Here is a 112000-nt window from a genome sequence, read left to right as displayed (position 1 = left end):
GCGGCGCTCGTGGTGCTGTGGCTGCTGTTGGGCATGGGCTACTCCCTCGCTCAAACGCCGTCCGGCAGGCTGCTGCGCCGCTCGGCCAGCGAGCAGGACCGACCAGCGCTTTTCGCCGCGCAGTTCGCGCTTTCGCACGCCTGTTGGCTCATCACCTACCCGGTCGCCGGATGGCTGGGCGCCAAGGCCGGCCTGAACGCCAGCTTCATCGCTCTGGGCATTCTGGCGGGAGTGACCACGTTCGCGAGTCTCTGGCTTTGGCCCAAGGACGATCCGGTGGAGGTTCCTCATACCCACGGTGATCTGAAAGAAGGCGATGAGCACCTGCAGAGCCCGGCCGTGGACGACGCTCGGCAGCACTCACATGCATACGTGATCGACGACCAGCATCAGCGGTGGCCAAGGAGCTGAAGTCATGGACAGGCGCGCAGTACTGGCTTGGATGAGCTGCGTCACCGGGAGCTTGCTACTGCCCGGTTGCGCAAGCTTCCTGCGGGGCAGCTCCGTGGGACCGCAGTGCTACCGCGCGAGGAATGGCCCCGGGATCAAGGCGATATGCACGCCGGAAGCCGTCCCTGACGAAGAAGCCGAATCGCGAGCCAAGCGGTTCGAGCCGGTCGCCGGTCAGCTGACCATCTATCTCGTCCGCCACCGGTGGGGAGATGCCGCCAATAGGGTCAAGGTGGGCATTGCCGGGGAGCGGTTGGTGACGACCATCCCGGCTTCGCTGATTCGGATCGCCGTGCCGCCTGGAAAGCACCTCCTGGTCTTTAACTGGGCCAAAGGGCATGGAGTGCTACAGGTCCAGGGCGACGCCGGACAAGTGCTGTTCGTGGATCTGGTCGGCAGCCTGTGGATCTGGAACGAGTGGTACCGGTTGGAGATGGGCGACCCCTCGTTTCGAGACAGGGCGATGAAGAGTCGGCTCGTGGCTGACGTCAAGCTGGGCGTGCGCGAGTGACGCAAAAACTCCTGCTGGACGTTGGGACGCAAGTGGCGGAATCGGACTTCCCGCCAGAGTCCGCCGCGGCTCACTTTGAGGCGATCGGCAAGGGCATCAACGACGTGGATGTCATCGTGCAGGCCTTGCTGGAGAGGCTCCCTCCGTCCAAGCCTTGGCAGCGCCAGTTGCGCAGCCATCTGCGCGATGCGGACCGGCACGTGGAGATTCTCAGGCTGGAGATTTCACTGGAACACGACAGTTCGGAGATCCACGCGGCTGCGCTCAAGCTCAAACATGTCCTCGAGATCGCGAACTTTCATATCGCGGGTGGTCGCGCGGAAGGCTGGATAAGGAACGCGCTGGCGGTGGCCTACCGCAATGCGTCGCTTGTCAGTAAGTTGCGGGGTCTCCTCGTTTTCAGTGCAATAAGTGACGGTACGAAAAGCTAGCACTGGCGCGGAGGTGGTGTTGGTAGATCGTTGATTTCATTGACTTTCCTGTTCACTTTCAAATCTGCGATTCGTGGCGTCAAACCGTGGTCGGTTTCATCCATTGGTGCCAGTTATCGATGCATTTGGCCGCGAAGGCAGGATTTGGTCAGCATAGCGGTCAACCGGGAAGCGAAACACACCCCGCAAGTTGATGCTCTCCAGCCTGGTGGGCGCAATCTTCCCGATCAGTTCCGGTGGAATGACCTGGCGGCGGTTCGACCAGCGATCCAGGACCGCCTGCATCTGTGAGGTATTCCACGCCATCACGATGTTGGCCATCAGGCTCAACGCATCGGCCACAGCCTGCATTTCATCGACACGTTTGGCCTGCGCCGGGCTGATCCGGCCGGTATAAATGGCGCGCTTGAGGGCGTTAACAGCCTCGCCCCGATTGAGCACCCGGCGCAACTCGTTCCTGAAAGCGTCCTTGACAAAGTAGTCAGCCAAAAACGCCGTACGCAGCAACCGCCCCAATTGCACGCCAGCCTCATAGATTGGATCGCCCTGGGCGGCAGAACCGAACCGCGCAAGAGCTGCCACCGCACTGGCATGTCCGCTCATGACCGAGGCTGCCAGGTGCACCAGACTATCCCAATGCTTTTCGATCAAAGCGACGTCGACATTGGCTTCGCACACCGCAGCGATTTCTGCGGGCACTTTGGTGCCGCGTGGCACAAAGAGGTGGCGCTGTTTGAGTTCCTTCAACCGCGGGCAAAGATCAAAACCAAGCAAACGGGCATGTGACATGGCAAAGTCGGTGTAGCCATGGGTATCCACAGCAAGCTGGCTGGTCTCCAGCTTTTCTTGGCGGATGACACCTTCAATGGCCACGCCCGCCTGGCGCTCATTGAGCACAAAGGGCTGCGCATGGAAGATGCCCCACCGGTCTTTTACATGGGAGTAGATTCCAATGGAAGGTGTGTTGCGCCGAGGATCAAGCCGGGCTTGCCACACCCGTTTGGTGGTCTCCATGCTCATCATGTCAGAAGATGCCAAATCGGACCGCCCCCAGGTGGCGGCAATCGGGTGTCGCTGCATGAATTCCAGCACAGCCTGGCAGGCCTGGCTCAGACGCCGTTCGTCCCGCGCCCAGCGCATGGCCTGGCGAATGCTGGTGGCAGACAATTGCGGAATCATGCGCGCGCATTCGACCGCAGTCAGACTGGTGCCGTGGGCCATGATGCCGGCATAGACCATCAGCAGCTCGTCGGTAGAGCGCGGCTCACGTCCGAGCATGATCCAGCTAAAGCGCACCTGGGCGTCAACGGCCAGAATCACTTCCGGCAATTGAACCTCACCGATGCGGTGATCCAAAGCCGCGCGCAGCTTGGTCACTTCTGGGTCTTCGTCCTCTGCGGGCAATGGCGACAAATGGAGTTCATCATCCACGCGCAGTACGCCACTGCGGGCTGCAGCGGCCACCGCATCGACACCGGCAGTTACTCTGGCCAGCAAAGGCTTCAAGAAAGTGGCAGCCTTGCTGGGTAACGATAGACGGGCATAGTGTTTCTTGGACTCTGCCTGCCAACGCTCGTCCGTGAAGAACAAGCGCGCACGACCCCGAAAGCTCAGGCTGTGCTCAATCCAGACCGAGCCATTGCGCACCGCGCGGCGCAGGGCAAACAGGGTGGCCACCTCCAACGCCTGAAACGCCCGTTCCCGGTCTGGGCTGGAGATCGAAACCTGCCAGATCATTCCCAGACTTGGTGCCACCACTTCAACTGGCAGCTTTCTGGATCCTTTGAGATATAAAGCTTGCAGCTTGGCAAGGTACTCGATGGCAGGATGCTCGCCGGTGGCCTGCCAGGGCAGCTTTGCAATGGCGACGAGCAACGACCGCACGGGGCGAATTCCATCAATCAATCCCTCGCGGACCAGGGAGGCCCTGCTCGGTGGTTTGCGTTTCTGGGTTTCGGTGATCAAGGCTTCAAGACGGGCACGCAACTCAGCATCTGGCACCGCACCTTGCGCGCTCAAGGCAACAAGTTCGCCGAGCAGCGTTTTGTACATTGCGGCCCAATTGACGGTAGCGGGGACATCGGCGGCAGCCTGACGCCACAGATCGGCGATCCGGCGCTGCACCATAAGGATCAACTGGTCTGTGGTGGTGAACAGGCAATACCGAAGAAAGCATGCGACCTCCACGGTGCGCGCTGGCTCTTTGATCTTGGCTCCGGCTGAGGGCGGCCTGGAGACAAGTCGGCGCGCGTAGCGGCGCAAGATGAGATCGGGGATGTCTGCCAGGTGCTTATGAACGTCCAGCGTGTAAAGCAGGTCGATGCGCTCCAGTACCTCGCTGATTTGGCGGGTTGAGTGTTTCGCCGGTGCAGCCCATAGCCAACTCTGCTGGGTTTGTCCATCTGGGCGCAGCTCTGAAACTGAGGCTCGCCAGCGATCAAGTGTTGCTGGATCAACGCTGGCGGCGATGGCGGTGCCTGTTTCAACTTCAAGCTGGGCAAGTGCCGCAGCAATCAGTGTCCGAATTGCCCGCTCGTGCACGATCACCAGCTTGTTCTTGTACAGCCATTGACGCGCCCGCACGAGTAGCTGATCGCGGTCGGCGCAGCGCGCCACTTCGTCGCGCAGTTCACGTACCAGTGAGCGGCGCTGGTGCTCGCTCATCCACTGGAATCCAAGGACCGTGCAGGCTACTTGTTGGTGATCGAATAGCGTGCGCCCGCGTTCATACATGGCTCTCAGCGAGGCGACTTCTGGTGCTGCAATGCCAAGCTCGTTGCCAAGGTGGCGCCACAAGGCTACTGGAATTACCCGAAAGGCACCGAGCAAACGCCCACTCATGCGCAGGAAACCAATATGGAGCGCCAGACCAAGCTTGTGGGAATCACCTCGGCGTGCATTGATTGCGTCGCGCTCGGCACCATCGAAGGTGAAAAATGCCTTCATCTCGAAGTCGCTGATATCGCGGGGGAGCCCACGCATCCCCAAAAACGTTGTGTGCCAACCCTGCATCGTGAACCTCAAAAGTGGGAGGCCACCATACCCGTTTACAAAGCGAACAGGAAAGTCAATGAAATCAACGGTCTACCCAGACCACCCCCGCGCCAGTGCTAGCTTTGCGTACCGTCACTTATTGCACTGAAAACGAGGAGACCCCTCGATAGCCAGCCAGGCCAACGATAGTGGGCTCCACGATCAGAATGGACGACTGGCCGGTCGTTGGTATCGACCACCGTTTCAATGGCTGCATCGAGCATCGTGTTGACGAGTTCAGCGTCAGGGCGCGTCCCGATGGTCCAGCTGACGACCAAGCCATCGAAGCAGTCGATGATGGGCGACAGGTACACCTTGCCGGCCGGGATCTGGAACTCGGTGATGACGCGACTGCAGCGTTCGGCGAATCACCGATGACCTGATCACGGCTTGGGAGCTCTATCTGTTCTGCAGTGCGGTCGACGACGTTTCAGCCCGCATTCATCCCAGAGAACGATGCAGGGAAGTTCTCTGCCAGGTAGCTCTCACCCCGCTCCAACACGAAGTAGCGAAAGGCCTCGGCAGCTGGAGACAGCAGCTTGGACAAGGTGTGCACTACGTTCCAGGCGCGCACCACCGGAGCACCTTCCACGTCCAGCACCGTCAGCAGCCGGCTGTTCAGCTCCAGCCCCACGGTATGCAGCGACAAGAAGCTCAGACCCATGCCGGCCATCACGGCCTGTTTGATGGTCTCGTTGCTGGCCATTTCCATGATCACGCGCAACTCGACGTGCTCGCTGAGCAAAAACTTCTCCAGCGCGGCGCGTGTGCCGGAACCCTGCTCACGCACGATGAAGTCGTATTCCTTGAGCAGAGCTGCGGGCATCTGGGCCGCCAGCGCCAGCGGGTGATCGACCGGTGCCACGAACACGTGCGGGTGCGCAGCAAACGGCTCGGCGCGCGTGGCCAGTTCCTTGGGCGGGCGGCCCATGATGGCGATGTCCACCTCGTTGGCGTGCAGCATCTTCACCAGTTGTTCGCGGTTGCTCACTGCCAGACGCAGGTCGATGTTGCCGTGCTCGCGCCGGAACTCAGCCAAGAGATGCGGCAGAAAGTATTTCGCCGTGCTCACCATGCCGATCACCAGAGTGCCGGTCTCCAGTTTCTGTAGTCGGGCCGCGGCGTCTTCTGCATCCTTGAGCGTGGCCAGCATCTTGCGCGCATAAACCAGCATGTACTCGCCCACGGTGGTCAGCGCCACCTTGCGGCCGTTGCGCTCGAACAGGGGCATGCCCACGTGCCCTTCCAGCTCCTTGATCTGCATCGTCACCGCCGGCGGGGTGAGGTGCAGCACCTGCGCCGCCCGCGCAAAGCTGAGGTGGCGCGCCACCTCGCTGAACACGCGCAATTGCCGGAAGGTGGCGTTCTTCATTAAGTAAAACCTTAATCGAAATTCAAGAAATCGTGAATTTACTTTATTTACACCCAAATTTAAAGTCCGCTCCACCCCAGACAAACCTCACTTTTTGGAGCAACACATGAGCAACGCCCCCGTAGGTTCCACCGAGATCAAGGACGCCAAAAAGCGCTACAGCGCAGGCGTGCTCAAGTACAAGCAAATGGGCTACTGGATGCCCGATTACGTGCCCAAGGACACGGACACGTTGTGCCTGTTCCGCATCACCCCGCAGGACGGGGTGGACCCCGAAGAAGCCGCCGCCGCTGTGGCCGGCGAATCGAGCACCGCCACCTGGACGGTGGTGTGGACCGACCGACTGACCGCCTGCGACAGCTACCGCGCCAAGGCCTACAAGGTGCAGCCGGTGCCCAACCGCCCGGGCGAGTACTTTGCCTGGGTGGCCTACGACCTGATCCTGTTCGAAGAAGGCTCCATCGCCAACATGACGGCGAGCCTGATTGGCAACGTGTTCAGCTTCAAGCCGCTGAAGGCCGCCCGCCTGGAAGACATCCGCATCCCGGTGGCTTACGTGAAAACCTTCAAAGGCCCGCCGACCGGCCTGGTGGTCGAGCGCGAACGGCTGGACAAGTTCGGCCGCCCGCTGCTGGGCGCCACCACCAAGCCCAAGCTGGGCCTCTCGGGCCGCAACTACGGCCGCGTGGTGTACGAAGGCCTCAAGGGCGGGCTCGATTTCATGAAGGACGACGAGAACATCAACTCGCAGCCTTTCATGCATTGGCGCGACCGCTTCCTCTTCGTGATGGACGCGGTGAACAAGGCCAGCGCCGAGACCGGTGAAGTGAAAGGCAGCTACCTGAACGTAACCGCCGCCACGATGGAAGACATGTACGAGCGCGCCGAGTTCGCGAAAGAACTGGGCTCGGTCATCGTGATGGTGGATCTGGTCATTGGCTACACCGCCATCCAGAGCATGGCGAACTGGTGCCGCAAGCACGACATGATTATGCACATGCACCGTGCGGGCCATGGCACCTACACGCGGCAGAAGAACCACGGCGTGAGTTTCCGCGTGATCGCCAAGTGGCTGCGCCTGGCGGGCTGCGACCACCTGCACACCGGCACCGCGGTCGGCAAGCTCGAAGGCGACCCGCTCACGGTGCAGGGCTACTACAACGTCTGTCGCGACAGCTACACCAAGACCGATCTGCCACGTGGCCTCTATTTCGACCAGGACTGGGCCGACCTGAAGAAGGTCATGCCCGTGGCTTCGGGCGGCATCCACGCCGGCCAGATGCACCAGCTGATCGACCTCTTCGGCGACGACGTGGTGCTGCAGTTTGGCGGCGGCACCATCGGCCACCCCATGGGCATCCAGGCCGGCGCGGTGGCCAACCGCGTCGCGCTGGAATGCATGGTGAAAGCGCGCAACGAGGGCCGCAACCTGCTGGAGGAAGGCCCGACCATCCTGAAGCAGGCCGCGCAGCACTGCAGCCCGCTCAAGGCCGCGCTCGATACCTGGGGCGAGATCAGCTTCAACTACCAGAGCACCGATTCCAGTGACTACGTGGCTACGCCCGCGATGGCCTGACCCGCTCCAACACAGAGGACCGCACACCATGATGACCAACCCCACCGGCCGCCTCACACAAGGCCAGTTCAGTTTCCTGCCCGAGCTCACCGACGCGGAGATCACCGCGCAGATCGAGTACGGCCTCAAGCGTGGCTACGCCTGGAGCGTGGAATACACCGACGACCCGCATCCGCGCAACACCTACTGGGCCATGTACGGCCACCCGATGTTCGACCTGCAGGACGCTGCCGGCGTGCTGCAGGAAGTGCAGGCTTGCCGCAAAGCATTCCCGCGCCACTACATCCGCATGATGGCCTTCGACTCGACGCGCAACGTCGAGACCATCGTGATGAGTTTCATCGTCAACCGACCCCCCACCGAACCCGGCTTCATGCTGGAGCGACAGGAAGTGAACGGCCGCAGCCTGCGCTACACCACGCGCGGCTACGGCGCGGTGCGCCCTGAAGGCGAGCGTTACCAAGACGCAACCTGAAAGCACGGGCCGCCATGTCGTACCTCATTCCTGGCAGCACGCCGCCACCACTCGATGCCGCCGTGACCACCGCGGCCGCATCGGTGGAGGGCCCGGCACCGGCCCACACCCCGGCAAAGGCACCGCGCTCGGTGGGCGCGGTGCTGGCCAGCACGCAGGTGGAGGCCGTGCTGCAGGAACTGGACGATGAGCTTGTGGGCCTGGCGCCAGTAAAGGCCCGGGTGCGCGACATCGCGGCGCTGCTGGTCATTGACAAACTCCGCACCGGCCTGGGTCTGCCTTCGCAGCCGCCCAGCCTGCACATGTGCTTCTCGGGCAACCCCGGCACCGGCAAAACCACGGTGGCACTGCGCATGGCGCAGATCCTTCACCGGCTGGGCTATGTGCGCAAGGGCCACATGGTGGCCGTGACGCGCGACGATCTGGTGGGCCAGTACATCGGCCACACCGCGCCGAAGACGCGCGAGGTTTTGAAGAAGGCCATGGGCGGCGTGCTCTTCATCGACGAGGCGTACTACCTCTACCGCCCCGAGAACGAACGCGACTACGGGCAGGAGGCGATCGAGATCCTGCTGCAGGTGATGGAGAACCACCGCGACGACCTCGTGGTGATCCTGGCCGGCTACGAGGACAGGATGAACACCTTCTTTCAGTCCAACCCCGGCATGCGCTCGCGCATTGCGCACCACCTCACCTTTCCCGACTACAGCGCCGGCGAGCTGATGCAGATCTCGCGCAGGATGCTCGCCGAGCAGAATCACCGCTTCAGCCCGGAAGCCGCCGAGGCCTTCGGACGTTACCTCGGCCTGCGGCTGGAGCAACCCCATTTCGCCAATGCGCGCAGCGTGCGCAACGCGCTCGACCGTGCACGCCTGAGACAGGCCAGCCGTCTGTTTTCGCAGCCTGACCACGAGCTCAGCGCGGAAGAACTCACCACGCTGCAGGCGAGCGACATCCTTGGCAGCCGCCTCTTCGGCGCCGAAGGAGCAACCCATGCTTGAGGCCCTCATCTTCGACGTCGACGGCACCCTGGCCGACACCGAAGAAGCCCACCGCACCGCCTTCAACGACGCCTTTGCCGAAGTGCGCCTGGACTGGCATTGGGACGAGACCACCTACATCCGCCTGTTGCAGGTCTCTGGCGGCAAGGAACGCATCGCACACCACTGGCACATGGTCGAACCCGAGATCGCCAGCGGCGCCGCGGCGCGAACCACCATCGACCGCGTGCATGCCATCAAGACGCGCCTCTACGAAAGCCGCGTGAGCGGCGGCCAGCTGCCGCTGCGCCCAGGCGTGTTGCGCCTCATGCGCGAGGCGCTCGCTGCCGGCCTTCGCCTGGCCATCGCCACCACCACCACACCAGCCAACATCGATGCCTTGCTGCGCACCCCACTCGGGCCGGATTGGCGGCGCCACTTCGCGGCCATCGGTGATGCGGCCACCGCCGCACGCAAGAAGCCCGACCCGCTGGTGTACCAGCAGGTCTTGTCCACCCTGGGCCTGCCGGCGCAGGCCTGCCTGGCCTTCGAGGACTCGGCCAACGGCCTGCGCGCGGCCACCGCCGCCAGCCTTCAGACCCTGGTCACACCCACCGTGCACACCACCGGCCAGCGTTTTGACGACGCCCTGCTGGTGTTGCCGCACCTGGGCGATCTCGCACAACCCTTGCCCCAGGGTGTCGCTGGCATGGACCAGCGCTGGGTCACGGTGGACGCCCTGCGCCGCTGGCACGCCGGCAGCACCCTGTTCGAGTCGGCCTGATCGGTCGCGTCCATTTCCCCCACACAACAGAGTCGCCCCACGATGTCCCGAGCGAACCCGCCCCTCCTGCCACCCTCCCCCGTTCGGCTGGCACCCTCCATCCTGTCAGCCGACTTCGCCCGCCTGGGCGAAGAAGTGCGCGCCATCGAAGCGGCGGGCGCGGACTTCGTGCACTTCGACGTGATGGACAACCACTACGTGCCCAACCTCACCATCGGCCCGCTGGTGTGCGAGGCGATCCGCCCGCATGTGCAGATTCCGATCGACGTGCACCTGATGGTGGAGCCCGTGGACGCGCTGGTGCCGCTGTTCGCCAAGGCGGGTGCGAGCTGCATCACCTTCCACCCCGATGCCTCGCGCCACGTGGACCGCACGCTGCAACTGATCCGCTCGCACGGCTGCAAGGCAGGGCTGGTGTTCAATCCCGCCACGCCGCTGGCCTGGATGGACCACGTGATGGACAAGCTGGACATGGTGCTGCTCATGAGCGTGAACCCGGGCTTCGGCGGCCAGGCGTTCATACCTGCCACGCTGCACAAGCTGCGCGAGGCGCGCCGCCGCATCGACGCGCACACCACCGCCGGTGGCCAGCCCATCTGGCTGGAGGTGGACGGTGGCGTGAAGCTGGACAACATCGGCCAGATCGTGCAGGCCGGCGCCGACATCTGCGTGGCCGGCAGCGCGGTCTTCGGCGCGCCCGACGCGGGCGGCGGCTACTACGGCGTCATGGGCGCGCTGCGCAAAGCCGCAGATTCAACCGATCGTCATTCCAGCAACCCCACGCGGAGCACACCATGCCATTGACCGGCCGCAAGACCCTCACCCAGTACCTGATCGAAGAACGCCGCCGCTTCCCCCAAGCCAGCGGCGACTTCAACGCGCTCATTCTTGACGTGGCCATGGCCTGCAAGGCCATCGCGCGCGCGGTGGCATTCGGCGCGCTGGGCGACGTGCTGGGCAACCACGCGGCCGAGACCGGGGGCTCGGTCAACGTGCAGGGTGAAACACAGAAGAAGCTGGACGTGCTGAGCAACGAGTACTTTTTGCGCATCACCGAATGGGGCGGCCACCTAGCGGGTATGGCGTCGGAAGAGATGGACGCGCCGTACCAGATTCCCCGGACCTACCCGCGCGGCAAGTACCTCCTGGTGTTCGACCCGCTCGACGGCTCCAGCAACATCGACGTGAATGTGTCGGTGGGCAGCATCTTCTCGGTGCTGCGCGCGCCGGCAGCCGAAGACCGCGAGGTGACCGAGTCCGACTTCCTGCAACCCGGCACGCAGCAGGTGGCCGCCGGCTACGCACTCTACGGCCCCACCACCATGCTGGTGATCACGGTGGGCAATGGCGTGGCCGGCTTCACGCTCGACCCCAACCTGGGCGAATTCATCCTCACCCATCCCGATCTCACCGTACCCGCCGACACGCAGGAATTCGCGATCAACGCGTCCAACAGCCGCTTCTGGGAAGCGCCGGTGAAGCGGTACGTGGACGAATGCCTGGCCGGCAAGACCGGCCCGCGCGCCAAGGACTTCAACATGCGCTGGATCGCCAGCATGGTGGCCGAGGCGCATCGCATTCTCATGCGCGGCGGCGTGTTCCTCTACCCGCGCGACACGAAGGACGCATCGAAGCCCGGCCGCCTGCGCCTGTTGTACGAGGCCAACCCCATCGGTTTCATCATGGAACAGGCCGGCGGGCGCGCCAGCACCGGGCGCGTTCCCATGCTCGGTGTGCAGCCCGAGGGCCTGCACCAGCGCATCGGCCTGGTGTTCGGTTCGAAGGACGAGGTGGAGCGCATCGAGCGCTACCACGCCGAACCCGTCCGCAAAGACCTGGACAACCCCCTGTTCCACGAACGCAGCCTGTTCCGCGTCTGAGCGGTCGGCCTCCACGCTTGCATTCGCACCGATTCTTCAACTTCACGGGACGTCACCATGTCTGAGCGCCACCCCATCATCGCCATCACCGGCTCGTCGGGCGCGGGAACCACTTCGGTCACCCGCACCTTCGAGAACATCTTCCGCCGCGAAGGCGTCAGCGCCGCCATCATCGAAGGCGACAGCTTCCACCGCCACGACCGCAAGGAGATGAAGCAGCGCCAGGCAGAGGCCGAGCGCGCCGGCAACGGCCACTTCAGCCACTTCGGCCCGGAGAACAACCTCTTCCCCGAACTCGAAGCGCTGTTCGCCGCCTATGGCCGCAGCGGCACCGGCATGTCGCGCAAGTACCTGCACGATCCCGACGAGGCCGCCCCCTACCGGCAGGAGCCCGGCACCTTCACCCCATGGGAAGAACTGCCTACCGGCACAGACCTGCTGTTCTACGAAGGTCTGCACGGCGCAGTGATCACGCCCGACGTGAACATCGCCCAACACCCCGACCTGCTCATCGGCGTCGTGCCGGTGATTAACCTGGAGTGGATCCAGAAGCTCTGGCGCGACAAGTCCAAGCGCGGCTACAGCACCGAGGCGGTGACCGACACCATCCTGCGCCGCATGCCCGACTACGTGAACTACATCTGCCCGCAGTTCGCGCACACGCACGTCAACTTCCAGCGCGTACCGTGCGTGGACACGTCCAACCCCTTCATTGCGCGCGAGATTCCCGCGCCGGACGAAAGCTTCGTCGTGATCCGCTTCGCCAAACCCAAGGGCATCGATTTCCAGTACCTGCTGAGCATGGTGCACGACTCGTTCATGTCGCGCGCCAACACCATCGTGGTGCCCGGCGGCAAGATGGAGCTGGCGATGCAGCTCATTTTTACGCCCTTCATCTGGCGGATGATGGAGCGCAAGCAGAGGGCCTTCGCATGAGCACCGCCCGCAAACCACCCAATCTCGATCTTGCGCGCCGCATGGCGAACGCCATCCGCATGCTGGCGGTGGACGCGGTAGAGGCCGCGAACTCGGGCCACCCGGGCGCACCCATGGGCATGGCCGACATCGCCGAGGTGCTGTGGAACCGCCACCTGCGCCACAACCCCGCCAACCCCGCCTGGCACGACCGAGACCGCTTCGTGCTCTCCAACGGCCACGGTTCCATGCTGCTGTACGCGCTGCTGCACCTCACGGGCTACGACCTGTCGATGGACGACCTGCGCCAGTTCCGCCGCCTGCACAGCAAGACCGCCGGCCACCCTGAAGTGGGCGTGACACCGGGTGTGGAAACGACCACCGGACCGCTGGGCCAGGGCCTGGCCAACGCGGTCGGCATGGCGCTGGCCGAGAAGCTGCTCGCGCACCAGTTCAACCGCCCCGGCCACGACATCGTGGACCACCACACCTACGTGTTCCTGGGTGACGGCTGTCTCATGGAAGGCATTAGCCACGAGGTGTGTTCGCTCGCAGGAACGCTCCGCCTGTCCAAGTTGATCGCGCTGTACGACGACAACGGAATTTCCATCGATGGCCATGTGCAGGGCTGGTTCACCGACGACACACCGCGCCGCTTCGCTGCCTACGGCTGGCACGTGGTCACAGTGGACGGTCACGACCCCAGCCTGATCCACGCCGCGCTGCAGCGCGCACGCAGCGCGGCCGCGCAGGCCGAGGGAAAGCCCACGCTGATCTGCTGCAAGACCGTGATCGGCAAGGGCGCGCCCAACAAGCAGGGCAGCCACGACGTGCACGGCGCCGCCCTGGGCGCCGCCGAGGTTCAGGCCACGCGCGAGGCGCTGGGCTGGAGCGCCGCGCCCTTCGAGATTCCGGCCGACATCGCTGCCGCATGGAACGCCACCGAGCGCGGGTGTGCGCTGGAAACGCAATGGCTGGCGCGTCTCGCCGCCTACCGCCAGGCCTTCCCGGTCGAAGCCGCCGAGTTCGAACGCCGCATGGCCGGCGACCTGCCCGAGGCCTTCGTGAACGAGATTCCCGCGCTGGTGGCGGCGCTCGGCCAGTGCACCGATGCGGTGGCCACCCGCAAGGCCAGCCAGCTCGCGCTCGATGCCATGGCACCGAAGCTGTCTGAAATCTTCGGCGGCAGCGCCGACCTCACCAGCTCCAACCTCACCAACTTCAAGGGCTGCGTCACCGCCGGGCCAAACAAGGCTGGCCGCTTCAGTGGTGGCAACCACCTGAGCTACGGCGTGCGCGAGTTCGGCATGGCCGCCATCATGAACGGCATGGCACTGCACGGTGGTTTCATTCCCTACGGCGGCACCTTCCTCGCGTTCAGCGACTACAGCCGCAACGCGGTGCGCATGGCCGCGCTGATGAAGCTGCAGGTGGTGCATGTGTTCACGCACGACAGCATCGGCCTGGGCGAAGACGGTCCGACCCATCAGCCGGTGGAGCATGTGCCCAGCTTGCGCATCATCCCGGGGTTGGACGTGTGGCGGCCCGCCGATGCGCTGGAAACGGCCGTGGCCTGGTCCCATGCGCTGCTGCGGCGCGACGGTCCCACCGCGCTCGCGCTCTCGCGTCAGAACCTGCCGCAGCTGGGCGATGCGTCGCGCGCAGCGGACATCCGGCGCGGGGGCTACGTGCTCTCGGACATGGACGGTGCTCAGGCGGTGATCGTCGCCACCGGTTCCGAAACGGCGCTCGCCATGCAGGCACAGACCGCGCTCGCGGCCGAAGGCATCGCCACACGCGTGGTCTCCATGCCCTGCACCAACCTGTTCGACCGGCAGGACGCCGCCTGGCAGGACGCGGTGCTGCCGCCCGCGCTGCCCGCTATCGCGGTGGAGGCCGCGCACCCCGATTTCTGGCGCAAGTACGTCGGCCGCACCGGGCGCGTGGTGGGCATGGCGAGCTTCGGCGAATCGGCACCCGCGAAAGACCTATACGCACACTTCGGCATCACCGCCGCGCGCGTGGCCGACGAGGTGCGCGCACTGGTGCACCCACGCCCGCGTGTGCGCGCCGGCATCGAAGCGGTGACGGCATGAGCGCGAACGTCCAGGCTTTCGACTTGGCAATGTTCGACCTCGACGGCACCCTGGTCGCCACCGCCGGCGAGATTGGCGACGCCGTCAACGACACGCTGGTGCGCTTCGAGCTGCCAGCGGTCTCGCAGGTGCAGGTGGAGCGCTGGATCGGCCACGGCACGCGCGAGCTGCTGATCCAGGCACTGGCATCGGCCAGCGACACCACCGCCGAGGTGATCCGGTCCAGCAGCTCACTGAGCTTGATCGCTGCCGAATTCGATCGCCACTACCAACGCCGTTGCGGCACGCGCAGCCAGCTCTACCCCCAGGTGCGCGACACCCTGTTGGCCCTGCGCGAGCGCGGCGTCAAGCTCGCCGTCGTGACCAACAAGGAAAGCCGCTACACCGCCACCGTGCTCGATGCACACCGCCTCGCACCGCTGTTCGACCGCGTGATCAGCGGCGACACCCTGCCCACCAAGAAGCCCGACCCCGCTGGCATCCACAGTTGCCTCACGCAGTTCGGCGCGGCCGCAGAACGCGCGCTGTTCGTGGGCGACTCCTCCATCGACGTGGCCACCGCGCGCAACGCCGGCGTGCGCGTGTGGGCGCTGCCCTATGGCTACAACATGGGTGAGCCCATCACCGCCAGCCGACCCGATCGCGTCATTCCCGACATTTCTCTCCTGCTGAACTGAATTTCTTTCGAACATTCCATGACACAGAAAGCCCCCATCAAGATCGGCATCAACGGCTTCGGCCGCATCGGCCGCAACGTGCTGCGCAGCGCGATCCAGAACTTCCAGGACATCGAAGTGGTGGCCATCAACGACCTGCTGGAGCCGGAGTACCTGGCGTACATGCTGCAGTACGACAGCGTGCACGGCCGCTTCAAGGGCGACGTGAAGGTTGAAGGCAACACCCTGATCGTCAACGGCAAGAAGATCCGCCTGACGCAGGAGCGCGACCCGGCCAACCTGAAATGGGCCGACGTTGGTGCGGAGGTCGTCATCGAATCCACCGGCCTGTTCCTGGACAAGGCCACCGCGCAGAAGCATCTGGATGCGGGCGCGAAGAAGGTCATCCTGTCGGCCCCGAGCAAGGACGACACCCCGATGTTCGTCTTCGGCGTGAACGACAAGACCTACAAGGGCGAGGCCATCATCTCCAACGCCAGCTGCACCACCAACTGCCTGGCGCCCATTGCCAAGGTGCTCAACGACAAGTGGGGCATCAAGCGCGGTCTGATGACCACGGTGCACGCGGCCACGGCCACGCAGAAGACGGTGGACGGCCCGAGCAACAAGGACTGGCGCGGCGGTCGCGGCATCCTGGAAAACATCATCCCTTCCAGCACCGGTGCGGCCAAGGCCGTGGGCGTGGTGATCCCCGAGCTGAACAAGAAGCTCACGGGCATGTCCTTCCGCGTGCCGACCTCCGACGTGTCGGTGGTCGACCTGACGGTGGAACTCAACAGCGAAGCCAGCTACGACGAGATCAAGGCCGAGATGAAGGCCCAGTCCGAAGGCGCGCTCAAGGGCGTGCTGGGCTACACGGAAGACAAGGTGGTCGCCACCGATTTCCGCGGCGATACCCGCACCTCGATCTTCGACGCCGAAGCCGGCATCGCGCTGGACAAGACCTTCATCAAGGTGGTGAGCTGGTACGACAACGAGTGGGGCTACTCCAACAAGTGCCTGGAAATGGTGCGCGTCGTGGGCTACGCGAAATGAAGCCTCTGCGATTCAGCGATGTGTGTGCAACCGGCTTCGCGCGCGGCAAGCGGGTCTTCATCCGTGCCGACCTCAACGTGCCTCTATCGCCCCCCATGCTTCGCTGCCCCCCCGAGGGGGGAGCAACCGCCTTGGGGCGGCCCGGCGGCGGCTGGGACGACAGCGGCCGCATCACGGAAGACACGCGCATCCGCGCTAGCATCCCGGCCATCCAGATGGCGCTGGACGCCGGCGCGGCGGTCATGGTCACGAGCCACCTGGGCCGGCCCACCGAAGGGGCGTTCAAGCCCGAGGACTCGCTCGCCCCCGTGGCCGCACGCCTGGGCGAGCTCATGGACCGCCCGGTGCGCCTCGTGGCCAACTGGATCGACGGCGACTTCTCGGTCGCCCCCGGCGAGGTCGTGCTGCTGGAGAACTGCCGCCTCAACGTGGGCGAGAAGAAGAACAGCCCCGAACTCGCGAAGAAACTCGGCGCGCTGTGCGACATCTTCGTGCACGACGCCTTCGGCACCGCCCACCGGGCCGAAGGCACCACCTACGGCATCGCCGAGACCGCGCCCATCGCCTCCGCCGGCCCGCTGCTGGCGGCCGAGATGGACGCCATCGCCAAGGCGCTGGCCGCGCCGAAGCGCCCACTGGTCGCCATCGTGGCCGGCAGCAAGGTCAGCACCAAGCTCACCATCCTCAAGAGCCTGGCGAACAACGTGGACAACCTGATCGTCGGTGGCGGCATCGCCAACACCTTCATGCTGGCCGCCGGCCTGAAGATCGGCAAGAGCCTGGCCGAAGCCGACCTGGTGGACCAGGCCAAGGCGGTAATCGAGGCGATGAAGGCGCGTGGTGCCGAGGTACCGATCCCGACCGACGTGATGACCGCCAAGGCTTTCAGTGCCGATGCGCCGGCCACGGTCAAGAAGGCCACCGACGTGGCCGACGACGACCTGATCCTGGACATCGGCCCCGAGACCGCGGCCAAGCTGGCGGCACAGCTCAAGCAGGCCGGCACCATCGTCTGGAACGGCCCGGTGGGCGTGTTCGAGTTCGCCGCGTTCGAAGGTGGCACCAAGGCGATTGCGCAGGCTATTGCCGACAGCAGCGCCTTCAGCATCGCCGGTGGTGGCGACACGCTGGCCGCGATTGCCAAGTACGGCATCGAGAAGGACGTGGGCTACATCTCCACCGGCGGCGGCGCTTTCCTCGAAGTGCTCGAAGGCAAGACGCTGCCGGCGTTCGAAATCCTCGAACGCCGTTCGTCCTGATGCCCCCTTTTCTTTTTCAATCCACAGGAGATTCCCATGGCGCTCGTTTCCCTCCGACAGGTGCTCGATCACGCAGCCGAACATGGCTACGGCGTGCCCGCCTTCAACGTCAACAACCTTGAACAGATCCTCGCCATCATGGAAGCCGCGCAGGAGACCGACAGCCCGGTGATCCTGCAGGCCTCGGCCGGCGCGCGCAAGTACGCGGGCGAGGCCTACCTGCGCCACATGGTGCTGGCGGCGGTGGAGGCCCACCCCGACCTGCCCGTGGTGCTGCACCAGGACCACGGCGCCACGCCGGCGGTGTGCATGCAGTCGATCCGCTCCGGCTTCACCAGCGTGATGATGGACGGCTCGCTGCGCGAGGACGGCAAGACGCCGGCCACCTACGACTACAACCTCGCGGTGACACGCCGCGTCTGCGACATGGCGCATGCCGTGGGCGTGTCGGTGGAGGGTGAACTCGGTTGCCTGGGTTCGCTGGAAACCGGCGAGGCGGGTGAAGAAGACGGCGTGGGCGCGGTGGGCAAACTTACGCACGACATGATGCTGACCGATCCCGACCAGGCCGAGGACTTCGTGCGCCGCACCGGCGTGGACGCACTGGCGATCGCCATCGGCACCAGTCACGGCGCCTACAAGTTCACGCGCCAGCCCACCGGCGACATTCTCGCCATCGACCGCATTGCAGCCATCCACGCCAAGGTGCCGAACACGCATTTGGTGATGCACGGCAGCTCCAGCGTGCCGCAGGAGTGGCTGGCCATCATCCGCGAGCACGGTGGCGACATCAAGGAAACCTACGGCGTGCCGGTGGAAGAGATCCGGCGTGGCATCCAGAACGGCGTGCGCAAGGTGAACATCGACACCGATATCCGCCTGGCCATGACCGGCGCCATGCGCCAGACCTTCGCGAAGGAACGCAGCGAGTTCGATCCGCGCAAGGCGCTGCTGGCCGCCAAGAAGGCCGCGCGCGGCGTGTGCCGAGAACGCTTCGAAGCGTTTGGCAGCGCGGGACAGGCAGGAAAGATGAAACCCGTGCCGCTGGACGCAATGGCCGACAGCTACGCCTGAGGTGCCAGCGGCAGCTCCAGCACAAACTCGGCACCGCCACGCTCGGCATCGGATTCCGCGTTGCGGGCGCTCAGCCGTCCGCCGTGCTGCTCCACGATGCCGTAGCTGATCGACAGGCCCAGGCCCGTGCCCTTGCCCACCGGTTTGGTGGTGAAGAAGGGATCGAAGATGCGCAGCAGGTGCTCGGGCGGAATGCCCGGGCCGTTGTCGCGCAGCACCACGCGTGCCATGCCATCGGCCTGGTCGATGCTCACCCAGATGCGCGGTGCCGCGTGCTGGCCCACGGCGTCAAAGCCGTTCTGCAGCAGGTTCATCATCACCTGCTGCAACTGGCCGGCGCTGCCCATCACGGTGCAGGGTGCGCCGCCGGCCCATTGCACATCGATGGGCGTCGAAAGCCCCTTCTGCACCCAGTGCACGGCGCGCTCGATCACGTCCACCAGGTTGACCGGTTTGCGCTCCTCTGAATCCATCGCCGAGAAGCGTTTGAGGCCATGCACGATGTCGGCTGTGCGCTGCGCGCCTTCCAGCGTGCCCTCAATCAGCGAGGGCAGATCGGCCAGCAGGTGCTCGATTCGCAGCTTGCGTCGCATCTCATCCAGCACGGCCGGCGGCTCGTGAGCATGCATCGCAGCGAGGTAGGTGCGCAGTCGGTCGCTGTACTTGCTGAGCGCGTGCACGTTGCCCAGCACGAAGCTGATCGGGTTGTTGAGCTCGTGTGCCACGCCAGCTACCAGCTGGCCGAGCGAGGCCATCTTCTCGGAGTGCAGCAGCTGCTGCTGCGTGCGCTTCAAGGCCTCGTGCGCGGCGCGCATCTCGTGGTACGCGCGCTTGAGCTCGGCCGTCGGACGACCCACCCACACCGTGCCGACGCGACGGCCCCGCTCGCCGATGCGCGGTGTGCAGTTCGCATCCACCGAGACGGCCTGGCCTTGCCGGTCCAGCAGGTTGAGTTCGATGCCCTCGCCTGCACGCGGTGCGTCGGCCTTTTCCATCGCCGCACGCGCCAGCTCCTGGCTCTGAGCGTCGGCCAGCAGGCCGTAGAGCGGCGTGCCGCGCAGCTGCTCCTCGGGGCGCCCGGTCAGCTCGCAGAGCGCGGCGTTGGCCTGCTCGATCACGCCGCTGTCGTCGCAGACCACCAGCACGTCGGACATGGAGGTGAGCACGCTGAAGATGAACTGTTGCGACTGCTCCAGCTCGGCGTTCTTCTTCTCAAGTTCGACCTCATCGTCGATCAGCCGGGTGTAGACCTCGTCCATCTTCTGGATGACGTCCATCCAGGTGGATTCGTCCACACCATCCATCGGGCCGGTGGGAAGCGGCAGACTGGGCGGGCGCGGCTTGTTCATCGTCAGTGGACGGTGCAGACCATGCACGGGTCGAACGAGCGAACGATGTGCTGCACAGCCACCGGTGTCTTCTCGCCTTCGCGCACCGGCGCGTTCACCAGCGCCTGTTCGAGTGCGCCCGGTATGCCGGCGGCGTCTCGTGGCGAGAAGTTCCAGCTGGTGGGCGCCACGATCTGGTAGTTGGCGATGCGCCCGTTCCTCAGGACCACCCAGTGCCCCAGGCTGCCGCGCGCGGCTTCCGACAGGCCGACGCCACTGCCCTCGTCGGGCAACTCGGACGGCACGCAGAAAGGCTCTGTCGGGCGCAGAGCGCCGAGCCAGTCTTCCATCATGGGGACCACGCGCGCGAGCTCCAGAACACGCGCGAGCACGCGGGTATAGACGTTACCGCCACAGCGCACCACCGCATCGCGCACTAGGGGGTGGCCGGCGGCGAGCTGGCGCGCGATGGCACCGGTCTCGATCACTTCGCCACCAAGACGCGGCGCCTTGTTCCAGGTGTAGCCGCGCGCCTTGTCGGGGTCGGGCCGGGTCTGGCCCTGCAGCGGGTGCAACGGGCCGCTGCCGTCGGCCAGCCACGCGTGTGTGGCGTCTTCGGTGATGGCGCTGGCGTCCACCGCGTCGAGCCGCGCCATATCGGCGCGCCACACGCCACCGGGCAGAGCCCAGCCTCCATCGGGCTGGGCATAGGCGCCGTAGCTCAGGTAGCGACCCGGCCCGGGGCCGAGCGTGTGCAACTGCAGCTCCCGCACCAGCGTGAGGAAGAAACGGAGGTCGCCGCTCAGCGGAGCTTGTGCGTGCCAAGTCCACAGCGCGTCTTCGCTGTCGATGCTGTTGATGGCTTCCAGTGGCGCGGCAAACAGCTGGCGTTCCAGGAATGAGCGGAACTCGCGCACACGCGAGAGCAGCCGCACGCGCTCGGCGGCGTCGATGGGGCGCGTGCTGCCACCGGGTTCGATGGACTGCGTGTGCGGCCACTTGCCACCCAGCGTGCCCAGCAAAGTGAACCAGCGCTGGCGCGCCGCGGTGGCCGCGCGCACCTGCTCACCGCGGTTAGGCGCAAAACGGCGCACCGCCTCGGCATGCCAGCCGTGGCCGGCGTACACCGGGCGCGCAAAGTCGGGCATGAAGAACAGGTAGAAGTGCGTGAGGTGGTCGGCCAGGTTCTCGGTCGCCAGGATCACGTTGCTCGCGTGCTGCCCGTTGGCCGGCATGGCGATGCCACCCAGGTGCGCCAGCGCGCGCGCCGAAGCCACCGACTGCGACACCGAGCAGATGCCACAGATGCGTGGCACGTACACCAGCGCATCGTGCGGCGCCTTGCCCTGCAGGATCTGCTCGAAGCCGCGGTACATGGTGGCGTTGACCTGCGCCGAGGCCACGCGGTCGCCCTGCACGTCGAGCTGGACTTCCAGATCGCCTTCGACGCGGTTGAAGGGGCCAACGAGCAGACGTGTCATTTCAAGCGCGTCTTCCGCACAGCCGGCTTGACGACGAGGTGGTCGGCCACCGCGTTGTGCTTCACGCGCTTCGGCGTGGCGCTCTTGGAGAGCGACGCCAGCGCCACGAACCAGGCCTTGGGCATGTCGGTGGGCAGGCCGATGGGAATGCCGGCGAGCTTGGGCGTTTCGTGGAACGGGTGGCCGGGTTCCTGGAAGCCCGGTTCGGTACAGGCGATGCAGGCATAGCCGCCGCGGGTGCACGAGCCTTCGCCGTTCCACAGCCGCGTGTTGCAGTCGGCGTGCACCTGCGTGCCCTTGCAACCCATGTGTTCCATCATGCAGCCGAGGTCGGACGGCTTCTCTGCACTCGCCTTGAACTCGTAGTACTCGTTGCGCGTGCAGCCGTGGTGCACCAGCTGGTCGGCGTAGAAGCGCGGGCGGTTGAGCGGGTCGAGGTCGTCTGCGCCGAAGCTGTCGGCGGCCAGCGCCATCAGTGTGTCGATCACCCAGCTCGGGTGCGTCGGGCATCCGGCCACATTGATCACTGGCAGGCCACTGGCCGAGCGGAAAGCCGCGCCGAGCAGGCCACCCGCTTCGTCGTCTTCGTATTGCAGACCGCACGCGTCGGTGGGGTTGTCGCCACCGGCGGTTATGCCGCCCCAGGCCGCGCAGCTGCCCACGGCCACCACGTGTTTCGCGCGCGCGCTGAGCCGGCGCACCCAGTCGATCATCGGCAGCTGCGTGCCGGCCAGCATGTGAAAACGGCCGGTGCCGTTCGGGCCGCGCAGCAGCGAACCTTCTACGCACAGCGCGTCCAGCCGCGTGCGGCCGTCGAGCACCGCGTCGAGCAGGTCCAGCAGTTCGTCGCCGCTCTCCATCGACAGCGAGGGATGCCAGAGCAGGTGGATGCCTGCGTCGCGCAGGTGGCCCTGAAAGTCGGTCGTGTCCGCGCACAGCAGCGACATGCTGCAGCCGCCGCACCCACCGCTCTGAAGCCAAAGAACGTTCAAGCCCCCACGCTCCACCGCTGCGCGGGTCGCTGCCCCCCGAGGGGGCTGATCCGGCTTGGGGCGGCCCGGCGCCGTATCGTTCAGTGCCATGTCACTTCTCCAGTCCCAGGCGTTGCATCTTGCCGCGCAGGCCCACGCGCGAGAGGCCGAGTTCCTGCGCCACGCGGGTCTTGTTCCAGCGGTGGCGCTGCAGGGTCTCGCGCAGCACCATCGCCTCGATCACGTCCAGCCGCTCGGCCAGCGTGCCGCTGGTGGGCAGGGCGGCCTGCAGGTCTTCGCCGCCCTTGCCGTGGCCTTGCAGCACGCGCGCCGAGAACGACGCGGCTTCCAGCTCGCGCCCGTCCTGCAGCGCGAGCGCGCGCGCGATCTCGTTGCGCAGCTCGCGGATGTTGCCGGGCCAGGGGTAGGCGAGCAGGCAGGCCAGCGTGGCGTCGGGCAGCGAGGCGCCGGGGTGGCCCAGCTCGTTTGCCACGTCCTGCACCAGCTGGTGCGCGATGGGCGCGATGTCGGCCGCGCGCTCGCGCAGCGGCGGCACGGTGAGCGTGACGCCCGCCAGCCGGTAGTACAGGTCTTCGCGGAACAGGCCGTCGCGCACGCGCTGCTCCAGGTCGCGGTGGGTGGCGGCGATCACGCGCACGTCCACCGGCATCGGGCGCGCGCCGCCCACGGGCCGCACCTCGCCTTCCTGCAGCACGCGCAGCAGCTTCACCTGGAACGCGGGCGAGGTCTCGCCGATCTCGTCGAGGAACACGGTGCCGCCGTGCGCGCGCTGGAACAGGCCGGGGTGGTCTTCGTAGGCGCCGGTGAAGGCGCCGCGCTTGTGGCCGAACAGTTCGGACTCGAGCAGCGTGTCGGGAATGGCCGCGCAGTTCTCCACCACGAAGGGGCCGGTCAGGCGCGGCGAGGCGTAGTGCACCGCGCGCGCCAGCAATTCCTTGCCGGTGCCCGACTCGCCGAGCACGAGCACCGCGATGTCGTAGCGCGCCACGCGCTGCGACATCGCGCACACGGCGTCCAGCGGGCTGCCCGGCGCGCGCACGATGCGGTCGAAACCGAAGCTGGCGCGCGCGCGGTCGATCTGCGTGGCGGTGCGCTGGCGCAGCACGCCGGTGCTGGTGCGCAGCTCCAGGTCGAGCCGGCTGGTCTGGCGCTGCAGCGACTGCGCCTCCACCGCGTTGCGCACCGAGTCCAGCAGGTGGTCGGGCGCCCAGGGCTTGAGGATGTACTGGTAGATGCCGGCCTCGTTGATGCCGGCAATGATGTCCTCGCTGTCGGTGTAGCCCGAGATCACGATGCGCACCGCCTCGGGCCAGCGCTCGCGCACTTCCTTGAGGAAGGCCACGCCGGTGATGCCCGGCATGCGCTGGTCGCACAGGATCACACTCACCGGCTGGCGCTCCAGCAGGCCGCGCGCCTCGTCGGCGCTGCTGGCGGTGAACACGGTGAAGTCCTCGTCCAGCGTGCGGCGCATCGCGTCCTGCGAGCGCACCTCGTCGTCCACCACCAGCACGGTGGGCAGGGCGTCGATGGGCAATGGCGCGTTCATCGGTGCAAGGCCAGGTGGCGCGGCGTCCAGGCGTGCGGCACCTTGTGCACGAAGTGGTGGCGCGCGACGTGGTAGCTGGGATCGAAGCCGTAGAAATTGCGGTGCATGCGCGCGAGTTCCTGTTCGCGGTGGTGGGCCAGCGGGCGAAGGTTTTCATCGCGCTCGCGGGTGGCCTGGCGGGCCGCCAGCCTCTGCGGCAGATTGTAGGAGGCCGCGAGCGCCAGCGCGCGTTCCAGGCAGCGCGTTTCGAAGCCCTCGCGTGCCCCATCGTCGCAGTGGTCGATCAGGCCCATCGCCGCGGCCTCGCGCGCCAGCAGCGGCAGGCGCTGCGCCATCAGCGCCTTCGCGCCGGCCTCACTCAGGCGGCGCGGCAGCAGGTAGGTCCAGTACTCGGAGCCGTAGAGGTTGCCCATATTCTTGTAGTGCGGGTTGAGCACCACGCCACCGTGCGCCCACACCTCGTCCGCCGCCAGCGCCAGGAAGGCACCGCCCGCGCCCGCGTTGCCGCGCAGCACGCTCACGGTGAGGCGGTCCGGCGTCTCGATCACGGCGAGCGCCGCGTCGTTCATCGCCTGGATGTGGCGCCACGAGGCGTCGGCCGCGCTGTCGCCGGGCCGGTGCGCGGCCGCCTCGATGGCGTTGAGGTCGATGCCGTTGCTGAAGAAGTCTTCACCCCCCAGCAGCATGAGCACGCGCACCGGCCGCTCTCGCAGTTCGAGCAGCGCGTCGCGCAGGCGCTCGCAGCGCGCGATGGACATCGCACCGTTGTGGAAGTCGAAGCGCAGGCAACCCACGCGCGCGCCGTCGGGGCCGTGTTCGGTGTAGCGCAGCTCGCTCCACTCGTCGTCGGCGCGTTGCAGCGGCACGGGCAGGCGGGGCAGGGCGAGGGCCTCGGTGGCGAAGGCGTCGGCCGCGGCCTGCTTGAAGCCGGGTGCGCCGTCGGCCACGCGGCGCGCCTGGCCGATCCACACGCCGCCATCGCGCGTGCGGCGCAGCAGCGCGCCATCGCGCACCGCCAGCACCTCACCCGGCGCGGCGTGCGCGAAAGCCGCCATCGTGGCGGCAGAAGCGGCGTGGCCGTCGCCCAGGTGGCAGGCGTGGCCCCAGAGCGCATCGAGCACGCCGGGCTGGCCGTCGGCGCAGCGCAGCCGCGCCAGCACCTCGGCGGTGCCGTGCCGCGCCCAGTCGATGGCGCGGTCGGCCTGCCGCATCGCGGGCCGCCATTGCGCGGGTGGTGGTGCATCGCCATGGCGCTCGCCGTTCCCGAAACGCTGCACGGCGGCGAGCGTGGCCTGCAGCGCGGCCTGCGTGACCTCGCGGCGGTACAGGCTGCCCTTGCTAGCTTCGCGCATGGCAAACGCCGCGTGCGCCCACACCGGGCCGGCGTCGAAATCGGCGTTGGCCTGCAGCACCGTCACGCCCCATGTGCGCTCGCCGCGCAGCACCGCCCAGTCCAGCGCGCTCGGCCCCTGGTCGCCCGGTGGGCCGGGGTGCACCACCAGGCAGGTGAGCGCCTGCCACACGCTGGCCGGTATGCGGCGCTTGAGAAAGGGCGCGAGCAGCAGGTCGGGCCGGAACAGCGCCACGGCCTCTTCGGTCACGCGGTCGTTGATGTCGAGTTCCACGCTCACCGTGTGGCCGCGCGCGCGCAGCTCGGCGAACAGGCGCTGCGTGAGGCTGTTGAAGCTGTGGCACAGCAACAGGATGCGCAGGCCGCCGGGTGCTGCGCTCATGTGGGTGGCCGCAGGCCCTGCAGCTCGCGCGCGGCGTGCTTGCGGCCCATGTGGGCCGAGAGCCGCGTTTCGATGTGGTCCAGCGCGGTGTTGAACGAAGTCACCGTGCGCGCGGCGCGCAGGGGCTGCACCACCTCGGGCGTGTCCACGCCGAAATGCGCCGCCAGCCGCGCCAGGGCCTGGCGGCACAGCGCTTCGTGCACCGGCGCCGGCAGCTCGCGTTCCAGCTCGGTTGGGGGCGAAGGCGGCGGTGGTGACGGTGCGGCCGGCGGTGCCACCGGTTCGATCAGCCCCAGCGCCAGCAGCGCCTGCATGTGTTCGCGCACCTGCGGCACACCGCGCTCGGCCAGCGCGCGCACCGTGTCGCTGCCGTTCACCATGATCAGCACCGAGCGCATGGCGGCCGGCACGCGCTCCGAGCGCTGCACGATCTCGGCCCGTCCGCGCGCGGTTTTCTGGAACACCTGAGAAGACACCATCAACTCCTTCCGGCGCGAAGTGCTTTCATCCAGAGACAACGAGGGTCCGGCTTCGCCGGCCCAAGTTGTCGCCCCCTCGGGGGGAGGCGCCGAAGGCGACGCAGGGGGGTCAACATATCCTGGGAAGCTGTTCACCGCTGAGCCAGTCGACCACGCGCCGCCCGCCGAAACGCGTGGCCATCTGCACGAAGTGGTGCGGGTCGGTGGTGACCTCGCCGATGCGCGCGGCCTCGGCGCCCAGTGGATGGGCGCGCATGGCGGCCAGCACCGCGTCGGCCGCCTCGGGCGCACACACCGCGACCAGCTTGCCTTCGTTGGCCACGTACAGCGGGTCCAGGCCGAGCAGTTCGCAGGCCGCGTCCACCTGGGCGCGCACCGGAATGGCGGCCTCCTGCAGCAGCATGCCCACGCCGGACTGGCGCGCGATCTCGTTCAGCGTGGTGGCCAGCCCGCCGCGCGTGGGGTCGCGCAGCACGCGCACCGCGCCCGGCGCGGCGTGCAGCATGGCGGCCACCAGCGTGTGCAGCGCGGCGGTGTCGCTTTCAATGGTGGTCTCGAACGCGAGCGACTCGCGCTGCGAGAGCACCGCCACGCCGTGGTCGCCGATGGTGCCGGAGAGCAGCAGCACGTCGCCCGCGCGCGCGTTGCGCCCGGCGATGTCCACGCCCGGCGGCACCACGCCGATGCCGGTGGTGCTGATGAACACGCCGTCGCCCTTGCCCTTCTCCACCACCTTGGTGTCGCCGGTGACGATGGGCACGCCGGCGGCGCGCGCGGCCGCCGCCATGGAACGCACGATGCGCTGCAGCTCGGCCAGCGGAAAACCTTCTTCCAGGATGAAGCTCGCGCTCAGCCACAGCGGCGTGGCGCCGGACATGGCCACGTCGTTCACCGTGCCGTGCACCGACAGGCAACCCACGTCGCCGCCGGGAAAGAACAGCGGCGAGACCACGTGGCCGTCGGTGGCCATCACCAGCCGGCCCTGGCCGTTTGGGAACGCGGGCAGCGGCAGGCGCGCGCCGTCGTCGCCCTGGCGCAGGTAAGGGTTGTCGAAGGCGGCGAGGAACAGTTCCTCGATCAGCTGCGCCGCCGCCTTGCCGCCCGCGCCGTGGCCCATGTCCACGCGGCCGTGTTTGATGTCGAGCGGTCGGGTGTAGTTCTTCTTCACCGGCTTCGGCGCCGGGGCCTCGCCGCTGGCGGTCTGGTCGATGTCGGCTCTCATGGTGTGGCCTCCTCGGTGGCGGCCACGACCGGAATGTCGCGGAAGCGCCCGTAGGTGTAGTGCGCCGCGCAGGCGCCTTCGCTCGACACCATGCACGAGCCCACCGGGTTCTCGGGCGTGCACACGGTGCCGAAGATCTTGCAGTCGGTCGGCCGCTTCACGCCGCGCAGGATCGCGCCGCACTCGCAGGCCTTGTTGTCGGCCACCGGATTGTAGTCGAGCGCAAAGCGGCGCTCGGCGTCGAAGGCCGCGTAGGCCTCGCGAATCTTCAGCGCGCTGTACGGCACCTCGCCCAGGCCGCGCCATTCGAAGCTGGGCCGCAGCTCGAACACCTCGGACACCACGGCCTGCGCCTTCAGGTTGCCTTCGGAGGTGACGGCGCGGCGGAACTGGTTCTCCACCTGCGCGCGGCCTTCGTTGACCTGGCGCACCAGCATCAGGATGGCCTGCATCACATCCAGCGGTTCGAACCCCGCGATGACGACCGGCTTGCGGTATTCCCCGGCGAAGTGTTCGTAGGGGCCGGAGCCGATCACGATGCTCACGTGCGCGGGGCCGACGAAGCCGTCGATGGGCACGGTGCCGTACTGGCGCACCTCGGGCGATTCGAGGATGTGCGTGATGGCCGAGGGCGTGAGCACGTGGCAGCACAGCACGCTGAAGTTGGTCAGGCCTTCGCGCTTCGCGAGCTGCAGCGTGAGGGCGGTGGGTGGCGTGGTGGTCTCGAAACCGATGGCGAAGAACACCACCTCGCGCTGCGGGTTCTGCCGCGCGATGGTGAGCGCGTCGGCGGCGGAATACACCATGCGGATGTCGCCGCCGCGCGCCTTCGCGCGGATCAATGAAAGGCTTTCCGAAGCCGGCACGCGCATGGTGTCGCCATAGGTGCAGACGATGGCGCCCTGCGCGAGCGCGAGGCCGATGGCCTGGTCGATGCGGCCGATGGGCAGCACGCACACCGGGCAGCCGGGGCCATGCACCATCTTCACGTTGGGCGGCAGCAGCTCCATCACGCCGTAGCGCGAGATCGCGTGCGTGTGGCCGCCGCAGAACTCCATGAAGCTGTAGGTGCGCGCCGGGTCGGCCTCGGCGGCGATGCGCGCGCCGATCTGCTGGGCGAGTTCGCCGTCGCGGAATTCGTCGATGTATTTCATTTGATCGTCTCCACCACCACGTCTTCATTCAGCTGCGCCATCTCCGCGAACATCGCGAGCGTGCGCTCGGCCTCTTCGGGGTCGATGGTGCCGATGGCGTGGCCCACGTGCACGATCACGTAGTCGCCCACCTGCACGTCGGCGACCAGGGCGATGGAGATCTCCTTGCGGATGCCACCGAGGTCGACCACGGCCTGGTCGTCGGGTCGCAGCTCCACCAGCCGCGCGGGTATGGCTAGGCACATGGTTGGGATTCCTTTTCGTGGGTGTCGTTGTGGTGTGCGGTGCCGGCTTCGAGCTGGCGCGCCGCGACCCAGGCCTGGCCGAGGGCGAGACCGGCATCGCCACAGCCGCTGGAGCCTGGCAGGTGCACCGCGAGGCCGGCGGCGCGCAGGCGTTCGCTCACGCGCTCGCGCAGCACACGGTTGAAGAAGCAGCCGCCACCCAGGCACACGGTGCGTGTGCCGTGTGCGCGCGCGGCCTGTGTGGCCCAGTGCGCCAGCGCGTCGGCCAGCGCGAGGTGAAAGCCCGCCGCCGCTTCGTCCACGCGCTCCGCGGGCACGTCGAGCAGGCGCGCGAACAGACCGCGAAGGTCCAGGCGGTGCTGGCCATCGGGCAGGGTGTCGGTGAGCAGGTCCACCAGCGCGTCGGCCAGCGGCTCGGGGCCCGCGTGGTGCGCAAGCCAGCGGCTGGCCGCCGCTTCCAGCGCGATCGCGGCCTCGGCCTCGTCGGTCTGGCGCACGCTCAGGCCCAGCGCGGCGGCGGCGGCGTCGAACCAGCGGCCGGTGCTGCTGGTGAGCGGGCTGTTCAGGCGGCGGTCCAGCATCTGCCGCACACCGCTCGCCGTGGCCTCGCCCACCGCTGGGGCGAAGCGCGGCACGATCTCGTCGCCGCGCTCCAGCGCGTGCAGCGCGCTCGCGGCCATGCGCCAGGGCTCGCGCGCAGCGCGGTCGCCGCCGGGCAGCGCGAGCGGGTGCAGGTGGCCCAGGCGCCGCAGCCGCGCGCCGTCCACCAGCAACAGTTCGCCGCCCCAGGCTTCGCCGTCGTCCCCGAGGCCCACGCCGTCCAGCGCGAGACCGATCACCGGGCCTTCGATTCCCTGTTCAGCCACCACCGCCGCGATGTGCGCGTGGTGGTGCTGCACGCCGATGACGGGCACGCCCAGCGCGTCCGCGAGTTCCACGGCGAAGCGGGTGCTGAAGAAATCGGGGTGCAGGTCGTGCGCCACCGCCTGCACCGGCTGGCCGTGCCGGCCCAGCAGCGCGCTCGCCGAGGCTTCCAGTGCGGCGCAGGCCACCGGGTCGCTCAGGTCGCCGTGCACTGGCGACCAGTGGGCCTGCCCGCGCGCGTCGAGCAGGCACGCGGCGTTCTTCAGCCAGGCGCCGCAGGCGAGCACGGAAGGGGCGGTGCGTTCCATGATGCTGGTGTCAGCCCGCGGTGGTGGCGCTCAGGGCCTCGCGTGTGCGGGCGAGTTCGGCCTCGAGCTGGCGCACGCGCTCGCGCAGCGCGGTTTCGCTGCCGTGGGTTTCGTCGTGGTGGTGATGGTGGTGGTCGTGGCCCATGCGGTGGTCCAGCCAGTGCAGCCATGCGTCCATGCCCTCACCCGTGGTGGCCGAGAGCTGGATCACCTCGATGCCCGGGTTCACGCGCCGCGCGAGTTCGATGCAGCGCGCCACGTCGAAGCGCACGTGCTGCAGCAGGTCGATCTTGTTGAGCACCATGAGCGAGGCGGCGGCGAACATGTCCGGATACTTCAGCGGCTTGTCCTCGCCCTCGGTCACCGACAGGATCGCCACCTTCGCGGCCTCGCCCAGGTCCCACACGGCGGGGCACACCAGGTTGCCCACGTTCTCGATGAACAACAGGCTGTGCGCGTGAGGGTGGTGGTGGCCGTGGTCATGACCGTGGTCGTGCGTGTGCAGGCGCGCGAAGGCCTCGGACACCATGGGCGCGTCGAGGTGGCAGCCCTTGCCGGTGTTGACCTGGATCGCCGGTGCGCCGGTGGCGCGGATGCGGTCGGCGTCGAAGCTGGTCTGCTGGTCGCCTTCGATCACCGACACCGCCAGGCCCGGCGCGTGCGCCTTCAGCGCTTCGATGGTGGCGCACAGCAGCGTGGTCTTGCCCGAGCCCGGGCTCGAGACGAGGTTGAGCGCTGTGACGCCGTGCGACTCGAAGTGCGCGCGGTTCTGCGCGGCCACGCGGTTGTTCGCGCCGAGGATGTCGGTCTCCAGCTTGATCGCGCGCGCCTGGCTCATGCCCGGCACCGACACGCGGGCCGAGCCCGCGCCGAAGTGCAGGTCGCCGTTGGCCGGGTTCACCTGCACCGGCGCTTCCGTGGCCGGGGCGTGGTGGTGCTGGTGTGAGGGGTGTGGGTGCGTGGCACCGCTGTCACTGCATCCGCATACGACGCACATGTCGAGTCTCCTGTTCTGTCTCGTGAGGCATTTCAATCATCGGCCACTTGCATGTCGAGCACGCGCAATTCGCTGCCGCCGGTCGGTTGCAGGTGGAAGCTGCCGCAGGCCGGGCAGGCGTCGCCGCGCTGCGCCAGGGCCACAGTCGTCGAGCAGCCCAGGCACCAGGCCTGGCCGGCCGGTTCGTCGATCTCGATGCGCGCGCCGTCCAGCAGCGTGCCGGGCGCCAGCGCCTCCAGCGCGAAGCGCAGCGCGCGCACGTCCACGCCCGCGAGCTGGCCGGCTTCGAGGCGCAGCGCCAGCAGGCGCGTGAAGCCTTCGCGCGCGGCGGTCTCTTCCACCAGCTGGAGCACGCCGCCGGCCAGGCTGGCTTCATGCATGGCCGGCCTCCTGTGCCTGGGCGCGGGGCAACGCGCGGTGTTCGATGGCGAACGGCACGCAGGGGTCGAACGCGGCCACCAGCAGGTTCACGCGCCGCGCGAGCGCGGCTTCGGGCAGGGCGGGGTCGAGCCGGGCCACGTGCCGGGCCACCTCGCCCTGCGGGTGGAAATTCCATTCGGTGGGCGCGACCACGCGGCAGGCCAGCACGCGCTGGGACACCGGGTCCACCTCCACCTGGTGCACCAGCAGGCCGCGCGCCATCTCCACCCAGGCCAGACCCCGGTTCGGCCCGGTGGAAAGCCCGCCCCAGTGCAGCCAGGCGTCGCCACCGTCGAGCGCAAGGCGCGACAGCTCTGCCAGGCGGCAGCCCAGCAGCGCCCAGGGTGACAGCGGTGTGTCGTCGGCCGCGCCGGCCAGGCGCGTCCACGGGCCGGTGTGGGCGCAGGCGCCGTGCCACTGCGGGCGCAGCGCGAACTGCGGCTTGAGCGCGAGCGTGGCGCCCAGCATGCGCAGGCCGGGCGGCTCGGCGTGCGGGCGCAGCGCGTGGTCGGGCGACAGCGGCGCGAAACCGTCGGCGCTGCTGCGCGCGCCGGCCACCAGCGCGGGCATCCAGTGGTGAGTGTGGCGGCGGCTCCAGGTGTGCAGCCAGTCGGGGCCGCCGGCCTGCCAGGCCGCGAGCCAGTCGGCGGCGGGCATCTGCAGCAGCGTGTGTTGCAGCCACTCGCGCAGCGGCGGCCAGGGTTCGGGCAGGGCCTGCGTGGGCGAAGGCCAGTGGCGCAGCGCGGACAGCGCGCTGGCGGCGTGTGCGCTGCGCGCGGCGCCATCGGCCAGCAGGCGCGGCCAGTCCAGGCCGATGCGGCGCACGTGCTCCATCGCGGTCTCGCGGCGCAACTGTTCGGCCACGCGCTCCTGTGGCGGCAACAGGCCGGGCGCGGCGGCGTCGATGGCGAGCTGGCTGCACAGGCGGTGCGCTTGGCTGCAGAGGTTGAACAGGCTGCCCATGAGGCCGGGCAGGCGCGCCGCCGGCACGCCATGGCCCATGCGCGCGGCCCAGTCCTGGCGTGTGCTCATCAAACCGAGTGGCGGCGGCGCACCGGGGGTGATGCGCAGCGCGCCCGCGAGCTGCTGCAGGCCGGGCATGGCCGCTGCGCTCATGCGCGCACCCCCGCACCCCGACCGAGAAAGAACGCCCGGCGCGCCGGCACGGGTTCAACCGGCACCGGCGTGGCCACCGGCGCGGGTCGGGCCAACGCCAGCGCTTCCTGCGCGGTCTCGCGCGCCAGCGCCTGGGTGGTGAATTCGCCCATGGGTGAGAACAGCGCGCAGGTCTCGTGGTAGCCGATGGCGGGGTCGTGCGCGCCGATGAAATCGAAACGCTCGCTGCCGAAGTTGCGCACGAAGCTGCGGCCCACCTGGTTGCCGTGCGGCAGCGGTGGCGCGGGCAGGCGCACCAGGCTCATGAACCACGGCGTGATCAGCACGCCCTCGGCCACCGGCTCTTCGGCGTCCGCGCCCCATTCGAAGCCCACCGCTTCCACGCACAGCGCCGCGTTCAGCAAGGGAATGCCCTGCATGCGCTCGACCTGCACCCGGCGGTAGAAATCCACCAGGGTCTGCACGCGGGTTTGCAAGGCGGCGTTCATAGAAGCAACAGAAACTGATCGGGTTCGCAATCGCAGTTCGGGCAGCGCCAGTGCGAGGGCAGATCGGCGAAGGGCGTGCCGGCGGGAATCTGCCATTGCGGGTCGCCCGTGGCGGGGTCGTACACCCACCAGCAGATCTTGCATTCCAGGCGCGAGTCCGGCCGCAGCACCTCGCGGTTGCCGAGGTAGGAGCCCTCGAAGCCTTCGAAGTGTTCCACGCTCAACTCCCTTCCAGCCAGGCCATCACCTCGCGCAGCCGGTCGTGCGAGTCGCGCAGGTCTTCGGGTGCGGCCATCGCCACCTCGGGCATGTCCACCACCTCCACCGTGTTGAGGATGACCTTGTCCATGGAGTTGTAGTACACCACGCGCCAGCAGTTCGGCAAGCGCGTGTTGGAGATGCGGCAGTTGCCGTAACCGCGCGACAGCATCAGCACGCGGCCGGTGCCGAGCTGGTGGTCCAGAAAGCCGATGTCTTCCGGCGACACCGGCAGCAGCGTGAGGTTGACCACGTGCGGCACCTGGCCGGGCCGCCACTGCGCCACCTGGTCGCGGATCTCGTCCACCAGCAGTGGCGCGTTCTGCACGTTGGGCGGCAGCTCGCCGCGCCACACGGGCTGTTCGGCCCACACATCCTCGGCGGCGATGGCGGCGAACAGCGAAGGCACCGGGCCGACCTCGATCGCGTCGTCCACCGGCACCAGCACGGGTTCGTCTGCGCCCTCGCCGCGCCGCCAGGTCATGAGCCGCCAGACGCCGGCGAATACCGATTCCTGCACGCGCACTTCCAGATTGCCTGCGCTCAGCTGCACGATGGCACTGGCCTCGCCCTCGCCCATCACCTGGTTGATGACCTGGAAGTCGCGCGGGGCCAGCCGGCCCAGCGGCACCATGCCCGGCGCGCCGCCATTGGCGCCGCGCTCGAGCAGCGCCAGCACCTGCTGCAGCGCGTTGCGCGCCTGGTCCAGGCCCGCGAGTTCCTCGGGCTCGGGCAGCATCGGCGGGCGGTAGGTGTCCATGTCTTTCGGCATGGGCATGTAGTCGAGCGAATCGTCCTCGGTGTGCGTGCCGGGGCCCAGGGCCACGAGGGGAATGGGGAATTCTTTCATGGGGTGTGTCCTTGCAAGGTGCGGGAAGGCGTGGCGTTCAGTGGCAACCGCCGGCGTCGCTGGAAGAAGCGGTCTTGCTCACCACCGGAATGCCGATGGTGGGCGGGCGTGAGGGCGGCATGCGCAGCGCGGCGTCCACGCCCTGCAGGTACACGTCCCAGTCCTGCATGCCGGCGATGGCGGTCACGTACTGGCCGCCGCGGAAGAAGAGGAGCGAAGGCCAGCGCTGCGAGCCGTAGCGGCGCGCCACCGCGTCTTCGCTGTCGCGCGGCACGGCGGCCACTTCGAAGCGCTGGGGGAACACCTTCATCAGCTCGGGCAGCACGGCGGCCACGTCCTGCCCTTCGGGGAAGCGCACCGCGTCGCCTGCGAGCAGCAGCACGCGGTCGCCGGGCAGCGCGGCCCAGTCGGCCACGCTGGTTTCGTCCACCAGCGCGGCGCCGAAGTCGCGCACCAGGCGCATCACCAGCGGCGCGGCGGGGTCGGTGCTGGGCGGGGTGACGGCCAGCGGGCGGAAAGCGGTTTCGATGGTCATGAAGGTCTCCAGAAAATCAAGGGCCAGCAAGCTGGCGGAGTTGTTCGGCGCTCATGCGCGAAGGCAGCTCGAAGCCGGCATCGCCACTCAATACATCGCCCTGCATGGCGCCCAGCACCAGATCCAGCGTGGCGTTGACTTCGCTGGCGCGAGCGGCGTCGATGCACTCGCGCGCGTCACTCAGAAACACCAGCAGCCAGTCGCCCGGCGCCACGTCACCCACCAGTGCGGTGTTGACGCGGCGGCGTTCACCGCGCCCTTCGCACACCGCATGGCCCGGCTCGACAGCGGTCACTTGCATGGGAATGCCGATGCACATGTCAGGCCGCCTCTTTGGGGAAGAAGCGATCATCGCCTTCGCGGCAGGCCGCTTCCGGCGCGGGGCGCTGCGTTTCGTAGGCCGCGAGCGCAAGCTCGTCCATGGTTACGGTCTCGCGGCTGCTCAACGGCGCCAAGCGCGGCGCGGGCTGGCCGCCCCAGCGCGCGATCTCGGCCACGCCGAGCAACAGCGCTTCTTCCATCGCGGCCTTCACCACCGGGCGCAGGCTGCCGCCGTAGTCTTCCAGCTCCTGCGGCTGGCAACCGATCAGCAGCACGCGCGACGGGTACTTGCCCGTGAGCTGCGCGAGCGACAGCACTTCCTGGAAGCCGGTCTGGTGCAGGCTCATCTTCTTCGCGCCCATGAAGCGCGGCACCGCGTCGTCGCGCACCAGCTTCAGCGTGCCGGGCGCCAGGCCGTAGTCGATGGCGTCGAAGATCAGCAGCGCGTCCGCTTCCTGCACGTGCTGGATCAGGTACAGGCCCTGCGTGCCACCGTCCACCAGCGACACATGCGGCGCGAACGCGTGGCGCTGCTGCAGCGCTTCCACGCAGCGCACGCCAAAGCCCTCGTCGGCCCACAGCAGGTTGCCGATGCCGAGCACGCAGATGGAAGTGGGCAGCGTGTCACCACCGGGGTGACAGGTCGTTTGGGGCGAGGTGGGGCGCATGGCTGGGCTCACTGGGAGATCAGAAGGATGAGGAAGGGGAAGAGGCGGAACGCAGCCGCTTCCAGGCGTGGAAGCTGTCCCAGGCGGCCTGCTGCGTCAGCCAGAACGCGGCGTCGACGCGGAACACGCGCGCGCAGCGGATGGCGGTGTCGGGCGACATGGCACGCTGGCCGTGCACCAGCTCGTGGAGCCGGCGGCGCGACATGCCGAGCAGCCGCGCGGCTTCGCTCTGGTTCAGCGAGAGCGGCAACAGGCAGGTGCGCGCCAGCAAGCGGCCTGGGTGCGTGGGCACGCGCAGCGGCACTCCCACCGGTGGTTGCACCGGTGCCGCCCTGAACCTGGAGCGGGCTGCGCGGCTCACGTCATTCCTTGAACGTGCGGTGGCCGGAAATCATCGTGCTCACAATGCTCTGCCGGCCCATGATGTCTTCGCGGATGGCGGCGTAGATGTGCAGGATGACGAACAACACCACGCCCCACATGCCCATGCGGTGCCAGGTGTGCACGTCCTGACTCTGACCAAACAGCGGGATCACCCATCCAAACATCCGCTCCTGCCACGAGCCCATCTGCGAGCCCTCGCCGTACAACGCGAAGCCGGTCACGACCATGAAGATCGACAGCATCAGGTAGAAGAAGAACATGGCAAAGCGCGCCAGCGGGTTGTGGCCCACGTACTGGTTCGGCTTCGGGATGAGAAACAGGTACCAGCGCAACATGTTGAACACCTCGAGCCAGTACGCCTTCTGGAACACCGGCACCCAGAACAGTTCCTTGGCGTGGTGGTTGCCCACGAGCGCCCAGTAGGCGCGCCCCACCAGCCCCACGGCCATGATGTAGCCAGCCGCAAAGTGCGCGAAGCGGATGTAGCCCATGAGGTAGTTCGCGCTGGCCTCGCCCGGCATGGTAGGCAGCGGCACACCGATGAAATAGCCGGTGACGCACAGCACCGTGATGGCGAGCGCATTGATCCAGTGCCAGAGGCGCACCGGCACTTCGTACACATAGACCGAGCGGATCGTCTGGCCCTGCTGCAGTTCCAGCGCATCGCGCTCGGCACCCGTGGCGTGGTGAGGCGTGTGTTGGTGTGTGGCGGACATGGTGATGACCTCCTGGAATGAGTGGACTCAGGCCGCAAGCTGCCCGAAGAGATACAGGCCCGCCGCGCTCAGCAGCGCGCCCAGCCCACCGAGCACCACGCCGCTGCGCTCGGCCAGCCAGCGCTTGATACCCATGCCCATGCCCACGCCACCCCCATGCAGCAGCGCCGTGGTGATCAGGAAGCCCGCCGCGTAGCCGGCAAAGCCGCTCTCGGGCGTTTCGGAACCGTGCGCCAGGCCATGCAGCGAAGCGGCCGCTGCGATCAGCCCGAGGCCAATGGCAGGCGTCACGGTGGCGCGGCGCGCGAGCAGCAGCATTGCGCCGAACATCACCACCGAGAGCGACACGCCGTGCTCCAGGTAGGGCACGGTGAAGCCGAGCATGCCCAGCGTGGCGCTGGCGATGAGCACGAGCAGGAACACAACCGGGCCCTGCCAGGCTTTACCAGCCGGCAGCGCCGAGACCGACCACACGCCCACGGCCACCATGGCCAGAAGATGGTCTGCGCCGAAGGGATGCACCAGGCCCTCATAAAGACTGCTGGTGCCATGGCCGGTGTGGGCCTGCGAGGTGCTGGCCAGGCCGGCGAGCAGTGCGGCGGCGATCAGGCCGCGCGTTGTTTTTGCGTTCATGGGAGTCTCCTCGTTGTTCTGGGGTGGATGTTCACCGCACCGTGACGCGGCTCATTTCTTGCCCGTCTTCGCTCATCACGTGCGTGGAGCAGGCCAGGCAGGGGTCGAAACTGTGCAGCGTGCGCAGAATTTCCAGCGGCTGCTCAGGGTTGACCATTGGCGTATTCATCAACGAGGCCTCGAAGGCACCGATCTGCCCCTTGTGATCGCGCGGCGAGCCGTTCCAGGTGGTGGGCACCACGCACTGGTAGTTTTCGATCTTGCCGTCCTTGATGCGGATCCAGTGGCCCAGCATGCCGCGCGGTGCAGCCACCGTGCCCACGCCCTTGGCCTCCTTCGGCCAGGTCTTCGGGTCCCACTTCTCGATGTTGGCGGTGCTACTGTCGCCGCCCTTGATGTTGTCGACCATCTGCTTGAAGTCGTCCATCATCATTTCAGCGGCGTACTGGCTTTCCAGTGCGCGCGCCAGCGTGCGGCCAATGGTGGTCGGCAGGAGCTGCTTGGCGGTGTACCTGGTCTCGGGCAGGCCCAGCGCCTTCGGAATGCCGCTATTGATGGCCGCCGCCGCCTCGTCCACCTGCTGCTTCACGCGCTGGCAATACTTGTTGCCTTGCGTGGCGTGCGCATAACCCAGGATGTAGCGCGACAGCGGGCCCACTTCCACCGCGTGGCCGCGCCAGCGAGGCGACTTGATCCACGAGTATTTGGCCGATTCGTCGAGCTGCTCGATCTTCGTGCGCGTGCCCTTGAAGTTCGGCCCCTCGGGGTTGTAGTTTGCCTCGGTCACGCCGTCCCATGGGTGCAGACCCTTGGTCTCGTCGCCGTACTTGTACCAACTGTGCGTCACGAACTCCTGCACCTGCTCGGGATCGCGCGGGTCGATCTCGTGAATCTTGTTCCAGTCGCCATCCAGAATCACGCCGCCCGGCAACTGGTGCGTGCTGTGGTCGTAAGGCACCTTCTCGTACGTACCGTAATCGGCCACGTTGGTGGCCGACAGGCCGCCACCGTACAGCCAGCCCGCCTGCTTGTAGATGGTGCCGATGGCCAGCACGTCTGGCACGTAGACGTTGTTGTTGAAGTCGATCATTTCCTGGATGCGGGCCTGCACGAAATTCAGCCGCTCCATGTTGATCGGGGCCCCCGCAGCGCCGTCGCCGTCGATGTTGATCGCGCACGGCACGCCGCCCACCAGGTAGTTGGGGTGTGGGTTCTTGCCGCCGAAGATGGTGTGCACCTTCACCCATTCCTTCTGCAGGTCCAGTGCCTCCAGGTAGTGTGTCACCGCCATCAGGTTCGCCTCGGGCGGCAAAACATACGCCTTTGAACCCCAGTAGCCATTGGCGAACGGGCCGAGCTGGCCGCTCTCCACGAACTTCTTCAAACGGTTCTGCACATCACGGAAATAGCCGGGCGACGACATCGGATGCGACGGCGACACCATGTGCTGCAGGTCGCTCGTCTTCTTCGGGTCCGCCTTCAGGCACGAGATCACGTCCACCCAGTCGAGTGCGTGCAGGTGGTAGAAGTGCACCGCGTGGTCGTGCACCTGCAGCGTCTTGGCCATCATCTCGCGGATGAGGTGGGCGTTCAGCGGAATGCGGATGTCCAGCGCGTCTTCCACCGCGCGCACCGACGCGAGCGCGTGGCAACCGGTGCAGACACCACAGATGCGCTCGACGAACGCCCAGGCGTCGCGCGGGTCGCGGCCTTTCAAAATCACCTCCAGACCGCGCCACATGGTGCCGGTGGAGACCGCATTGCGGATCACGTTGTTGCTGTCGAGGTTCACCTCGCAGCGCATGTGGCCTTCGATCCGCGTCACCGGGTCGACGACGATGCGCCGACCGGTGTTGTCCATGCGGAAGCCTTGAGTTTCGTAAGCACCCATTTTTTTCCTCGTTCTCGTCGTGGGGTCAGTCAGTGGTCGGCGGGTGTGCGCTTGTCTTCCGGCTTGCTGGCGTTGTTGTTGTCGCGCACGCGCTTGGCCACCGAAATCGCCGCATGCGCGGCCACTGCCGCACCAACCACACCGGCCGCCGTGCCACCGATCTGGTCGGCGTTGGCCTCGATGCCGAAGGCATGGATGTCGGTCAGGCGGTCGTAGAACGAGCCCTTGTCCCAGAAGCCGTCTTCCGAACAGCCGATGCAGCCGTGACCGGCCTTGATCGGGAAGCTCGTTCCCTCGTTCCACTGCACAGTGGAGCAGGCGTTGTAGGTGGTGGGTCCCTTGCAACCGACCTTGTAGAGGCAATAACCCTTGCGCGCGGAATCGTCGTCCCAGGCCTCGACGAACTGGCCGGCATCGAAGTGCGGGCGGCGGTAGCACTTGTCATGGATGCGCTGGCTGTAGAACATCTTCGGGCGACCCTGGCGGTCGAGCTCGGGCACGCGGTCGAAGGTGAGCATGTAGGTGATCACGCCCGTCATCACCTCGGGAATGGGCGGGCAGCCCGGCACCTTGATGATGGGCTTGTCGGTGATGACCTTGTGGATGGGCGTGGCCTGCGTCGGATTGGGCTTCGCCGCCTGCACGCAACCCCAGGACGCGCAAGAGCCCCAGGCGATGATGGCCTTGGCGTCCTTAGCGACGTGCTTGAGCTTCTCCACGAAGGGCTTGCCGGACTGGATGCAGAACATGCCGTCTTCGTTGAGCGGCGGGTTGCCTTCCACGGCCAGGATGTACTGGCCCTTGTACTTGGTCATGATCTCTTCGAGGATCGCCTCGGCCTGGTGGCCTGCGGCGGCCATCAGTGTGTCGTCGTAATCAAGCGAGATCATGGACAGCACAACGTCCTTGGCCAGCGGATGGGCGCTGCGGATGAAGCTCTCGGTGCAGCAGGTGCATTCCAGGCCATGCAACCAAAGCACCGGTGTGCGCGGCTTGTTCTCCATGGCGTGCGCGATCTGCGGTACGAAGGACGGCGCCAAGCCCAGCGAAGTGGCCGTGAGCGAGCAGTATTTGAGAAAGCTGCGGCGCGAAATGCCTTTGCGGCGCATGACCTCGTAGAAGGTTTCCATGGCGAATGTCTCCAGGTACTTGTGGTGAGCACCACGCTGTCCTGTCCGCATCGGGATGGAGAGACAACGCGGCACGCTTATGGGCGGGGGCGAGTCTTCATTGCAAATCGCGCGCCAGTGCATGCGCCTCGCGGGAATACCCTGGGAGGCCCACGTAAGTCCTTGTTTTATTTGGCCTTCAACTACGCCCAATGCGGGGTCTCCTCGTTTTCAGTGCAATAAGTGACGGTACGCAAAGCTAGCACTGGCGCGGGGGTGGTCTGGGTAGACCGTTGATTTCATTGACTTTCCTGTTCGCTTTGTAAACGGGTATGGTGGCCTCCCACTTTTGAGGTTCACGATGCAGGGTTGGCACACAACGTTTTTGGGGATGCGTGGGCTCCCCCGCGATATCAGCGACTTCGAGATGAAGGCATTTTTCACCTTCGATGGTGCCGAGCGCGACGCAATCAATGCACGCCGAGGTGATTCCCACAAGCTTGGTCTGGCGCTCCATATTGGTTTCCTGCGCATGAGTGGGCGTTTGCTCGGTGCCTTTCGGGTAATTCCAGTAGCCTTGTGGCGCCACCTTGGCAACGAGCTTGGCATTGCAGCACCAGAAGTCGCCTCGCTGAGAGCCATGTATGAACGCGGGCGCACGCTATTCGATCACCAACAAGTAGCCTGCACGGTCCTTGGATTCCAGTGGATGAGCGAGCACCAGCGCCGCTCACTGGTACGTGAACTGCGCGACGAAGTGGCGCGCTGCGCCGACCGCGATCAGCTACTCGTGCGGGCGCGTCAATGGCTGTACAAGAACAAGCTGGTGATCGTGCACGAGCGGGCAATTCGGACACTGATTGCTGCGGCACTTGCCCAGCTTGAAGTTGAAACAGGCACCGCCATCGCCGCCAGCGTTGATCCAGCAACACTTGATCGCTGGCGAGCCTCAGTTTCAGAGCTGCGCCCAGATGGACAAACCCAGCAGAGTTGGCTATGGGCTGCACCGGCGAAACACTCAACCCGCCAAATCAGCGAGGTACTGGAGCGCATCGACCTGCTTTACACGCTGGACGTTCATAAGCACCTGGCAGACATCCCCGATCTCATCTTGCGCCGCTACGCGCGCCGACTTGTCTCCAGGCCGCCCTCAGCCGGAGCCAAGATCAAAGAGCCAGCGCGCACCGTGGAGGTCGCATGCTTTCTTCGGTATTGCCTGTTCACCACCACAGACCAGTTGATCCTTATGGTGCAGCGCCGGATCGCCGATCTGTGGCGTCAGGCTGCCGCCGATGTCCCCGCTACCGTCAATTGGGCCGCAATGTACAAAACGCTGCTCGGCGAACTTGTTGCCTTGAGCGCGCAAGGTGCGGTGCCAGATGCTGAGTTGCGTGCCCGTCTTGAAGCCTTGATCACCGAAACCCAGAAACGCAAACCACCGAGCAGGGCCTCCCTGGTCCGCGAGGGATTGATTGATGGAATTCGCCCCGTGCGGTCGTTGCTCGTCGCCATTGCAAAGCTGCCCTGGCAGGCCACCGGCGAGCATCCTGCCATCGAGTACCTTGCCAAGCTGCAAGCTTTATATCTCAAAGGATCCAGAAAGCTGCCAGTTGAAGTGGTGGCACCAAGTCTGGGAATGATCTGGCAGGTTTCGATCTCCAGCCCAGACCGGGAACGGGCGTTTCAGGCGTTGGAGGTGGCCACCCTGTTTGCCCTGCGCCGCGCGGTGCGCAATGGCTCGGTCTGGATTGAGCACAGCCTGAGCTTTCGGGGTCGTGCGCGCTTGTTCTTCACGGACGAGCGTTGGCAGGCAGAGTCCAAGAAACACTATGCCCGTCTATCGTTACCCAGCAAGGCTGCCACTTTCTTGAAGCCTTTGCTGGCCAGAGTAACTGCCGGTGTCGATGCGGTGGCCGCTGCAGCCCGCAGTGGCGTACTGCGCGTGGATGATGAACTCCATTTGTCGCCATTGCCCGCAGAGGACGAAGACCCAGAAGTGACCAAGCTGCGCGCGGCTTTGGATCACCGCATCGGTGAGGTTCAATTGCCGGAAGTGATTCTGGCCGTTGACGCCCAGGTGCGCTTTAGCTGGATCATGCTCGGACGTGAGCCGCGCTCTACCGACGAGCTGCTGATGGTCTATGCCGGCATCATGGCCCACGGCACCAGTCTGACTGCGGTCGAATGCGCGCGCATGATTCCGCAATTGTCTGCCACCAGCATTCGCCAGGCCATGCGCTGGGCGCGGGACGAACGGCGTCTGAGCCAGGCCTGCCAGGCTGTGCTGGAATTCATGCAGCGACACCCGATTGCCGCCACCTGGGGGCGGTCCGATTTGGCATCTTCTGACATGATGAGCATGGAGACCACCAAACGGGTGTGGCAAGCCCGGCTTGATCCTCGGCGCAACACACCTTCCATTGGAATCTACTCCCATGTAAAAGACCGGTGGGGCATCTTCCATGCGCAGCCCTTTGTGCTCAATGAGCGCCAGGCGGGCGTGGCCATTGAAGGTGTCATCCGCCAAGAAAAGCTGGAGACCAGCCAGCTTGCTGTGGATACCCATGGCTACACCGACTTTGCCATGTCACATGCCCGTTTGCTTGGTTTTGATCTTTGCCCGCGGTTGAAGGAACTCAAACAGCGCCACCTCTTTGTGCCACGCGGCACCAAAGTGCCCGCAGAAATCGCTGCGGTGTGCGAAGCCAATGTCGACGTCGCTTTGATCGAAAAGCATTGGGATAGTCTGGTGCACCTGGCAGCCTCGGTCATGAGCGGACATGCCAGTGCGGTGGCAGCTCTTGCGCGGTTCGGTTCTGCCGCCCAGGGCGATCCAATCTATGAGGCTGGCGTGCAATTGGGGCGGTTGCTGCGTACGGCGTTTTTGGCTGACTACTTTGTCAAGGACGCTTTCAGGAACGAGTTGCGCCGGGTGCTCAATCGGGGCGAGGCTGTTAACGCCCTCAAGCGCGCCATTTATACCGGCCGGATCAGCCCGGCGCAGGCCAAACGTGTCGATGAAATGCAGGCTGTGGCCGATGCGTTGAGCCTGATGGCCAACATCGTGATGGCGTGGAATACCTCACAGATGCAGGCGGTCCTGGATCGCTGGTCGAACCGCCGCCAGGTCATTCCACCGGAACTGATCGGGAAGATTGCGCCCACCAGGCTGGAGAGCATCAACTTGCGGGGTGTGTTTCGCTTCCCGGTTGACCGCTATGCTGACCAAATCCTGCCTTCGCGGCCAAATGCATCGATAACTGGCACCAATGGATGAAACCGACCACGGTTTGACGCCACGAATCGCAGATTTGAAAGTGAACAGGAAAGTCAATGAAATCAACGATCTACCAACACCACCTCCGCGCCAGTGCTAGCTTTTCGTACCGTCACTTATTGCACTGAAAACGAGGAGACCCCTAGCAGCATGGCCTGAACCGACTCCAAAACGATCTTGGTCACTCCCTCTGCATCTGCTGCCAGCTCGGAAAGGTCGATCACGCCGGGCACGGCCAGCTTCGCACCCTTGGCCTGGATGGAGTTCACCAGGCGCTCGGTGTCATTTTCAGAAGACGACTGCACGGAATATCAGGAGTCGGCTGCACTGGTGGATTGCAGCGCGGTGTACAGGGCCGTCTTGCTCACCTTGAGCCGTGTAGCGGCCTCTCGGACATTAAGCCCGTTGGCGATGTGCTCCCGCGCTCGCTGCAACTTGTCGGCGGTGACAACCGGCTTTCGCCCGCCCTTCCTCCCACGAGCGGCGGCGGCAGTCAACCCGGCCTTGGTGCGCTCGCGGATCAAGTCGCGCTCGAACTGGCCCAGCGCGCCGAACACGTGGAAGATGAGCCGCCCGCCTGGCGTGGTGGTGTCGATGGCTTCCGTCAGAGAACGGAAGCCGACGCCTCGCGCTTCCAGCGCGCCTATCGTTTCGATTAGGTGCGGCATAGAGCGCCCGAGCCGATCCAGCCGCCAGACGGCCAGCACGTCGCCGTCGCGCAGGTAGGCCAGCGCATCAGCCAAGCCGGGGCGGTCGGCCTTGGCCCCGGACGCCGTGTCCTCGAAAACGCGCTCGCAGCCTGCCTTGCGTAGCGCATCCGTCTGCAAGGCGGTGTCCTGTTCCGCCGTCGATACCCGCGCATAGCCGATCAGTGCCATTTGCCGCCTCTCTTGTCCGTCATTCCGTCCGCCTATCTTAATGTCCGACAACCCGTTGTGCAATAACTTTGCTGGACAGTGTCCGGCATGGCCGACTAATGATCGTTTGACGGACATTGACGGTAAGGCATTTTTGCATTACTATGTGAAGCATCAACCTTGATTGCGAGGGCAAACCACCATGACCACATTGACCGTTACCGCACGGGGACAAGTGACGTTTCGGAAGGACGTACTGCAACACCTCGGCATCAGGCCAGGCGACAAGATCGAGCTGGACTTGTTGCCAGACGGTCGGGGCGTGCTCAAGGCGGCACGGCCCGCAGGGACGATAGCCAGCTTTGTCGGCCTGCTCGCGGGCAAGACGCAGAAGGTTGCCACCATCGAAGAAATCAACGAGGCGGCGGCGCAAGGCTGGGCAGGTAAGCAATGAAGGTCGCAGTCGATACCAACGTCCTTGTGCGTGCGGTTGTGCGTGACGATCCCGCACAAGCGGACGTTGCCGCCGCAGTCTTGACCGACGCCGAGTTGATCGCGGTCGCGCTGCCGTGCCTATGCGAATTTGTTTGGGTGCTGCTGCGTGTCTACGGCTTCCAGCAAGCCGACGCGGCCAGCGCGATCCGGGCACTACTGGCCGCCGCGAATGTGGAAGTGAACCGGCCTGCCGTGGAGGCTGGCTTGCTGGTGCTCGACGCGGGCGGAGACTTTGCCGATGGCGTCATTGCCTACGAAGGCAACTGGCTTGGCGGGGAAACCTTCGTTTCCTTCGATAAGAAGGCGGTGGCACTTCTCACGGCGCAAGGGCAATCAACGCGCCTTTTGTGACGGACATGAGCATGAACGAATTCCGCCGACTGGCCGCGAAGATCGACCAACACATGCAGCAGCTTGCCGCCCAGGGTGTCAGCGAGGCCCATGCCATCATCAATCGCATGATGGGGTACGGGCCTGACCTGCACAGGATTTGGGTCGGCACATCCGATCAGCAGCTCATGGCGCTGTCCCGCGAGTTCCCAGGGTTCTACCGCTACGCCCGCATCATGGAAGAGGCATCCGAAGCCGAGCGCCGCAAGGCTTCGCGGCCCTATGACGGCATGGCCGAGTTCTCCGAACAGCACAAGCAAATGGGCGCGCAACTGCTGACCACGGCGGCCACGCTTGAGCGTGGCTACCAGGCGTTTCGTGCGAGCGGCAGTCTCCAAGACTTCCGGCCTCAGCTCGACGAGCTGGGCCGCCTGCATCGGCAATGGCTGTCCGACCTGGAAGCCTTCAAAGACTCGCTGCGCACGCAGGGCGCAGAACCCAAGGTGCTGGAATACGTGAACGAGGCTTTCGGCCGCCTGGCCGAGCGCATCAAGCAGCTTGCCGGTTGATCGCCGGAATTTTCGGCGGTTCCGGCTTTGTCGCGCCGTGCACAAGAGTTCTGAGCAATTCCGATCTCTCGCGGCGCTTCGTGCATAGAACTTCTGACCGTTCCCGGTCAGAAGTTCTATGCACACACGGCGGCCAGCCCAGTGAACTGGTGCAGTCGCCTTCTGAAAACGACAGGTGCAGAGGACCGTTGAAGGCCTGTCGAAAAACAAATGTTTTCCGACAGGCCTTGGCCTAGCGCACGCCCGCCTTGCAGCGTTCTGTGAATAGCGCTTAGTAATGACGGCGTATATACTTTGTTAGTATCAAGTGGCAGGAGGCCCCGATCATGTCAAAACAAGCCGTTTTCACGATGAAGCTGGAGCCTGAGTTGCGCGCCGAGTTTATGGCCGAAGCCGAGGCGGCCCATCGCCCGGCGTCGCAAGTGCTGCGCGAGCTGATGCGCGAGTTCGTTCAGCGCCAGCGCGAGTCGCGCGAGTACGACGAGTTCCTGCGCCGCAAGGTCGAAGCCGGCCGGGCTTCGATGCGCGCTGGATTGGGGCGGTCGAACGATGAAGTTGAGGCCGAATTCGCCGCACGGCGTGCCAGTGTGGCGAGCCAGGCGTGAGGGTTGTTTGGACGCCCGAAGCGCAGCAAGACCGTGCCGATGTGTGGGACTACATCGCAGCCGACAATCCGCGCGCGGCGGCCCGGATGGATGAGATTTTCAGCGACGCGGCCGCCCGCTTGATCCAGCACCCCATGCTGGGCAAGCCGGGAAAGATTCCCGGGACCCGCGAGTTGATCCCGCACGAAAGCTATCGCCTGGTGTATCAGATCGACGGCGAAACGGTGTGGATACTGACGCTGGTTCATACTGCCCGCCTGTGGCCGCCTGTGCGCGATTAAGAGATGATCATGGCAACAATGAAACGGCGCGTTGACAGACTGCTTTCGAGCCAGACCGCGGTCGGCGGCAGGCGGCCAGTTGCGGACGGTCAAGCATCTTCCCGGTAGCGGACGTTCAATAGTGTCTCTGACCTGCTTCGCTCCCTCTATGAAGGGAGGTCGCTGGCCCATCCGCGCACTCACAGCCTGCCAGTAGGCGCAAATTGGCAGCGCTCCGTCCGGCAGCGCACAGACTGCGGCCGTACGTCCGCGTAGGTTCGCTTCAGCAGTTTCGATTCGAAAGTTCAATGTGATTGCTGCGGGCGGTCGTCGCAGTTGCGCGGAGGCGATGATGCACAATCACGGGATCGGCAGATAGGTTCTTCGAAGCTGCAAGAGTTAAAACATTCACACATGAAAGATTGAAATGGATACACGATTATTTGCTTTCGTCGGCGCAGACATTGGCCCTTGGCGGATTGTCAGGGCCGAAACGAGAGTTGGCGAGCCCCTGCCTGAAGCCAAAAGGCTCAACGTCGTATCCGCTTCAGAGTTGCAGTCTGAAACCAATGCACCCTGGATACTTCGTGGAATAACCAGCAATGAACGATATGTCATGCGCGCAGAGAAGAATGAAATTGTAGCGAAGCAGCAAGGTCTGGCGCGCCCAGAAGCAACGTGCGGTGCGCTAATACCGATCCGGAAGAACGCAGCTTGGTGGGAGCTCACGCAAGACGAACGCCGGAGCGTTTTCGAACAGTCGAAGCACGTCCAAATCGGGCTTCAGTATTTGCCTGCAGTAGCGCGCAAGCTCCACCACTGCCGCGACCTCTCAGAGAATGAACCGTTCGATTTTCTGAATTGGTTCGAATACGCGCCAATTCATGAGGTTGAGTTCAACAGGCTGCTTTCCGAACTGCGTGCGTCAGAGGAATGGAAATACGTCGACCGAGAAGTCGATATTCGTCTTACGCAAGCACAGGTCTAACCCGCCGATGAACACGGACCCCCAACAGCGGCGCGTTGCGCCGCCGTTTCGGGCCGGTTATCGGCAACGTAGAACTCTCGGATACAGTTGTTCTGTAATAACTTCTCAAGCCAAATTGATTTTTGGAGTGGATATGGAAATGGAATCAAGAATATTTTCGGTAACAGAATATATTCGTCCGTCTGACGGCGAACCAATTCGTTCAGTGGTTCTGGAAACCAAGGACTCAGCAGTTGTTGTTTGGCATGCCCATCCTGGGCAAGAAATAACCGCTCATGTTCACCCGGACGGCCAAGATACTTGGACGGTTATCTCTGGAGAGGCTGAGTATTACCAAGGAGGCGGCAAAGTCGCTCATCTAAAGGCTGGAGATATTGCCATAGCAAAACCTGGCCAAGTGCATGGCGCTCTAAATACTAGTCCAGTGCCGTTTGTATTTGTCTCAGTGGTTGCATCTGGCAACGCGGGTTTTGCGTTGGCTGAAAAATAGTCTTTCTCAAATGTGTGCCCCAGAGAGTTCTAACCCATCCATCAACACGGACGCTGCGCGATGAAGCCGCGCCGCGCCGGCTAACTCCACGTTGAGCGTCAGCTTTCCATATGTCTGGGGGTCTGCAACGGGTCGGGTGCCGTCGCGTGCGCAGTGTCAAAGCTGACATGACTAATACATGAGATGGGCTGATGCTCGCCGTCCGGTCAGGCAGCTGCCCCCCTGCAGGACTCACAGCAGTTGTATGCCACCCGTCATCCGAGACGTCAGTCGGCCTCATCCAGACCGGAACAATCTGGACGTGACGTCCGGCTGGCATTGCCGTGATCGAAATGGCGGCTAGTGACACGACTGTTGGGTCTACCCCATCGACCGGGCGCGGGACAAGCCACGTTGATCGGCTGACGGAATTTTCGGCGGTTCCGGCTTAGAACCCCAACCAAGTCATAAATGGAGTCAAAACGGGGCATTTGGCGAGCTGAAAGCTGGTTTGGGCTCACTTTCAAAACTGTTTTAAGGGGGTGACAAAATGCATCATTTATTGCCGAATGCGTTTATCCGTACAGCCTCAGCAGCTAAGATGGGGATTCACTGGGAAGGGCTTGGAGCAGCCTCGATAACCGAATGCGTTCAACATGACCGAAGAAAAAAAATCAAAAGGTCGCAGGCAGGCAGTCAGCGAACCCGTATGGCTGACCCAGCCAATAATCGGACTCAACGAACTCGCGGCCATGTGGCCCACCGGCAAAAAAGGCCTGTGCCGTCAAGCCGAAATCCCCCTTCGCACCTTCAACGCCTGGCTGAAATTCACCGGCCCGATTACCTCCGAGCAGCTGGAGAGCCTGCGCGAGGCGATCCACCTGAGCGATGGAGAAATTGAGCGGGCCCGCCCCACCGGGGGATGCTTGCTTGTGGCGAATACCGCCAAGAACGTCATCCAGCTCTACGAAGCGATTACCAATGAAAATGAGCTGCTGGCTTGCTTCGAGGCCGTCAGCACCTCCTCCCAGTTCGGTGGCTACCGGGTACTGATATTCGCCATCATGGGCTATAGCCCGACCGTCATCCTCTTTCCGCGTGGCGGGCCTGCTGAGGCCGCTCTCAACCGTAACGACTTGCCGGGGTTTCAGGGCCCCGTGCCCGTTCCATCGGGATTTGCCAGGTTCATTGACGGGCTCATCGAAGACATGCTGGAGCACGACGAGCACGGGCATGCAGGCTGCGACATGTTCAAGGACTACTTCTCCTGGTTCCTGACCCTCAAACATGGAGCCCCAGAGCCCGAAGAGGACGAGGAAGACCGCAATCAAGAGGACGACGACATCCCCCCTCACCTCAGGATCGCAATTGACATCCTTGCCACCAGCTACTCTGAAGATCCCAACGTGCGCGAGCACTCGCGCGGCCTGATGCCATCATGCAACCCCAGCGACAAAGACCTGGGGGCTCTGCTGCGCACCACCTTTGCCAATGGGTTCCTCGCGGGGCTGCGCCTGAGCCGAGAATGACTGCCGGGAGTGCTTGAGCCTCTCCTCCCCTCCGAGTGCCCTCCTCGCTTCACCCAGAGCAGCACAAGTGCTTCAGTCGAACGCGAAACACTAAGTCACAAATGGTAGGCTCGGGTTCATAACCTGAAGGAGGCTCAATTGGCACTGGTGAAACTGAACTGCGTAAACTGCTCCGCGCCGCTGGAAATTGGCGATGACCTTGAGCGCTTTGCGTGCGCTTATTGCGGGACAACACAAATAGTCGAGCATGCAGGCGGTGTCGTCGCGCTTCGCAGGGTTGAAAGCGCCATTCAAGCCGTTCAAAAGGGAACTGAAAAGACGGCTGCCGAACTGGCCCTGCCCCGCCTCGAAAAAGAGCTGGCAGCAGCACAGGAATCCCTCAATCAGGCAACAGCCAGGCTGCAAGAGAAAATTGAACGAGCCCGCAGTGGACGCCGACTATTGACCGCAATTCTCGCCACGGTAATTTTTATGGCGGGAATGATGACAGTTGGAATTGCAGCAAGTGCCTCTGAAACCATGTCATACATCCACATGGCGGTGTGGATGACTGCGCTCTTCGTCATTCCCACCTTTGTTTACCGAAAAATCAAGCTTCCACAGTCAAGCAGATCGGAAGTCGAGAGCGCTGAGGCCAAAATCGCCAAGATACGAGGGCAATTAGCCGCTGCAAGGGCGGTGGTGGAAAGCGTTCATTAAGTTCGCCGTTACGTCTTTATCGATGCCAATAAATTCGATATGAAAAAATACCTATGGATTGGCTTGTATGCGGGTGCGTTTGCATTTATTAGCATTCAAAGCAAAGCCCCCTTGGCTGAAAATTTTGGTTTTTGGCTATTTGGCGTAGCAGCCAGCATTCTTGTCTCTTTTTTAATCTTTGGGGCAGTAAAGCTGATTAGCAAAAAACCACTCGATCTTGGACTGATACTCAGCGTAGGCGCATGCATCATGTTGGCAGCGATGTTCCTGCAATTGGGGCTTGCCAGATACATCTCCTCCCAGAAACAGAGCTCTGCCCCCCCAAGTGACGCCCCACGCGCCGTGCCGTCAGTCTATGTGGAGATTCCTGCTGTAGTTCTCGACTACACCGATCAAAACCGCAAAGAATGGCAGTTACGTGTCGGCTTCACAATCGAATTAAAAGACAAAAGTCAGTTTGATGCAGTTTACGCCTTGCGCACCTCGATATCACAAGAAGTGGAAAGAATCGCTAAAAATTACGACATAGATTACCTTAAAACACCTACAGGTAAAGCAGAATTAAGTAGTGATGTATTAACTGCAGCAAATAAGGCAACGGGTATTGAAGCCAGTCGGGCGCTTATAACGAGTTTTAACTACATTTCCAATTGAAAATTAAATAATCTCAAGATGCCACCCAATAGATGAGCAGCATGAAAAATACCATCGTGCTCCTGGCACTCGCCCTCTCACTGACCCACGCACACTCGCAGCAGACCGTTCCCAACCTTGGAGAAAAAGTTTGCCCCCTGTGGACTGCGGTCGTTGACCGCGCAAAAACCGATGAGTCAGTGAAAGATCAGCTGTTGATGATGGACTGGTGGGCGATGGGCTACCTCAAGGGCATGGCCACCAGCTATGCACATTTCAACAAAATTGAGAATCCACTGCTGAAAATGCGCGGGGTAAACGAATCGACCGACTGGATGAGAGCCTACTGCCGGGTCAATTCCAACAAAGCGATCTCTGACGCGGCGATTGCGTTCATTGCCGAACTGGAATCCCGCCCCAGCCGCTAGGTGTAGAGACCCTCTATCCCCAGAGACCACTTCCGACACTCCGCAGACCTATCTCGCGGTCGGGGCGTCGTGCATCCAACAGTCCGAGTCGAGCGTGGGGGCCTTGGGTTGCACTTCCTTCTCGGCAGCAATGCGCCCCTCTGCCATCGCGGCCCGCAGAGTCAAATCCAGCGCCTTCGTGTCCTCTGCATCCGTGTGGCGCTTCTCCCGTATCTCAGCGTCCGACGCCAGCAACCGGTCGAACGCTTCCAGCACAACAATCGGAGGTTTGTGTTGGCGACAATCCGGGTCGCTGGAGAGCAAAGACCGAGACATCGAGTCAAAAGCGCGCTGCAGCCTCCTCGATGGAGCCACCCCCCGTGCGATGTACGCCTTCCAGCCCACGCGAAACCTATCCAGCTCCTCAGGGGTGAGGGACGATCCCTGCGCCCCCAGCCAAGATTGAATCACCACTCAGTCAGCCTGCACCGCCACGGCCGCATTAGGCTTGCTGGCCATGTCTGCCAAGGTCTTGACGTAGAACACCCCGGCGTCCACGAACGCGCAGGCTTCCTGGTTTGGATGTCGTTGGGGGTTGTGAGAACTGATCATGCAATGAATGGCTTGATGGCGCTGGCACCCCTGTGGGGCTTGCGCACATGGCCCACGACCCCGGCTACATCCTGACTGCTCACGGTTGAGGTCTCGGTCATTGGGGCTCCTTTGCAGCAGCAACTGGCAAGCGCACGTAGCGAAGCATGTCAGCAATCACAATCGAGCGGATGGAGCGCAGCAGATGGCACTGTGCGCCGACAGTCTGTGGGGAGGGATTGCCGTTGGGAGATCCGGGGGCGCGCATGCTGGCTTCGAGCTCCTTGGCAATGCCTTCTGCGGTCTCTGCCAGCCTGCCCACCATCTTGGTGACCTCGCGCGCTGCAGTGACTTTGTTGAGCCCCAGCTCGATGCCGGTATCGATGAGCTTTTCGTAGGTCACCTCATCGAAGTGGGTCGCGCCAGCAACGGGCGCTGCGAGCTTTTCATGGGGCCACACCGCATCACCATCGGCGTAAACCCGTGTGTGATAGACCGCTGTGCACAGGAGGTCGTAGAACGGTGCCACGCGCTTCCCCTCCTGGTCCACCAGGAACGAAATGTTCTTCAGGTGCGAGTCCGAGTTTCCAACCAGAGTGTTGAAGAGGATCCAGCGGTACACCGCCATGCGCGCTACCGCCCTGTTGCGGCACTGGCCGATGAGATCCTTGAGCTTGGGTAGGCTCGCACTGGTGTACTTGTTGTAGGCGGGCTCATTGAGCATCTGGATGCCGTCCAGGGCATGCACGCGGGCGGGTTCATCGGGGCCGGGGGTGCGGTCGAATCGCGAAATGATGAATACTGGCTCCGGCACATACAGGTGGTAGACCTTCGGCACGTCGAGCCCCAGGCGTGCAGCCAGCATCATGGTGAACGTCTCGTTGATCACCGAGTGTGGATAGCCCTCTGCCGTTGAGTTTGGCTTGAGAATGTGGGTAGACGGGGTGCCCTTCAGGGGCTCGCTCAGATCCTTGCGCTTGGCGTCATAGACCACCACCATCTTGTGCTGAGCCCCCGCCAGAGACATGCGCTTAGGCGCATCCTTGTTCAAGGAAGCCCTGGGCAGATTGCGAATGCGCTGAGAGAGGTCGTTCCAGGTGAGCGGCTGCATTCCTTTTTCAGGCTGCGGTGCGCCTTCGGCCTGCAGCACCAGAGCCCCAGCCGACTCCATGCCCATGCGCTCCAGCATGCCGAAGGCATCGGTGGACTCCACCTCCACCTCTTTGGCCAGCACCTGGCGCATCAGCTCCTCGGGCAGCAGGTTGTCAAAGAACCACTGCACGGGGCGCACCGATGAGCCGTCTACCTGCCAATTGGTCGCCAGAGGAAGGGATGGGGCCAGGGGAAAGGCGCCGGGGCTATCCAGCCAAGTCGCCGCGTACTGGAACGACCAGATGTTGTCCTCATCTCGCAGCGTGCCCACCAGGGCGCCATTGATGAGGACTTGGAGCGTGCGCATGGTTATTCACCCTCCTTTTTGTAAGTCCGGGTGTGAATCGAGCCGACCTTGGGCAAATGGGCATTGATGGCCGACTCCACCGCATCTGCATGCGACTCGGGCACCTCCAGAACCATGCGGATGCCCAGCTCTTCGAGTACAGTGAGGACACGGCCGAACTGAACGGTGTCTTTGCCCTTCTCCAGATCGCGCAGGAACACATGGCTGACACCAGAAATGTCGTCCTGACGGAGACCGCTGGCCTTGCGCATAGCGCGGATGGCCACCCCAACGCTTTCGACTGACCTCACCCACATGCGCATGGCTGGCTCCAAAAACTCAATGATCGTTTAGATTTTAGCGATTTTGGGCGATCAGGCAAGAGAATCTAATAGAGCGTTTAGATTCTCAAGGAAATGGGTCTTGCCAGCATTGAAACTAAGCGAGCGCTTCATTTCTGGGGCGCTCAACGTATCTGCGCCGAATAGGGATGCCGGGCTGTGGTGCTCAAACGACGGCACAGGAGCATGTCTATGCCATCGAGTAGAATTCACTATGGTGCCCACAAGCGCGCCATCTCAACCGCCGACTTTGGAGGTTGCCAAGGACACTTGCTCCAGCTGAAATTTCCGCTCCGCTTGGAGTGGTGTTTTTGCACGGAAGAAAAATTATGTCCGCATCACGCGATAGCCTCGAATTCGGTTACGACGAGTTTTACGACGCTTACCTTGGCGTTTCGCACAATCGAGCGCTGATGGGCTTATCCAAAGCCCCCCTCATCCATCCGTCCGATTTCGCTGCGAAGAATCCGCAGCACGTCTGCCTGGCAGCATTGCATGGGCACATGCTCTACCCGTCAGACGAACGCACGCTCAAGGAGCGCGTCAAGGACGATGGCCCGTACGCGAAAACGCTTCGCGCTCGCATGAACATGTTTGCCGAGATGGTCACGGAATTTAATGCCCGTCAGCAGCGGCTTGGGAAGTGGTTTGGCGGCGTGATAACAATTCAGATTGACGACGAGCCCTTCACCAAGGAAGGATTCGAACAAGTTGGATTGGGCGGAACACCGATTGCTGAGGCCGCCTTGGTGTACGAGGAAGATCGCAAGTTTTTTTCGCTGGGACACTCGGGGCGCTTGAACCATTTTGCCCGTCACTTAGGCTTCCCGAATGTGCAGGCGCTCACCGCGTTCATGGGGCGCTTGGACGATGAAGCTTCAGCGATGGGATTTCCATCGTACGCGGCCATGTGTGTCGCCACCCGGTACATCGATCACCTGCTCGATGTCTACGAGGCTCAGTCGAGTGCCCATTCCGCATTGGAGGATCTTCGTTCAAAGCGGGAGTTTCTGAAGCGTGAATCCGTTTTCACCATCGAGCGTTTCATTGCTTGTCGTTTGACCGAGGAAGGAAAAACCTTCCACATTGACATCGGTGAGAAAGGGGTCTTGATCGCCCTTTATGAGGGTCCGCTCAGGGGTAAAGTTGGGATTGTCACTTCGCAATTCCTCTCCGACAAAAGCCCGCACTACCACAGCGCATGGTTCGCTTGAGCCGAGGGACGACCATGAGCTACAAAAAATTCCGTTCGTACTCTGGCTGCACAACCTGCCGTGGTCATGGAACCGATGTGACCGTAACCTGTCCAAATTGCGCAGGCACTGGATACGATCCACACGAAGACAATCCCTTCGCGCAGTGCCACCAGTGCTATGGCGAAGGCGAAACCACATTAGAAGTCTGCCCGGACTGTGGGGGCTCCGGCGAAGCTCAAGATCCTGAGGACGAATGATCGGGTTGCAGGGGTGAACCGCGAAAGGCCTGCGGCAACAGCAGGCCTTTATCTGTACAGGCTTGAATACACTTGCGAATGCCGTGACCATTGAACACGACTATTTCCGGCCCAGAGAAGCCCCTGCCAGCCTGCTCTACGACGCCTTCCAGGAAGAGGCCAAGCACCGCAAGGGTCGTGATGTGGATGAGTGGATTCGGCTGGAGCTGGAGGCCGTTCACCGAGCGGCCGTCACCTATGCGGAACAGCATGGCCTGCATGCGCCGACCATGGAGCAAGTCGCAGCAGCGGAGCGTTACGCACGGGGCTCTGCGGACTATGGATCCAAGTGGGCTCTTGTGCTCTCACAGAAGATGAGCGCCATCAACAACACTGAGCGCTAAGTCTCTCCCACTGGCGTGCTTTCGCACCGCCTCATCTGGTCAGTGCTTGGCCGTTGAGTTGCTCATGGGAATAGTGAGCCCCAAATGAGCATCCAGCCAAATGGCAACATCAGATGCATCCTCCGCAATGGTTCGAATCTGCATGAGAACATCGCGGGGCGGGTTGGCGATCTCAATGAGCATTTTGACCACTTGGAGGCGCTTATCGCGGTCTATGTAGCCCCAAGTAGTACCCCACCCACCAGAAGGTTTGTCGAGATCGTGAGCATGGAGCAGCTTAGCGCACGCGCTCTTTCCAAATGCGAGAGCGTTGAAAAAAGGCCCCGTCACGAGCGGCATACAAGCCTCTTTAAGCATGTATTCAAGAGCAATGCAGGCCTCGCGATCAACCATCGGCCCACGCGTCAAAGTCATACCTTGTTGCACTGAGTTGGTTGCGCAGACTGCACCTGCACGCGGAAGAACTCAATGGTCTTGTCTTCGATGGCCTTAACGATCCACGCGGGTTTGCGGCCACGGCCAGCCAGTGATCCATTCCAGGAAAGGCCACGGTTCGGATCGTAGAAGGTGGTGGGACGCTTGGTCGATGGCGGGAGGGGATTTCGGCTGATGGAGCCCAGACCGACTTGAATGGGTGTCAGGCCGTACTGCTCTACCAGCTGTCGGGCGGTTTGGATGGCCTGGCTCTTGTACTCTTTGAACAACGCGTCACGGCGGGCTTGAAGTTCTGCAATCTGTCGGTCTAGCTCGCGGATTTCTAAATTCATTCCTGAGATTTTATGGAGCCAGCGAGAAATCGTTGAGCAAACCTCAATTTTGCGCGCAACAACCCAGTGGACATGCCCGGTCGGCAGCAGGCACGCAAAACAATCAGAGCTGACTTCTTGAAGTTCTGTAAGCTTGCCTGGCAAGTAAGTCTCCACGCTGCAATATTTCTCTGGGCCAGGCTCCCAGATCTGTTTGCCACTCGTTTGACGTTTGGGTGCCCATGCGGCGTCAGGCAGGCATCCCTTTCGGAAACCAGTTGCGCAAGTCGTCGTAGTCCTGATGAGCCCCCAAGACGGTCACTGACGCGATGTGATGCTCGGTGGTGTTCAGATATGGCACGTTGGAATCACCGTTTTCGATGAGCTGGCACAGGAGATCGTCATCATCCATGTTCAGCAGTAACCTGCATTGAAGCGGTCGGCTGGAATAGATGCTGCAAGAGCCCTCCCGCAAGAACGTGCACGCAGCGCCGTAGGCCTGCAGGGTGGCGGCCCTTATCGTTTCACTCTGCTCTTCAAAGCCCTGCATCGTGAACTGGCCAGCAGCCGTGTTGAGGTGGGCACCAGTCTCTCTGGCAATTACCTGCGCCTCGGCGCGCGAAACCATGACCGATATGTGGCAGCAATGAGAGCAGCCCTTGCGGCACGCCGCAAGATGCGCGGCACCCTCTTGGAGGTAGTCAGCCGCTTTTCTGAGCCACATCACCCGCTTGGCCACCGTCCCTGCCTGCGCCGCTTGGTCCACCAGGCGTGCTTCAGGCCTGCGATCACGGCCGCTGAGGGTCTTCATCTTGGCTTCGACACGCGGCAGGAGCCCCGCGCAGCGCTCCTCGATCCGCCGCAGCACCTCAGGGGTGCGGCGCTGCACCTCAACCGCTGGCGCCTGAATGGTGTCCCTCCTCATGGATAACTCCCTACCCGATTGCTGACTGAAAGTGCCGCCAGAGGCACCGACCACAGGCCGTCGCCATATGACAAAGCGCACCGTCTAAAACAACATCGAACAATCGTCTAAAACAACAATAGACCAGCGTCCAAATTGACATTCAGCCTGATTGGGGGAGTACACCCTTCCTGGATTGTGCTCGCGACGCAAGTGCTTCGAGTCATCTGCCTGAGCCCCTCCGCCCTACATCAACTCAAAGGGCGAGAGAACACCAGCTAGGTGATCAGGTCGGCCGTCCTCCACCACCAGCCACAGCATGGGCCCCTGCTGTACCTGGGCTCTGGAAAGAACCTCCTCAACCTTCATCCCCACCTGTAGCAGCTGGGTGTCATGGATCGAAACCAACTCCATGCCGTTGCCCTTTGCAGTCTCCAAGGACTCGGCCAACCGCGAATTCCTCAGCCCATTTCTCAGGTACTTGGCCAAGCCCAACTCCGAGACCAGATGCCAAGTGCCGTCCATGCGAACAGGAAGGAAAGAAAAGGAGTGCATCAGCATGAGCTGGCGCGCGTGTGCGACTGGCTGCCAAGGCTCCACGGCGATGGCTGTGGACACCATCAAGTTGCCCACGGTCTGCGCTACACCTGACATCAGAGCATCCTCCAAGCCGATACACAACTCAATGGCTTCGCGGGTCGCGTGCCTGGCATAGGCACCCGTGTGCATTGCGTCATTCCGTGCAGTTCGAACAATGGCGTAGAGGGCATCGAAGGGTTTGAATTTGGATGGGAAAGGAGTAGTCAGCTCATTGAGCGTGGGCGACGACCGAGCAAGGTTCTTAATTCCGTCCATGTAGGAGCCTAGCGCCCCCTTTTCGCCCAGCAGGCGCAGCCCCAACGCCTCCAATGCAAAACAGATCGCGCCAAACCCCTCGGCATCGGCCAGGGCGGCATACCGCGCGTCTCTGAGGCGGTTGCGGTAGAAAAGGCGTTCGTTGGGCTCCAGTGCAGGAACAACCGGTGAGAATCGCGACATTCAAAAGCTCTGGTAGGTCTGTAGCGCACGCCGTGTGCGCCAGCACATGCATTGTTCATGATCTGAGCACAGCCTCCCTCTTCATTTCACATGCGTGGCCACTCAAACTTGCCTGAGCTTCATTGCTGAATTGGCTAGGTAACGCTGCAACTTGGGGTACTGGTGGATATAAGCACGGTACCCACCGTAGATCACGACTTCGACTGTGGGCTGCTCTCCATCATGAATTTCCAACGAAAGCACGGGCTCGTGTTTGTTGCCAGCGGATTTCCTGAGCTCACATATCTTGAGGTATTTGGCTATTGCAGCCTCTCGAAATTGCATCTGACGATCATGCAGACCCAAGTCGGCTGGCGGCCTTTCATTGAACAGCTTGGCAAGCTCAACGTACAGGGTGTCGATTTCAAGATGCTGCCTGTCTTCCCATTGAAGGGGGGCAAATAGAGCCTGAGCTGCACCTGACATTGATGGAGCAAGAGCCTGCCCTTGTTGGTCGGAAGGGGCTCTCAGCCACGGGTGCAGCAGGTGGACGCCTCGCTTGATCACATCTTCAACAAACGTTCGGCATTTCTTGTACGTGGTTAGTGCACGGGCGTTTGTCTCGATATAAAACCCATCATCACCTTCTCTAACCCGCAGAAGCTGTTGCGGTGGCCTACCGTCAATGCCAAGGAGATACTCGATAACGTACCTTTCCAACTTTGACTCAGCCAACTTCGTGACAAGTTCATCCTGGGTTTTAAAACGGTCGAATTTGGCAACGCTTTTCGTGATGAACCCAAAGAGCGCGCAGTAGCGTTTGTCCCGCATCGAGGGTAAACGTCGCAGTTCAGTCAGAGCATTAATCCTCGCATCCTCAACCAGCGCTCCAAGTATCTGCTCAGGTCTTTCCAACCAGGGGTGTACTGTGCTCGATTTCCACACCACCTGCCGAAGAAACGATTGGGTGTTGGGGTAGTGGTGAAGGCTGGATTGAATCAGTTTGAGTAACTTTGAATTGCGCAGGTGCGTAAACAACTTTGGAAACCTGGTTGCTCGGTCAAAAAACAATCGTCTAATGTTTTCTCGATACACACCACTTGCTTCGAGAGTCCTGAGCAATTGGTTATCCGTCGATGGCTTCGCAATTGGCTTTGTGGTGAAAATCCAGCGAACTATCTGCAGGTAATTCTCGTCCGCGTCATTGATGGTCCTCAATCGGACTCGCACTGCCTTTGGTGCTGATGCGGTGGAGAGAGCGGTCGGTCGCGCTGGAGATTGAAGAGCTCGCAGAGTGAGCGAATTTTCTATCTCTCTCCGCGTCAAGGGAAGATTCTGCAGATGCGGGTTACCATCAAGGTCAGCAACGATATTCACGGTGCGAACATTGCTGGTGACCATCGCCAGGAACGGGCTACGGTACATGGGATATGTGCCATTAAGAAGCCTCGTCACATCATCCCCGCTGAGACCTGATTTGATCACTAAGTCTGTGATGAGGGAATACATCAGAACATTGATCTTCTCCCCCATGCTGTGGCGCATCTTGGCCAGATGAGAGAAAACAATATCCTTCTTGTGATCGCGGCTCTCAATCACTGCCTCTTCGGAATCCAAGCCGTCTGCCATCGATTCCACTGCTGGCTCCACGACTGGCGCTTGCACGCTTGTCTCTGCCAGGTGCGATAAGCCCAGAGAGGCACCTTCCAGCATTGGCCCTGGGGCTCTTTTGAAACTACGCTGCGCCAGGCGATTGGCCCATCTGATGTGTGCGCGCTCCAATAACTTCAATCGAGGACTCCATAGGGCGTCATGGGCCAGTTGGAGCCCATCGCCCACCTCCACCACAAAACCTGCTTGCTTCATCCCCGCCAACACCATCTCCTGCTTGCCGGTGGTGACGCTCGTGGCGGTCGGCTCATCAAAGGAGAGGGCATCAATGAATGCTGCAACCATGTCATCCAGAGGTTTCAGCGCCGCACTCAGCAACTCCTTGCTGCTCTGCACGAACCTACCGTCTTGGTAGACCAGTCGGTTTACCGCATCGGCTGAGAACAGCGCTCTAGGGTGCGATGCACATGACTCCAGAATTGCGAAGTAAGTCTCGCGGCGGGTCAATGCTGGCGATTTACTGCGCATGGTCTCGTGCAGTTGCTCGAAGGTGAAGCCCTGCACTGCGTTTCGGCCCACATACGCCTCAATCTCCGCATCCAGGTCAAATGAACTGGGCTGCAGTGGCGTGGGAGTGGCTACTGAGGAGGAAGGGGGCGCGCTGATCAGCTGAGTTTTCTTGGAGGGCTCAGTCGAAGGTGTTTGCACGACCGTGAGGGCTGTTTTATCTGCAGCCGAAGTCGCTGGCGCCGAGGCAAGGGAGCCACTGCTGAGTGATTGAGCCCCCCGTGCACTGATAGCCACGGGCTCATGCCCCAGGATCTTCACCAGCTTGGCCCGCACTCGCCGCGCACCTGACTCCAGCTGGGTAGCCTTCAGATCCGCAAAATCAGCAGCTACGTGCGAGATTTGGTTCAGCTCAGCAATCAGCTCCTGAACGCTCAGAAGCGGTGGAGGTGATGTCTGGCCCCAGATGTCGTCAAACCATTGCTGGACTTCGCTTACCTGGCAGGGATCCGTCAGAAGCACGCCAAACTCTGTGCGCCGCAACACACCCGCATCCGTCAGATTCGCAGAGCCGGTGTACGCCCCCACGCGGCTGACAACGGCCTTTGCGTGGATCGCAGGGTAGTGGTGCACCAGGCCATAGTGAGTTTTCAGGAACTCATATACCGCGCCACGTTCTCTGACAGGTGTTGCTGATAGCCACTCCAGCACATCCGAAATCAGCCGCCATGAAGCCGACAGCCCGATCAATCGGTGTAGGTACTCCAGGCCAATGTAGGGGCTGACAATGCTCACGTTCTGGCCCTGCACGACCTGCACGATGGCACGGTCAAAAGGCGATTCCTGATTCGGGTTGTCTGGTGCGTGATAAAGCAGTCGCTGCATTCTTCCCCTCGGTTAGTCTTGTGGCGCTTCTCGCCCGTCAATTCGGCCACGGATTCAGCGCAGTAACCGTGTGGCGCAATTTATGCCTCCCGCACATCCACGCTAAGTCAATGCAGACTGTGTTCAGCCAAGGGGTTGCTCTGGGCCATCCCTCCCGCGCCCAGCTCGTACTGCACCCATTCCTCAATCGCCTCCATGGGCGTGTTGTCCGGTACCTCGACAACTGCTCTGACTTCGATGCGCATAGCTACTCCTCTCGGTTGATGACTTGTTCGGGACTATCGGAGCTCATGACTTCTTGGACTGCCGTTTTCGCAAGGACTGGATCAGCGGCGCGGCCTCAAAATGGCTCAGCAGGCGCTCTTTCTGCGCTGGCAGCAAGGAGGACTCGGCAATCATGTCGGGCCATGCCTTGGCGGCCTTGTTCACCGTGTCCCGAATCACGGAGTTGACCTTGGGCTCCAGCAGCCCTGGCACGGCATTGCACAGCTTGCGAACCTCCAAGGGTGTCACGCGGGCGTGTTTTTCGCTCTGGGGGCTCAGGCGCAACGCATGCCCTGCCCCGCCCTGGTAGGCCGCATACGCAACAACGTCATAGGCCGGGGACAGCTCTGGCGTGCGGCCGTCGCGGTACAGGAGTCCGTAGTTTTTGACATGCCCATCGAAGTTGCCCAGCAGATCGTTCACCGTGATGCGGCGCACCATCTCAAGGGCTGGCTCCACCCCGAGCCCCGGCGTGAGCATCAACAGATTGAGGATGGATCCGTAGCTGGCCAGGGGATGGGTGTATTTCTCCTCCGGGGGAATCCCCAGAATCTGGGCGAAGTCCTCGCAGTGGATGTGCTGGGTTGCCGTGCGGTCAAAGCGGCGAACTGCCAAGAACTGCTTGCCCTCGCCCAGCACGAAAGGCTGATCGGCCTCGATGTTCTCCAGCGGGGCCAGCTCCACATGGCACACATCCACCCCGCACGCCGCTGCCATGCGCATCGACAGCTCCTCTGCCTGGGGCAGTAGCGGGTACTCCACCGTGGGCAGCTTGGCGATGATGTGCACCCCCTTGGCATCCTTCGTCCTGGCCACGTAGCGCCCGCGCTCCTGAACCAGGGAGAGTTTGGGCTGCACCCCGGACAGAGACGTAGCCTCGGGCAGCGGTACCGGCGTCACCGTCATCTCCAGCGCATCATTGCCTTGGGTCACCACCTCGGCCACGCTCTTGCGGTCAAGCGGCGCCTGCTGCACATACACGGCCCCCGGTAAGTCCGTGCCGCACACGCTCAGCTGCCCGAAGTCATCGCCCTTGTCCACCTTGCCAATCAGCTCCAGATGGCGGCGAAGGGGCCCCTCGGGCAGCAGGTTCTTGAAAAACGGGGGCAAGCCCTCCCCCACCCCGTTGAAAAAAGGCTGGCGGTCGTACTCAGCCACAAACGTCGCGCGCTCAATGGGGTCGTCCACCAATGCGTTTTGCGACAGCACAGGCGCGTTGTCATCGGCCCAGAACCTTTTGTCGGGAATGAGGCGAGTGATCGCCCCACTGCCCGTGCCGTACTGGAACAACCGACCAACCAGTCGCTTCTTGGGGCCCAGAAACACATCAAGAGCGCGGTACCGCATTGGAGAGTCTTTCGTGGTTGGTGGCAGCGCTTCAGCTGTCTGAATTGTCGTCTTGGCTCAACTTGCTCGCCGTGCCCAAGAGCCGCTCTACATTGCTCAGCACTGAGCGAGGCTTCTTGGGGGCTCCTGAGATGGACAGCGCAACCTCCTTGGGCACCAGCACCAGCTCAAACCCCAGCTCAGAGGCCAGAGCCATTGCGTTCGTGAGGCGGGGTGCTGTTTGGCCCGACAGGATCTTGCGCACCGACAAATCAGACAGCCCCACCGAATCAGCCAACTCCCTGGCGGTCAGTTTGCGTGCCTTTTGCGCCTCGGTGAGGGCGTCGGCGAACTCTTGGAGTGTCTTCATGGATAACTCAACTATTGTTGTTGTAGAGAAACAATAGTTTTATATCGCAGATGTACGCCCAACACAAACAGTATTTAACTACCGCTGAAACCATCCAACGAAAGTTAAGTTACAAAAAAACCGCCATCGGGCGGTTTCGTTGTTCAGGCGAGCCGTTACCGCTTCTTGCCCTTGTGGTGCTCGATGATGTCTTTGAGCAAAAAGACGATTTGCTCGCGAGCTTCCAGCTCAATGGCGTCACAGGTTTTTGCGATCTCGCCGGGGCTGGTCTTGCGGAGGTACTGCAAAGAACCTAGCTCAATTCGCAAGCCCACCGAAGCCTTGGCCGCAACCACATCTGGATAGGTGTCGGTCAACAATCCTGGGGCGCGCATGTACTTGTACAACGCCAGCTCAGTGTCTTTTGCTGCGCTGTCAAACCGCATACTTTCCTGATCGAATTTGCTGCAAGCGCGCAAACGCCCGATCAGGTCGGATGTATTGGAAATACGCAAATCCAAGTCTTCACGCGTAATGCGTGCGTTGGCAGCCAAAGGCAAGGCCATTACCAAGACCAAAAACAATCCGTGAAACTTCTTCATACCAATGCGATGTTGTCTAAATAATAACGACCCGTTATTTTATGCAACTTTTTGAGGCATTTTCCCGGATAGCATCGCCCTGTAAGCCTCCACCTGAATCCAAGGGTCGATTTCATTGATAAGGGCAATAAACTGCGAGCCCACTACAAGCGGGTGATACTGCATATCGCTTTTTTGCGAGAGTAAACCGGCTCTAGTCCAGAAATACTGCCGATCAAAGCGCTCGGGTGCCTCTCCTGTGCGAACGAGTCGCGAAAGCATGCCCCCGTCGATGATGGTGTCCCCTCCAAGCGTCACCCATGCATGCATCGCCACCGCGTCATCAACACCTCCGGGGCTCCTGACTTCTTTGAGCAGCGTCTCAACCGTACAGGGGAAGACGCGCTCGCCTCGGTGATGAACTGTGCCAATGACGATATCTGCCTTAAATCCATGGCTGACGAGCAGCGCAAAGACAATGGACGCCAGCGCCACGCAACGGTTTCCGAGATAGCCAGGGATTGAGTTGGTAATTTTCGGCCACTCGCACTGTATTAAATAATTAGCTTTATCAAAATCATCATCCCTAACCTTGTCCGTATTAATCATGCATGGCCGCGTGATTCCAAACTCTGGGGCTCGATCAATAGATTCTCGAAGAAGTTGCAAATAGGTTTTGGTGTAGTTCATCGTTATTCAAAATAGCAACGTGGAGGTACAGTAGAGCCCCGCAATATGTTCCAATGACACCCATGCATATTCAAGCCGACACACAACAGGCGATGCATCAGGGGGAATTATTCGGGGTGGATGAGGCGCAAGCCTCTGGCGCCGCGATATCGGAGTCCTTCTGGTCGTCCCTTGGCAAAATCGATTCGATTCTGACAGCCCCCGCACCCGACACCATCGGAGCCATGAGCGGTGATCGCCTGCGCGTTCAGTGGTGGTGTGACCCCACGGGCCAGTGGTTTGCTGCCCAGGTGATGGACAGCGCCAACGCAGGTGTGTGGGAGGTCTTTCTTGTGCCGGGGCGCACCGGGGCTCCCTTCGCCGGAAAACGCCTGTGCATGGGGAGCGCCTCAAGCCTTGAGGTGCTGGAAACCGTATGGCTGGAGGCTTTCGCGGGGGCGACTACGGGGCAATTGAGCGAGGGCCGGTTTCCTGCCTTTGCAGAGCTGGTGGCGGCTGGCAGCAACCCTGCTGGGGTCAGCGTGGTGCGTGACGACACCGCCCAGGTACTTCACCTGCAGGCCGATGTGCGGTACTGGCAGCACCTGGCCAAATCGCTGAGCAAGACCTCCGTGATGAACGAGGCTACCTATGCCCAGCCACCCCGTCAAAACACCCTGCCAGAGCCCCCAGCTCAAGCCCAGAGCACCAAGGAGTGGCAGCTGAGCGATATCGGGGAGTGGGCAGCCGCCAACGCGGATCGCATCGTCATCATGCCGCGCGCTATCGCAGCCACCAAGCGCAGCACCTTCGAGCAGCCCGCCCTCCTCTTCGAGTGCCTGGAGCTGCTGGCCAACGAATACACCCAGGTCAAGACCGGCAAGGCCGACAGGTTTGCTTTCAAGAACAAGGCTGAGGCGCTGGGCCTGGACTTTGGGGGTTCCGTGGAGCCGAGCGTGGCCGGGGAAATGGGTGATCTCTACTTCGTGCGCTGGCATGGCCGCAGGCAGTTTCTGGATCAGCACCTGTGCAAGGGCAACGCGCGAGACCCGCGCTTTTGCATGCGGATCTACTTTTTCTACGACGAGGACACCCAAAAAGTGATCGTCGGGCACATGCCCTCTCACCTTCCCACCAGCACAAGCTGAGGAGCGCCGATGTCATCCAAGCTCACCAAAGACCAAAAGCGCGAGAAGAAGAAGCGCGAAGAACGCAAGCGCCAGCTCCGAAAGGAGCATGAGAGCAACCGCTACACAAAGAAGATGGGCGGGTTGTTCGCCGCCCTCATGGACTCGATGGGGGGATTTGCCACCCAAGACCAACTCGATGAAGCCATCTTGCGCTTGGGCACAACCAAGTCCGCAAACACAGTAAAGGCCGAGAGCATCGTGCAGGGCCCCATTTGGGCCAAGCTCAAGCGCGACACATCGCAAATGGTGCGACTGCTGCAGGAAGAGAAGGAAGCTCAGCGAGCCGTAGTACCAGCCTTGCAGGGCCGGGTGTACATCAACGATGACACCGGATCGAGCTTCAGCTCGATATTCTTCCCCCTGTTCGCCCTCTTCTCATCCGGCTGGCACCCCAACACGGCCGTGTGGGAGACAAGCAAGGAATTCAAGCCAGCGCCTACCCATGGGGCCTACTTCTTTGGGATCGAGGTCAGGGAGCTGGCCGCACATTTTGCGGTCGTATCCATGGCCGACGAAGAAAGCACACCTGAGGTGTATTTCGTGTCTGCCAAAGGATGGCATCGACTCGACCTGGAGATTTGGAACAACGATCTGCTTCCCATGGTCGGCAGGATGATGTCTGCTGACAGACTGAATGACGAGATCAACCCGATGGAAAGTGCCATTGCCTACCTGATTGCCCAATCAGGAGATGTGGAGGAAGAGGCTCTGATAGGCGGCGAACTGAAGCCGCTGAACGAAACGGCGCGCTTCACGGTTCACAGCATCGGTACCGCTCCGCTGCTGGAATGCGAGATGGTGCTCAATGCCGCCAATGAGGCGCGCATCAGGGCTGTCGAGGAGGCAGCCACCACCGCATGGAATGAAGGATTTGAAGCACGCCAGCAGGAGGTTGAAGAGGCGCTGGGCCGCTGCCGTGCTCTTGAACTGGAAAACCGGCAGCTGAGATCTGCCCGAGTGCAGGCTCAGTCTGCGCCTAAAGATGGCCCGCAGCGCCCAGTAGTGCCATTGGAGCAGCGGATGGGCGCTCTTCTCGGGGTCTGATTGTTACCACTGCGAAGCAGTGCTCTTGAACCGAGGGAGCGATCAAGCTGCCGACTAGCGCGTTCCAACCACTGCTCAAACAGCAGTGCTCTCAAACTGAAGTTTGAAATGCCAGAAGGGCAGTGCAGTTCCAACCACTACTCAAACAGCAGTGCTCTCAAACTGAAGTTTGAAATGCCAGAAGGGCAGTGCAGTTCCAACCACTACTCAAACAGCAGTGCTCTCAAACCAGACAGGAATGTGAGGGCAAGCAGGATAGGTTCCAACCACTACTCAAACAGCAGTGCTCTCAAACTTCTTGGTAGTGATTTGATATTTGCAGCTGGTTCCAACCACTACTCAAACAGCAGTGCTCTCAAACCCAATCAATGTAACTCATTATCACCGCTAAGAAAAACCGGTACCTGATGCTGCATAAACGTACTAGCTCAACGCGTTTAGGCGTGTAAATGTTCCATTCTTCTGATGACAAGCCAGCACGTTATTGGCACCTCATGCAGTAGAGCTTGCCTCCGTATCGATGCCTGTTGCTCAAACAGAACCTTGCCACGTTGTTGGTGATGGGTTGCTGGCAGTTATGACAAGCCATCTGAGGGCGAGTGTGGGGCTCGTTGGAACGGTCAGGCTGTGGAGTATGTTGCTCAGTTCGGGCTGCAACTCCTGCGTGCTCCGCAACCAACCGAATCGGCTGAACGGAAGGGCTGGGCACTACTTCAGGCAGGCCGAATTTCGCGTGGCAGTTGTATTTGACAGGGCGGTGCATCTGGGTCAACTGCATTCCCAGGTTGCGCAGCGTCTCAGCACTGACGACCTTGGCGACCAGCAACGCTGATGCGTTCTCAACATCGGCATCGATGGTCTTGCGCAGCATGTCGTTCTTTATGATGACTTCGAGCCCCGCTATCTTGGTCTTTGGGCGACTGATACGTGCGCCCTTGGACACAAGCACCAGGCTCTTGAGGGCAGGCCGGAGGGTGACTCTTGGCATGTGGACGGGTCATGCCCTTGAACGCGGTGAACACAGGAGCCCCAAACGGGATAGTTCTCACAGCCTCCAGGCCCGCCCTCTGGGCAACGTGCTCTGTGGCCCTGGCAAGCGCCTGAAACCGATCCTGAAGGGGTAACTCACCGATCAACCGTGCTGGCCGCTCGTATTCGGTTCCTTGGCCATTGAGAGCAAGGTAACGGGGCCTGGGCAGCAGTGCAGTATCCATGCTCATCCCAAGCAAGCCTCGAATGCCTCGCCCAAGGCCTCGTTGTACGCACGCTCAAAGCTCATCCGGGTGCCATAGGCCGTGGTCAGCAACGACTGCAGCTGCTCCATGAAAGCCTGCGTCACCTCTGGCTTGTCGCCACCCTGGTACCAGGCACGCACGGGGGCCACCAATTGCTCCAGCTGCTTGGCTGCCGCGTCGGCTTGAGCATCTAGCACCACCGTCTGGATGTCCTGCTCCCAGTAGCCGTTGACTTCACGCCCACCGACTACCTCCTGCTCGGTCGCAAAGTCACGCAGCGCATCAATCGCAGAGTCAAACTGACTCACAGCCTGCTCCAGGCAGTCCATGTCATCGTCCAGCTCTCGACCGGGGTCTCCCACCGGCAGGCGGGTCATGTTCAGCCATGCGGCGCCCTCGACAACGCAGGCCTGGGCGGCAGTGAAAGGATGGACTTCAGCCAGCATGAGAGCTCCCATAACCATAGTCCCCAGCGATCAGGCGCGCGGCATAGCGCTTCGCAGCCTCTTGGTGGCGTTGCCGCGCACGCGCATCAAGCACCGGATCCAAAAACAGGCAGTCGCGCGAGAGGGCGCGCTGCTGGGTCGAAAGAAGGTAGGCAAGTTCGCTCATGGCCCTTATTTTGGGTAGCCATTGGCTACTTGTCAAGCGCCTTTTCCAAAGCCTTCATCAGTCCGTTGTCGTGGATGAACTCCAGCAGCAGTGCGCTGCGGGCGATGTACCGGGGCACGGGGCGCGCATTCGTGGCATAGCGCTTGTAGCTCACGAAATCGCAGGCCAAGTGCTGAGCCATCACCGCTTGGGTCCAGCCCAGCTTCTGTCGGATGGCTTCAATTTCTTCTGCGGTCACGTATGGGTTCCTGCTCTAAAGATGCGAAAAAATCAGCATCGTAGACGCCAGTGGCGCGAAAGGACTGTCATCAGGCAGAACCTCACCTGTAATGGGGTCGATTCCAGTGGCCAGTGCTTCGATGATCCTTTTTGCCTCTACTGCTTGCACGCTTTCACTCCAGGTCTAAGGTTATGGGATGAGTCGGTGTTTGCTGAGGTCATTGATTGCTTTTCCGGTAGCTTTGCGGCCCTCTTCCAGCGCCCTTGCCACGTTTATCGCCACATCAATGATGTCGTGCTCGATTTCAGCCACCGCCCAGGCCTTGCCCGAGCCATATGTTGAGCCCCCTGAAAGGGGTTCCAGCTAAGCTCGAATCAAAGAGCACCTCGGGAATCGCTCTCTCACCGCGCTAGTACGAGTCATTGCCGAAACCGCCGCTGCTGAAAGAGTCGTTGCCGTAGCTGTGCCCCCCAAAAGAGCCGTCACTGAAGGAGTCGCTTGTTACGCCATAGGGATTGCCATGGATATCGACGCTTCCCATCATTGGAGAGCCGTCGATATTGACGCTGGGGCTGCTGCTGAAATGGTCATTGAACAAGCTGGTTGAGGTAACACCGAAGGCATTGCCGTTGAGGTCTACCCCGCCCAACATAGGCGTTCCATCGATGTTGACTGAGGGGGAGAAATGGCTCCCTCCATCGTAATCATCAAAATGAACGCTCGCAGCCGCAAGACCAGCCGCAGCAGCCGCCCCGGCTCCAACTGCAGCCCCTCTCGCCGTGGAAACACGACTTTGACCGGCACGAACGCCATTTGAGCTCTTGGTGCCAAATGACTTTGCCTGTGTGCCTGTACCGCTTGAGAGCGCATGCGCTATCGCGCCCAGAATGCCAATCGTGAGCAGATAGGCGCCCACAACCGATAGCATGATGCTGTCGCGCACAAGGAACGTCACCGCCTCATCTGGCAAGGACAAAGCGCGGTACCAGACATAGCTCCCGAGCCCCATAGCAAATACAGCACGTTTGGGGCCAAACACAAATGCCAGAAGCCCAATTGCTACGCCGACTGCGATGAGTAGCAGCGCAGCCCAGACCAGGTAAAAGCCTAGATACCTGCCACCAATCACGGGGTACTTGTTTATATCGATCTGCACAATTGCGGCAAATCCAACTGCGCCAACAATCAATAAAAGCGGCCAAAAGCGTGAGAAGCGGCGAAGGACATCAAAATTCATCGCAGCCATCCAGTATTCGGAACTTTGACATTGAGGTTGCCCCTGAATTTCGGAGCGCTTAGCCCGGGTTTCATGCGGCGTTCTTGCGCTGAGCCGCCAGCCAGCGTTGCTCGTATTGCATGGGGCTGAGATAGCCCAGCGCCGAATGCAGACGAGAGTGATTGTAGAAGGCCATCCAGTTCAGAATGGCTGTCCTGGCCTGCTCTCGGGTGGCAAACCTTTGCCCCAGCACGCAAGCCACCTTCAGATGGCCCCAGAAGCTCTCCGTGGGCGCGTTGTCCCAGCAGTTGCCCTTGCGGCTCATGGATGAACTGATACCCCAGGCCTTCATCGTGGTCTGGAACTCATGGCTGCAGTACTGGCTGCCGCGGTCGCTGTGGAAGATCAGCCCCTTGGCTGGCCTGCGGCGCCAGCAGGCCATCAGCAGCGCGTCTTTGACCAGGCTGGTCTGCATGTGCGGCTGCATGCTCCAGCCCACCACCTGGCGGCTGTGCAGGTCAAGCACCGCAGCCAGGTACAGCCACCCCTCATCGGTGGGGATGTAAGTGATGTCGCCGCTCCACAGCAGATTGGGCGCCTCGGGGTTGAAGCGCCGCTGCACGAGATCCGGAGCCACCGGCAGGTGGTGCTTGCTGTCGGTGGTAACGACGAACTTCTTCTTGGTGCGCGCCTTGATCCCGTGGCGCTGCATCAGCACGCGCACACGCTCTTTGCCCACGCGGATGCCCCTGGCCAACAGCTCCTTGTGCATGCGGGGCCAACCGTACTCGCCTTTGATCTCCGCGTGAATGGCACGTATGTGCGCCAGCAAGGCTTCGTCGCTCTGAAACCGGCTGGGGCAATGATCAGGTTCACCCTGACCTCGCTTCCAGTTGAAGTACCCGCTGGTGCTGATCTCCAGCACCTCGCACATCAGGCTCACAGGCCATGCCTTGCCGCTCATTTGCCGGACCCAAGCGTACTTTGCAGCACATCCTGCGCAAAGTACGCTGCGGCTTTTTTTGCGATGTCGCGCTCCATCTTCAGGCGAGCCACCTCGGCCCTCAAACGCGCAAGCTCCATCTGTTCGGCTGTGACCACCGGGGCCTTCTGGCTCGGCACAACACCGCCCAATTGCCCCTTGGCATCCAGGCGAACCCAGTTGGACACATTTGATGACGGGATGCCCAGCACCTTGGCCACCACCGCCCCAGACTGCCCGGCCTTGACCTGCCTGACAGCCTCCAGTTTGTACTCCAGGGTGTACTTGCCACGTACCTGCTTGTCGACCATTTCTTCGCTCCTTTCCAGCATTGTGGTCATGAGCTAAGAACTCCACTTTTCGGGGGCAACCTCACCCTCAGGTTGTCCAGAATCAGGAATATCTTCTTGCCCTGCGACTCCTTGATCAAGGCCTGCATGAACTCGATCAGCCTGTCTGAATTGAACGCCTCGTCAATGATCATCCAGCGCGTTTTGCCCTGGTTGGTGACGGTGGCAATCATGGAGAGCTTTTGCCGCGTTCCGCCGACTGCGCGCGTCACTGGTGTTTGGCCCGCAGGTGCGTAACTTCTGCCACGCACATCCGTGTTGACCAGCGCTGTTTCGTCACCCCAATGAATTTCTGCGCCTTCACGCTTGGCTCTGGCCTCAATGGTGGGGTATTCATCTTCGAGCCAGGCCTGGACGGCCTCGGGCCGCTGCTCGTAGGCTTTCTTGATCGGCTTTTGCGGTGTAAAACCCCAGCGTGCCAGATAGTCGCCCACCGCCCGCACAGACAGCTTGATCCCCAGGTCGCGTTCAATGAGTTCGCGCACTGCGGGCCGACTCCAAAGCGCGAACTCCATCTTGATCTGCTCTGGGCGTTTGTCGATGATGGTCATTCGAATCACGCGCTCTTGCTCAGTGCTCAGGCTGCGTCCACTACCTGGTTTCTTTCCCCTGGCGTGGGGCTTGAGTGCGGCCGCACCGCCTTGCTCGAACAGGCGCAGTGCAGTGTTAACCCCAGACCAACTGAGCCCGGTTTGCTCAACGATCTGCATCACGCCAACACCTTTTCGATGCAAGCGGATGACCTGCTTGCGCCGTTCATGCAGCACTTCCCCCGACTGCTTGCGTGCATCTTCTTTTTCCATGAACGTTCGACTCAGCAATCTACAAAAGTTCATGAATAAATCATGCCGAGTTTATAGATCTGCACCAACAAAGCATCGTAGGCATAGGCTGCAAGCTCAGCGGCAGGCATCATGCCCACGAACGAGAACTGCACGGGCCCACCCCGGACATGGGACATCAGCAGGCGGCAGCCTAAGGCCTTGGCAGCGGCCGATGCCAGCATGCGCTGCCATTCAGACAACCGCACGAGCCCCGTATCCCGCTGCTCACTGTTCACAGCGTCGGCATCGAGATCAGCTTCGCTGAGCCGGTAGGTGCGCATGAGGGCCTGGGCTTGGCGCATGGCCATCTCTGCCTCATTCGGGTTGGAAGACTCACCAAGAGCCAGACACCGCTTGATCTTGCGGATGACGCGCTCACGCTCAGAACCATCCAACCCTTGCCCGCCCTCCTCAACCGCAACACTTTTTGCCATTGGCTCTCCATGAAAACATGGGGTGCATTCTAGTATCCAATGGCTACCTGCGCAAGCAAAGATGGCTTGGGTCAGTCCGTCAACTTGACAGTGACATCGGGGGGGATGCGCCCACCTTCAAACCCTAACCCCAAGCAGATCATTCGGACAAGCAGCTCTTCGATCTGCTTGATGGTTCTTTGGGTTTTCAAATACCCATGGACAAACATCGAAGCCGTCCAAACGACTGATGCCGCAAGCGAGAATGCGGCCATAGTGTTGGACATCAATGCGGTGTTGAAAGAGCAAAAACTGACAACCGTCGCAATGAGCCCAAAGAAAAAGCCGATGGCTGCGAAAGCGGATTCGTCTTTGTACGGGATGTTGATACGAACAGCCCTGCATGTCAGTCGCACCAGGATCTTTGCGGTGGCGTTATATGCCGCGAATGGCTGACCCTTTTCAGCTCCCTTTTTCTGCATGTAGAGCACAGTCACCTCGTGACCAGGCCTGACAGGAAGAATCCCATCAAAGGCGAGTTTTCTCTCCTGACCCGATGAATCCTTGATCCACACCGAGGTCGTCTGATTCACATTCACATTCCTGTAGCTTACTCCAGCAAGGGCTGAATACCCTTGGGAGTAAACACGCTCCGATTTGCTGCTGGAGTCCAGAACGACACCTGAGATGCTAAAAAACTCGTACCATTTTTCGGGGGTCATCGAGCGCGATCCTCTCTTTGTTGGATTGGTTTGTTGAAAATCACACCTCAGTCCCTAGAACAGGCTGAGGCCTTGGGTATCAATGTTTTTCATGCTGGAAGTGGTCTCCAAGCGATAACCACCTGGCACCACCAGAAAAGTTCTCACACCACCATGACCACCCAGCCTCTCCGCTGTCGGGGCCATCGCTGTTCAGTTGCACATACGCATCCTCACCGCCCACCACGTTGATCTGCAAACCACGGTGCATGAAGCCCGCGTAGTCTGAGGCGATCACACCTTCGCGCCCGTCTTGGTGTTTCACCTTGATGCCCTTCCAGGTGCTCATGTGATCCTTCCTTTCATGGATGGCAGCTCAGCGGTCGTCCTGTTGGGCGGGCTACGTTTTGCCGCATTGCCGCCGCCAGCAGAGTAATGCTTGAACACATCCATAACGTCGCGCGACTGCGCTCTGGCCACAAAGGCTTCAAAGCTATTGCGCCCGAAGTGGGAATGGCGAAACTCCCGGCACCGCGCGATGAATCGCAGGCAGTTCCGGCGCTCTGCTTTGGTGGGCAGGGTCTCACCGTCCAGAAGGGATTCGGCGTACTTCTGGGCATCCCACAACGCCACGTTCAGCAGCTGTGCATCGGCCACGGCAGATCTGAGCCTTGTGTGCCTCTTTGAAAGCGCCATAGTCCCTTCAAGCTGGGCACGGGCCTCCTCCTCAGAGTCGCCACAACCCCTGTTGGCTTGCACAAGGCTGTATTGCTGCAACTTGGCCAGCTCGCATACGGTGCTGAAAAACGCCTCGCCATTCACGCGCAGTGGGTACATGCTCGATCCTCTGTGTTTGCTACCGGTGATAGGTCGTGCGCAGCAATCCAGATTCGAGCTTCGCCGCCAAGGACTGCTCCACGAGTGATTGGCACACCTGGTCGATGCTGGAGCCCCACAGGCCCAGATCCACGAGGTGCTGCAGGTGCATGTGTGCCTGCTCAGACAGCTCAAACTTGATTCGGTGGTCTGGATCCAGAGGGTTCTGAGCAAACTCCTCCTCCGTGGTGAAGATCTCCAAGGCTGCAGCGGCCGGGTGCTCCTTGAGTTCGAAAGCCTTGCGCAAATAGGGCTCGTCGCTCGTAAGCAGCTCTTCAACCCAGGCAGCGCGCAAATCCCGGCGCATCAGGGCATTTCGAACCGTGTCAATGAACGCCAGGAAGTCGGCTTCAGGATTGGTGAGCTGCTCGGCAACTGCGGCGGTCTTGGCCATCGATGTTCTCTACCTCTGCAAATTTGGGGGTTCTCAGCTCGGGAATGGCTGCTCTAAGCGCTGCCTGCGCTGTGCTTCCTCGCTCACCTTGCGCCTGACGATTTCTTCCACCTCGGCCCAAAGCTCCTCGCGCGTTCGCTTACCGATGACGCGACTGATCTTGCGTTGCTTCCTTTCGCCGTTGATCGTCTCCATCCAGTAGCCCACTACACGGTAATGATTTCGGCGGGGGTCGTAGGTCTCAGCTACAGGGAGCACTTGACCGCGATCTCTGCGCTTCTTTGTTGGCCGAATCGGCTCATAGAGCCCCACTCCTGCAGCCTTGAATGCCTCATCCCGGAAATACTGCGCTTCGATGAGTGCGGCCTCTGCCCCGCCGTAGTTGTGGTGAGAAAAGTAGGTCTGCTTTCCTCCGCAAAATCTGGGCAGTTGAACCCGCCACCCCGCCCAGCAGGCTCTCCACTCGATGCACTTCATGCTCGGGTCGGGCAAGGTTCGCCCAGCTGCGGCAATGCGCTGCCTCAGCCCTTGGAGAATCTGCTGATCCAAGGGCGCCGTGGCACCAACAATCAAATCCGAATTTCCGCTCATTGATCAGGGTGGCGATTGGGCCTCTGTTTAGGCTGGACAGGTCTGGTTTTTCTTGTCGGTATTGAGCGAGCACCAACGCGTAAGCCAAGTTCTTTTGCCCGTGCGCGGGCGAGTTTTTCTGAGTCGCAGCAGTCGATCCAGAATGACTGGTCAGCGGCAACAGCGATAGCGATGGGCGGAACGTCTGGGCCACACTCAGTTTGACGGCCAATCACAACCTCGACACCACCCTCCAGATAGCTTGCCATTTGGGCTTTGCACTCCGGGAACACGGCATCAACGTGTGCTTTCTGAACGGGGGTCAACATCTCAAACGCTCAACTACTTATTGAGTGACCACACGACGAACCGCCCTCTGCGCTCCCAAGTAATGGCGCCCTTCTTGCGAAGCGCCTGCAGGCGGCGATCAACCACCCGAAACTCTTCATTGGGCATGCTCATCAGCAGCTTGGCATCAGCATCGAGTGCCTTGGTCAAGGCTGCACCTCGTACACCCCATCCAAAAGCCCGCCATCCCTGAAGAAATGCCCGTGCTCCTTCAGGTACTTGTGCAGGTTGGGCGAGAACGAGGGCGACTTTTGAGGCGCAATGTCTGCCAAGGTGATGGCCCGGTGCCCAATTTGTCGAATTTCCATTGCTTCCTCTCAGTTGCTCACTACGGTGGTGACTGCAGGCTCACGTTGAACCCATCTGCTAACTGCGATGGCACATCGAGCCATTGCGGGGAGAGGCCTCAAGTGTGATCGCGAGACCAGCTCGAAACCCATGTGAAACACCACGCAGATCGTGACGTTTCCACGGTCTAGGTCGTGCACCGTGCGCTGTAGCGCTGGATTCGGCGCAATCCGGGGGCCATGAACTGCTTGCGTTCAGACTTGGCCAAGGCTGCAAACCGCGCAGCATCAGCTTTGGGTGCGATGTACTGGGCAGGCCCCACCGTGAACTCGCGGCCGTCCATTGCCCGCACGCGAAGCGATGTGCCGTACTGGCGGCTGTGAAACTCCTCCCGTACCTCGCACTCCTGTCCGTTGTACTTTCCGAATACCAGATGCATCGGAAGATTTTTGACGGTGACCTTCATGCCTATTTCCCACCTCATCGTTGAACGCGTGAACAGGCCCATGCCATGCTCCTGAGGCTCATTATAAGTAGCCATTGGCTACCAATGCAAGCAATTTTGAAGTGTATGGGGACAGGCGCCGCCTATCTGTGACCTTTCATCCGAGGCGCCCCAGCGCCACCCCACGGTCTGCATGACCCTCTTGCAGCTGGTCAGGCGGCCATGGAGGCGCCCGCAAGGCGTCCAAATAGGCCAGGGTTACCTCCAACCCATCCACGCGCTGCACGAGCTACTGAGGCACGCCGCGTAGGCCTTCGTTGAAGCCTGTCATCCATCAAAGCATCCAGCGAACGGTACACGCGCACCAGCAGCAGGGCCAACCATCAAACTCGCTCACCGTTGGCATGCAGCACCATCAAAGTCGCTCACCTTTAGGGGCTGCGAGTATCAAACTCGCTCACCTTTAGGGCGTTTCACTATCAAAGTCGCTCACCTTTAGCTGTTTTGACCATCAAACTCGCTCACCGCAGAAGTTACCCACAATCAAACTCACTCACCTTTTGGGTCTTTGAGTATCAAAGTCGCTCACCTTTACGGTTATCCACAATCAAACTCGCTCACCGTTCGCAAAAAACACCATCAAAGTCGCTCACCTTTGAAGTTTTCCACAATCAAACTCGCTCACCGAAAATCGCCTAAGTGCTTGATTTAAAAGCGTTTTCCAGACCGGTAAACTGTTGTTGTTTTAAACTGTAGTAAACAAACACACCGCGCCAAAGGGCAGCACGCGCCCGCAGCACAGCCCCAAAGGGTGTGTTTTTTGAAAAAAAGAACCTCCAGAACCACCAAAAAAGCCGATTCCTGGGTCTCACGCATAGGTCTAAAGGTGAGCGACTTTGATAGACCTATTGGGAAGTCATCGAAAGGTGAGCGACTTTGATGGTGAAAGAGCCAAATAGCCCCTAAAGGTGAGCGAGTTTGATAGTGAAAGACGCTCTGAGCTGTAAAGGTGAGCGACTTTGATGGTGGATCTGAGTCTCTGAGATTGCTAAAGGTGAGCGACTTTGATAGTCCCATCCCTTCCAGCCCCCCTGAAAGGTGAGCGAGTTTGGTGGTCAAAGACGCTTTTGAGGCTCAAAGGTGAGCGAGTTTGATAGTGACAACGCTGGAGCCCCGAAAAACTAACGGTGAGTAGTTTCCTAAAAGTTCGCACTAAAAGCCCTTTTGGTGCATAGAATGCCTCATGGGAAATGAATCAAACGATCTGATCAAGCGGGACATCTACAAGGCGCACCAGGCCATTGCCGTCGCGCCGAGCCCCGGCTCTCGCATCAACTTGCTGACCAGACGTTTTTTCAACGTCCTGCTGCAGCACGCGCAAAGGCAAGGCAACGTAGAGACGTTCAGGGCTCCCCTGTCGGCCATCCTCAACGATGCCAACTACTCATCACAGAACTTCGAGGTGGCAAAGGCCGTACTGCGAGGGCTGGCCAAAACCACCGTGGAGTGGTCTGTGGTCAACGATGAGTCCGAGAAAACCAATGTGGGGCGGCGCTGGGGGATCTCCTCCCTCCTGGCGCAAGCCGAGCTGATTGATGACGGCTCCTCCATCCACTTCGAGTGGTCTTACGCCCCGGCCATCCGCAACAGCATGCTGGATCCCAGCCGCTACGTGCAGCTGGATATGGCAGTGTTTGCTTCCCTGCGCACCGGCACTGCGGCCAGCCTCTACGAGATCTGCACCCGCTACCTGACAAACTTCGGGGGGCTCACGAACAAGGAGACCTGGGAATGGTGGCGCCCCCGCCTGACGGGCGTTCCTGACGATGGCACGCCCACCGAAGGGGGCTACAAGTTCTTCAAGCGCGACAGGCTCATGCCCGCGATCAACGAGATCAACGAGCTGAGCAACATCACGGTGGAGCTTCATGAGTTCCGCACGGGCAGGCGCATCACCCACATCCAGTTCTCCTCCAAGGAAAAGAGCCAGGCGAGCCTGGGGCTGGAGAGCATCGAAAACGATGGGGTGGTCGAGAAGCTGTGCGAAATTGGCTTCACCGAACCGGCAGCGGCCAAGCTCTATGCAGCCAATGAAAGCGATGTTCTGGCCGCAACACTGGCCTACGTCGAGATGCGCATGAGAAAAGGTGGCGTGGAGTCCCCCGTGGCCCTCTTCCGCGATGCCCTTCGCAAAGGCTACGGAGTTGACGAAGGCGCCAAGGCTCTGGCCAAGGCCAAGACTGCGGGCAAGAAGGCCTCCAGCAAGACCGCCAGCACGCCATCAAGCCGAGAACAGGCCGTGGATCCTGCCGAGGCCTCCAAACGCGCACGCGAGTACCTTGATGCCCTGCCTGCGGATGACCTCAAGGATGTCATTCGCCAGTTCTCAGGCACCCTGGCTGAGGGATCGGTAGTGCTGGGCTATTTCCAGCGCTCCGGCATGAAGTCCAAGGTCGTCAAAACCGCTCTTGAGCAGTTCGTGGCGTCCACCATCCTGAGCAAGGCCTGAACCTGCCGCTGCGGCGCTCGGGCCGCTGGCTGGGGCCCAGATGAACCATGGCACGAAGAGAGGGCTCATGGAGTGTGAAGTAGTTGCGGTTTTCAACACACGCGTGGGAATTCCGTCGCTGACATCGGGGCGAGCATGTGTCATGCATGGGGCCCACAGCAAGGCACAGAGCCCCACACATTTAACCTCCCCCGCTATGTCCTACAACAACGACCCCTCCGGCCGCATGGTTAACGGCACTTATCACAGCAATGAACAATTGAGGACGTCCGGCGTAAGTTCCACGGACAGCAACGCCGTTGCTGCCATAAAACTGGAACAGGCCAGAATGAGCCAGCAAGAGCATGACAACAGAAAGCGCCAGCAAGAGTACGTTCCTTTGGGACACGTTGAAGACATGCGCTCCCAGTACCAGAAAGCACTCAGTAAGGCCAAGATACAGAACGCAATGCGCTTGGTGCTCATCCTCATGGCGCCTGCAGTGCTTTTCTTCGCTCTGAACACCACCATTGGCGAGAATATCCGGGACAACTCTCTCTATGGGGTCAAGGACAAATACAGCTTCTCTCCCATGGAGGTGGGTTTGTATGGGTCAGGCGTATCCGTCTCCCCTGCCTTAAAGCAGCGTGGCGCCGATGATTTCCAGCGCAGGTTTGGCAGCCTGTTCAAGCCAGGCACACCCTACGTTCGAATGTTTGATGACTGCGAGAAGAAGTTCGATTGCATGAATGCAACATTGCCAGCCGTGCTGAACCTCAAGCGCTATGCATTGAAACCCGACTCACTTCTCGATGATGTCTGCAGCGTCGCGCTGAAAAACATGCTGGACGGAGCCCTCTCGGGCTACAACGGTCCTTTGGATGTGAAGTTCGTACCCCAAAAGGGTTTCTCCAACAATCTCTGCGTGACAGCCAACTCAGAACAGATCAATGCCATCGCAGGCCCACTGAACGCTCGCTACAAGCTGGCCATTGGCGGGATGGTGTTCTTGCCAAGCGTGCTGCTGATGGCGCTTCTATTCTTATTCGTGCCCAAGACGGCGATGCCAATCGACAACGGGCTGTGACCCACGAAACCGGCTCAAGCTGGCTTTTTAACCATTTTGGGCCTCAGGGACTGGCAGTACCAGGTGCGGGCTATGCTCAGCCACTGAATCGGGCTTCAGAGAAATCACCACCGGCCCCTCCCTGAAATCCCCGCTCATCGTTCCATGCAGCTGGGCTCGCTCAGCCGGGGTGAGGTTGCGCCATTTGGCGATCCAGTCGTAATGTCCAAACAGGAGCCCCGTGGGGTCAGTGGCTGAGGATTGCCCCACGGAGATGCCGTTGGCATGACACCAACGTTCAGCGGCTCTCAGGGCTTGAAACGTGCCCTTTTCGTTGAAGACTACCCGCATACGAACCCTCCCAGGCGTGATCTGGCTGTTTGGCACTCAGGCCCCGTGAAGAATATCCCAGGCCTGTGCGTATTTCGCCTGCAGGCGCATGCGCTGCCGCTCGGGCAAAAGCTCTAGGCGCTCGGGGTCGCTGTTGTCGTCCAGGTCAGCCATTTTCACGGTCAATACTCTGTCCAGGCCAATGAGCCCCCTCAAGTAGTCCTCGTAGCTCTGCTCATCGCGCTTGGTGAGCGCCTGCACCAGAACCACTGCTTCGGAGGGCACGCCCAGGGCCAGGAGTTCATCGGCGGTGGTCTTCTCGTCCTCAATCGAGTCATGCAAGAGGGCTGCAATCTGCTGGAACCTGTCGCCACCGTCCATCTGCACCCGCAGCAACACCCGTGCCCTTGGCAATCTCACTGAAGGCGGTGAGCAGAAACTCCTCGCGTTGCGCGGGCGTCAGACACGCGAATACATCGGGGCGCACAACGCTCCAGCTCCTTGGCTGCGCCCAGTGCGGGTTGGAGAATTCGACGTTCTCCCAGGTGTGCAGCCCTTTGGCGCGCAGGTAGGCGGCGAGTCTCTGGCCTAGCTCATGGTGGGGACGCTGCGCGGCGATCAGCTTCTGCCGCGCCTCGTTCAGGTGCGCGAGCCCCATTTTCGTGAGCGTGAGCACAGCTGCCGCGTTGTAGCCGCTGTCCATAGTCTCCAAGAAGCCGTGTACCTGCAAGTCGAAGTCCACGCCCTCCAGCTGTGCCACATGCACGGGGCGGCCGTAGCTCCAGAGCTTGCGCAGGCGCTTGGTATGTGCAGGGCCCAGCCGTGGCAGTGTCTGGCAGGAGATGGCTTCGCCCTGCGGTAACACCTGCTCCATGTGATGGTCTCCCATGTCGGCATCAGCTCATGTCAAGCTCATCGCCAACGCAAGGATGGCTGAGACGACTGCCAGCAGATAAGCGCATGCAGCGATGGCCAGCGCAGTCAGAACATGGAAGCACCAGCGCATGCGGGGGGTTGGGGCCACCCGACTAGCGCGAGGGGCTCCATCCATTTGGGTTGGCCGCTTGCGGCCTGGAGGCAAAGCCGCACCAATTGGCTGGAGGGGTAAGCGCCGCCAGCCAGCGGCTGGCTTCAGTCGCCCGGTCTGTCCTGCTGCTGGATGTACTGCTTGATGATTTCTAGCGGAGCACCGCCGCACGAGAGCACGCAATAGCTACGTGACCAGAGCGTCGGCTTGGAATACACCCCGGCCAGCTCCTGAGCAAACATCGAGCGCAAGCGCCTGCTGGTGCCTGTCTTGAGCGCATTCACAAACTCGGCCAGCGCCGCAGTGGGTGGCAGCTCAATGAGCAGATGCACATGGTCAGGCTCACCATTGGCTTCGATGAGCCTGCCGCCCCAGGCCGCGCAGCGCTCCTTGGCCTGCACTTCAAACTCTGCCAGCATGGGGGCAGTCAGGCACTTGCGACGGAACTTTGTCACAAGAACCAAATGATAGTTAAGTGCGTAAACGCAATGATGCAGCTTGCTTATTTGCATGATTTGTCTATAGTAACTAATGATGAGCGAAGCCCGCAATCTGCGCAAAACAACTTATCGGCTGTACCCAACGCCGAAGCAGACAGTTGCGCTCGATGCCCTGCTGCGCTCACACCAACAGCTTTACAACGCAGCCTTGGAAGAGCGCATCAGCGCTTGGAGCAGGGCTGGTAAATCGATTTCTTATGCCGACCAGTGCAAGAGCCTGACCGTGCTGCGCCGTGACCTGCCCGAGTGGGCCGATGCTGCCAACTGCTCCAGCCAGCAGATGACGCTGCGCCGCCTGGACAAAGCCTTTGGTGCATTCTTTCGGCGCGTGAAGGCTGGTCAAACACCGGGCTTTCCGCGCTTCAAGTCGCTGGGGCGTTTTTCCGGCTTCAGCTTCAAGAGCCATGGCGACGGTTGGCGCTTCACACCCAAAGATGGCTGGAAACATGGCAGCTTGCGTCTGTCGGGCGTGGGTCAGATTCGTGCCCGTGGCCAGGCTCGGCAGGGCGGCGAGATTCGGGCGTCGGACATCCTGCACCGCGATGGTCGCTGGTATTTGTCGCTGACCGTGGCTGTGGCCAGCCCAGAACGCAGTCGGCAGGCCGATGGCGCCATGGCCTATGACTGGGGCGTGGAGCGCTTCCTGTCGGGCGTCTCGCACACCGGGGAGCTGGAGAACATCGACAACCCGCGCTGGTGGCAACAGGAAAAGGATCAAACCATCCGGTTGCAGCAAGCCGTCTCAAGCAAACCTAACCGCCGCTCCAACCGCAGAAAGAAGGCTGTGCGCCGTTTGGCTGCTGCCCGCGCCAAGGTGGCCCGCAAGCGGCTGGACTGGGCACACCAGCAAACTGCAGCGCTGGCAGGCAAATATGCCTTGGTGGCAACGGAAGAACTCACGCTCAAGAACATGACCCGCAGTGCCGCTGGCACTGTGGAGGAACCGGGCAAACAGGTAGCGCAAAAGGCGGGCCTGAACCGGGAAATTCTGGACACCGCCCCTGGGCTGTTCACTTCGCTATTTCGCTACAAAGTGTTGGAAACTGGTGGCGAATGGGTGGACGCTCCAACCCGCAAACTCAAGCCCAGCCAGCGCTGCCCCCGGTGCTGGCATGTGGCCAAAAAGCAGTTGTCGCAGCGAATGCACTGCTGCGAGCAATGTGGGCATGAGGAAAACAGGGATACGGCTTCAGCGCGTGTGGTGTTGCGCTGGGCCTTGGAATCAATATCCGGCCAGGAACTGGCCGAGACGGGGATTCACCCTCCCCGTGAAACTCCATCCTTTGCATCGCATAGGGTGGAGTAGTTCATTTCAGGCAACGTTGGTGTCTCAGCAGCCATCGCCCATCGGATCACGGCTTTGAGGGAATTCATCATGGCCTAGCCTGCAACTGCGCTCTCATCCGCTGCAAGGAGATGCCAGGCGTTGAGATGGAGAAGGCAGGTGCGCTGGGTGGGAAAAGGAGTTTTGCCCTCACTGCTCCCATGGCTTGTCCCCTCCCCTGCGCTTCAATGAGTTTCCCGAGCTCTCGCTCGTCGGTCTGACCCCATACAAAGCCCATACCCTCCCCGCGCTCCAATGCGTTCAGGATCATCTGCCGCCAGCTCTTCCACTGCTCTAAGAAGTCGCCATGCCAGTGAGCAGCCTCCACGCTGAGGTCATCAATGGCTTTGTCGATTGCCTCTGCAGCGCGTAGGGAGCACCGACATGCCCCTGAGGGGCTGTTGAACATGCTCATGACTGTCCATTGAAAACCATATGCCTCCTCAAGTGCTGGTTGCTGCGCCAACACCTCAGCGGCAGCGCCAGGAGGGCCACCAAGGCGCTCTTTTGCTGCACCCAATACCTTTACGGCCCGAGCAAGTTTTCTTCGCTCGTAGGGGGTCATTTGCTCCCTCAACGCTGCCAAGGCGCGGCGAATGCCGGTCTCCAGGCTTGCATGCACGGCCAAGGGGTCGATGAACGGTGTTGCGTTAGGGAATGCCTCTTTCACGCAGGAGATCACTTCCAGGTCGAAGCCAACACCAACCCGTTTAACACTATCGCTCTCCGACAGTGCTTTGAGCCTCCTGGTCAGATCCTTCTTGCCAGTGCTTTCAATCCAATCGGTCAAGATGCCGAGCGCGGGATTGAGTACAGCGTACCGCTCACCATGGAAGGCCTTGACCCTCACAATGGCCATGCACTGACCAGCTTTGAGTCTCACCTTCTGGTTGATCCCCCGCTGTTGGTCTGCAAAAGACTCTCTTACGGTCTTCTCATCTACGCGGATTTCCTTGGCAATTGAGAGGCTTTGTTGCACAAAGCCAGTCCGCTGAGCTGGTAACCTCGAGACATGAGTGAACCGAAGGGGTCCAAGGCCCGCTACAAGACCACCAACTGGGCAGAGTACAACGCCGCGCTCAAAGCCCGAGGGTCGCTGACAATCTGGCTGGACAAAGGCATGCAGTGGTACGCCCCATCCAGCGGCAAACGCGGGCGCCAGCACATCTTCTCCAACGCAGCCATCCAGTTCTGTCTGGGCATCAAGTGCCTGTTCGGTCTGGCCCTGCGTCAAAGCCTGGGCATGGTTGAAAGCCTGCTGCGTCTGGCAGGCCTGGACTGGCGGGTGCCCGACTACAGCACCGTGTGCCGACGCCAGAAGACTTTGCAGGTACAACTGCCCTACCGAGCCAGTACCACCGCACTGGAACTGCTGGTGGACAGCACCGGCATTCAGTTCCTTGGCGAAGGCGAATGCAAACGCAAGAAGCACGGGGCCGAGTACCGGCGCCAGTGGCGCAAGGTGCACCTGGGTGTTGATGCCCACACGTTGGAGATCCGGGCCATCGAGGTGACCGACAACAGCGTGGGCGATGCGCCCATGCTGCTCGAGTTGCTGGAGCAGATACCGCCCGATGAGCCGATTGCCAGCGTCAGTGGGGACGGTGCCTACGACACCAAGGCGTGCCATGCGGCGATTGCCCAGCGAAATGCGCAGGCGGTGATCCCCCCGCGCAAGAACGCCCAGACGTGGAAGGCGACCCTGGTGGGAGCGCATGCGCGCAACGAAGCGCTGCGAGCCTGTGACAGATTGGGGCGCAGCATCTGGAAAAAGTGGAGCGACTATCACCGCAGAAGTCTGGTGGAGACCAAGATGCACTGCTTCAAACGCCTGGGCCAACGGGTGATGGCGCGCACGTTTGAGCGGCAGGTGGTGGAGTTGCATGTGCGTGTGGCTCTGCTCAACCGTTTCACGCAACTCGGGCGCCCGAGCACGGTGCCCGTGGGTGCCATGGCATAGCTGCGTCTGGGGCTGGGGTAATCTCGTCTGCCTTCCGACTTGTGCAACAAAGCCCCCACTCATCTGTCCAGGCCCGAGCCATTTCCAGGGCACTTCTAAATTCGTGGTGTTCAAACATTTGTAGCTTGACTAATTGTCCATCTACACCGTATTTGGATTGGACACAGACTGTTATCGAATTACCAAAGATGCGATCTGAACGGGTCCCTATGTAGTTACGGGTAAATTCTTCCGGTACTTCTACGCGAAGTCCGAAATTGCTCACTTTAAAACCACGTTGATTTCTGTCGTAACCAAAGATTGTGCAAGCCTTATATTTTTGGTAATGCTGCTCTGCAGCGAGCACGTATCCCTGGCACTTTGCCTCATCTAAGGAACTAAAACAGATAGTTTTCGACATGCAAACAGTTTCGTGAAACCGATTGCACTTGTCATCTTTTGTAACGAGAAATTGCGAAAAGCAAGGAAAAGGCTTGTTTTTCAGATATCCATAGTCGCCCGAAGGAGTCACCTATGAAGGAAAAAATGGTCAACACACGCAATGGGATGTACGTGCAGGTTCTGCGCAACCTTATGTTCATCTCTGCTGCCGAAGCAGCGTCAATGTTTCCAAACATCAACGAGGAGATGTGGCGTGCGTTTGAAGCAGGCGAAATGGAGGTTCCAAAGCACTGTTTGGATCGGTTCAATGCACTCTTTCAATGGCGAAACCAACAGTTGGTAATGACACGCCAACTCCTTGCGAGCAATCCTGATGCTCAACTCCATGAGTTTTGGCATCCGACTATCCACGCCTGGATGGCCATTGACGAACGTGAGCCTGAGCACTTCCGCGTTGTTCAGTCGATCAATGCGACCTTGGCTACCGAGTTTCCAAAGCAATACTTCATCATCCCTTTCGACCTCACTTCCTTCACAAGTTGGGCCATGGGTCGTCAACCTACTGAGGAGCTTGTTGCGGAGTTCCTGGGCCATATCACTGAGCCGAAGACCACTTTGCACTGAGTTAAATCCCTACCCGCTGCCCCTAACTTGAGGGGTTTTTTGGCGATGTATTTGTCGTTCTGCAGTCGCCCTGTTGTGGGTCTTTTTCGTATGTTGCTGCATGGTCTTTTGCCTTGCCAAATTTGTGTGACTCCACAGTCGCCCTCTGGTATTCCGTCAGTATTCAATAATGAATTAGGCGCCCCCCAGTCGCCCTGCTGTATTCCTGCAGTTTTTAAGGGTCAAATTTCTACGAGCAAGTCGTGGCGCCATAAATCAGATGAAAGCCACCTTGTACATACAAGGCGAATTGATCGCTGGCGCTAAACCAGATCCAAAGCTTGAGCATGCAAGTCGAGCAGGTTGGGTTTCTCCAGAGGCATCTTGCATCCGGCCTTGTACATACAAGGCGACTTGCTGCCTCCTATCCAGCGAGTTAGTGATGAGCACTAAACCTTGTACATACAAGGCGACTTGCTTGGTTAGGCCCAGACTCGAGGCGTCTTGAACCCTGCCTTGTACATACAAGGCGAAATGCTGACTCCTGTACAGCGAGAGAGTGATGAGCACCAAACCTTGTGCGAAGCTTCTCAAATGTCGCCTTGTGCATACAAGTGGTCTTGGGCCAATACCACGCGCGTGTCTGCCTCGGGTTATTTCCTTTCTAACCGTACTTTGATCTTTTGATTTCTTCGACATACGGTTTTTCAACGGCTGCAACGCATGTATTATTTTAGATTGTTTACCTAAGATTTAGAAGGCGCAGGGCTGCGGCATGACTGTCGGCATATCTGTGAATAACCTCATTGTTGTGACTGGAGTATGCCGTTCTCAATGGCATCAAGAAACGAGCGGCTGAACGGGCTCACGCGTGTTATCCCGGCAGTTTCTTCGCGAATTACACCTTGCTCAACTCGGTAGAGCTTTCCAGTTTTTCTTGAGAAAAATGCCCTGCCTTCATAGATTTCAGCTTTTTCGTTGAGATAGGCCTTTTCTTTCTTTAATAACTCCACTTGATCAGATTCATCATTCTTTGCTGAAAAGTCACGACCGCTCTGGATGAGGGTTTTGAAGTATGCGTAGAGCTGGTTTCCCTGAAGCTTCAGCAGATACTTCTGCGTTGTTGCCGCGATATCAGTCAGCTGCTGAGATGCCTTTTTGGCTAGTTTCATAAGCCCAAGCACAGCAAAAGCTGACAGCCCTTGATCGACTAAAAACTTCAAGTCCGCAGGAATGAATACGGTACCAACTTTGGTGAAGACAGACTTCTTGACTGGCTGCTGATCTGCATGATTCGAGTCCTTGCGTTCTGGCTTCGCTCTGCCTGACATGCCGGACCAGGTGATCGGTTTGCCTTCCTTATCCACCAGGCCGAGTGCGAATAGAAGTGGCAATGTAGGTATTAGGGGCGATGATGAGCCACGCAAGCCAGCCCTGGCTTTTCGTTCACGGGCAATCAGTTCTCGTGCTTCGAGCCATTGGATGGCTCGATTGACTGAATCCAGAGATTTTCCTGCCTCGTTAGCAAGTGTCTGTCTTGACGCGTAAATCTCAGAAAAAGGACTTTTGAGATTTATTTTTTGAATTATCTTGATGACGATTTTTATGAAACCATCAGGTAGTTCACGAAAAGCCACCGAATATGGCAATTCAGCGCATGCGCGCAAAATTGGATAAGGGAAGTTTGAAGTCGAAAAATTTTGGACGAGCGAATCCATCGCGGTCTCCACAAAGACACGAAAAACTTGACGGTGGATTCCGAAAAAACTATTATTCAACTGTCTTAGCTGTTTGCTACCGATTGGCGTCGGTTTGTCGAATAGTTTTCCGGCATCTCACCATGGCGATGCGAAAGCTCCGGTAGTTGGCGCTACCGGGGCTTTTTTATTGACTTCTACGTCATTCGATACCTCCGAAAAAACCAGTCCCCAAATGAACTGAACCCCGCATTGCGGGGTTCAGTTCATTGTTTAGAGGGAAGGGCGTTAGACATAGCCCCCCTGGCGTCAGTTGATCTATCGGGCAACAGCTGCACTTCGAAAGCTGTGTCGGATTCAATAGAGACTGAAAAACATTTGGCGTGCGGCCTTCCACCGAGCAATCTTGAATCCCGCCTTGTACATACAAGGCGAAATGCTGACTCCTGTCCAGCGAGAGAGTGATGAGCGCCAAACCTTGTACGTACAAGGCGACTTGGTTGGCTAGGCCTAGACCCGAGGCGTCTGGAATCCCGCCTTGTACGTACAAGGCGACATTGTTGCCAGGATCCGAAGCGTTTTGAAGTACGCCTTGTATGTACAAGGCGGTAGATAGACCTTCAAATGGGAACGAACCATTCCCAATTCCGCCTTGAAACGGAATTGGGAATGACGGTTCAACCGCTGCAGACTTTCTGCGAGAAGTTTGAATAGCTGACTGTGAACACCCACGCTTGCGGCTAATGGCACGCGCGGGCTGCGAATTAGCTGCCATCACGAGGTTTGAGTACCAGCTGTATCTTGATTTTCATCAGATTCGCTTTCTTCGCAGAAACGGCTAAGAAGCTGATCCATGGCTTCATTGAAGGCTTCCTGCTTGCTTTTAGGTATGCGTGCGCGTATCTCTATATCACCGTCCATTCGTTGTTTGAAATTCGCTGATTTATAGCGTTTTTGAAACAAAAGAGAACTTTTTGTTGATCTCTTTGTAGTTTTGTTCAGAATCGAATCAATCCTCTCGCGCAGAGATGCGATGGACGCATCATCCTCTACAAAGGATTTGCAAATAGACAAAACTTGATCTGCTGGCTTATCCGCGCTAATAAGTCGCGCAAGTTGTGTGATTACGTTTACAGTTACCTTTTTGGGGTAATTCTTTGCGTAATACAAGATGTCAGGGTCTAGCTTCGAATAATTGATGTAGGGATAAAGAGAGTTAACAGGAACTCCAGTTTTATGTGAAATAGTCTCCCAGTCCCAACCTTCACCGCGCCATTTCATATAAAAACAGGCTTTGTCGTAGTCGGTATGTGGTTCGCGCTCTTCGTTCTGCGAATAACCAAACCATGCAATATCCTCTTCAGTAAATTCATCATGAATGATCGCTTTTACTTGAAGTCCGAGGATATCTCTCATTCGAATGGCTTGAACTCGTGTCCAGCCATCCCCAATAATGTACCTGCCAGGCTTGGCTGGATTGGGAATTACATGAACAGGGTCTCGCTGGCCATTCTTTTCGAGAGAGTTAGCTAGTGACTGTAAAGTGTTGTCGGAATATATTTCTCTTGGCGCAAATCTGTTCGCATCAATTGAGAGGGCGCTAATTAAAACGACCTGAGTAATGATATTTGCATCAGTCACAACTTGGCCAACTTCAGAATGCACTAAGCCATGCGAATCAACTCCTGAGGTCGAGTCAGAGTCTTCCAAAACCCCGTCGCTATTGCGATTCGCAAAACGACCACGAGACGGTGCATTGATTGCTGGGAGTAGTAATGGAGGTGGCACGAGCCTCTGTGGTTTGGCGCTTTTTGCCTGGCTTGTAACGCTCTCGCTAGGAATAGCTTGAATAGGTTTTTTTCTCATTACTTGGCCCTCTGCTCTTCCAAATTGATGAGTTTACGCAGAAGAAAATCAGTAAATTCTTTATATTCCTTGCTTGCGTTGCTTAATGGTTTTTGCAGGCTCAGTGGAATATAATGCTCTAATGATCTTGGGAAGTCTTCAGAAAGGCTTATGGCCAACGGCGCCATATTTGCGTGATATTGCTGAAGTGCCTGCTGCATTCTCTGAATACGTGAGAAAGACGATGCAAAATGGGTGGGCAAAATAGCCAGATCGGCTACGATTGCCTCGCCAGCAAAGTGACGTAGATCTTCGATTTCATTAATTAGGCGCGTGAGGCCCTTTACACCAAATGCATCTAATCTGACTGGCGCTACTACAATATCAGAGGCTGCAAGTGCAGCTGTACTTGTCATTGTCACGTTTGGCGGGCAGTCCATTACGATAATATCGTAATCAGTCACATTCAAATCGGGAACAAGACCTTTTGAGGAATCAGCAAACAGTCTCTTTAATACAAGTTCGCGTGATCCTTTTGATGAGGTAAGAGCAAATTCAATATCGCCAAGATTGGCATCAGCAGGAATCAGATGTGGCCCATTAACACCAAAAGGCATTTTGATTAGGCTGCCAAAGGATCCTTGAGGAGGTCTATTGACATATGCAGAAACAACATGGGCAAAGGTCTTGCCAACTACGGCTTCATCCGCTAGGCCGTAGCTTGTGTGCTCACCATAATTAATATCTGACTCATACCCAAAATACTGGGTTAGATTGGCCTGAGCATCCAGATCAATTGCAAGCACTCTGAGGCCTGCCAGTTGGAGATGCAAAGCAATTTCGCACGCAGTGGTGGTCTTGCCAGTACCACCTTTCACAATGTCCACAGCGATGAAATAAGGGCCGTTCGAAGGTGTCTTGATAAACCCTTTCTCGCGTCGATAGCGAGCCAGCTCGAACAGATTATCAGGACTGAAGATTCGTACTGCTAGTGCTTTCTTATCAAACTCATTGGCTCTGCGAACTTGTATGCCCGATGAGTCAATGTAGTTTTTTACCGTGTTCTCGGCAATTCCTAGCAGAGTTGCTGCTGCCTTGATGCGGTAGTTCAACCCAGATGTGTCGGAGTAGGTCGAGCGCAGAGTCATGTGTGAGCCTTCGAAGGGACAATTGTCTAAAATTATGTGCTTGCTCTCACCACATGTCAAACAATCTTCGTTTGGTGGGTTAAAAGGGTCTTTGCAGCCAAAAAGGCATCAACACATTTCGTGTGGTGGCGGCGTTCATCGAGACTTCATCTCTTGTTGGACGCGCCCGCACGGTGCGTGCGGGTGCCTCTAAAACTTCCAGATATCCTTGCTCAAAAGGCCGCACTCGAAGCTGAGGTCGAGAAGGTTCGGCTTGAAGAGCTTGAGCAGGTGGTAGCCGAACTTCGCCAGACTATTGAGACGTACAAGATTACGCCTGAGCAGTTGTTCCCGAACGTAGTTGTTGCCACAAGATACGCAGCGCGGCGTGGCATTCGTAGGCCCCCAAAATACCGCAACAGCGAGGGGCAGACATGGGGCGGGGCGGGGCCCAGGCCAAAGTGGCTCAGAGAGGCCGTGGCGCGCGGTGAGAGCATCGAGCAGTACGCCATAAAGTAAGAAAAAAGGGATCTTCGGGCAAGCCTCTCGCTTAACCTGTTGAAAAACAGAGCCTGATTCGGCATACTGCCCCGTAAGTTCAAGGACTTACGGGGCATTTTTCATTCTTTCTCCAATCACGCCAGCCAGTGACCCACCTTCGCTCACCCCTCCGAGGGTCCCGGCAGAGGTCGAGTTCGCCTTCCCTAGCGGGCAAGCACGCGTCCTGCAGGTCAACTTTTGCAAGAACCCACGATGCCCGAACTTCGGCGTACCAGCGAGCGGGACGAAATACTCTCGACGAGCAAAAGCAGGGGCCGCACCGGGTAAGGATTACCGGCTGGTTGCCAGCGGGGCGGGCCTGCCCGTCCTGAAGTGCTTGCTCTGCAGCGAGCATTTACCGCTCAAGAGCAACCAGGGGATTGTCGAAGAGCTGGCCCGACTGACCCAGCATTTTCAGCCCATTCAGCACTGCTGCCCCACCGAAGACTGCTCAAACTCAGCCGTTTCAGCCCCAAATTCGGACGCCTACTATCGATTTGGGAAAACAGATGGTGGGTCCAGCCGATATCAATGCAAGGCCTGCAAGAAGACATTTTCGGTGTCGAATCGGGCGACACTGCGGCAGCGAGAAGCCCGAAAGAATGTTCCGCTGCTCCAATCGCTGGTGAATAAGGCGCCTTTGGCTCGCGCCGCCGAGATTCACGGAATCAGTTTCCAGACCATCTACGACAAGCTGGATTTCTTCCATCGTCATGTCTTGCAATTTACCGCGAAGCAGGAAACTAAACTCCGAGAGCTGGTGAAGGGCACCAAGCGGTACATCTCGGTTGACCGACAGGATTACGCTGTTAACTGGACCCATCGCAAGGACAAGAGGAATATTGTCCTGCGAGCCATCGGCAGTGCCGACTTGGAGTCCGGGTTTGTATTCGGTATGCATCTAAACTTCGACGGAAGCTTAGATGCTGATTTAGTTGAGGCGGATGCTCTGGATATTCGAGATTTTGACCAAGCGCTGCCGCATCGGAAATATGCTCGGCTTTGGCTCAAAGAGGATTATGGGAAGGCAGTAGCGGCATCCGCTGCAAAAGCGGCAAAACGGAGTAAGCCCACGGGCGCTCTTGCCGATGACATTCAACAGCGCTACGACGAGGCCGTATTACGGGATGACGTTGAAAACCCAGAAAAGGTGAGTGGCGAGCAGCGATTTCCCGCCAACGGGATGCAGGTCCGAAGCGAGTACACCATGTACGCGCACTTCTTCTACCTGCACGACCTACTGGGTGAGGCCCAAAAGCTCAGGTTCTTCATGGACCAGGAGTCAGGCATCCGAGCTGCCTGCCTGGCGGCGTTTGAAGACGAGATTGCTGAGCGACGCGCGGATGCTTTCTTTGTTCGCCTAGGCAAAGAGCTCACCGTGGAGGAAAAGCGGAAAATCATCAAGGCCAGCCGGGAGGTATTCGCCGAAAAGCGGGCGGAGAACCCTGAGCTGATGGACTTTGAAGTTCAAGTCCTGATGATGAAGGAGCAACTGGCGATGGCTGCCGAGTTCGGAAAGTGGTCAGACCGATGGGCGCTTCATCCGTTTCCGAATCAGGCCGAGCCACAAAAAGCGGTCTGCTATTTGACCGATTTTGGTGATTATGACGAGGACCACAAGGCCCGGCTATTTCTCAAAGCGACCCTGCACCCTATCGACCGATTCTTTATGTCGATTCGTCGTCGGCTCAACATGCTTGAGCGGCCAATTGGCACCTCGAGTAAGGCTGGCCGAACTTGGTATGGATATAGCGCGTACCAGCCAGCGAATATTGAAAAGCTGCTGGTGGTCTTCAGGGCCTATTACAACTACTGCCTTCCTGGTGCGGATGGAAAGACTCCTGCAATGCGGCTAGGAGTTTTGGATAGGGCAGTTGACGCGGGAGAGCTACTGAATATGTAGCCCCGTGTTTCAAAAAAGGGCCCTCAGCGTCAAAAGACTCTGCTAAGGGGCTGCCAGGGCAGGGCTATCCGCCACCTGATATTTGATATGTCCTGACGTAATCGTCTGGTCGGTTCCAGGTGCAGCGGTTTTGGTTGACGTCGTCGAGCGTCGGGATTACGGTACGAGCAACCTCCTGTTTGGCTCTACGCGTGTCTATCCCTCGCGGCCAGAAAGCGAAGGCCGGGCGAGCCGCCCAGTTAACGTAACCGGCATGGATAAGGGGATGTATTTGAGCGGCGGGAACGAACTCGTCAGGCTTGAGTCGTTTCCACTTATTCTCAGAGCTCCGGAACGCGAAGACCGAATAGCAGTGCTCGCCCATTTTTTGCGCGTAGTAGCCGAGCCAAGGCTTTGTTATGAGGTAGGTTTCCTCTGCTTCGACCAGTGCGACGGGGGTGAGGCTTGTGTCCCTGGTCCACACAGGAAGCGACTTGCGCCCTCTGCCGCTAATACTGGGGTCGCCTCAGAAAACGGAAAATAAAGCACGCTAAGCCCTTACTTACCCAGATGTTTGACTTTTCGTGGCACTTTCACCATGGCAATTGCAATTGCCCAACCCTTGCAAAATGCCGCACGCCTCTACAGATCGAGAGCCAGAACACTTCTCGCGCAAATCAACCAAGTGCCGCTTTAACTGCAACAGCGCGGACACACGCATTTCCACCTGTTGAATATGGGCCTCCAGCAGCGTGTTGACCTCCCCACAGTCCTGCATCGGGTTGACCTTGCCCCTGTTTCGTGTAGCTCTTAACCCACGGTTCACGCGGCCTTTTTATGCTGTGCCTCGTACCAGCGCTGCTCGTACTGCATCGGGCTGAGCTAGCCCAGCGACGAATGCAGCCTGCGGTGATTGTAGAAGGCCATCCAGTCCATCACCGCCTGCCTGGCCTGCTCACGGGTAGCGAATTTGCACCCATGTACGCTAGCTGTTTTCAGCCGGCCCCAGAAGCTCTCGGTCGGTGCGTTGTCCCAGCAGTTACCCTTTCTGCTCATCGATGAACGCATGCCCCAGCCCTTCAAGGCATCTTGGAACTCATGGCTGCAATACTGGCTGCCCCGGTCGCTGTGGAATATAAGCCCAGGAGGTGGCTTAAGAACTCCAGTTTTCAGGGGCAACCTCAGATTGCACCCATCCCAGAACGACTGGCATCCCTGGGCGTGACATTGCAGGATGTAGTCACTGCGCTGGACCGCAATAACGGCAACGTGGGCGCGGGCTATATCGAAAGGCGTGGCGAGCAGTATCTGATTCGTGCACCTGGTCAAGTGAAGTCGCTGGAAGACATTGGAAACGTGATCCTCAGCAGTGCCAACGGTGTTCCTGTGCGCGTGCGCGACGTGGCAGAGGTGGGCATTGGCCGAGAGCTGCGCACCGGTGCCGCAACCGACAACGGGCGCGAAGTGGTCCTCGGCACGGTGTTCATGCTGATCGGTGAGAACAGCCGGACCGTCTCGCAGGCAGTGGACAAGAAGATGTTGGAAGTCAACAAGAGCCTCCCAGAGGGAGTGCACGCGGTGACGGTCTGCAGAAGAACGCCACACGCGCATTCACGGCCTTGGCGCTGGCCAACATTTTCCTTGCCCGAGGGCGACTGCAGGGACAGGTGCGCCCGTAAGGGTGGAAATCGGGCCTCAAGGCCCTGCGAACGGCCCAAATGGGCGGCGCAAGAGGCCACAAAATCCAAAAAATGGCGTCTTCCGCGTTCGCGCGGGAAATTTCGAGGGCTTGTTCAGCGTAGCCTTAAGCAACGGGATTAAGCCGCACGCGCCATGGCGTCGCACTCTTGGGCGCACTTGAGACAAGCCTGCGCACAGGCCTTGCAGTGGTCTGCCTCATGCCTGGCGCATTCATCGGCGCAGGCCTTGCAGATCTGAGCACACAGCGCGCAAATCGCAGCTGCATGCTCGCTATTGCGCGCCATGGCGTCGACCGCGAAGCTACAAGCTGCCGCGCAGTCAACGTCCAAGGCAATGCAGCGCGCCATCATCTTCACGTCGTCTTCTTTCAGACAAGCTGCGAAGCACTGATGACAAGCCGTCGCGCACGACTGGCAAGCCTCGATGCAAGACATGTATTGGTTCGGGGTGTGGTTCATCAAAATCTCCTGATAAGTAGCTCGAAAGATGAGCAGGAACCTGCGCAGTTGGCTGCGAGGAGCGTCCATCTTTTGCCGCGTGGGGTAATCGGCGCTGTAGGATGGCATCGCCAATTGACGCGGATTTCGAGCGATTTACCGTCGTTATGCGCCATAGATTACGAGGAGATTTCAGGGCTGTAATTTACGCATCACATTCGCGCGAGGGTCGCCGCAACGGCCAGTTGCTATTCATATCTGTATGCCGGTCGTTTGCTCGTACAGTTGAGTTGCTGAGGCAACGACCGCGCAGCGCACTACGTTCATCGATGAAGAGCGTGATCAATGCAACATAAGCGTACGGCAAAATCATCTTGATGAAGATGTAGGGACATCGACAATCGTGCCAACAGCCACCGATTGCAAGTACGCCCGATCAAGCGTTCCCTGGCAGTTGGTGTCTTTGCGTGCAAGTTCTTCAAGCGCACACAGCACGAGATCGGCTACAGCGAGTTCCCGCTGCCCGCGCGCTTGCTCAAAAACGCGCAAAAGTGCGTAGCTGAGCTGTCGACGGGTATCAGCAATCTTGTAGGTCATAGCATCACCTCCATGCGTCGCTTTTGCCTAAACTGGCAGCTTGGGCCTTGTCCCTGTGTGAATGTCAAGAAGAGTGCAGGCCCTTAGGAAATCGCCTTCGAGCGAAGGTCCATCCTTCGCTCATGCGCTCTTCAGAGCATGCCAGCAACCCCCATGCGGCCTGTGGCTTTCAAAATCGTAATCGGAAGGTCACCGCTTCGTAGGGGTGCGGGTTCTAGACTTCTCTCCGTGGCGCAGAAAAACGCCACCTGGATGGACCATATCGGGCATCCGGCGTCACAGGAGACCATCATGAAAGTTCGTACCGCTATCCTCGCCGCCAGCCTTGCTGCATCCGCTACAGCGTCCTTCGCCACTTCGGTCTACTGGGCTTCCGATTCGCGCCACGTATCCGAGACCTGGGCGACACCAAGCTATTCATCCCAAAGGGCGATGCCGCCTATGACGCGCTCAAGCCGGTGATTAGCAGCGACCGGCTGAACATCAAGCAGATACGCGCCCATTGGGATGAAATCTTGCGGTTCGCCACTTCGATCAAGCAGGGTACGGTGACGGCCTCGCTGATGTTGCGCAAGCTCGGCAGCTATCCGCGTCAGAACGGACTGGCCGTTGCACTGCGCGAGCTGGGGCGCATTGAGCGCACGCTGTTCATACTGGATTGGCTGCAAAGCGTGGAGCTGCGCCGCCGCGTGCAGGCCGGACTCAACAAAGGCGAGGCGCGCAACGCGCTGGCCAGGGCGGTGTTCTTCAACCGACTGGGCGAAATCCGCGACCGCAGTTTTGAGCAACAACGCTACCGGGCCAGCGGCCTCAATCTGGTAACGGCGGCCATCGTGCTTTGGAACACGGCCTATCTGGAACGGGCAACCAATGCTTTGAACGGGCACGGCAAACCGGTAGACGAGACGCTGTTTCAATACCTGTCACCGCTGGGGTGGGAACACATCAATCTGACCGGCGATTACCTCTGGCGCAGCAGCACCAAGGTCGGCGCAGGCAAGTTCAGACCGTTGCGACCACTGCCACCGGCTTAACGTGCTTTATTTTCCGTTTTCTGAGACGATCCCATACTGAGGGATTCTTCAAAGGGTCCCCACAGCCAGACCATCGTGCGGTGCACCAAGAGTCGGGAGTCGCCTACCCCCATACTCTCGTCCCAAAAATACTTGCGTTCCAGGGGCGGGGCGTAAAGTAGATAGACCAGCCCTAAGCCCGCGAGCACTGCAAACAACGTGCGCCAGCGCACTCTCGGTTGGGAAGACGTTTTTGTCATCCCGCGTATAGCGAGAACGACTCTGCTGATAGTGAAAAGAAGAAGCCCCTCGCTTGTAGTGCAAGCGAGGGGCTCAAATCAACCCTACCGGGCGGTCAGTATCTCTTTGCCATAACAGCTAGCCAAAGGTTGACGGGACATAGCGCCCCGCCGGAACGTTCTAGCTTCAACAGGTTAAGCGAGAGGCTTGGCCCATGGGCTCCCTTTTTTATTGCTTGATTCGGAATTGTTCGCGGTCTTCGTTGCGAATCCATACCGGGGGTTTGCCTCGGCCAGTCCAGGTTTCTCCTGTGGCTGGATTCCGGTACTTTGGCTCAACCTTTGAGCCTTTGGAGAGGCTGCGGCGATCACTTGGTCGAAACACATCGCTGACGGTTAGACCAAATTCATCAACCGTTTTGCGAACCAAAGCGATTGCATCCGACAACTCTCGGGCGCGGGCTTCCTTGATTTGAATCTCAAGCGCTTCGCGCTGTTGCAATAGTTCTTTGTATGCGCTCATTGATTGTGCTCCTAACTTAATTTTTATATTTTAGGACGATCAATGCCGTTGCAAGCAAAGTTTGCAAAATTTCTCTTACGACTTGTAATCTCTCTAGTATCACTTCACCAGTTTGGTGCGGGCAGGGCTGGTGTTGAATGTCCTCTAGTGGCTAAGACTTGGGATGCTCGTAATTTTTCGTAAAACGATTGATTTTCTCAATACAAAACCGCTGTTGATGTTGCATTTGGCTAAAATTTACACACTGATGGTGTGATATGGCAACTCAATTCGACAACTACTTTTTCAATGGCGGGCTTGAGGCTGATGCCTCAAAGGCTGTGGCTGCAGCCGTGGCCCAGGCCAAGGCTGCCGGGTTGCCACTGGATGCAGCTATGAATCCCGACAAATCTCCCTCCGATAAGGCCACCAAAGGGGCAGACGAAGCCGCTGGCAAGGTGTCGGATGAAGGCTGATGATCGCGGCACAACGCCGCCGATGATGGTTGTTTTTGCTGGCCCCAATGGCTCTGGAAAATCAACCATCAACCGTGAATTTCTGAGTAATCCCAATACTGGATTCAAGGGTGAATACATCAATGCTGATGATATTGCCAAGACCCTTGAAAAAGAAATTCCAGACTACCAGGCGCGAAACATAAAGGCCGCCCAAATCGCAGAAGAACGGCGCATTGATGCATTGCACAATGGCCGTTCATTTGCATTTGAAACAGTCATGAGTACGCCCGAGAAGGTGGCGCTTTTGACCCAGGCAAAAGAGCGCGGCTACAGCGTTTCGCTGGTGTTTGTGACGCTTGATAGTGCTGAAAAGAATGTGGCTCGGGTGGCGAATCGCGTTGAGCTGGGCGGGCATGCAGTCGAGCCTGGTGCGATTCGTCAGCGCTATGAACGCGCCATGGATCTACTACCCTCTGCGGTAGAGCATGCTGACAAGGCCATTGTTTTTGACAATAGCGGCGCCAGCCCTGTGCGTGTAGTTGCGAAGGTCGGTGAGCGCCTGCAGGTGGCTCCCAACGCCCCAGAATGGGCCAAGGGTAGCTTTCTGAGCGCCATTGAGCAGCGCATGGCTTCGCGTGAGCAGTTGCAAGGCGCGGCCCGTGCGGCAGGCGCTGACCGCTTCACGGATGCAGTTGCGGAAACTGGCCGGACTTATTCAGGTGGGGTGGTCAATGTGACCAAACACCATGTGCTGCAGCAAACAGACGAGAAGTCGTTTGTTGCGCATGACAGGGCATTGAGCGCGGCTCAGGATTTCCAGCGCGGATCGTATGCGACGGTGGCCTATGCTTACGACAAGGGAAAGATTGTTTCGCTTGATGCGCTGCGTGCCCAGGAGCAGCAGGCCAAGGCGGAGGCATTCCGTACTGCCGACCGACAAGAGGTGTTGAAGCGTTTTCCGACCCTTGCCAATGACTATGCGAGGTTGGATACCTTGAGCAAAGCAGTGCAATCTAATCTCTTGAGCAAAGAGCAGCAGCAGGTGGTTTTGTCCCGCGTGCGTGAAAACATCGCCGCCAGTATTGAGCGCGGTGAGTCAGGCCGTCAAACGTTCCATGAGCAACGGCAAAACCCGGGCGCTGCGATCCGTAAGAGTGACCGGGATTTGGAGCGATAGCCTGCTTGGGGCTATTTTCGCGGACGCGAAATTGACCCGCAGGACAGATTCAAGCCTTGACGCCCTGCATGTTCAATTGGGATTGATGTTCACCCGGACGCGGATGGTGTCGCCCTGCGGCGGGCGTGAGGTGTTTTCTGTGAATGTGCGCCCCGCGTATTCATACGTCACGGTGTAGCCGATGGGGCGACGGCCCCCGCCATCGTAGCCGTTGCTGTAGCCATCATTCGTTTGATAGCAGCGCTGTTGGGGCTGGCTGGGCTGGTTGTACTGCCCTTCCATGTAGTGCCCCGCCATGGCCCCTGTGGCGGCTCCTACGGCGGCACCAGCGATACGGCCATTCCCCTTGCCTACCTGGCTACCAATGAGGCCGCCAGCGACCGCGCCAATCGCTGTCCCAGCACCGTAACCCCCTGATTGTGCTTGCTGCTGCACTGGCTCACACACAGTGCGTGTGGACGAAACGGGAGCATTGTTGCTGTAGCGCTCTTGGACGTTCACAACTCGGGCGTAGTCGTCGAAATTCGCGGCGAGAGCGCTTGCTGTGGCTGTGATCGCAAGAAATCCAATGATTGGCAGTTTCATAGTTGCAGAAACCAGATGCACTTGACCACTGAGCCCACGGCAAGGTGACCACGCGTTCCACCTCTACCTGACCGACCAGACCAGCGCACGATACCAGTCGTGGTTGCCAAAGCGTCGCAATGACACCTGCACTCCGCCAAACTTCAGGTCCACTGCGAGGCCACTTTGCATAGACGAAGTGCGCTACGCCTCGAAACTGAGTTCGAGGCAGGCGCATGCTTCTCTCCGGTTTTACCCGAGTCGATTTAAAGTCTTAATCAGGCTGAAAGCCGCCATCCACGTTCCATCGTCGTTTCGGCGTCAGAGTAAAAAACCTGTCCTTCGTCGCATGCCAGCGTGTAAGTCAGTTGAGCGTCCGGCAGGTGTCCTTTGCGCGCACGACACTTTGTTGTTCACCTTGTGCAGGCTGCGGTACATCAATCTGCATCCCGGTTTCTTCAACGCAGCGGCGAGGTGTGCTCGCCGTATGTCTTGAGAGAATTACACACTCCGCTTTTTTGCCTTAACAGGCTGCTGCATGACGAGTGCCCGTAGGTCCAGTGCAATCAGGCATGGATCATGACTCCATGCAAAGAGGGCGGTCACGCCACAAGCGATCTATCGGTGAGTTGATCAACCTTGTCAGCGCTGCACGTTAGACGTGATCCGTCTGGTGGCTCGCACTATCACCAGGATGACAGGCCGATAAGGTCTAGTTGATCTGTCGGGGTGGGGTAAATACCAATAAAAAGTCTTTGCCTTTGAACAAACTTTGAAGCGCTTCATATTAGACTTGCACGGAGAGATGCGTTTTGACGCGCATTTATATGCTTCAAATATGAAGCGCTTCATTTTTTGAAACAACCAAGGAGACCGCTGGTGATCAAGAGTCTGAAAAACTGCGTTCAAGCGTTGGCTTGCGTGTGTGTCATCGCCGCTGCGCCCGCGTATGCGCAAGATATAAAGCTTGGTGCTTTGTACCCATTTAGTGGTGGCCTAGCCCTACTGGGTGATGAGAGCTATCGCGGAACCCAGATGGCGGTTGACGAACGTAACGCAGCTGGAGGTATCAACGGCAAGAAGATTGTTCTCGTCAAGGCAGACGCAGTCGATGCGAACCAGGCCGTCGGTGAGGCGCGCCGGTTGACCTCGGTTGAGGGCGTCTCTGCAATCTTCGGCAGTTACGCCTCAGGCATTTCTGCCGCTGCGACGCAGGTCACCGAACTGGCCGGCGTGCCCTACTTCGAACTGGGGGCCGTAGCCGATACGATCACCACGCGCGGCTTCAAATACGTTTTCCGCAGCAACGCTACTGCCAAGAGCTTTGCGGAACGCAGTGTTGAGTCTGTAGTCAAGGTGATCGCACCCATGCTGAAGGTGGATCCGGCGTCCTTGAAGATCGCGATCATCCACGAAGATGGTTCGTACGGCACCCTGGTGGGCAACTTCCAAAAGGAAGAAGCCAAACGGCTGGGACTGAACGTGGTGGAAAGCCAGCCTTACTCGGCGAAGAGTGTTGATCTGTCATCTCTGGTGTTACGTCTCAAGGGGGCCAACGCAGACGTGGTACTCCAGACCTCGTACCAGAACGACACACTGCTTTTCTTCCGCCAGTCCGCCAGCGCCGGCTACAAGCCGAAGGCCGTGATCGGCGCGGGCGGTGGCTATTCCCTTCAGGAAACAGCGCAGGCATTGGGCTCTGCGGTTGAGGGTGTGTTTAACGTCGATTTCCCTCAAATTACCATGAAGGACTCCGGGGCCCCAGGTCTCAAAGAGTTCGTGACTGCGTACGAAAAGCGCTATGGCATACAGCCACGCTCTGGCCACAGCCTGGTGAACTACGTGGGTGCGAAAGGTTTCCTGGATGCGCTTGCCCAAGCGAAGTCCACTGACAAGGACAAGATTCGTGAAGCTGTTTTAGCCTATCGCAAACCGGTGGGCGGCAACGCTGCGGGCTGGGGCTTCCAGTTTGCGGACAACGGACAAAACCAGTTGGCATCGACCAATCTGATGCAGTGGCAAGGCGGCAAGCTTGTCACCGTGTATCCAGACGCCGTCGCGATTGCCAAGCCGATCGCTGCCAAATAAACGGTCAGGCGACTTTCCCTTTATCCATTAGCGCCATGCAAGGCTATGCCTTGCATGGTGTGAGGGGCTGCTGTGTCCATTCTCATACAACTTCTGGTCAATGGCCTGCTGCTGGGTGGTGCTTACGCCATCATCAGTATCGGCCTGACACTTATTTTCGGCGTCGTTCGCGTGGTTAACTTCGCACACGGCGAGTTTCTGATGGTGGGCATGTATGCCGTGTGGTTACTGGCTCAGTACCTCGGTCTGCATCCGTACGCTTCGGCCGGGTTGGTGGCTGTGCTGCTCTTTGGCATCGGTGCACTTATGCAGCGGACTGTTATTCAGCCGCTTCTGTCGGCAGATGCCCATATCCAGATTTTTGCCACGGTGGGTGTTTCGACGGTCCTCCTGAACCTGGCACTGATGGTGTTTGGGGCAGACATCCGCAAAGCGGAAGTCTCGTATGGCACCGAGCCGATGTCGCTGGGAAGTTTCACGTTCGTCAGCGGTCAGATCATCACATTCGTGCTTGCGGTGATCGTCGCAGGGGGTATGCACCTGTTCCTGAAGCACACCTACACGGGGCGCGCCTTTCGCGCTCTCGCTCAAAACCGAATGTCCGCGGCGCTCATGGGGGTGGACGTAAACAAAGCCTACGTGCTCGCATTTGGCATCGGGGCTGGCCTCGTTGGCTTGGCGGCCGGTTTGCTGGCCGTGCAGTATCCGGCCTTCCCAACTGTGGGGCAGTACTTCGTGCTGACGGCGTTTGTGATCGTCGTCCTGGGTGGTATGGGGAGTTTGCCTGGAGCCGTTATCGGATCGCTGCTCATCGGCCTGATCGACAGTCTGGCGGGCTATTACGTAGGCCCCGCGCTGAAGGAGGTCGTGTACTTCCTGCTGTTCCTGGCCATCCTTATTGTTCGACCAACCGGCCTGTTTGGTCTGGGTCGTGGATCTGAGTAAAGGACATCACCATGATGCCCCCCATCTTGCACCCCAGGGTTTACGTTGGCCTGCTGGCCTTGTTGTCCATACTTCTGGTGCCTCTCGCAGTCAAGTCGCCATTTGTATATCACCTGGCTATTCAGGTGTGTGTCTTCGCCGGGCTGGCAACTGCCTGGAACATAGTCGGCGGCTTTGCTGGGCAACTGTCTCTCGGCCACGCCGTCTTCTACGGCATCGGTAGCTACTCGGCAGGCCTGCTTGTCGCTATGTTCGGGATATCTCCCTGGATTGGTATGTTTGCCGGTGCTGCGATTTCCTCGGTCGTTGCGCTGATGATCGCGTACCCAACGCTGCGTCTTCGTGGCCCTTTCTTTTCACTGGCTACGATCGCTTTTCTCGAAGTCGTCCGTCTGCTGGCGGTACACCAGGAGGGGTGGACCGGCGGTTCTGCCGGGCTAAACGTGCCGTTGCAGGTTGGGCTGCCCTGGATGATCTTTCGGGAAAAGTGGGCGTACCTTCTGGTGGCGTTTGGATTCTTCCTGCTCGCACTCTTGGTGAGCTGGCTGATCCGCCGATCGCGATTCGGCTTCTATCTGATTGCTGTGCGCGAACGCGAAGACGCAGCCAGGGCCGTTGGCGTGAACGCTGTACGGGCCAAGATTGCAGCGGCGGTGATCTCTGCAGTGCTCACTAGCCTGATCGGCAGCTTTCATGGCATGTACCTGACATTCCTGGAACCGTCGTCAGCCTTCTCGTTGGAGATGTCAATCCAGATCGCAATGTTCGCCTTGATCGGCGGCTTGGGTACCGTGGCGGGCCCGGTGATCGGTACCGTGTTGGTCTTGCCAGTGGCAGAGTTGGCCCGTGGATGGTTGAGCGCCTTCGGGAACGGAACGCATGGGTTCGTGTACGGCCTGCTGTTGATTTTTGTCGTGTTGTTCTTCCCGCGCGGTCTGGTGGGGCACCTTAGCGAACGTGTACTGCGCCTGATCGACCGCCTGCCCAACGGTGCCAAGGCCGGGAGTGTCGTGTTACCTACCGCTGCCATCAAGCCGCCGATAGCCACCAAAGGTCAACCCATCTTGCGTGCAGAGGGACTGCATAAGCGCTTCGGCGGTCTCAAGGCCACTGATAACGTCTCGCTGACATTGCACCAAGGTGAAATTCTGGGTGTGATTGGTCCCAACGGTGCGGGCAAGACCACTGTGTTCAACCAGCTCTCGGGTTTCATCAGGCCCGACCAAGGCACTGTGAGTGTGCTTACAGACAACGGCTGGGTCTCACCACGTTCACCCGAGACGTTTGCTCATGCAGGTGTTGGTCGCACGTTCCAGATCGTTCAGCCGTTTGCCGGTTTGTCGGTTATGGAAAACATCATGCTGGGTGCATTCATGCACACCCGCAACCGTGCCGCTGCCGAAGCCATTGCACGGGAAGTGGCCGAGTTGACCGACCTGACTCCACTGCTGGACACCGAAGCCCGCAGCCTCACCGTGGGAGGCATGAAACGCCTTGAAGTAGCGCGGGCCCTAGCCACCCGGCCACGCATTCTGCTGCTTGACGAGGTGCTGGCTGGTTTGAATCCGTCCGATGTGGCGCGGGCCATCACCATGATCCGGCGCATACGGGATGCAGGTGTATCGGTGCTGATGATCGAGCACTTGATGCAAGCCACCATGGCGTTGTCCGACCGAATAGTGGTCATCAACGTGGGGCAAGTCCTGCGTGAGGGTAAACCGGCCGATGTGGTCAACGACCCGGCTGTCATCGAAGCCTATCTGGGAAAGGGATACACCCATGCTCAAACTGCGTGATGTGAAGGCCGGCTACGGCAAAAGTGAGGTGCTGCAAGGTGTGTCGCTGGATGTGCAGGTTGGGGAGGTGGTCACACTTGTCGGGGCAAACGGCGCCGGTAAGACGACCACGCTCAAGACGCTCTGTGGCATCGTAAAGGCACGCAGTGGCAGCATCGAGTTCGACGGCATTGAGCTGACCTCTCATGCGCCTCATGAGATCGTTGAGCTAGGGGTCACGATGATTCCCGAGGGGCGGCAGCTATTTCCGTTCCTGACCGTGGAAGACAACCTGCTGATGGGGGCCTACAAGCCTTCGGCCCGCAAGTTCCACCAAGAGCGCATGGAGCGTGTGCTGGCCATCTTTCCCCGCGTCAAGGAGCGTCTGGCGCAATTGGCCGGCTCGTTGTCGGGAGGCGAGCAGCAGATGGTGGCCATTGCGCGCGGAATGATGGCCGACCCGCGGCTACTGATCTTTGATGAGCCGTCACTCGGACTTTCTCCTCTGCTGGTAGACCAGATGTTCAACGTGATTCGAACCGTTGCAGAGCAGGGCACTACCGTCTTGCTCGTGGAGCAGAACGTATTTCATACGCTGCAGATCGCGGATCGGGGATACGTGCTTGAAAACGGGGCTATCACTCTGACAGGCACCGGGAAAGAGCTTCTGGAAAACCCGCACGTACGCCGCGCGTACCTGGGTCATTGAAGTCCACCACTTCAAACGGAATATCACATGGACAACGAACAGACACACCAAGGCCGGGTGGTCCTGGTGACCGGTGGCGGTGGTGGTATCGGTTCGGCAATAGCCGAACAATATGCTCTGCGAGGCGCCGCGGTAGGCATTGTTGACCGCTCAGCCGAGGCAGCGGTTGCCCTCGCCTCCCGGCTGACGGCGGCAGGTCACAGGCTCCACGTTGTTGCCGCGGACGTGGGGCGGTTTGACGACTGTCAGCGTGCGTGTCACAGCATCGAAGCCGCGTTGGGGCCAATCGATACGGTCATCAACAATGCTGGAATTTCGCCCAAGCATGGTGGCCTGCCTGCACCCATCTGGCAGATGGATCCGGCGGAATGGCACCAGGTGATGGACGTCAACTTGAACAGTGTCTTTCACTTCACGCGTTTGCTAGCTCCGGGTATGGTTGAGCGGCGCTTCGGCCGCATCGTCAACATGTCCTCGGTGGCGGGCAAGGCGTACCTGGACATCGTCGCCGCACACTACAGCACCACAAAGGCGGCGCTGATAGGTATGACCCGGCACCTCGCAGGCGAACTGGGTCCCCACGGAATCACCGTCAACGCTCTGGCACCTGGACGCATCGACACTCCCATGGTCGCGGGCGCCCCTGTTGAGGCCAATCAGGCGGTGATCGACGTGACGCCTCTGCGGCGTCTTGGAAAACCCACGGAAGTGGCTGATGCCTGCCTGTTTCTGACCTCCGAACGCGCCAGCTTCATTACCGGGCAGGTCATCGATGTGGCTGGTGGCTGGCTCATGACCTGACCCCCCATTTTGAACAGAACAAACACTATGAGTACCAAGCTGCACAAGAACTTTATTGCTGGCGCGTGGGTCGACGGAGTCTCCGTCGGTTTGAACCTTAACCCTTCGGACACCAACGACGTGATCGGTGAATACGCTCGCGCCGATGCCGCACAGGCCGCACAGGCCATCGATGCCGCCCACGAAGCGCAAAAGCTATGGGCCAATTGCACCGCAGAACAGCGTTCCGATGCGCTGGACCGAATCGGGACGGAAATCTTGGCCCGCCAGGACGAACTGGGCACCTTGTTGTCGCGCGAAGAAGGTAAGACGTTGGCTGAGGGGGTGGGCGAAGTGGTGCGCGCGGGGCGCGTATTCAAGTTTTTTGCGGGTGAAGCCTTGCGTCTAGGCGGCGAAAAACTGCCATCCATCCGCGCCGGTGTCGATGTCGAGGTCAGCCGAGAACCCGAAGGTGTGGTGGGCATCATCACGCCTTGGAACTTTCCTATCGCCATTCCAGCCTGGAAAATCGCGCCTGCCTTGGCCTACGGCAACGCCGTGGTCTTCAAGCCGGCCGATCTGGTCCCAGGTAGTGCCTGGGCGCTGTCTGAAATCATCGCCCGCGCCGGGAAGTTGCCAGACGGCGTCTTCAACCTTGTGATGGGCCCGGGCTCCAAGGTTGGGCAGACGCTCGCAACCTCCCGAAAGGTACGCGCCATCACCTTCACCGGCTCGGTTCAGACAGGTCGCGCCATTGGTTTGACGTGCATGGAGCGCGGTGCCAAGGTCCAGCTGGAAATGGGGGGCAAGAATCCGCTGGTGATCCTCAACGATGCGAATCTCGAACAGGCTGTTTCTGTCGCGATCAACGGGTCGTTCTTTTCCACCGGGCAGCGCTGTACGGGTTCCAGCCGGCTGGTGGTGGAAGATGGCATTCACGATGCGTTCATCGCCGCGATGGCAAAGCGGATGGCCGCACTCAGTGTGAATCACGCGCTCAAGCCAGGAACAGACATCGGTCCAGTCGCCTCCCAGGACCAGTTGGATCAGGACATGCACTACATCGAACTGGGCTGTCAGGAAGGTGGGCGCCTGGTCGCCGGCGGAGAACTGCTGGTGCGTGAGACCCCGGGGTTCTACCTATCGCCAGCACTGATCACCGAGACGCAGAACACCATGCGCATCAACCGCGAAGAAGTCTTCGGTCCTGTGGCGTCCGTCATCCGCGTCAAGGACTACGAAGAGGCGGTGGCAACAGCCAACGACACCGATTTCGGTCTGTCTTCTGGGATCTGCACCACTTCGCTGAAGCACTCGACGGATTTCAAACGCCGCTCAACCGCCGGCATGGTGATGGTCAACGTGCCGACGGCCGGGGTCGACTACCACGCGCCGTTTGGCGGCCGCAAAGGATCCAGCCATGGTCCCCGTGAACAGGGTACTTATGCCCGCGAGTTCTACACCTCAGTCAAAACTGCTTACACCCTGGCCTGACCCATGCAAGTCATCACTGGAAACACCCAAGTCTTTGGCATTCTCGCGGACCCTATTCATCACGTCAAAACACCTCAGAGGATCAACAGCCACTTTGAGGCGGAGGGATTCGATGGCGTGATGGTTCCCATCCATGTCGGCACGGGTCAACTGGCCGCAGTTGTGCAAGGGCTGCGGGTCATGAAAAACCTGGCCGGCTTTGTGGTCACGGTGCCTCACAAGACGGCCATGGTCGATTTGTGCGACGAAGTGTCTGCCCATGCGCGGCTCATCGGGGCGGTCAACGTGGTCCACCGGACGGAACAAGGGCGACTGATCGGCAGCATGCTGGACGGGGAGGGATTTGTCGCGGGACTGCGCCATGAAGGCATCGAGCCGAGGGGCCGAAGTGCCTATCTGGCCGGGGCTGGCGGCGCCGCAAGCGCCATTGCTTTTGCCCTGGCCTGTGCCGGTGTGAGCCGCCTGACCATCGCCAACCGCACCACCGACAAAGTACGCCAGCTCATAGAGCGTATCCGCACGGTGGCGCCTGGAGTGGAGTTGCTGGTCGGGACTGACGATCCCTCCAGACACGACCTGGTAGTGAACGGTACGTCGCTGGGCCTACGCGGTGATGACGCCCTGCCGCTCGATACTGCGCGCCTTCACCCGGAACAGACAGTGGCTGAAATCATCATGCAGCCCGCTGAGACAGCCTTGCTCAAGGAAGCTCGTGCCAGGGGGTGTCGCATTCACATGGGTGCGCCCATGCTCGCCAGTCAGATTCCCCTGATGGCGGCCTTCATGCGTCATGGGCACACCGAAGGAGTAGAGCATGCAGAGTGACGCCTTACTCGCAGCTCTGGGTCAGGTTGTCGGTGAGCGTGGCGTTGTGACCGAAGAGACTGATCTGATCCCCTTTTGTCACGACTGGCGACAAATGTTCGTTGGGCGCCCACTATGTGCCGTGTTGCCGCGCAAAACCCAGGAGGTGGCGGAAGTGGTGCGCCTGTGCTCGAAAGCCGGTGTGGCCGTGGTGCCGTACGGCGGAAATACCGGTTTGTCGGGTGGAGCAACACCCGACGCCAGCGGTCAACAGGTGGTGCTGTCGCTGGCCCGCATGAATGCCATTCGGGACATTGATGTGATAGGCGAGACCATTGAAGTCGAAGCCGGTTGCGTACTCCAAACGGCGCAGCAAGCTGTGAATGAAAAGGGACTATTGCTGCCTATTACCCTTGCTGCAGAAGGTTCGGCGCGCATCGGTGGCATCGTCTCGACTAATGCGGGTGGCACGAACGTGCTGCGCTACGGCATGGCGCGTTCTCGTATTCTGGGGCTGGAAGTCGTCACCGCGGACGGCCAGGTGATCAACGGACTGCGACGCTTGCGCAAAGACAACGCGGGCTACGACTGGAAACAGTGGTTTATCGGCACCGAAGGTACCCTGGGCATTGTGACTGCTGCTGTGTTGCAACTGGCACCCAAGCCGCGCTACCGTGTTACGGCTTTGCTGGCCGTTCCGTCTCCGGCCGATGCTTTGAGGGTGCTCTGCGCCGCTCGGGCAGCGATAGGCGAGACGCTGACCGGGTTTGAATTGATGTCGGGTGCATCTCTGGAGCGGGTGAGCCGACACCAGCATCTCAAGGTACCTCTGGGCGATTCAGCTTGGTACGTGCTTCTGGAGGCCAGTTCCTCTTTGCCTGGGCTGCGTGACGCCACGGAGGCTTTCCTGGGCGAAGTGCTCGAACAAGAGATCGCCTCCGATGGTGTGGTGGCGGAATCCGAGCGCCAGGAAGCGGATTTGTGGGCCTTACGCGAATCCATCACGGAAGCTGAGGGTCGAGAGGGTCGTTCGGTCAAACATGACGTATCCGTGCCCATCTCGGCAATACCGGACTTTCTGAAGGCAGCCGATGAGGCGGTAATGTGCGCCTTTCCCGAAGCACGCATCAACACGTTCGGTCATGCTGGTGACGGCAACCTTCACTACAACGTGATTGTCCCGGCGTCGCTGGATGCCTCAGCACTTAACAGGCCGTTGAAAAAGTGCTCTTCGAACGCATCAAGGTCGTGGATTTCGAAGAAGCAAGTCGCCCAGACGCGCCCACGAATCAAATTCGAGGGCCATTTCGGCCTGTTTGCAGGCCGTTTTGCCCGTTTCGGGCGCACGTATCCCATGGCTCACGCATGATGCGCGTCCCACCAGCCACCCAGACTGCCCATGCGCACCAGGTTGTAGGTGGCAAAGCACAGCAGCGCCTGGCCCGCGAGCTTGGCCTGACCGATCAGCTTGGTCTTGGCCAGACCACCCACGGTCTTGATCCAGCCAAAGGCCTCCTCGATGCGCTTGCGCACCTTCAGGCTGGTCTTGTAGCTCTCGTGCCGCGTGACTCTGGCGTCGACCGCCGAGTGCTTGTCCTTGGCCGCCACGTGTGGCGTGACCAAAAGCCGGCGGCAGCCCTTGATGAAGGCCTTGCTGTCGTAGCCCTTGTCGGCCCCGACCGTGGCCCGCTTGTTCCTGTTGCCCCGGCGCCCCAGCATGGCCAGCGCCGCTTCGCGCTCGGCGGTGCCACTGGCGTGGGTGATCTCGACATCCACGATCAGCCCGTTGCGGTTTTCCATGAGGATGTGCCCCATGTGGCACAGGCGGGACTTGTCACCCGCGCTCTTCTTGAACAACCGTGCATCAGCGTCCGTGGTGCTTTGGTGGGTGTCGTTGCAGCGCTCCTGTCCTTTGAAGTCCACCTCGGGATTGCGTCCGGGCGGCGTGTCGCTGTCATCGTCTTTGCGCTTGAAGCTCTTGTGCGAGGCCCAGGCTTCGATGAGCGTGCCGTCCACGCTGAAGTGCTCGTCGCTGGCAAGCCGCCCCCACTGGGCGCTGAGCTTGACGCGCTCGAAGAAGGCACGGGCGAGGTCTTCGTTGAACAAGCGTTCGCGGTTGGCGCTGAAGGTGGAGTGGTCCCAGACCTTGTCTTCGATGTTCAGGCCCACGAACCAGCGGTACAGCAGGTTGTAGTTGACCGCCTCGACCAGTTGGCGCTCGCTGCGGATGGAGAACAGGATCTGCAGCAGCAAGGCCTTGAGCAGCATCTCGGGCGGCACCGAGGGGCGCCCGCGGCGGGCATACACCGCTTCGAACTCGCTGTGCATCGTCGCCAGCAGCGCATCGACCACGGCGCGCAACTTGCGCAGCGGGTGTGCCGCTGGCACGCGCTCTTCAAGGCTGATGTAGCTGAACATCGCCCCCTGGAAGTCTTGGTTGCCTCTCATCGTCCTCGTCTGGGTTGTTCGCCGATGGCTTCAGATCGTAGCGGCCCACACGGGCGGCGGCGAAGGATTTTTCAACGGCCTGTTAACCGGCTGGTGCACGACGTCGTGGTCGAGTTCGGCGGAAGTATCTCGGCAGAACACGGCATCGGTCAGTACCGGGTAGACGAACTCGTGCGGTGTCGAGCCCCGCTTGAATTGCACATCGCACGGCGTATCAAGCAGGCCATCGATCCTCAGAACACCCTGAACCCTGGCAAGGTGCTCGCCCTCCGTTGATCGCCGTGGAATCAATCATTAATGAAGTTCTAATGGACATGGAAACCTACGATTACGTGATTGTTGGAGGTGGCACGGCTGGCTGCGTGCTCGCAGATCGCCTGAGCGCATCGGGCAAGCACCGAGTGCTGCTGATCGAAGCGGGAGGAGAGCCATCGAGCCCGTGGATTGGCATCCCGGCCGGATTCAGCAAACTGCTGACAAACAAAAAATACAACTGGCTGTTCAAGACCACACCTGAAGAAAACACCAATGGGCGGGTCATCTCGGTACCACGTGGGAAGGGCCTGGGCGGATCCAGCCTGATCAACGGCATGATTTATGTGCGTGGGCAGCCCGGCGATTACGACGCCTGGGCAGCTGCGGGAGCAACCGGCTGGGGCTACGCTGACATAGAGCCCTATTTCCGGCGCCTGGAAAGCTACTCGCTCGGCGGTGAAACGCGTGGCAAGTCGGGGCCGCTTCAGTTGGACCAGGTACGCGAACGGTTTCCCATCTCAGATGCATTCTTGAAGGCGGCGGAGCAAGCTGGTCAAGTCTTTAACGAGGATTACAACTCGCCCACCCAGGAAGGCTTTGGCTACTACCAGGTCAACCAGCTCAATGGACAGCGCTGCAGTGCCTACGACGCCTACCTTAAGCCGGCGCGTTCTCGGTCGAATCTGGTGATCCGAACCGGGGCTCATGTGCTGCGACTTGAACTGCAAGGCACTCGATGCACGGGAGTGACCTACCGTCGCGAGGGACGCGAGTTCACGGTGGCGGCCTCGTCGGAGGTCATCATGGCCGCAGGCGCTATTCAGACCCCTCAGATTCTCGAGCTGTCGGGCATTGGTCGTCCCGAGTTGTTGCAATCACTTGGCATCCCGGTGAGACATGCTTTGCCTGGGGTGGGTGAGAACTATATAGACCACTTCGCCACGCGGATGAACTGGCGCGTTAAGAACACGGTCACCCTGAACGAGATGTCCCGAGGTTGGCGCCTGGTACGCGAGGTTGCCAAGTATTTCAGTACACGCAAAGGTATCTTGACTCTGGGAACTGGC

117 protein-coding genes, 8 pseudogenes and 1 CRISPR repeat array (2 of these 126 only partly in view) are annotated in these 112000 nt (G+C 60.6%); of the genes and pseudogenes, 52 read left to right on the top strand and 73 right to left on the bottom strand.

Features of this window, described 5'->3' with window-relative positions; all coding sequences use genetic code 11:
• The 3 genes in view from PQV96_RS22045 to PQV96_RS22035 are tightly spaced (at most 4 nt apart) and all read left to right on the top strand, a layout consistent with a single transcriptional unit that may run on beyond the window.
• Window positions 1-411: the end of an MFS transporter gene (locus PQV96_RS22045; RefSeq protein WP_009238028.1), read on the top strand. The gene continues 909 nt to the left of window position 1, outside the view; 411 of the gene's 1320 nt are visible here — the last part of the coding sequence; its start codon lies off the left edge, out of view; it ends in the stop codon at window positions 409-411.
• A gap of 4 nt (window positions 412-415) precedes the next feature.
• A complete protein-coding gene (locus PQV96_RS22040) occupies window positions 416-961 on the top strand; it encodes a hypothetical protein (RefSeq protein WP_009238029.1) in 546 nt (181 codons plus the stop codon).
• The gene (locus PQV96_RS22035; RefSeq protein ID WP_142085894.1) at window positions 958-1392 is read left to right on the top strand and encodes a hypothetical protein; all 435 of its coding nucleotides are present in this window, start codon (window positions 958-960) and stop codon (window positions 1390-1392) included. Before PQV96_RS22040 ends, PQV96_RS22035 begins: the two co-directional genes overlap by 4 nt.
• Window positions 1393-1488: 96 nt before the next feature.
• On the opposite strand, the gene PQV96_RS22030 is transcribed toward PQV96_RS22035, so the two are convergent.
• From PQV96_RS22030 to PQV96_RS22020, 3 genes and pseudogenes are all read right to left on the bottom strand, one after another.
• Window positions 1489-4404 carry a Tn3-like element IS1071 family transposase gene (locus PQV96_RS22030; RefSeq protein WP_003049965.1) on the bottom strand — a complete coding sequence of 972 codons (2916 nt, stop codon included), beginning with the start codon at window positions 4402-4404 and terminating at the stop codon, window positions 1489-1491.
• Between the two features lie 143 nt (window positions 4405-4547).
• Window positions 4548-4769 (bottom strand): annotated as a pseudogene (locus tag PQV96_RS22025) (DDE-type integrase/transposase/recombinase); the annotation flags it as partial.
• 86 nt (window positions 4770-4855) lie between these two features.
• Entirely contained in the window at window positions 4856-5797 is a 942-nt protein-coding gene (locus tag PQV96_RS22020) for a LysR family transcriptional regulator (RefSeq protein ID WP_026436943.1), read from the bottom strand.
• 106 nt (window positions 5798-5903) lie between these two features.
• On the opposite strand from PQV96_RS22020, the gene PQV96_RS22015 reads away from it, so the two are divergent.
• The 12 genes from PQV96_RS22015 to fba are packed head-to-tail and all read left to right on the top strand — an operon-like array spanning window position 5904 to window position 18548.
• Entirely contained in the window at window positions 5904-7373 is a 1470-nt protein-coding gene (locus tag PQV96_RS22015; protein ID WP_026436944.1) for a form I ribulose bisphosphate carboxylase large subunit, read from the top strand.
• A 28-nt stretch (window positions 7374-7401) separates the two neighbouring features.
• The gene (locus PQV96_RS22010; protein WP_026436945.1) at window positions 7402-7848 is read left to right on the top strand and encodes a ribulose bisphosphate carboxylase small subunit; all 447 of its coding nucleotides are present in this window, start codon (window positions 7402-7404) and stop codon (window positions 7846-7848) included.
• Between the two features lie 14 nt (window positions 7849-7862).
• A complete protein-coding gene (gene cbbX / locus PQV96_RS22005) occupies window positions 7863-8849 on the top strand; it encodes a CbbX protein (protein ID WP_081679689.1) in 987 nt (328 codons plus the stop codon).
• Window positions 8842-9612 (top strand): HAD-IA family hydrolase, encoded by a 771-nt coding sequence (locus tag PQV96_RS22000; protein WP_108498030.1) that lies wholly within the window; start codon window positions 8842-8844, stop codon window positions 9610-9612. Before cbbX ends, PQV96_RS22000 begins: the two co-directional genes overlap by 8 nt.
• Before the next feature lie 42 nt (window positions 9613-9654).
• Complete coding sequence (gene rpe, locus PQV96_RS21995; RefSeq protein WP_051248945.1) at window positions 9655-10416, top strand: ribulose-phosphate 3-epimerase; 762 nt, start codon at window positions 9655-9657, stop codon at window positions 10414-10416.
• A complete protein-coding gene (locus tag PQV96_RS21990) occupies window positions 10407-11492 on the top strand; it encodes a class 1 fructose-bisphosphatase (RefSeq protein ID WP_026436948.1) in 1086 nt (361 codons plus the stop codon). Before rpe ends, PQV96_RS21990 begins: the two co-directional genes overlap by 10 nt.
• A 57-nt stretch (window positions 11493-11549) precedes the next feature.
• The gene (locus PQV96_RS21985; protein WP_026436949.1) at window positions 11550-12428 is read left to right on the top strand and encodes a phosphoribulokinase; all 879 of its coding nucleotides are present in this window, start codon (window positions 11550-11552) and stop codon (window positions 12426-12428) included.
• A complete protein-coding gene (gene tkt, locus PQV96_RS21980; protein WP_273625345.1) occupies window positions 12425-14503 on the top strand; it encodes a transketolase in 2079 nt (692 codons plus the stop codon). Before PQV96_RS21985 ends, tkt begins: the two co-directional genes overlap by 4 nt.
• Window positions 14500-15180 carry an HAD-IA family hydrolase gene (locus tag PQV96_RS21975; protein ID WP_108498947.1) on the top strand — a complete coding sequence of 227 codons (681 nt, stop codon included), beginning with the start codon at window positions 14500-14502 and terminating at the stop codon, window positions 15178-15180. The genes tkt and PQV96_RS21975 overlap by 4 nt, the downstream gene beginning before the upstream one ends.
• An 18-nt stretch (window positions 15181-15198) precedes the next feature.
• The gene (gene gap, locus PQV96_RS21970) at window positions 15199-16215 is read left to right on the top strand and encodes a type I glyceraldehyde-3-phosphate dehydrogenase (RefSeq protein ID WP_108498946.1); all 1017 of its coding nucleotides are present in this window, start codon (window positions 15199-15201) and stop codon (window positions 16213-16215) included.
• Window positions 16212-17474: a phosphoglycerate kinase gene (locus PQV96_RS21965; RefSeq protein WP_026436952.1), complete on the top strand. Its 1263-nt coding sequence runs from the start codon at window positions 16212-16214 to the stop codon at window positions 17472-17474. The genes gap and PQV96_RS21965 overlap by 4 nt, the downstream gene beginning before the upstream one ends.
• Before the next feature lie 36 nt (window positions 17475-17510).
• Complete coding sequence (gene fba / locus PQV96_RS21960) at window positions 17511-18548, top strand: class II fructose-bisphosphate aldolase (protein WP_026436953.1); 1038 nt, start codon at window positions 17511-17513, stop codon at window positions 18546-18548.
• Here the strand turns inward: fba and PQV96_RS21955 are convergent.
• From PQV96_RS21955 to PQV96_RS21840, 24 genes are all read right to left on the bottom strand, one after another.
• Window positions 18539-19897 (bottom strand): sensor histidine kinase, encoded by a 1359-nt coding sequence (locus PQV96_RS21955; protein ID WP_051248948.1) that lies wholly within the window; start codon window positions 19895-19897, stop codon window positions 18539-18541. The genes fba and PQV96_RS21955 overlap by 10 nt on opposite strands.
• 2 nt (window positions 19898-19899) lie before the next feature.
• Window positions 19900-21357 (bottom strand): nickel-dependent hydrogenase large subunit, encoded by a 1458-nt coding sequence (locus PQV96_RS21950; RefSeq protein WP_026436955.1) that lies wholly within the window; start codon window positions 21355-21357, stop codon window positions 19900-19902.
• Window positions 21354-22304: an NADH-quinone oxidoreductase subunit B family protein gene (locus PQV96_RS21945; protein ID WP_233250258.1), complete on the bottom strand. Its 951-nt coding sequence runs from the start codon at window positions 22302-22304 to the stop codon at window positions 21354-21356. Before PQV96_RS21945 ends, PQV96_RS21950 begins: the two co-directional genes overlap by 4 nt.
• A gap of 136 nt (window positions 22305-22440) precedes the next feature.
• On the bottom strand, window positions 22441-23895 hold the full coding sequence (locus tag PQV96_RS21940) for a sigma-54-dependent transcriptional regulator (RefSeq protein WP_026436957.1): 1455 nt from the start codon (window positions 23893-23895) through the stop codon (window positions 22441-22443).
• Window positions 23892-25628 (bottom strand): enoyl-CoA hydratase-related protein, encoded by a 1737-nt coding sequence (locus PQV96_RS21935; protein ID WP_273625343.1) that lies wholly within the window; start codon window positions 25626-25628, stop codon window positions 23892-23894. The genes PQV96_RS21940 and PQV96_RS21935 overlap by 4 nt, the downstream gene beginning before the upstream one ends.
• Window positions 25625-26107 carry a hypothetical protein gene (locus PQV96_RS21930; RefSeq protein WP_034712729.1) on the bottom strand — a complete coding sequence of 161 codons (483 nt, stop codon included), beginning with the start codon at window positions 26105-26107 and terminating at the stop codon, window positions 25625-25627. The genes PQV96_RS21935 and PQV96_RS21930 overlap by 4 nt, the downstream gene beginning before the upstream one ends.
• Window positions 26108-26216: 109 nt before the next feature.
• Window positions 26217-27329 carry a hydrogenase expression/formation protein HypE gene (hypE, locus tag PQV96_RS21925; RefSeq protein WP_051248951.1) on the bottom strand — a complete coding sequence of 371 codons (1113 nt, stop codon included), beginning with the start codon at window positions 27327-27329 and terminating at the stop codon, window positions 26217-26219.
• Window positions 27326-28483: a hydrogenase formation protein HypD gene (gene hypD, locus PQV96_RS21920; protein WP_273625342.1), complete on the bottom strand. Its 1158-nt coding sequence runs from the start codon at window positions 28481-28483 to the stop codon at window positions 27326-27328. The genes hypE and hypD overlap by 4 nt, the downstream gene beginning before the upstream one ends.
• Complete coding sequence (locus tag PQV96_RS21915; protein ID WP_026436962.1) at window positions 28480-28728, bottom strand: HypC/HybG/HupF family hydrogenase formation chaperone; 249 nt, start codon at window positions 28726-28728, stop codon at window positions 28480-28482. Before PQV96_RS21915 ends, hypD begins: the two co-directional genes overlap by 4 nt.
• Complete coding sequence (locus PQV96_RS21910; protein WP_026436963.1) at window positions 28719-29900, bottom strand: Kae1-like domain-containing protein; 1182 nt, start codon at window positions 29898-29900, stop codon at window positions 28719-28721. Before PQV96_RS21910 ends, PQV96_RS21915 begins: the two co-directional genes overlap by 10 nt.
• A gap of 10 nt (window positions 29901-29910) precedes the next feature.
• Window positions 29911-30897, bottom strand: a complete 987-nt coding sequence (gene hypB, locus PQV96_RS21905) for a hydrogenase nickel incorporation protein HypB (protein ID WP_026436964.1) — start codon at window positions 30895-30897, stop codon at window positions 29911-29913.
• Window positions 30898-30929: 32 nt separating this feature from the next.
• Window positions 30930-31277, bottom strand: coding sequence for a hydrogenase maturation nickel metallochaperone HypA/HybF (locus PQV96_RS21900; protein WP_026436965.1), 348 nt, complete (start codon window positions 31275-31277; stop codon window positions 30930-30932).
• Window positions 31270-32349: a hypothetical protein gene (locus PQV96_RS21895; protein ID WP_273625340.1), complete on the bottom strand. Its 1080-nt coding sequence runs from the start codon at window positions 32347-32349 to the stop codon at window positions 31270-31272. The genes PQV96_RS21900 and PQV96_RS21895 overlap by 8 nt, the downstream gene beginning before the upstream one ends.
• 80 nt (window positions 32350-32429) lie before the next feature.
• Complete coding sequence (hybE, locus tag PQV96_RS21890) at window positions 32430-32921, bottom strand: [NiFe]-hydrogenase assembly chaperone HybE (protein ID WP_051248958.1); 492 nt, start codon at window positions 32919-32921, stop codon at window positions 32430-32432.
• Window positions 32918-33139 carry a rubredoxin gene (locus tag PQV96_RS21885; RefSeq protein ID WP_369882093.1) on the bottom strand — a complete coding sequence of 74 codons (222 nt, stop codon included), beginning with the start codon at window positions 33137-33139 and terminating at the stop codon, window positions 32918-32920. Before PQV96_RS21885 ends, hybE begins: the two co-directional genes overlap by 4 nt.
• Before the next feature lie 2 nt (window positions 33140-33141).
• Entirely contained in the window at window positions 33142-34029 is an 888-nt protein-coding gene (locus PQV96_RS21880) for a hydrogenase expression/formation protein (RefSeq protein WP_026436968.1), read from the bottom strand.
• Window positions 34030-34066: 37 nt separating this feature from the next.
• Window positions 34067-34564, bottom strand: a complete 498-nt coding sequence (locus tag PQV96_RS21875; protein ID WP_026436969.1) for a thioredoxin domain-containing protein — start codon at window positions 34562-34564, stop codon at window positions 34067-34069.
• A 16-nt stretch (window positions 34565-34580) separates the two neighbouring features.
• Window positions 34581-34883 carry a HypC/HybG/HupF family hydrogenase formation chaperone gene (locus tag PQV96_RS21870; protein WP_026436970.1) on the bottom strand — a complete coding sequence of 101 codons (303 nt, stop codon included), beginning with the start codon at window positions 34881-34883 and terminating at the stop codon, window positions 34581-34583.
• Window position 34884: 1 nt separating this feature from the next.
• Window positions 34885-35553 (bottom strand): HyaD/HybD family hydrogenase maturation endopeptidase, encoded by a 669-nt coding sequence (locus tag PQV96_RS21865; RefSeq protein WP_108497741.1) that lies wholly within the window; start codon window positions 35551-35553, stop codon window positions 34885-34887.
• A gap of 19 nt (window positions 35554-35572) precedes the next feature.
• A complete protein-coding gene (locus PQV96_RS21860) occupies window positions 35573-35824 on the bottom strand; it encodes a HigA family addiction module antitoxin (RefSeq protein WP_273625338.1) in 252 nt (83 codons plus the stop codon).
• 91 nt (window positions 35825-35915) lie between these two features.
• Window positions 35916-36653 (bottom strand): Ni/Fe-hydrogenase, b-type cytochrome subunit, encoded by a 738-nt coding sequence (cybH, locus tag PQV96_RS21855; protein ID WP_026436973.1) that lies wholly within the window; start codon window positions 36651-36653, stop codon window positions 35916-35918.
• A gap of 27 nt (window positions 36654-36680) precedes the next feature.
• Window positions 36681-37286, bottom strand: coding sequence for a HupE/UreJ family protein (locus PQV96_RS21850; RefSeq protein WP_108497742.1), 606 nt, complete (start codon window positions 37284-37286; stop codon window positions 36681-36683).
• 31 nt (window positions 37287-37317) lie between these two features.
• Window positions 37318-39177 carry a nickel-dependent hydrogenase large subunit gene (locus tag PQV96_RS21845; RefSeq protein WP_026436975.1) on the bottom strand — a complete coding sequence of 620 codons (1860 nt, stop codon included), beginning with the start codon at window positions 39175-39177 and terminating at the stop codon, window positions 37318-37320.
• Between the two features lie 29 nt (window positions 39178-39206).
• Window positions 39207-40307, bottom strand: a complete 1101-nt coding sequence (locus PQV96_RS21840; RefSeq protein WP_026436976.1) for a hydrogenase small subunit — start codon at window positions 40305-40307, stop codon at window positions 39207-39209.
• 340 nt (window positions 40308-40647) lie between these two features.
• Between PQV96_RS21840 and PQV96_RS21835 the strand changes: the two genes are divergently transcribed.
• Window positions 40648-43563 carry a Tn3-like element IS1071 family transposase gene (locus PQV96_RS21835; RefSeq protein WP_003049965.1) on the top strand — a complete coding sequence of 972 codons (2916 nt, stop codon included), beginning with the start codon at window positions 40648-40650 and terminating at the stop codon, window positions 43561-43563.
• Between the two features lie 146 nt (window positions 43564-43709).
• On the opposite strand, the pseudogene PQV96_RS21830 reads toward PQV96_RS21835, so the two are convergent.
• Both PQV96_RS21830 and PQV96_RS21825 read right to left on the bottom strand, forming a co-directional pair.
• Window positions 43710-43847: pseudogene (locus PQV96_RS21830) on the bottom strand (recombinase family protein); the annotation flags it as partial.
• A gap of 27 nt (window positions 43848-43874) precedes the next feature.
• The gene (locus tag PQV96_RS21825; RefSeq protein WP_003159185.1) at window positions 43875-44441 is read right to left on the bottom strand and encodes a recombinase family protein; all 567 of its coding nucleotides are present in this window, start codon (window positions 44439-44441) and stop codon (window positions 43875-43877) included.
• 181 nt (window positions 44442-44622) lie between these two features.
• Here PQV96_RS21825 and PQV96_RS21820 point away from each other — a divergent pair, with 181 nt between their 5' ends.
• The 11 genes from PQV96_RS21820 to PQV96_RS21770 all read left to right on the top strand — a co-directional run bounded on the left by PQV96_RS21820 (window position 44623) and on the right by PQV96_RS21770 (window position 51425).
• Window positions 44623-44874, top strand: a complete 252-nt coding sequence (locus PQV96_RS21820) for an AbrB/MazE/SpoVT family DNA-binding domain-containing protein (protein WP_003108276.1) — start codon at window positions 44623-44625, stop codon at window positions 44872-44874.
• Window positions 44871-45266, top strand: coding sequence for a type II toxin-antitoxin system VapC family toxin (locus tag PQV96_RS21815; protein WP_003159186.1), 396 nt, complete (start codon window positions 44871-44873; stop codon window positions 45264-45266). The genes PQV96_RS21820 and PQV96_RS21815 overlap by 4 nt, the downstream gene beginning before the upstream one ends.
• An 11-nt stretch (window positions 45267-45277) precedes the next feature.
• A complete protein-coding gene (locus PQV96_RS21810; RefSeq protein WP_003159187.1) occupies window positions 45278-45814 on the top strand; it encodes a hypothetical protein in 537 nt (178 codons plus the stop codon).
• Window positions 45815-46140: 326 nt separating this feature from the next.
• Window positions 46141-46419, top strand: coding sequence for a hypothetical protein (locus tag PQV96_RS21805; RefSeq protein WP_011342941.1), 279 nt, complete (start codon window positions 46141-46143; stop codon window positions 46417-46419).
• Window positions 46416-46700 (top strand): type II toxin-antitoxin system RelE/ParE family toxin, encoded by a 285-nt coding sequence (locus PQV96_RS21800; RefSeq protein ID WP_011342942.1) that lies wholly within the window; start codon window positions 46416-46418, stop codon window positions 46698-46700. Before PQV96_RS21805 ends, PQV96_RS21800 begins: the two co-directional genes overlap by 4 nt.
• 406 nt (window positions 46701-47106) lie before the next feature.
• Window positions 47107-47667, top strand: a complete 561-nt coding sequence (locus tag PQV96_RS21795) for a chlorite dismutase family protein (protein WP_011514928.1) — start codon at window positions 47107-47109, stop codon at window positions 47665-47667.
• Window positions 47668-47800: 133 nt separating this feature from the next.
• Window positions 47801-48157, top strand: coding sequence for a cupin domain-containing protein (locus tag PQV96_RS21790; RefSeq protein ID WP_012435589.1), 357 nt, complete (start codon window positions 47801-47803; stop codon window positions 48155-48157).
• A 635-nt stretch (window positions 48158-48792) separates the two neighbouring features.
• Window positions 48793-49665: a hypothetical protein gene (locus PQV96_RS21785; RefSeq protein WP_273625333.1), complete on the top strand. Its 873-nt coding sequence runs from the start codon at window positions 48793-48795 to the stop codon at window positions 49663-49665.
• A gap of 138 nt (window positions 49666-49803) precedes the next feature.
• Complete coding sequence (locus PQV96_RS21780) at window positions 49804-50364, top strand: hypothetical protein (protein WP_273625332.1); 561 nt, start codon at window positions 49804-49806, stop codon at window positions 50362-50364.
• Between the two features lie 39 nt (window positions 50365-50403).
• On the top strand, window positions 50404-51018 hold the full coding sequence (locus PQV96_RS21775) for a flagellar basal body-associated FliL family protein (protein ID WP_273625331.1): 615 nt from the start codon (window positions 50404-50406) through the stop codon (window positions 51016-51018).
• A gap of 41 nt (window positions 51019-51059) precedes the next feature.
• Window positions 51060-51425, top strand: a complete 366-nt coding sequence (locus PQV96_RS21770; RefSeq protein ID WP_273625330.1) for a hypothetical protein — start codon at window positions 51060-51062, stop codon at window positions 51423-51425.
• A gap of 48 nt (window positions 51426-51473) precedes the next feature.
• Here PQV96_RS21770 and PQV96_RS21765 read toward each other — a convergent pair whose 3' ends face one another.
• From PQV96_RS21765 to PQV96_RS21750, 4 genes are all read right to left on the bottom strand, one after another.
• Window positions 51474-51878, bottom strand: coding sequence for a hypothetical protein (locus tag PQV96_RS21765; protein WP_273625329.1), 405 nt, complete (start codon window positions 51876-51878; stop codon window positions 51474-51476).
• Window positions 51879-52016 carry a hypothetical protein gene (locus tag PQV96_RS21760; protein WP_273625328.1) on the bottom strand — a complete coding sequence of 46 codons (138 nt, stop codon included), beginning with the start codon at window positions 52014-52016 and terminating at the stop codon, window positions 51879-51881. It abuts the gene before it with no gap.
• Window positions 52017-52113: 97 nt separating this feature from the next.
• A complete protein-coding gene (locus PQV96_RS21755; RefSeq protein WP_273625327.1) occupies window positions 52114-53454 on the bottom strand; it encodes a HipA domain-containing protein in 1341 nt (446 codons plus the stop codon).
• A 2-nt stretch (window positions 53455-53456) separates the two neighbouring features.
• Window positions 53457-53756 carry a helix-turn-helix domain-containing protein gene (locus tag PQV96_RS21750; RefSeq protein WP_273625326.1) on the bottom strand — a complete coding sequence of 100 codons (300 nt, stop codon included), beginning with the start codon at window positions 53754-53756 and terminating at the stop codon, window positions 53457-53459.
• Window positions 53757-54103: 347 nt separating this feature from the next.
• Between PQV96_RS21750 and PQV96_RS21745 the strand changes: the two genes are divergently transcribed.
• Entirely contained in the window at window positions 54104-54988 is an 885-nt protein-coding gene (locus PQV96_RS21745; RefSeq protein ID WP_273625325.1) for a hypothetical protein, read from the top strand.
• A gap of 322 nt (window positions 54989-55310) precedes the next feature.
• Window positions 55311-55610 carry a hypothetical protein gene (locus PQV96_RS21735; protein ID WP_273625323.1) on the top strand — a complete coding sequence of 100 codons (300 nt, stop codon included), beginning with the start codon at window positions 55311-55313 and terminating at the stop codon, window positions 55608-55610.
• Between the two features lie 39 nt (window positions 55611-55649).
• Here PQV96_RS21735 and PQV96_RS21730 read toward each other — a convergent pair whose 3' ends face one another.
• The 10 genes from PQV96_RS21730 to PQV96_RS21685 all read right to left on the bottom strand — a co-directional run bounded on the left by PQV96_RS21730 (window position 55650) and on the right by PQV96_RS21685 (window position 64490).
• A complete protein-coding gene (locus tag PQV96_RS21730) occupies window positions 55650-56024 on the bottom strand; it encodes a hypothetical protein (RefSeq protein WP_273625322.1) in 375 nt (124 codons plus the stop codon).
• On the bottom strand, window positions 56021-56533 hold the full coding sequence (locus tag PQV96_RS21725; RefSeq protein ID WP_273625321.1) for an H-NS histone family protein: 513 nt from the start codon (window positions 56531-56533) through the stop codon (window positions 56021-56023). The genes PQV96_RS21730 and PQV96_RS21725 overlap by 4 nt, the downstream gene beginning before the upstream one ends.
• 73 nt (window positions 56534-56606) lie before the next feature.
• Window positions 56607-57281, bottom strand: coding sequence for a YkgJ family cysteine cluster protein (locus tag PQV96_RS21720; RefSeq protein ID WP_273625320.1), 675 nt, complete (start codon window positions 57279-57281; stop codon window positions 56607-56609).
• 225 nt (window positions 57282-57506) lie between these two features.
• Entirely contained in the window at window positions 57507-58298 is a 792-nt protein-coding gene (locus PQV96_RS21715) for a CBS domain-containing protein (RefSeq protein WP_067513382.1), read from the bottom strand.
• A 102-nt stretch (window positions 58299-58400) separates the two neighbouring features.
• Entirely contained in the window at window positions 58401-61280 is a 2880-nt protein-coding gene (locus PQV96_RS21710) for a phospholipase D-like domain-containing protein (RefSeq protein WP_273625319.1), read from the bottom strand.
• A 107-nt stretch (window positions 61281-61387) separates the two neighbouring features.
• Entirely contained in the window at window positions 61388-61525 is a 138-nt protein-coding gene (locus PQV96_RS21705; protein WP_273625318.1) for a hypothetical protein, read from the bottom strand.
• A gap of 43 nt (window positions 61526-61568) precedes the next feature.
• Complete coding sequence (locus PQV96_RS21700; protein ID WP_273625317.1) at window positions 61569-62891, bottom strand: type II toxin-antitoxin system HipA family toxin; 1323 nt, start codon at window positions 62889-62891, stop codon at window positions 61569-61571.
• A 31-nt stretch (window positions 62892-62922) separates the two neighbouring features.
• Window positions 62923-63240, bottom strand: a complete 318-nt coding sequence (locus tag PQV96_RS21695) for a helix-turn-helix domain-containing protein (protein WP_273625316.1) — start codon at window positions 63238-63240, stop codon at window positions 62923-62925.
• A gap of 155 nt (window positions 63241-63395) precedes the next feature.
• The gene (locus tag PQV96_RS21690; protein ID WP_273625315.1) at window positions 63396-63821 is read right to left on the bottom strand and encodes a hypothetical protein; all 426 of its coding nucleotides are present in this window, start codon (window positions 63819-63821) and stop codon (window positions 63396-63398) included.
• A gap of 39 nt (window positions 63822-63860) precedes the next feature.
• The gene (locus tag PQV96_RS21685; RefSeq protein WP_273625314.1) at window positions 63861-64490 is read right to left on the bottom strand and encodes a hypothetical protein; all 630 of its coding nucleotides are present in this window, start codon (window positions 64488-64490) and stop codon (window positions 63861-63863) included.
• A 224-nt stretch (window positions 64491-64714) separates the two neighbouring features.
• Between PQV96_RS21685 and PQV96_RS21680 the strand changes: the two genes are divergently transcribed.
• Window positions 64715-65617: a hypothetical protein gene (locus PQV96_RS21680; protein ID WP_273625313.1), complete on the top strand. Its 903-nt coding sequence runs from the start codon at window positions 64715-64717 to the stop codon at window positions 65615-65617.
• Window positions 65618-65626: 9 nt separating this feature from the next.
• Complete coding sequence (locus PQV96_RS21675; RefSeq protein WP_273625312.1) at window positions 65627-66703, top strand: hypothetical protein; 1077 nt, start codon at window positions 65627-65629, stop codon at window positions 66701-66703.
• A 61-nt stretch (window positions 66704-66764) separates the two neighbouring features.
• A CRISPR array of direct repeats spans window positions 66765-67064; the repeat unit is 36 nt; unit sequence GTTCCAACCACTACTCAAACAGCAGTGCTCTCAAAC.
• 120 nt (window positions 67065-67184) lie between these two features.
• Here the strand turns inward: PQV96_RS21675 and PQV96_RS21670 are convergent.
• The 16 genes and pseudogenes from PQV96_RS21670 to PQV96_RS21595 all read right to left on the bottom strand — a co-directional run bounded on the left by PQV96_RS21670 (window position 67185) and on the right by PQV96_RS21595 (window position 76240).
• Window positions 67185-67574: a hypothetical protein gene (locus tag PQV96_RS21670; RefSeq protein WP_273625311.1), complete on the bottom strand. Its 390-nt coding sequence runs from the start codon at window positions 67572-67574 to the stop codon at window positions 67185-67187.
• 345 nt (window positions 67575-67919) lie between these two features.
• Window positions 67920-68384, bottom strand: a complete 465-nt coding sequence (locus tag PQV96_RS21665) for a hypothetical protein (RefSeq protein ID WP_273625310.1) — start codon at window positions 68382-68384, stop codon at window positions 67920-67922.
• Window positions 68374-68550, bottom strand: coding sequence for a hypothetical protein (locus tag PQV96_RS21660; protein WP_273625309.1), 177 nt, complete (start codon window positions 68548-68550; stop codon window positions 68374-68376). The genes PQV96_RS21665 and PQV96_RS21660 overlap by 11 nt, the downstream gene beginning before the upstream one ends.
• A gap of 25 nt (window positions 68551-68575) precedes the next feature.
• Window positions 68576-68788: a helix-turn-helix domain-containing protein gene (locus PQV96_RS21655; protein WP_273625308.1), complete on the bottom strand. Its 213-nt coding sequence runs from the start codon at window positions 68786-68788 to the stop codon at window positions 68576-68578.
• Window positions 68789-69179: 391 nt separating this feature from the next.
• On the bottom strand, window positions 69180-70007 hold the full coding sequence (locus PQV96_RS21650) for a hypothetical protein (RefSeq protein ID WP_273625307.1): 828 nt from the start codon (window positions 70005-70007) through the stop codon (window positions 69180-69182).
• 70 nt (window positions 70008-70077) lie between these two features.
• Window positions 70078-71279 (bottom strand): IS3 family transposase gene (locus tag PQV96_RS21645; protein ID WP_142082499.1). Its coding sequence is split into 2 segments (ribosomal slippage): window positions 70078-71012 and window positions 71012-71279, totalling 1203 coding nucleotides; the frame shifts between segments, so codons are not numbered across the junction.
• A gap of 62 nt (window positions 71280-71341) precedes the next feature.
• Window positions 71342-72121: pseudogene (locus tag PQV96_RS21640) on the bottom strand (IS630-like element ISStma10 family transposase); the annotation flags it as partial.
• Between the two features lie 29 nt (window positions 72122-72150).
• Window positions 72151-72576 carry a DUF2786 domain-containing protein gene (locus PQV96_RS21635; RefSeq protein WP_273625306.1) on the bottom strand — a complete coding sequence of 142 codons (426 nt, stop codon included), beginning with the start codon at window positions 72574-72576 and terminating at the stop codon, window positions 72151-72153.
• 71 nt (window positions 72577-72647) lie between these two features.
• The gene (locus PQV96_RS21630) at window positions 72648-73277 is read right to left on the bottom strand and encodes a hypothetical protein (RefSeq protein ID WP_273625305.1); all 630 of its coding nucleotides are present in this window, start codon (window positions 73275-73277) and stop codon (window positions 72648-72650) included.
• A gap of 79 nt (window positions 73278-73356) precedes the next feature.
• Window positions 73357-73605 (bottom strand): hypothetical protein, encoded by a 249-nt coding sequence (locus PQV96_RS21625; protein WP_273625304.1) that lies wholly within the window; start codon window positions 73603-73605, stop codon window positions 73357-73359.
• On the bottom strand, window positions 73602-74093 hold the full coding sequence (locus PQV96_RS21620; RefSeq protein ID WP_273625303.1) for a hypothetical protein: 492 nt from the start codon (window positions 74091-74093) through the stop codon (window positions 73602-73604). The genes PQV96_RS21625 and PQV96_RS21620 overlap by 4 nt, the downstream gene beginning before the upstream one ends.
• 19 nt (window positions 74094-74112) lie before the next feature.
• Window positions 74113-74526 carry a hypothetical protein gene (locus PQV96_RS21615; protein WP_273625302.1) on the bottom strand — a complete coding sequence of 138 codons (414 nt, stop codon included), beginning with the start codon at window positions 74524-74526 and terminating at the stop codon, window positions 74113-74115.
• A 33-nt stretch (window positions 74527-74559) separates the two neighbouring features.
• On the bottom strand, window positions 74560-75117 hold the full coding sequence (locus PQV96_RS21610) for a hypothetical protein (RefSeq protein ID WP_273625301.1): 558 nt from the start codon (window positions 75115-75117) through the stop codon (window positions 74560-74562).
• A gap of 321 nt (window positions 75118-75438) precedes the next feature.
• Window positions 75439-75594, bottom strand: coding sequence for a hypothetical protein (locus tag PQV96_RS21605; RefSeq protein ID WP_156451293.1), 156 nt, complete (start codon window positions 75592-75594; stop codon window positions 75439-75441).
• Window positions 75591-75752, bottom strand: a complete 162-nt coding sequence (locus tag PQV96_RS21600; protein WP_156451295.1) for a hypothetical protein — start codon at window positions 75750-75752, stop codon at window positions 75591-75593. The genes PQV96_RS21605 and PQV96_RS21600 overlap by 4 nt, the downstream gene beginning before the upstream one ends.
• A 167-nt stretch (window positions 75753-75919) precedes the next feature.
• The gene (locus PQV96_RS21595; protein WP_156451296.1) at window positions 75920-76240 is read right to left on the bottom strand and encodes a hypothetical protein; all 321 of its coding nucleotides are present in this window, start codon (window positions 76238-76240) and stop codon (window positions 75920-75922) included.
• A gap of 1180 nt (window positions 76241-77420) precedes the next feature.
• Between PQV96_RS21595 and PQV96_RS21590 the strand changes: the two genes are divergently transcribed.
• Together PQV96_RS21590 and PQV96_RS21585 are read left to right on the top strand one after the other, a co-directional pair.
• Window positions 77421-78686, top strand: a complete 1266-nt coding sequence (locus PQV96_RS21590; RefSeq protein ID WP_066692374.1) for a replication initiation protein — start codon at window positions 77421-77423, stop codon at window positions 78684-78686.
• A gap of 196 nt (window positions 78687-78882) precedes the next feature.
• On the top strand, window positions 78883-79752 hold the full coding sequence (locus PQV96_RS21585; RefSeq protein WP_066692387.1) for a hypothetical protein: 870 nt from the start codon (window positions 78883-78885) through the stop codon (window positions 79750-79752).
• A 366-nt stretch (window positions 79753-80118) separates the two neighbouring features.
• Here PQV96_RS21585 and PQV96_RS21575 read toward each other — a convergent pair whose 3' ends face one another.
• From PQV96_RS21575 to tnpA, 3 genes are all read right to left on the bottom strand, one after another.
• Window positions 80119-80403 carry a hypothetical protein gene (locus PQV96_RS21575; protein ID WP_273625399.1) on the bottom strand — a complete coding sequence of 95 codons (285 nt, stop codon included), beginning with the start codon at window positions 80401-80403 and terminating at the stop codon, window positions 80119-80121.
• The gene (locus tag PQV96_RS21570; protein ID WP_273625398.1) at window positions 80396-80950 is read right to left on the bottom strand and encodes a hypothetical protein; all 555 of its coding nucleotides are present in this window, start codon (window positions 80948-80950) and stop codon (window positions 80396-80398) included. The genes PQV96_RS21575 and PQV96_RS21570 overlap by 8 nt, the downstream gene beginning before the upstream one ends.
• Window positions 80951-81192: 242 nt before the next feature.
• Window positions 81193-81600 (bottom strand): IS200/IS605 family transposase, encoded by a 408-nt coding sequence (gene tnpA / locus PQV96_RS21565; RefSeq protein ID WP_273625397.1) that lies wholly within the window; start codon window positions 81598-81600, stop codon window positions 81193-81195.
• A gap of 22 nt (window positions 81601-81622) precedes the next feature.
• Here tnpA and PQV96_RS21560 point away from each other — a divergent pair, with 22 nt between their 5' ends.
• Window positions 81623-82894, top strand: a complete 1272-nt coding sequence (locus PQV96_RS21560) for an RNA-guided endonuclease InsQ/TnpB family protein (protein WP_273625395.1) — start codon at window positions 81623-81625, stop codon at window positions 82892-82894.
• A gap of 67 nt (window positions 82895-82961) precedes the next feature.
• On the opposite strand, the gene PQV96_RS21555 is transcribed toward PQV96_RS21560, so the two are convergent.
• A complete protein-coding gene (locus PQV96_RS21555) occupies window positions 82962-83891 on the bottom strand; it encodes a transposase (RefSeq protein WP_273625394.1) in 930 nt (309 codons plus the stop codon).
• 33 nt (window positions 83892-83924) lie between these two features.
• Here PQV96_RS21555 and PQV96_RS21550 point away from each other — a divergent pair, with 33 nt between their 5' ends.
• On the top strand, window positions 83925-84872 hold the full coding sequence (locus tag PQV96_RS21550; protein WP_066691877.1) for an IS5 family transposase: 948 nt from the start codon (window positions 83925-83927) through the stop codon (window positions 84870-84872).
• Window positions 84873-85385: 513 nt separating this feature from the next.
• On the top strand, window positions 85386-85877 hold the full coding sequence (locus PQV96_RS21545) for an Aca2/YdiL-like domain-containing protein (protein ID WP_273625391.1): 492 nt from the start codon (window positions 85386-85388) through the stop codon (window positions 85875-85877).
• A 782-nt stretch (window positions 85878-86659) separates the two neighbouring features.
• On the opposite strand, the gene PQV96_RS21540 is transcribed toward PQV96_RS21545, so the two are convergent.
• From PQV96_RS21540 to PQV96_RS21530, 3 genes are all read right to left on the bottom strand, one after another.
• A complete protein-coding gene (locus PQV96_RS21540; protein ID WP_273625390.1) occupies window positions 86660-87574 on the bottom strand; it encodes a hypothetical protein in 915 nt (304 codons plus the stop codon).
• A gap of 753 nt (window positions 87575-88327) precedes the next feature.
• Window positions 88328-89419 carry a ParB/RepB/Spo0J family partition protein gene (locus PQV96_RS21535; protein WP_273625388.1) on the bottom strand — a complete coding sequence of 364 codons (1092 nt, stop codon included), beginning with the start codon at window positions 89417-89419 and terminating at the stop codon, window positions 88328-88330.
• Entirely contained in the window at window positions 89419-90510 is a 1092-nt protein-coding gene (locus tag PQV96_RS21530) for a ParA family protein (RefSeq protein ID WP_273625386.1), read from the bottom strand. The genes PQV96_RS21535 and PQV96_RS21530 overlap by 1 nt, the downstream gene beginning before the upstream one ends.
• A gap of 72 nt (window positions 90511-90582) precedes the next feature.
• Here PQV96_RS21530 and PQV96_RS22375 point away from each other — a divergent pair, with 72 nt between their 5' ends.
• Window positions 90583-91044 carry an H-NS histone family protein gene (locus tag PQV96_RS22375; protein ID WP_420482215.1) on the top strand — a complete coding sequence of 154 codons (462 nt, stop codon included), beginning with the start codon at window positions 90583-90585 and terminating at the stop codon, window positions 91042-91044.
• A 358-nt stretch (window positions 91045-91402) separates the two neighbouring features.
• Window positions 91403-92968, top strand: coding sequence for a hypothetical protein (locus tag PQV96_RS21525; RefSeq protein WP_273625384.1), 1566 nt, complete (start codon window positions 91403-91405; stop codon window positions 92966-92968).
• Between the two features lie 541 nt (window positions 92969-93509).
• On the opposite strand, the pseudogene PQV96_RS21520 reads toward PQV96_RS21525, so the two are convergent.
• Both PQV96_RS21520 and PQV96_RS21515 read right to left on the bottom strand, forming a co-directional pair.
• Window positions 93510-93731 (bottom strand): annotated as a pseudogene (locus PQV96_RS21520) (MerR family transcriptional regulator); the annotation flags it as partial.
• Between the two features lie 98 nt (window positions 93732-93829).
• Window positions 93830-94102 (bottom strand): annotated as a pseudogene (locus PQV96_RS21515) (integrase core domain-containing protein); the annotation flags it as partial.
• 27 nt (window positions 94103-94129) lie between these two features.
• Between PQV96_RS21515 and PQV96_RS21510 the strand changes: the two are divergent.
• Window positions 94130-94546, top strand: a pseudogene (locus tag PQV96_RS21510) (efflux RND transporter permease subunit); the annotation flags it as partial.
• Between the two features lie 218 nt (window positions 94547-94764).
• Here PQV96_RS21510 and PQV96_RS21505 read toward each other — a convergent pair.
• Window positions 94765-95106: a four-helix bundle copper-binding protein gene (locus tag PQV96_RS21505; RefSeq protein WP_066692721.1), complete on the bottom strand. Its 342-nt coding sequence runs from the start codon at window positions 95104-95106 to the stop codon at window positions 94765-94767.
• A 348-nt stretch (window positions 95107-95454) separates the two neighbouring features.
• The gene (locus PQV96_RS21500) at window positions 95455-95682 is read right to left on the bottom strand and encodes a hypothetical protein (RefSeq protein ID WP_148279921.1); all 228 of its coding nucleotides are present in this window, start codon (window positions 95680-95682) and stop codon (window positions 95455-95457) included.
• A 359-nt stretch (window positions 95683-96041) separates the two neighbouring features.
• Between PQV96_RS21500 and PQV96_RS21495 the strand changes: the two are divergent.
• Window positions 96042-96716: pseudogene (locus PQV96_RS21495) on the top strand (Tn3 family transposase); the annotation flags it as partial.
• A 447-nt stretch (window positions 96717-97163) separates the two neighbouring features.
• Here the strand turns inward: PQV96_RS21495 and PQV96_RS21490 are convergent.
• Window positions 97164-97457 (bottom strand): H-NS histone family protein, encoded by a 294-nt coding sequence (locus PQV96_RS21490; protein WP_273625382.1) that lies wholly within the window; start codon window positions 97455-97457, stop codon window positions 97164-97166.
• Between the two features lie 257 nt (window positions 97458-97714).
• On the opposite strand from PQV96_RS21490, the gene PQV96_RS21485 reads away from it, so the two are divergent.
• Together PQV96_RS21485 and PQV96_RS21480 are read left to right on the top strand one after the other, a co-directional pair.
• On the top strand, window positions 97715-97912 hold the full coding sequence (locus PQV96_RS21485) for a hypothetical protein (RefSeq protein ID WP_066695278.1): 198 nt from the start codon (window positions 97715-97717) through the stop codon (window positions 97910-97912).
• Window positions 97902-99071, top strand: coding sequence for an ATPase (locus tag PQV96_RS21480; protein ID WP_066695280.1), 1170 nt, complete (start codon window positions 97902-97904; stop codon window positions 99069-99071). Before PQV96_RS21485 ends, PQV96_RS21480 begins: the two co-directional genes overlap by 11 nt.
• A gap of 72 nt (window positions 99072-99143) precedes the next feature.
• Here the strand turns inward: PQV96_RS21480 and PQV96_RS21475 are convergent, their stop codons facing one another.
• Window positions 99144-99656 carry a glycine zipper 2TM domain-containing protein gene (locus PQV96_RS21475; RefSeq protein WP_082758754.1) on the bottom strand — a complete coding sequence of 171 codons (513 nt, stop codon included), beginning with the start codon at window positions 99654-99656 and terminating at the stop codon, window positions 99144-99146.
• Between the two features lie 861 nt (window positions 99657-100517).
• Here PQV96_RS21475 and PQV96_RS21470 point away from each other — a divergent pair.
• From PQV96_RS21470 to PQV96_RS21435, 8 genes are all read left to right on the top strand, one after another.
• A complete protein-coding gene (locus PQV96_RS21470; protein ID WP_273625404.1) occupies window positions 100518-101723 on the top strand; it encodes an ABC transporter substrate-binding protein in 1206 nt (401 codons plus the stop codon).
• A 72-nt stretch (window positions 101724-101795) separates the two neighbouring features.
• On the top strand, window positions 101796-102668 hold the full coding sequence (locus PQV96_RS21465; protein ID WP_196995841.1) for a branched-chain amino acid ABC transporter permease: 873 nt from the start codon (window positions 101796-101798) through the stop codon (window positions 102666-102668).
• A gap of 11 nt (window positions 102669-102679) precedes the next feature.
• Window positions 102680-104464 (top strand): branched-chain amino acid ABC transporter ATP-binding protein/permease, encoded by a 1785-nt coding sequence (locus PQV96_RS21460; RefSeq protein WP_273625381.1) that lies wholly within the window; start codon window positions 102680-102682, stop codon window positions 104462-104464.
• Entirely contained in the window at window positions 104448-105152 is a 705-nt protein-coding gene (locus tag PQV96_RS21455; protein WP_196995839.1) for an ABC transporter ATP-binding protein, read from the top strand. The genes PQV96_RS21460 and PQV96_RS21455 overlap by 17 nt, the downstream gene beginning before the upstream one ends.
• A 27-nt stretch (window positions 105153-105179) precedes the next feature.
• Window positions 105180-105953: an SDR family oxidoreductase gene (locus PQV96_RS21450; RefSeq protein WP_196995838.1), complete on the top strand. Its 774-nt coding sequence runs from the start codon at window positions 105180-105182 to the stop codon at window positions 105951-105953.
• 27 nt (window positions 105954-105980) lie between these two features.
• The gene (locus tag PQV96_RS21445; RefSeq protein ID WP_196995837.1) at window positions 105981-107426 is read left to right on the top strand and encodes an aldehyde dehydrogenase family protein; all 1446 of its coding nucleotides are present in this window, start codon (window positions 105981-105983) and stop codon (window positions 107424-107426) included.
• Between the two features lie 3 nt (window positions 107427-107429).
• Window positions 107430-108251, top strand: a complete 822-nt coding sequence (locus PQV96_RS21440; protein WP_273625380.1) for a shikimate dehydrogenase family protein — start codon at window positions 107430-107432, stop codon at window positions 108249-108251.
• A complete protein-coding gene (locus PQV96_RS21435) occupies window positions 108241-109599 on the top strand; it encodes an FAD-binding oxidoreductase (protein ID WP_273625379.1) in 1359 nt (452 codons plus the stop codon). The genes PQV96_RS21440 and PQV96_RS21435 overlap by 11 nt, the downstream gene beginning before the upstream one ends.
• Here the strand turns inward: PQV96_RS21435 and PQV96_RS21430 are convergent.
• Window positions 109590-110678: an IS5 family transposase gene (locus PQV96_RS21430; RefSeq protein WP_125958923.1), complete on the bottom strand. Its 1089-nt coding sequence runs from the start codon at window positions 110676-110678 to the stop codon at window positions 109590-109592. The genes PQV96_RS21435 and PQV96_RS21430 overlap by 10 nt on opposite strands.
• A gap of 81 nt (window positions 110679-110759) precedes the next feature.
• Here PQV96_RS21430 and PQV96_RS21425 point away from each other — a divergent pair.
• A pseudogene (locus PQV96_RS21425) lies at window positions 110760-110954 on the top strand (FAD-binding oxidoreductase); the annotation flags it as partial.
• A 38-nt stretch (window positions 110955-110992) separates the two neighbouring features.
• Window positions 110993-112000: the 5' portion of a GMC family oxidoreductase gene (locus PQV96_RS21420; protein WP_273625402.1), read on the top strand. Its footprint extends 588 nt past the window's final position; 1008 of the gene's 1596 nt are visible here — the first part of the coding sequence; it begins with the start codon at window positions 110993-110995; its stop codon lies beyond the right edge, outside the window.

The sequence above is a fragment of the Acidovorax temperans genome (genome assembly GCF_028596105.1).
In the GTDB taxonomy this organism is placed as follows: Bacteria; Pseudomonadota; Gammaproteobacteria; order Burkholderiales; family Burkholderiaceae_C; genus Acidovorax; species Acidovorax temperans.
The sequence above is the reverse complement of the archived record's forward strand: the minus strand, read 5'-3'. Positions and strand labels throughout refer to the sequence as shown.

Coding starts and splice junctions, on each gene's coding strand:
- PQV96_RS22040 (WP_009238029.1), top strand. CDS start 416: ATGGACAGGCGCGCAGTACTGGCTTGGATGAGCTGCGTCACCGGGAGC.
- PQV96_RS22030 (WP_003049965.1), bottom strand. CDS start 4,404: ATGCAGGGTTGGCACACAACGTTTTTGGGGATGCGTGGGCTCCCCCGC.
- PQV96_RS22020 (WP_026436943.1), bottom strand. CDS start 5,797: ATGAAGAACGCCACCTTCCGGCAATTGCGCGTGTTCAGCGAGGTGGCG.
- PQV96_RS22015 (WP_026436944.1), top strand. CDS start 5,904: ATGAGCAACGCCCCCGTAGGTTCCACCGAGATCAAGGACGCCAAAAAG.
- PQV96_RS22010 (WP_026436945.1), top strand. CDS start 7,402: ATGATGACCAACCCCACCGGCCGCCTCACACAAGGCCAGTTCAGTTTC.
- cbbX (WP_081679689.1), top strand. CDS start 7,863: ATGTCGTACCTCATTCCTGGCAGCACGCCGCCACCACTCGATGCCGCC.
- PQV96_RS22000 (WP_108498030.1), top strand. CDS start 8,842: ATGCTTGAGGCCCTCATCTTCGACGTCGACGGCACCCTGGCCGACACC.
- rpe (WP_051248945.1), top strand. CDS start 9,655: ATGTCCCGAGCGAACCCGCCCCTCCTGCCACCCTCCCCCGTTCGGCTG.
- PQV96_RS21990 (WP_026436948.1), top strand. CDS start 10,407: ATGCCATTGACCGGCCGCAAGACCCTCACCCAGTACCTGATCGAAGAA.
- PQV96_RS21985 (WP_026436949.1), top strand. CDS start 11,550: ATGTCTGAGCGCCACCCCATCATCGCCATCACCGGCTCGTCGGGCGCG.
- tkt (WP_273625345.1), top strand. CDS start 12,425: ATGAGCACCGCCCGCAAACCACCCAATCTCGATCTTGCGCGCCGCATG.
- PQV96_RS21975 (WP_108498947.1), top strand. CDS start 14,500: ATGAGCGCGAACGTCCAGGCTTTCGACTTGGCAATGTTCGACCTCGAC.
- gap (WP_108498946.1), top strand. CDS start 15,199: ATGACACAGAAAGCCCCCATCAAGATCGGCATCAACGGCTTCGGCCGC.
- PQV96_RS21965 (WP_026436952.1), top strand. CDS start 16,212: ATGAAGCCTCTGCGATTCAGCGATGTGTGTGCAACCGGCTTCGCGCGC.
- fba (WP_026436953.1), top strand. CDS start 17,511: ATGGCGCTCGTTTCCCTCCGACAGGTGCTCGATCACGCAGCCGAACAT.
- PQV96_RS21955 (WP_051248948.1), bottom strand. CDS start 19,897: ATGAACAAGCCGCGCCCGCCCAGTCTGCCGCTTCCCACCGGCCCGATG.
- PQV96_RS21950 (WP_026436955.1), bottom strand. CDS start 21,357: ATGACACGTCTGCTCGTTGGCCCCTTCAACCGCGTCGAAGGCGATCTG.
- PQV96_RS21945 (WP_233250258.1), bottom strand. CDS start 22,304: ATGTCGCTGCTGTGCGCGGACACGACCGACTTTCAGGGCCACCTGCGC.
- PQV96_RS21940 (WP_026436957.1), bottom strand. CDS start 23,895: ATGAACGCGCCATTGCCCATCGACGCCCTGCCCACCGTGCTGGTGGTG.
- PQV96_RS21935 (WP_273625343.1), bottom strand. CDS start 25,628: ATGAGCGCAGCACCCGGCGGCCTGCGCATCCTGTTGCTGTGCCACAGC.
- PQV96_RS21930 (WP_034712729.1), bottom strand. CDS start 26,107: ATGGTGTCTTCTCAGGTGTTCCAGAAAACCGCGCGCGGACGGGCCGAG.
- hypE (WP_051248951.1), bottom strand. CDS start 27,329: ATGAGAGCCGACATCGACCAGACCGCCAGCGGCGAGGCCCCGGCGCCG.
- hypD (WP_273625342.1), bottom strand. CDS start 28,483: ATGAAATACATCGACGAATTCCGCGACGGCGAACTCGCCCAGCAGATC.
- PQV96_RS21915 (WP_026436962.1), bottom strand. CDS start 28,728: ATGTGCCTAGCCATACCCGCGCGGCTGGTGGAGCTGCGACCCGACGAC.
- PQV96_RS21910 (WP_026436963.1), bottom strand. CDS start 29,900: ATGGAACGCACCGCCCCTTCCGTGCTCGCCTGCGGCGCCTGGCTGAAG.
- hypB (WP_026436964.1), bottom strand. CDS start 30,897: ATGTGCGTCGTATGCGGATGCAGTGACAGCGGTGCCACGCACCCACAC.
- PQV96_RS21900 (WP_026436965.1), bottom strand. CDS start 31,277: ATGCATGAAGCCAGCCTGGCCGGCGGCGTGCTCCAGCTGGTGGAAGAG.
- PQV96_RS21895 (WP_273625340.1), bottom strand. CDS start 32,349: ATGAGCACACGCCAGGACTGGGCCGCGCGCATGGGCCATGGCGTGCCG.
- hybE (WP_051248958.1), bottom strand. CDS start 32,921: ATGAACGCCGCCTTGCAAACCCGCGTGCAGACCCTGGTGGATTTCTAC.
- PQV96_RS21880 (WP_026436968.1), bottom strand. CDS start 34,029: ATGAAAGAATTCCCCATTCCCCTCGTGGCCCTGGGCCCCGGCACGCAC.
- PQV96_RS21875 (WP_026436969.1), bottom strand. CDS start 34,564: ATGACCATCGAAACCGCTTTCCGCCCGCTGGCCGTCACCCCGCCCAGC.
- PQV96_RS21870 (WP_026436970.1), bottom strand. CDS start 34,883: ATGTGCATCGGCATTCCCATGCAAGTGACCGCTGTCGAGCCGGGCCAT.
- PQV96_RS21865 (WP_108497741.1), bottom strand. CDS start 35,553: ATGCGCCCCACCTCGCCCCAAACGACCTGTCACCCCGGTGGTGACACG.
- cybH (WP_026436973.1), bottom strand. CDS start 36,653: ATGTCCGCCACACACCAACACACGCCTCACCACGCCACGGGTGCCGAG.
- PQV96_RS21850 (WP_108497742.1), bottom strand. CDS start 37,286: ATGAACGCAAAAACAACGCGCGGCCTGATCGCCGCCGCACTGCTCGCC.
- PQV96_RS21845 (WP_026436975.1), bottom strand. CDS start 39,177: ATGGGTGCTTACGAAACTCAAGGCTTCCGCATGGACAACACCGGTCGG.
- PQV96_RS21840 (WP_026436976.1), bottom strand. CDS start 40,307: ATGGAAACCTTCTACGAGGTCATGCGCCGCAAAGGCATTTCGCGCCGC.
- PQV96_RS21835 (WP_003049965.1), top strand. CDS start 40,648: ATGCAGGGTTGGCACACAACGTTTTTGGGGATGCGTGGGCTCCCCCGC.
- PQV96_RS21825 (WP_003159185.1), bottom strand. CDS start 44,441: ATGGCACTGATCGGCTATGCGCGGGTATCGACGGCGGAACAGGACACC.
- PQV96_RS21820 (WP_003108276.1), top strand. CDS start 44,623: ATGACCACATTGACCGTTACCGCACGGGGACAAGTGACGTTTCGGAAG.
- PQV96_RS21815 (WP_003159186.1), top strand. CDS start 44,871: ATGAAGGTCGCAGTCGATACCAACGTCCTTGTGCGTGCGGTTGTGCGT.
- PQV96_RS21810 (WP_003159187.1), top strand. CDS start 45,278: ATGAACGAATTCCGCCGACTGGCCGCGAAGATCGACCAACACATGCAG.
- PQV96_RS21805 (WP_011342941.1), top strand. CDS start 46,141: ATGTCAAAACAAGCCGTTTTCACGATGAAGCTGGAGCCTGAGTTGCGC.
- PQV96_RS21795 (WP_011514928.1), top strand. CDS start 47,107: ATGGATACACGATTATTTGCTTTCGTCGGCGCAGACATTGGCCCTTGG.
- PQV96_RS21790 (WP_012435589.1), top strand. CDS start 47,801: ATGGAAATGGAATCAAGAATATTTTCGGTAACAGAATATATTCGTCCG.
- PQV96_RS21785 (WP_273625333.1), top strand. CDS start 48,793: ATGACCGAAGAAAAAAAATCAAAAGGTCGCAGGCAGGCAGTCAGCGAA.
- PQV96_RS21775 (WP_273625331.1), top strand. CDS start 50,404: ATGAAAAAATACCTATGGATTGGCTTGTATGCGGGTGCGTTTGCATTT.
- PQV96_RS21770 (WP_273625330.1), top strand. CDS start 51,060: ATGAAAAATACCATCGTGCTCCTGGCACTCGCCCTCTCACTGACCCAC.
- PQV96_RS21760 (WP_273625328.1), bottom strand. CDS start 52,016: ATGATCAGTTCTCACAACCCCCAACGACATCCAAACCAGGAAGCCTGC.
- PQV96_RS21755 (WP_273625327.1), bottom strand. CDS start 53,454: ATGCGCACGCTCCAAGTCCTCATCAATGGCGCCCTGGTGGGCACGCTG.
- PQV96_RS21750 (WP_273625326.1), bottom strand. CDS start 53,756: ATGCGCATGTGGGTGAGGTCAGTCGAAAGCGTTGGGGTGGCCATCCGC.
- PQV96_RS21745 (WP_273625325.1), top strand. CDS start 54,104: ATGTCCGCATCACGCGATAGCCTCGAATTCGGTTACGACGAGTTTTAC.
- PQV96_RS21730 (WP_273625322.1), bottom strand. CDS start 56,024: ATGACTTTGACGCGTGGGCCGATGGTTGATCGCGAGGCCTGCATTGCT.
- PQV96_RS21720 (WP_273625320.1), bottom strand. CDS start 57,281: ATGAGGAGGGACACCATTCAGGCGCCAGCGGTTGAGGTGCAGCGCCGC.
- PQV96_RS21715 (WP_067513382.1), bottom strand. CDS start 58,298: ATGTCGCGATTCTCACCGGTTGTTCCTGCACTGGAGCCCAACGAACGC.
- PQV96_RS21710 (WP_273625319.1), bottom strand. CDS start 61,280: ATGCAGCGACTGCTTTATCACGCACCAGACAACCCGAATCAGGAATCG.
- PQV96_RS21705 (WP_273625318.1), bottom strand. CDS start 61,525: ATGCGCATCGAAGTCAGAGCAGTTGTCGAGGTACCGGACAACACGCCC.
- PQV96_RS21700 (WP_273625317.1), bottom strand. CDS start 62,891: ATGCGGTACCGCGCTCTTGATGTGTTTCTGGGCCCCAAGAAGCGACTG.
- PQV96_RS21695 (WP_273625316.1), bottom strand. CDS start 63,240: ATGAAGACACTCCAAGAGTTCGCCGACGCCCTCACCGAGGCGCAAAAG.
- PQV96_RS21690 (WP_273625315.1), bottom strand. CDS start 63,821: ATGAAGAAGTTTCACGGATTGTTTTTGGTCTTGGTAATGGCCTTGCCT.
- PQV96_RS21685 (WP_273625314.1), bottom strand. CDS start 64,490: ATGAACTACACCAAAACCTATTTGCAACTTCTTCGAGAATCTATTGAT.
- PQV96_RS21680 (WP_273625313.1), top strand. CDS start 64,715: ATGAGCGGTGATCGCCTGCGCGTTCAGTGGTGGTGTGACCCCACGGGC.
- PQV96_RS21675 (WP_273625312.1), top strand. CDS start 65,627: ATGTCATCCAAGCTCACCAAAGACCAAAAGCGCGAGAAGAAGAAGCGC.
- PQV96_RS21670 (WP_273625311.1), bottom strand. CDS start 67,574: ATGCTGCGCAAGACCATCGATGCCGATGTTGAGAACGCATCAGCGTTG.
- PQV96_RS21665 (WP_273625310.1), bottom strand. CDS start 68,384: ATGCTGGCTGAAGTCCATCCTTTCACTGCCGCCCAGGCCTGCGTTGTC.
- PQV96_RS21660 (WP_273625309.1), bottom strand. CDS start 68,550: ATGAGCGAACTTGCCTACCTTCTTTCGACCCAGCAGCGCGCCCTCTCG.
- PQV96_RS21650 (WP_273625307.1), bottom strand. CDS start 70,007: ATGAATTTTGATGTCCTTCGCCGCTTCTCACGCTTTTGGCCGCTTTTA.
- PQV96_RS21635 (WP_273625306.1), bottom strand. CDS start 72,576: ATGGCAAAAAGTGTTGCGGTTGAGGAGGGCGGGCAAGGGTTGGATGGT.
- PQV96_RS21630 (WP_273625305.1), bottom strand. CDS start 73,277: ATGACCCCCGAAAAATGGTACGAGTTTTTTAGCATCTCAGGTGTCGTT.
- PQV96_RS21625 (WP_273625304.1), bottom strand. CDS start 73,605: ATGAGCACCTGGAAGGGCATCAAGGTGAAACACCAAGACGGGCGCGAA.
- PQV96_RS21620 (WP_273625303.1), bottom strand. CDS start 74,093: ATGTACCCACTGCGCGTGAATGGCGAGGCGTTTTTCAGCACCGTATGC.
- PQV96_RS21615 (WP_273625302.1), bottom strand. CDS start 74,526: ATGGCCAAGACCGCCGCAGTTGCCGAGCAGCTCACCAATCCTGAAGCC.
- PQV96_RS21610 (WP_273625301.1), bottom strand. CDS start 75,117: ATGAGCGGAAATTCGGATTTGATTGTTGGTGCCACGGCGCCCTTGGAT.
- PQV96_RS21600 (WP_156451295.1), bottom strand. CDS start 75,752: ATGGAAATTCGACAAATTGGGCACCGGGCCATCACCTTGGCAGACATT.
- PQV96_RS21595 (WP_156451296.1), bottom strand. CDS start 76,240: ATGGGCCTGTTCACGCGTTCAACGATGAGGTGGGAAATAGGCATGAAG.
- PQV96_RS21590 (WP_066692374.1), top strand. CDS start 77,421: ATGGGAAATGAATCAAACGATCTGATCAAGCGGGACATCTACAAGGCG.
- PQV96_RS21585 (WP_066692387.1), top strand. CDS start 78,883: ATGTCCTACAACAACGACCCCTCCGGCCGCATGGTTAACGGCACTTAT.
- PQV96_RS21570 (WP_273625398.1), bottom strand. CDS start 80,950: ATGGGAGACCATCACATGGAGCAGGTGTTACCGCAGGGCGAAGCCATC.
- tnpA (WP_273625397.1), bottom strand. CDS start 81,600: ATGCAAATAAGCAAGCTGCATCATTGCGTTTACGCACTTAACTATCAT.
- PQV96_RS21560 (WP_273625395.1), top strand. CDS start 81,623: ATGAGCGAAGCCCGCAATCTGCGCAAAACAACTTATCGGCTGTACCCA.
- PQV96_RS21550 (WP_066691877.1), top strand. CDS start 83,925: ATGAGTGAACCGAAGGGGTCCAAGGCCCGCTACAAGACCACCAACTGG.
- PQV96_RS21545 (WP_273625391.1), top strand. CDS start 85,386: ATGAAGGAAAAAATGGTCAACACACGCAATGGGATGTACGTGCAGGTT.
- PQV96_RS21540 (WP_273625390.1), bottom strand. CDS start 87,574: ATGGATTCGCTCGTCCAAAATTTTTCGACTTCAAACTTCCCTTATCCA.
- PQV96_RS21535 (WP_273625388.1), bottom strand. CDS start 89,419: ATGAGAAAAAAACCTATTCAAGCTATTCCTAGCGAGAGCGTTACAAGC.
- PQV96_RS21505 (WP_066692721.1), bottom strand. CDS start 95,106: ATGAACCACACCCCGAACCAATACATGTCTTGCATCGAGGCTTGCCAG.
- PQV96_RS21500 (WP_148279921.1), bottom strand. CDS start 95,682: ATGACCTACAAGATTGCTGATACCCGTCGACAGCTCAGCTACGCACTT.
- PQV96_RS21490 (WP_273625382.1), bottom strand. CDS start 97,457: ATGAGCGCATACAAAGAACTATTGCAACAGCGCGAAGCGCTTGAGATT.
- PQV96_RS21485 (WP_066695278.1), top strand. CDS start 97,715: ATGGCAACTCAATTCGACAACTACTTTTTCAATGGCGGGCTTGAGGCT.
- PQV96_RS21480 (WP_066695280.1), top strand. CDS start 97,902: ATGAAGGCTGATGATCGCGGCACAACGCCGCCGATGATGGTTGTTTTT.
- PQV96_RS21475 (WP_082758754.1), bottom strand. CDS start 99,656: ATGAAACTGCCAATCATTGGATTTCTTGCGATCACAGCCACAGCAAGC.
- PQV96_RS21460 (WP_273625381.1), top strand. CDS start 102,680: ATGATGCCCCCCATCTTGCACCCCAGGGTTTACGTTGGCCTGCTGGCC.
- PQV96_RS21455 (WP_196995839.1), top strand. CDS start 104,448: ATGCTCAAACTGCGTGATGTGAAGGCCGGCTACGGCAAAAGTGAGGTG.
- PQV96_RS21450 (WP_196995838.1), top strand. CDS start 105,180: ATGGACAACGAACAGACACACCAAGGCCGGGTGGTCCTGGTGACCGGT.
- PQV96_RS21445 (WP_196995837.1), top strand. CDS start 105,981: ATGAGTACCAAGCTGCACAAGAACTTTATTGCTGGCGCGTGGGTCGAC.
- PQV96_RS21440 (WP_273625380.1), top strand. CDS start 107,430: ATGCAAGTCATCACTGGAAACACCCAAGTCTTTGGCATTCTCGCGGAC.
- PQV96_RS21435 (WP_273625379.1), top strand. CDS start 108,241: ATGCAGAGTGACGCCTTACTCGCAGCTCTGGGTCAGGTTGTCGGTGAG.
- PQV96_RS21430 (WP_125958923.1), bottom strand. CDS start 110,678: ATGAGAGGCAACCAAGACTTCCAGGGGGCGATGTTCAGCTACATCAGC.